This window comes from Enterococcus mediterraneensis (assembly GCF_900604485.1).
Lineage (GTDB): Bacteria > Bacillota > Bacilli > Lactobacillales > Enterococcaceae > Enterococcus_C > Enterococcus_C mediterraneensis.
In genome coordinates this window covers 2237844-2353186 of the sequence record NZ_UWOP01000001.1, presented here as the reverse complement: position 1 = coordinate 2353186, position 115343 = coordinate 2237844, and the positions used below count along the sequence as shown (strand labels likewise).

Here is a 115343-nt window from a genome sequence, read left to right as displayed (position 1 = left end):
ACACCAAATACGAAAAATCGCCAAAAACCAGCATCATACTCTTTATGCAAGTCTTTTTCATCTGCTCGTACAAAATCAAACGCATACCGCAATCCCATCCGATCCGTGCCATGGCTGGGAATCTTTTTTGCCGGCGTAGTTGGAGCAGTCCATTCTCCTCTTAAAGGAAATTCTATTTTAACAGGACGTTGGCGTTCATTAAAGCTTTCCATACTCACACCTCATTTGAAGTTAAAATATTTTCGCGACTTGTCAAAAATTGTCCGTCAAATTTGATTTATGCATGTGTTCGATTTTTTTCACGCGACTTTCTTACCCAATAGATCACTTTTATTTTAGCATCATTTCTTTATTAAGAGGTTATGAAGGAATCAAATCTTTATAAAGCGAATCTACCACAAAAAAAACGACGTCCAAAATGGATGTCGTTTCCTATGGGATTTTAATTCTCAAATTTAAATTATATGATTACCTCTATTCCTTTAGTTAAATACAACATTTTAAGATATTATGACTTATTTAACATATCTGGAAAATATCATTTAAGAACTCATCATCTCAAAACTCTATTTTTTGATGTTATTATTCATTTGGTTTCTGGGATGCTAACTCCACCTTTTCTCTGCTCTGTTTTAAAGAACGATTCTGCATGCATGAGCAACTCATTTTTTATTTTCTCAAATTTCTGGTTCATATCCAATGTCACTACTGATATCCTATTTCCATTGATCTCATAATGATGATTTGGTTGCTCTTTTGCAGTTGTCTTAGCATAAAGCAACATTCCACCAACCTCCTCATCTTCCCTTTTATGCCAGTTATTAACATAAGTGAACAATTGATATAAATTGGCTGATTTCTGTTTTGCGTTGCTTCCTGCAAATTTTGTTGCCATATTTTCAGAATAAAATTTTGTATCGATTATTAAGGTTTTATTCTGATCAGATAAGACAATATCCGTTTGCATAATTGGAAGTGCTTCTGTGAACCCGTTATCCACTTTCCAAGGTATTTGCGGATGAGTAACAATAAAACCAGTTTCACGCTTATAAAAAGCAAATACAAATTTTTCATAAAGTGACGAGAATCGTTGCTCATCTTGAATTTGTTTAGAATCATGTTTTCCAAGCGATGTACCAAGTAACAATTCTTCATATAAATATCGGCAAATATCAATAATAAATTGGTAGCGTATATTTTGACGATTATAGTGAACTCTTTTCCATAAAGTTGCATCTAATTCAATATCAGAGACATTATTGAAAAATGGAAGTAATCCGAAAAAAAATTTTTTATTGTCTCTAGAGGTGGATAATGATCTGCAAATCAAAATTAACGTAGCTTTGATTATCTGATTGAGTAGAATATCCTCAGAAAAATCATCATGCAGAACCATCAGTTTTTTATCTACCAATGCATTCTGTTTTATTGAGGCATTGATATCGATTTTCCCCCGAATAACCGTCGTTTTTTCAGATATTCTGACGTAGTCCTTTAACAGTCCTCCTCGAATCAATACAGGAACCCCAATTTTTAGAATTTCAGTATATAAATCTTTTGTGTTATGAAATTTTTCTACATCTACTTTTTGATATTCAGACAAGCTTAAAGCTTGATAAGCATAAGAAAGCATATAATAGATATTACGAACAGGAATATTTTCATTAGTCTTCAGCATAAGCTTGCCTCAACTGCTCTGACCAGCTATCTGCTTTTTGTTCATCATCAAACCAATATTCATAGAGTTGGGGAATAATTTCATATTCCACTACTTCTTCAATTCGTAAATCCGGATCAACTTCAAAAGCAGCACCTACGAAATAACTATGTCCAATCCTAAACCCTTTGCCGAGTTCTTCTGCGATTTGAAGGTTCATACTTTTTATAATTGTAATCACACGCTCCATTCTCTTCGGATTACCAATTTTAATCAAATAATCTAAAAAGGTCTGATTTTCAAACGCGGGATTTATTTCATAAAACGAAAACCTACGACGTAATGCATAATCCAACAGTGCTAAACTTCTATCAGCAGTATTCATCATTCCTATAATATAAAGATTGGCCGGTACCGAAAACTTCTCGTTAGAATAAAGAAGATTAACTGATTTCCCTCGTTTATCTGTTTCAATAAGCATCATCAGCTCGCCAAAAACCTTACTCATATTTCCCCGATTTATTTCATCAATTATAAAGAAATAATCACGTTCTGGATCTCGAGCAGCCTTTCTAGCAAACTTTACAAACGGCCCTTGCTTCAGCTCAAACCCTTCGCCATCCGCTTTAGGACGATAGCCTTCAATAAAATCTTCATAACTGTAACTTTGATGGAACTGAATCATCTGGATTCTTGAATCATCCTTTTCTTCCATCATCAAATAAGCTAATCTATCAGCAATAAAGGTTTTACCAACACCGGGTGCTCCCTTTAAAATCAGATTCTTCTTGTTTTGTAGTATAGACTGAAGTTTTCCAACCTCTTCTTCATCAATGAAAACTTCTGAAAGAAAATCATTTAACATATAAGGTGTATTCTCTTCAACTAATGGTCTAGATTCTACATAACGGATATAATAATCGATTGAACTACCTGATACACCTTTATATCGGTCATACGTTCCGTCAGCTAGTACCGTTTCTTTTATGTCTTTCAAGGCTTCGGTATCTGTCTCGCCAAAGATTAAAACGTTGAATTTTTTCTCAATATCTTTCAGGGAAGAAATTTTTTGTGCTATTGTCTTATCATTTAGAAATTCACCATTTTGTTGCACTTGTTGAGATAGCCACACTCTAAATTTATTGATAAGAAGTGATGTTTCATCGATTTGTTCATCATTTATCACCTGATCCATATAAATAATCCAATCAGGATATTCATTGAAGTTCGTTAGTATCTTTTGTGCAACTGGGTCTTGTAAGTCCCAAGAACCTTTATTTGTCCAGTTTACTAAATGGCGATGTTTATACTCCGAAACTTTATCGTCAAAATAATAATCTCCTATTACTACGCCCTTTCCAATGATACGTTTTGTCCCAGCTCTAGCATAAATGATATCTCCCGGTTTTACTTCATGATAAAAATCCCAAACTATTTTTGAATCATTTGCCGGTTTTACATTTCCACTTTTTCGTTCAGCAATTCTCTTCTCAATATCAGTTCGACTTTGATATTTTTCTAAATCACCTAAATAGTCCCAGTCAATTCCCATCACTCCATCAGAATAAAAATCATTCCACATCTTGGCGTCGTCACCAGGCATATAAATCCAGTAATTCACGTTATCATCAACTTGTCCATCTAGATTAGAAGTTTTCTTCTCCTTCTTTGGATATGTAAGGCTGGAATTTTCGGCATAGTATAGAAATTTTAAATATGAGCGAAGAAGTGTTCCTAATTGAGGTATTCCTCCGTAATTATCAGGCTTGCTACGTTTACCTTCGTCAAATGTCATCTGTGCATACTGCTTTTTCCACTGATCATTTTTTTCCACAAAATTCTTCGTATAACGTTTTTGCTTTCCTTCTAATATTGGTTTTATGTCATCATCATTTTCCGAAGTAATCCTTTGATACACCTTTTTATAATCTGGGTAGGACAGATAAGAAAAGAAGTTATCATTAAACCCAACACCTAAGTTGAATCTATCTAAAAGTGCACCTAATTTCTCTAAGTATGGTGCATACCAAATACCCGTCTTTTCACCTAGATTTTCTGTTACCCAACTAACATATTGTTGCTTTTGTTCTTCCATAAGATTACTCACCTCTGCCATCCCATACTTAAAAACAGTCTTATTATCGGTCAAAATTATAGCAAAAAACTGTAATTTATCTCTAATTATATCACGGAAACAATGCCTAATGTACGCACATAAAATAGGATATTTCACTCTAAACATCATAAGAGTTATTTGAAATACCTATCAAATTTAATTCATATTTTTTCCAATAACTTCTTACTTTTCTAAAATTAGAATAAACCCAAATAATTACTTTGCTCCATGGAAGTCTAATTTTTGAAGCTATAAACAGCACAAAATCCACGAATAAAAAAGCACTCTTCGCCATAAGAATGCTTTCTTTTACGATATTCAATCAATAGTTCAACTGCATACGATCATTAAAGTAGTCTTTATAAGCATAGTATCCGGCGATCACAGAACCGAGGCTTGTGGCGGATAATAACATGAACATCACCATGATTTGATATTTGATGGCGTGGACGGGATCTACTCCCGCAAGGATCAAGCCGGACATCATGCCTGGCAGGCTTACGAGCCCAACAGTTTTAGCCGAATCAATGGTTGGCTGCATCGCGGTTTTTATTGAGGCGCGTAAAATCGGCAATGCGGCTAGTTTGATGGGCGCTCCCAGAGCCAGTTTTTCAAGGACTTGCTGCCGCTGATCGTTAAATTGACTAGACATTTGCCGATAGCAAAGTCCGATGGCCACCATCGAGTTACTTGCGATCATTCCAGTGATCGGCACGATCTGTGAAGGCAAAAATTTGATCGCTCCGGTCAAAACCAATAAACCAAGAGTGATCGCGGTGGAAATGAAAATCGCGATAAAAGAGTGGCTCCATTGTTTATGAGAGTTGGGATTCCGCTTATTGGCTTGGATACTGGCGTTAAAAATGATTATGAGTGCCATCGCGACAGTCAATAGCGGTTCATTTGCTTGGAAAATATATTTTAAAACAAAGCCGATCACAATCAGCTGGATGACCGTCCTTACTACTGAAACGGCAATATCTTTAGAGATCCCCAGTTTTTCTTTCGTACTTATCCCAAAGGAAATCATTACCAACACCAAGGAAAACAATAAAGACCAATTATTGATATCTACACTATCCATTGATTATCTCTCCATCTTCAATCATGATCAGTCGACCTTCAGGATCTATCTCACTCTTATCATGGGTTATCTCCAGAATCGACATACCAGATTTTTCTTTGTCATTGATCAATTTTCGGACTATCCTTTTACTCTCGCTATCTAGTCCTGTAGTTACTTCATCCAGCAGTAAAACTTTAGGCTCAAAGATAAGATTTCTGATCATGGCGACTCGTTGCCGCTCTCCGCCAGACAGCTCGGTTATCTTTTTATCAAGAAATCCGCTAGCCAAGCCGACCTCTTTCAACAAAGAGATAGCTTTCTCCTCATCAAAAGGTTCCTTCCGGATTTCGTATGGAAATGCTAGATTATCTCTCACCGTGTTCCCAAACAGGGTTGGCTGCTGATAACAATAGGAGACTTCCTGTCGATAAGCGATCGGATCGATCTGTAGAATATTCTTATCATTATAAAAAATATCTCCGCTTGTGAAGGGCACCAAACCAGCTAACACTTTTAACAAAGTACTTTTCCCAGATCCGGACGGTCCGCTGATATAGACATGCTGTTTCTCAGGTACTGTAAAAGAAATATCATTTACGATCCTTTTATTATTCAATTCAACAACTAGATTTTCAACATTAATCAATAGAATCCACCTTGCCTAGAGTCATAATTATTTTTGACTGTTCCTGTTTTTTTAAATATTAAAACGCATATTGAAATTTTCATTTTAAAACCCAAACTTAATATCGTTATTTTACCATAACCGCCAGTTGATGCTAGAAGAAAGTACCTGATCATGCAATGTGTTTTTCAGATATTGACAAGTAACTTCATTGACCACTGTCACTATTGCGGTCATCAGATTACTCTGCTCTTAAGTTATTTGGGACATCAAAAAAGACCCTCTGGACCAAACCAGAGAGTCGCGAAAATATATAAATAAAACTTGTTGGCCTTATTTGTCCCGTATCAACAATGTTGCTGTCTTGATGGTAGTATCCTTTTCTCCAAAGGAACGTTTAACTATTCAATTCTTCCAAATACCAAGCTGGAACAGGATGTTGCATATTATCATACCAAGCAAGTACATCTTGTGATTGCCTCATCATTGTATCAATTTGAACTTGTCCAAATGGAATCGCCCAGTAAATAGACGAAAGTGTATTGCTGGATATGTAAAAAGCAAGTAATTTAAAAAACTCAATAGGTGGTTTGCCGCCAAAATAGCCATTTAGCTGTCCTGTAGCAAAATGTGGACTAGACTGAGCGCACCATACGATTCGATTAAACTCTTCCCATGGATCACCAAAATCAGGTCTGTCAAAATCTATGATAACGATTTTTCCATCTTCTATCATCATATTTCCGATATGATAATCACCGTGCTGGAAACATTGGGGGCGATTTTTAAGCAGGTCTCTATTTTTCTCAATATACTCTATTATCTTGTCATCGCCAACAAATCTCAAACCACATTCATTGTATTTTTGAATTTTATTATTCGTCTTGCGATTAAATCGGATATCCCATTCTTCTTCCATTGATGGTGCCGGAATTGAATGAATTTTTCGTAGTATTTCACCGGACTCATAGCCCAATTTATATTGATCGGCTTCTGATAAAAAAGGAATTATCTCTTCGGCGTCTTTGCCATGAATCCAAGTATGCAGCGAATAAACACCTTCAGAACAAATTCCAAATTCAACAGGCTTGGACATAGGGATACCTAAATCGACAATCTTTTGTAAAAGTTCAAATAAAGATTTCCTCGCTTCAAAGAGAGGGGAGGGGCTGATTCTCAATAAAAATTCCGAGCCGTCTTTTTTGGTTACATGATATTTTTTATCCTCAGACCAACCCTTATCAATAGGTATCTTAGAAATGAAATCGAATGTTTCCATATAACAATTCCCTATCATATATTTTTAGGATTAAACCAAAATCCCAGAAATGCATTATAATTTTCCAAATTTGCAAGCATCAACAACTGATTTATTGCCACTATATCTTATCTCGTATACTATCCATTTCACAATACTGTTCAATAGAATCTACCTTATTTAGATCCATAGTTGTCTTTATCTATAACTATTTTTCTTGAAAATTTATAACACTCAATGAATTACATTTTTAAATTAAAAATCATTATCGCTATTTTACCATAACCGCCACTTGATGCTAGAAGAAAGTACTCGATCAGGCAGACTGTTTTTTCACGTATAGATAATGGCCTACTGTCACTTTTTTAGCAACCCGATTATCCTTCTCTTCAGTTATTTGGGACATTAAAAAAGACCCTCTGAACCAAACCAGAGAGTCGTGTAATTTTATAAATCAAACATTTTTGCCTTATTTGTCCTGTTGTAGCAATGCTACTGTCCCAATATGCGGTGAGTTTTATGATATTAAAGTCTTGTCATCTAATATTTTAAAGTTGAGTTGCCAGAATTACTTTCACGAAATCTGCCCTTTAGATCGAGTTGACAAAATAGATGTCAAAGCTACTTGATTTGACGGATTAGATATCATAATTTAAATCTATCATATCCCCACCAATTTGGGACGAGTTCTCTCAGGGTGATTGTCTCTCTTGAGTCCAAATCAAGTAAAAATTCAATATCTCCGCTTTCATTATCTAATTGCATCATGAATTCCCGACAGGCTCCACAAGGTAGACCAACCTTTTCATTAGACATGATGGCAACCACTTTATCAATTTTACTTTCTCCGTTTGTAATCATATTTGCTATCGCATTTCTCTCAGCACACATTCCAAGTGAAGATGCGGTATCGATACAAACCCCAACATATATGTTGCCACTTTTAGTCAGTATTGCTGAAGAAACAGCGCCAGCATCTATAAAGGGAGTTATTGTTCTGTTATTTTGCACTTCTTTAGCTTTATCAAATAATAATTTCCAAATATCCATTCAAATTACTCCTATTTTAGGTTGATAATCAATCCATTCTTGTAATCAACGCCACGCACTCAATATGATGCGTCTGCGGGAATAGGTCTACTGGCTGGATTTTTTTCGTTTGGTAGCCTTTTTCAGCAAAAAAGGCCAAATCACGAGCCAATGTTGCTGGATTGCAGGAGATATAAACGATTCGTTCCGGTTCGACTTCACAAGCTGCTTCAATAAATTTCGCATCTAATCCTTTTCTTGGCGGATCGACAAAAATCACCGTAGGATTCACTTCTTCCCGCGCCCATTGCGGCATTACTTTTTCCGCTTTACCTACAAGATACGTCGCGTTAGTGATCCCATTTTTTTCAGCGTTGTATTTTGCATCTTCTACTGCACTTTCAATAGTTTCCATTCCGTAGACGTATTTGACCCGATCAGCTACAGATAAACCGATCGTACCGATTCCAGAGTAAGCATCGATTACCACATCATCTTTTTTCAAATCAGCAAAATCGATCGCTGTTTGATACAAAATCTCTGTTTGTTGGGTATTGACTTGGTAAAATGATTTAGCCGAGATCCGGTAAGTATTTCCCAAAAGCTGATCCTCGATAAAAGAAGAACCAAAAAGGACTTTTTCTTTTTGACCCAGGATCACATTGGTTTTCTCTTCATTGATATTTTGGATGACAGAAACGACTTCCGGCAATTCTTCGTGGATAACGTTTGCGATCTCTTCACCTTTGAAGAATTTTTCTTTTCTAGTCACTAAAACTACCATCATTTGATGAGAATAGTGTCCGCGGCGGATCACGATATGACGTAGGAACCCTTCATGAGCTTCTTCATTGTAGGCTTTGACATTGAAGCGTTGCAAGATATCTCTAACGACCAAGATAGCTTTATCGATCTCTGGATCTTGAATAGCAAAATCTTCGATTGGAACCAGATCATGACTGTTTTTACGATAAAAACCGGTCTGTAATTTGCCTTCAACCTTTTTTACGGGAATCTGAGCTTTGTTGCGATAATGATATGGTGCCGCCATCCCGATTGTGTTTAATACAGGAACATCTGGCAATTTGGCTACCCGCTGCATCAAGTTTTTCACTTGATTTTGTTTGAACAAAAGCTGTTTTTCATAGCTTAAATGGCTCAACGGCGCAATACCGGTCCGTAATAGATCTTCATTATCAACAGTTTGACGATCAGGGCTTTTTTCCAACCACTCCATAACTTTCGCAAATCCAAATTTATTGCCGACCTTTAAGATTTTGATTCGGACTTTCTCACCTGGCAAAGCATTCTCGATAAATACTGGATAGTGATCAAATTTTGCGATCCCCATCCCTTCATGTGTCAAATCAAGGATCTCAACAGTATGTTCTTCATTTTTTTTGATTGGGTATTCTTTCATTTTGTGCTCCTTGTCATTTTCTGCATTATAAGAGAAAAACACTTTACTACGCTTTTGCTGCAAAGTAAAGTGTTTTCCCTTTGATTACTTCTTGTCAGCGATTTTTCCGTCGCCGTCAATATCTTCGTCTGTCAGTTTTTCTACTTCTTTGATGAAGTCTTTGCTGACTTCTTCGTATGCTTCTTCTTCCGTATCAGATAAAGCATCTTCTGGGATCATATCCGTATTCGCAAAGATCTCGATATGATTATGGAGATTTTCAAATGTCATTGGTGCATCGCCGCCGTATTCACCGTCCAGATTGATCATCAGGCGACCTTCTGATTCGGGAGTTTTTACAGTCAGCTTGGATGTTTTCGTATAGATCAGTCGTTTATCGTTGATATGTTTACCGCCGTTCATCATCAAAGCTACCAAATGAACGATTTCAAAAATATTTGCCGTTTTTACGATGATCAAAGAAAATTTTCCGTCATCCAATTTCGCGTCCGGCGCGATTTGTTCAAAACCGCCGACAGAATTCGTCAATCCTAGGAAAAACATCGACGCATTGCCGTCATAGATGCCATCATCATATTCCAGATGCATTTTGATCGGTTTGACCCGCGGCAATAGTTCCGCCCCTTTAACAAGATACGCAAGATAGCCAAAAATACTCTTCAGTTCAGAAGGCACATCATAGGTCAACTCTGTCAAATGCCCGCCGGCTGCAATATTGATAAAGTAAAGTCCATTGGTTTTACCGATATCCATTTTAACTGTTTGATCTTTCAAGATGACTTCTGCGGCATCTTTGATATTGTTTCTAGGGATCTTCAAAGCGCGAGCATAATCGTTCGTAGTACCTGCTGGAATGATGGCTAACTTCGGTCTTTTTTTCAAAGGCGCGATGCCGTTGACAACCTCATTGATAGTACCGTCTCCGCCAGCTGCCACGACTAAATCAAACCCGGCTTTTCCAACGCGTTTTGCTTCCAGCATCGCTGAATCAGGGGCAGGTGTAGTGGCATACGCACTGGCTTCATAGCCAGCGCGTTCCAATACATCCAAAATATCTGCAAGATTTCTTTTCAGGGTTTCCTTACCTGAAGTTGGATTGTAAATGACTCTCGCTTTTTTCATACCTGCTCCTTTAACGTTTCGCCAATTCTTCTTGCAATAATTTATTGACGATTGCTGGATTTGCTTTCCCTTTCGTAGCTTTCATGATTTGACCGACTAAGAAGCCGACTGCGCGATCTTTACCGTTTTTGAAGTCTTCAATAGATTGTTGATTGTTGTCAAGGATCTCATTGATGATCGGTAATAATTGAGCAGGGTCAGACAATTGTACCAAGCCTTTCGCTTCAACGACTTCTTTCGCATCGCCGCCGTTTTCGATCAATTCACGGAAGACTTTTTTCGCGATTTTTGAGCTGATCGTACCATCTGCGATCAATTGGATCATACCGGCTAAGTTATCCGGAGTCAATTTGGTTTCTGTCAGTTCCAGTTTTTCACTGTTCAGATAAGCAGAAACTTCACCCATCAACCAGTTGGAAGCTTGTTTGGCATCAGCGCCGGCTGCTAATGTTTCTTCAAAGAAATCAGACATTTCTTTTGTTAACGTCAAGACTTTTGCATCATATTCCGGCAAGCCCAGTTCTTGGACATAGCGCGTTCTACGTGCCGCAGGAAGTTCTGGCAATGTCGTTTTGATCCGTGCGATCCATTCATCATCGATCACAAAGCGCGGAATATCCGGCTCTGGGAAGTAACGATAGTCGCTAGAACCTTCTTTGACCCGCATCAGGATCGTTTTATTCGTTGTTTCATCAAAACGGCGTGTTTCTTGTTGGATCTCGCCACCTGACAACAAGACTTTTGCTTGGCGTTTTTCTTCGAAGGCCAAACCTTTTTTCACAAAACTCATAGAATTCAAGTTTTTCAATTCAGTTTTTGTACCAAATTCTTCTTGTCCATAAGGGCGTAAAGAAATATTCGCGTCACAACGCATAGATCCTTCTTCCATCTTCACATCAGAGACTTCTGTAAATTGGATGATAGAACGCAATGCTTCCAAATACGCGTATGCTTCTTCTGGTGAACGCATATCCGCTTCGGAAACGATCTCGATCAAAGGTGTTCCTTGACGGTTCAAATCGACGTATGAATAGCCGCCTTTGCCGTGCATGTTTTTTCCGGCATCTTCTTCCAGATGGACCCGTTCGATACGGATTTTTTTCTTTTTGCCTTCTACTTCGATCTCGATCCAGCCGTCGTGTCCGATTGGCTGATCGAATTGAGAAATTTGATAAGCTTTCGGATTATCTGGATAGAAGTAGTTTTTACGATCGAAATGAGTATCTTTAGAGATCTCACAGTTCAACGCCAACGCGGCTTTCATTCCAAATTCCAACGCTGTTTTGTTCATAACTGGTAAAACACCTGGATAGCCCCAGTCGATAACATTGGTATTGCTGTTAGGCTCCGCCCCGAAATGTGCTGGCGCCGGCGAAAAGATTTTAGAGTTGGTTTTTAATTCTACGTGGACTTCTAGTCCAATGACAGTTTCAAAGTTCATTCGGCATCTCCCCCTAAAATCACTGGCATTTTCTTATGAAAATCCGTTGCTTGTTCAAATGCGTATGCTGCTTTATACATGGTCGCTTCATCAAAATGTTTACCGATGATTTGTAATCCCACTGGCAATCCTTCAGAAAAACCAGCTGGTACGGACATCCCTGGAAGTCCAGCCAAGTTTACTGGAATCGTCAAGATATCACTCATATACATAGTAATCGGATCATTGATGTTTTCTCCTAGCCCAAAGGCAACTGTTGGTGAAGCAGGACCAATAATCAAATCGTATTCGTTAAACACTTTATCAAAGTCTTGTCTAATCATTGTCCGAACTTGTCCGGCTTTTTTGAAGTACGCATCGTAATAGCCGGCACTCAATGAGAATGTTCCCAGCATGATCCGACGTTTGACTTCTGTTCCGAACCCTTCACTGCGGGAGTTCACATAAACATCTTCCAGATTTTTCACGTTTTCGGAACGATAGCCGTAACGGATACCGTCAAAACGCTGTAAGTTTGAGCTGGCTTCAGAAGAAGCGATGATATAATAAACCGCTACACCGTATTTTGAATGAGGCAGGCTGACTTCTTCAACTGTTGCGCCTAACGCTTTGAACGTTTCAGCAGCTTTCAAAACAGCTTCTTTGACGCCTGGTTGTACGCCTTCACCTAAATATTCTTTTGGTAAAGCGATCTTCATTCCTTTAACATCACCAGTCATTCCTTCGGTGAAGTCCGGTACGGAAATACCAGAAGAAGTTCCGTCTTTTTCATCGAATCCGCTGATTGCTTCTAATGCCAGCGCGTTGTCTTTAACTGTGCGGGTCATTGGACCGATTTGATCCAAAGAAGAAGCAAATGCGATCAATCCAAAACGGGAAACTCGTCCGTATGTTGGCTTCATCCCAACGATTCCATTAAATGACGCTGGTTGGCGGATTGATCCGCCTGTGTCGCTTCCAAGGGAAACAGGAATTTGTCCTGCGGCTACCGCTGCAGCTGAACCACCGGAAGATCCGCCGGGAACTTTCGTGTGATCCCACGCATTTTTAGTTTTCTTGAAATAAGAGGTTTCAGTACTTCCACCCATCGCAAACTCATCCATGTTCAGTTTGCCCACAGGGATCATATCTGCTTGATACAATTTATCCATTACTGTTGCATCATAGATCGGTTCAAAATTGGAAAGGATCTTAGAAGCTGCAGTAGTCAAGATACCTTTCGTTACGATATTGTCTTTGATCCCGATCGGAATCCCAGCCAAGACATTGTCTTCGGCAATTCCTTTTTCGTCGATTGCTTTGGCTTGAGCCAGTGCTTTTTCTTCCACCAGCGTGATAAATGAATCGACTGCGGGTTCTGTTTCTTTGATGCGGTCCAATGTCGCTTGTGTCAAATCAGCCGCTGTGATTTCTTTTGAAACCAGCAGACTGTGTAATTCTTCTAAAGTTTTGTCATAAAGTTTTTCCATTATGCGCCAGCCTCCCCGTTATCGATGATAGCTGGTACTTTGATAAAGCCATCTTCTGTTTCCGGAACATTTTTCAACAGTTCATCACGATCCCAACCGGCTTGTGCTCGGTCAGGGCGCATCACATTCACTGTTTCAACCACATTGGATGTGAATGGAACTCCTGTCGTATCTACTTCATCGAGTAATTCTACCATATCGATGATTTTTCCTAATTGCGTTGTGAATTCATGCCGCTCCTCATCAGAAAATGATAATTTTGCCAGTTTGGCCACATGTTTGACTTGCTCTTCACTAATCGCCATTGTACCCCTTCTTTCTAAAAAACGTACCTTCGTACAAGTCTTTTTTGATTTTCCTTATTTATAATGAAATACTTCGCGGAATTTTGCAAGTAACTAATTAAAAACATAAGAGATAACTTCTTTTTCGCCGGCTTTTCTGGCAACGAAGGCTTGCGGTCCTTCAATGGAATTGATTTGGACTTCCACGGTTCCCGGTATCCCTTCGAACACGGATTCTACTTGTTTGCCGACAAACTGCGTAAAGCTGGTGATCTCTGTTTTGCTGTAGTATTTGGAATCGATATAGACGGTTAATGTTTGGACTTGGTCATCTACATAATACACTTTACCGGTAACTCCGGAAAGCTCAGGGAAAAATCCTTGGATCGCGTCACGAAAACTGGTGAACTTAGTATTCATCCCGTCTTGTGTCGCGGTATTTTTTGCAGAAGAAAGGACTGGCAGCGTCAGATACTCTTCATTGACTTTATCAAAACGGTCGATCGTTGTACCGCCGTCTTTGCTTACTGCCGTATAGATATACGTACCGCCATTGATATTTTCTTTAGCTGCTTGTTCAAAAATCCCCACTACGATAGGAACTTTTTCCAAGCCGGAGATTTTTCTGACGCGAGTCAATACTGCATTGATCGTTTTGCGGGCTTGCGCCATGATTTCATCCCGTGTAATCTCTTGAGGTTTTTCCGAGGAGTAATCTACGGTGTTGAACGCAAAACCCAGACTGATGCCGCCAAGCGTTTTGCCGTCTTCTTTGATAAAATCCTGTTCCAGCAATCCTTGAAAAATAATCGGCTGCTTTTTGTCTTGTGGATTCAAGCCGTCTTTGTTTTCATCGCTATAGCGTTCCAACCAAGAACGGATCGTTTCTTCATCCAATTTTTGCCCTTCTTGGAAAAAATAATCATCGGCAGAAAAGGTATTATGGGAAAGCCGCAACAAGCCATTTTCGAAGTTTTCTTGATTATACCCGCTGTTGATTTGATCAGCAGTCAATCTGCGGGCAGCGCTGGTCTGGTAGCGGCCGTCTTTCATTAAGGCTTGATACGCTGAACTGTCTACCCGTCCAGTAGTGATACTGCCGGCACTGGTTTTTTCGCCGGTGTTGACGTTGGAAATGCCGCTTTCCAGATTTCCGCAGGCACTCAACAAAAGAGCAGCGGCCGTTAAAAGGAATAGTTTCTTAGTCTTCATTTTCACTTCCTCCTTCTAAAGCGGCGACCATTTGCGCTTCTGTCCAAACATCAATGCCTAATTGCTTTGCTTTGTCCAGTTTACTGCCGGCCTCTTCACCAGCTACTACGATATCTGTTTTTTTAGATACACTGCCGGTAACCTTACCGCCTAGATTTTCAATTTTTTCTTTTGCTTCTTCTCGTGTGAAATGACTCAATTTCCCAGTCAAAACAACTGTTTTCTCTTTGAATACTGAATCGACTTCTTCCAGTTCTTCGCTGGTTTTTCCTTTGTATTCAAAATTGACGCCGGCTTCTTCTAATTCCGTCAGCAATTCATGAACCTCTTCATTTTCAAAATAAGTAACGACACTGTCCGCAATGATCTCACCGATCGCGTTCAGACTTAAAATCGTCTCTTTGTCGGCTTTTGTGATCGACCACAAGTCACCAAAGTGTTCCGCCAAGATCTTAGCGGCTTTGCTGCCTACGTGGCGGATACCAAGACCAAACAGCAAGCGTTCTACTGAATTGTCTTTGCTTTGATCGATGGCTGTTAGTAAGTTATTCGCGGATTTTTCTTTGATCTTATCTAAAGTCAGAAGCTGTTCTTCCTTCAAAGAATACAAATCAGCCACATCTTTTACTAGACCGCGATCATACATTTGAGCTAAAACGCGAGGTCCGAGACCATCGATATTCATGGCATTTCTTGAAACGAAATGGCTCAATCCTTCTTTGATCTGAGCCGGACATTTCGGATTGATACAGCGCAGCGCGACTTCTTCATCCAAATGGACCAGTTCACTGTGACAAATCGGACAATGTGTAGGGATTTCATAAGGCTGACTGTCTTCTTCTCGAAGATCCAAAAGCACTTGAGCAACTTCCGGAATAATATCACCGGCTTTGTAGATCACCACTTTATCTTTTAGCCGGATATCTTTTGCCTTGATGTAATCCACATTATGCAAGCTGGCGCGGCTGACCGTCGTACCTGCTACCCGTACTGGCGTCATAACTGCAGTCGGCGTCACAACACCTGTTCTTCCAACTGTCCATTCGATATTTTCGATGACCGTTTGTGCTTCTTCCGGCGGGAATTTATAAGCGGTCGCCCAACGAGGAGCTTTAACCGTGAAGCCTAATTGATCTTGCTGATCGAAATCATTGACCTTGATCACGACACCATCGATCTCATAAGGCAGCTCGATCCGTTTTTCATGATATTCTTCGATATAGTCCCAGATCTCTTCGACGGAATGACACAATCGTTTTTCCGGATTGGTCCGAAAACCGATCCGTGCCAACTCGCTCAATGCGTCAAACTGATTGTTAGCTTCCAAAGGTCCGAAATCCGCTACGGTATACAAAAAGGTATTCAGATTCCGATGTGCTGTGATCTTGGTATCTAACTGACGCAAACTCCCAGCGGCAGCGTTTCGCGGATTAGCAAAAATATCTAATCCCGCTTCTTCCCGCTGTTGATTCAATTTGACAAAGGATTCTTTCGGCATATAGCACTCGCCGCGGACCTCCACTGAAATAGGCTCTTTTAGACGCAGTGGGATCGATTTGACGGTTTTTAAATTAGCGGTGATGTTTTCACCTACCGTTCCGTCTCCGCGAGTCGCACCTCGAACAAAAACACCATCTTCGTATCGCAACGAAATCGACAACCCATCGATTTTTAATTCGCAAACATAAGACACTTGATCGCCCAACGCTTTTTTCACGCGAGCATCAAAAGCAATGATCTCTTCTTTGCTGAAGACATCCGATAAACTGTAAAGCGGACGGTCATGGACAGCTTTTTCAAATCCTTGCAGTACTTGTCCGCCTACTCGTTGGGTAGGCGAGTCCGGTGTAATCAGCTGTGGATATTTGTCTTCGATTTCCACTAATTCATGGTACAAACGATCATAAACATAATCTTCCACAGTCGGCTGATCTTTCACATAATACTCATATGCGTACTGATTTAATTGTGTTCTGATCTTCTCTGCTTTTTCGGAGAGTTTACTGATTTCTGTTTGGCTCATATCAGCTATCCTTTCTTCATCTTAGATTTTTTCGATAGGTGCAAAGGCCGCCAGCAGTTTTTTTACGCCTTGTTCAGGAAAAGCGACATCCAATTCGACATCTTTGGCTGATCCGCTTGTTCTTACGACCGTGCCGATCCCCCATTTTCGATGTTTGACTTTGTCTCCGGCTTTCCAGCCAGCTGATTCTCCGCCGGTTTCTTGACGGCTGGAAACACTGGCCTGCTTTGGCTGTGTATAAGCCGGTTTGAAAACTTTCGGATCAAAACTGCGGCTTGGCGCTTTTTCAGCCCGAGCACTTTTATGAAGCAGTAAATCTTCTTCGATCTCATCAATAAATCGTGAAGGACGATTGTATTGTGTTCGTCCGTATAATGTCCGGGAAAAAGCATTGGTGATATAAAGTTCTTCTTCTGCCCGAGTGATCCCTACATAAGCCAGTCGCCGTTCTTCTTCCAGTTCCGCCTCTTCTGTAAGGGCGCGAGAAAGCGGAAAGACACCTTCTTCCATTCCGACTAAGAAAACTACCGGAAATTCAAGACCTTTTGCGGCGTGAAGGGTCATCAATGTAACTTGGCTGGTCTCTTCTTCATAGCTGTCGACATCAGACAATAAAGCCAAGTCATTCAAGAAAATCGTTAATTTTTGTTCCGGATCATTCTCTTCCCGTTCAAAAGTTTTGTCATATTCTTGTGTAACAGATAGAAATTCTTCCAAGTTTTCTAATCGAGATTGAGCTTCCAATGTATTTTGGCGTTTCAATTCGTCTTCATAACCGGATTTTTCCAACACTTCTTTAGTCAATTCTGTCACAGACAGATAAGGGATCATTTTACTGAACCCGTCGATCATTTCACCGAAACTGCCTAATTCGCGGGCGGCTTTGCCGGAGATATTCGCCAACTGGATATTTTCTGTGGCTTCCAATAATGAGAACTCGTGCATATTCGCAAATTCCCGCAATTTATCGATGGAGCCAGGTCCCACACCCCGCTTAGGAACGTTCACAATCCGTTCGAAGCTGATGGAGTCTTTCGGGTTGGCGATAACTTGCAGATAAGCCAAGATATCTTTGATTTCTTTTCGGTCGTAGAATTTGTGACCGCCGACCATTTTATAAGGGATATTGGCTTTCAAAAACGTTTCTTCCACCACACGAGACTGCGCATTGGTTCGATATAGTACCGCAAAATCACCGTAACGCCGATTTTGTGCCCGTAATTGCTGTTGGATCTGCGAAACAATGAAATGTCCTTCGTCCCGTTCGTTGTCCCCGCGATAATAAGTGATCTTTTCGCCTTCGATATTTTCCGTCCAAAGATTTTTCTCTTTACGGTTGCGGTTGTTTTGAATGACTTGGTTAGCGGCTTTCAGGATCGTTTGAGTGGAACGATAATTTTGTTCCAATAAAATAACTGAAGCATCTGGGTAATCTTTTTCAAAGTCCAAGATGTTTTGCATATCTGCTCCCCGCCAGCCATAGATACTTTGATCCGCGTCACCCACGACACAAAGATTGCGGAAACGTGCTGCCAATAGATTGACCAATGTATATTGGGCATGGTTGGTATCTTGATATTCATCCACATGGATATAATGGAATTTAGATTGATAATACTCCAATGATTCTGGATGTTCATTGAAAAGACGGATCGTGTTCATGATCAGATCGTCAAAATCCATACATTGATTGTTGCGTAACTCTTTTTGATATAAATGATAACAACGAGCAACCACCTGCTCGAAAAAGCTGCCTTGCATACTTTCCAGATCATCCGGCGTCTGCAGGGCGTTTTTCGCATTCGAGATCGCCCCTAGGATCGAACGAGGATCATATTTTTTAGGATCGATATTCAATTCTTTTAGAACCCGTTTCATCAGTGTCAACTGTTCAGAAGAATCTAAGATCGTAAAATTCCGAGAGTAGCCGATATAATCTACTTCTCGACGAAGGATACGTACGCACATGGAGTGAAATGTTGAGACCCAAACATCTGCGCCTTCTGCTCCCAGCAGATTACCTACCCGTTCCTTCATTTCCTTTGCTGCTTTATTTGTAAAAGTGATCGCCAAAATATTCCAAGGATTGACTTCCTTTTCTTCAATCAGATAAGCGATACGATGCGTCAAGACCCGTGTTTTACCACTCCCGGCACCTGCCATCAAAAGCAATGGGCCTTCGGTATGCTTGACCGCTTCTTTTTGTTTAGGGTTCATCCCTAGTAATAAATCCTTTTTGGATGACATAACGAAACATCCTTTCCATTTCAATCTTACCAATTATAGCATTTTCCCAACAGTCATAAAACGGATATTCTGAAAACTTTTCTTAAAATCTTTTAAAAAACTGTTTGCCTGCTATTTTTCAAAACATCTGCAAGTTTCCTCATGAATTGCAGAAATTCGCAGATCTTTCTTTCTGCCTCTTGTCAACAAGAAGCAAACACGCTACATTAAATAAGGAAATGAGTGAAAAAATATGAAAACAATCAATTACTTTGACGAAACAAGGATCAAATTTATCGGAAAAGGGATTCTTGTCGGAGCGATCGGCGGCATCATCGTCAGCCTGTTCCGCCTATTTATCGCCCATTTAAATACTTGGGTGGGAAAAGCCTATCAGTTTTTCCATATCCACCCTCTCTGGCTGATTCCTTGGACAATTCTTTCTATTCTAATAGCTGTTGGTGTGGGTTTGTTAGTCAAAAGCGACCCTAATATCAAAGGCAGCGGTATTCCGCAAGTAGAAGGTCAGTTGCGAGATGAACTCCGAATCAATTGGTTTTCGGTACTTTGGAAAAAATTCATTGGCGGCGTTCTTTCTGTGGGAATGGGGTTGTTTTTAGGCAGAGAAGGCCCTTCGATCCAACTAGGCGCTAGTGTCGGACAAGGCCTGGCAAAGAAATGGCACGTAGAAAATTTCGAAGAAAAAATCCTGATCTCCAGCGGTGCCAGCGCCGGTCTTGCGGCAGCCTTCAATGCACCGATCGCAGGTTTATTATTTGTTGTTGAAGAAATCCATCATAACTTTTCACCGCTGGTTTGGTTGACTTCTTTTGCTTCAGCCATCACAGCAAATTTCGTCTCTTTGACCATTTTTGGGCTGCGGCCGACACTTCATTTAGGAACGATTCCTTCGTTGCCGCTGCATTATTATTGGTTGTTGATTTTGCTGGGGATCTTTTTAGGGGTCGTTGGACGGTTTTATCAAATCGTTTTATTGTCTTTGGCGAAATGGTATAAAAAACTGCCGCTGCCGGAATATCTGCACGGATTGGTTCCTTTTTTATTGGTCATTCCGATAGGTTTGTTCTTTCCTGACAGTTTAGGCGGCGGTAACCAGATCGTCATCCAACTTGGGCAAACAACACCGATTCTATTGGCAATGGCCGGACTATTCGTCTTGCGCTTTGTTTTTTCGATGGTGTCTTACGGCTCCTCTCTTCCTGGCGGGATCTTCTTACCGATTCTGACATTAGGTGCTGTTTTAGGAAGCTTGTTTGGGACTGTGGCGGTTATGTTTTTCGGTATGGACCCCATCTTTATGAAAAATTTCATCATAATCTCCATGGCCGGCTATTTTGCAGCGATCGGTAAAGCTCCTTTGACCGCGATCATCTTAGTGACTGAGATGGTGGGATCGTTAGTCCATTTGATGCCGTTGGGTCTTGTCGCTTTGGTAGCCTATATCGTCGTTGACCTATTAGGTGGCGATCCGATCTATGAGTCCTTGTTGGAGCGTTTAGTGAAGAAAAGCCCTTCTGATATCCAAGGAAAGAAAATCATCATGGAACTGCCGATCACTGCTGAAAGCTCATTAGACGGTCTGCTGATCCGAGATTTCAATTGGCCCAAAGATATGCTGCTGATCTCGATCCAGCGAGGAGATCACGAATTGCTGACTCACGGAGATACAGTAATGAAACTGGGAGATACATTAAAAATCTTGACCGATGAAGCACACCTGCCTGCGGTGAGAGAAACGATTTTACAGTATTCAATAAAAAAATGACAGAAACGATCACTGGAAGTTAGTTTTCAACATAACTTTTAGTGGTCGTTTTATTTTGATTTTTAGTAGAGACGTGCCGTGCTTTGTTGCAGAGGAAACAAAAGTGAAATATAATGATCCCAAAGGACGGTGCTGAAATGGATAAACGACAATTATTAATAGAAGAATATTTAAATTTAGCGAATGAGATCATCTTGCGGAACAAACCGGAAATGGAAAAAGAACTGCAAGGTTTTACACTAAATGAACTAGAAGTCATCGAACATATCGCAAAGATCCCGGATCCTAATGTAACAAAGCTGGCGGAAGCCGGATATATGACGAGAGGCGCGATCAGCAAACTGACAAAAAAACTGATCGCAAGAGATATCATATCTACCTACCAAAGAGAAGACAACAAAAAAGAAAGATATTTTCAACTCACAGAAAACGGAAAAAAAATCAACGACAAACATGAACGATTGCATGAAAAATGGCTGCAACGAGATGCCTCAGTCTTCGAAACCATGACAAAAGATGAATTTGATACAGTCTTTCGCTTTATTGGACGTTACAGAGAACTGATACGGAATGAGAAAAAAGAGAAACACGTTTAATTTTTCTTTTTATAATAGACATAAGCAGTTGAAACCAGTAAAAATCCAACGAGCATCGGCAAGACGACAACTGCCCCATAAAGCTGGCCTGCAATCAGCGGGCCGACGATACGTGAAAAAGCTTGAATGCTTTGAGACGCACCCATGACAAGGCCTTGCTTCTTTTCTGTAGCTGATTTGGATAATTGACCGCTAAGGACAGGTGAAAAAATCGAATCCCCAAACCCGTAAAAAATAATTCCAATGAAAAAAAGAACGGGTGCTGCAATAATCCCTGACAGCGTCATAGTTAAATAAGCAAGGACCTCGCTGATCATACCAAGTTTAGTGATCTGCTGTTCGGAAAATTTTTTTAACAGTTGCGGCATAACAAATAGTTGCGAAGCAATATCCAAAATCCCAATCAGCGAAAAACTTAACCCCACAAGCCCCGCTCTCCATTGAAATGTATCGATCGAAAACTGTGAAAAGATGGATTGCAAAGCCCCTGCCGCCAACCAAACAGGTAAACCCGTCAATAATAACGGAACGATGGTTTTGATCTTGCTGATCTCCTTTAGCTGATGGATAGGCATCGCATGACGGCGCCATGTCGACGAGCGTTTGTCAGCCGATAAACTTTCCTGCATAAAGATAGCTCCATAAACAGCATTCAAGAGGGTGATCACGACTCCGGCAAACATAGGAACGGAATTTCCAAAATCAGCTAAAAACCCACCGATCAATGGCCCAATAGCTGTTCCGATACCGGCTAAAGCCCCCATCAAACCAAATACTTTCGTTCGCTCACCCGGTTCAGTCAAATCCGCGAAGTAGGCATATAAAGTGGAGATCTCCCCTGCAGTTAACCCTTCAATAAGTCGTCCGAAGAGCAGCAGTTCTATCGAATGTGCTGAACCAATGATCCAATAGCCAATGCTTGATCCTAACAAACTGATGATAAGTATGGGACGACGACCGAAATAATCACTTAGACTCCCAAGAACCGGCGCTGAAAGAAAAGCTGCCAAAGCATAGATAGACATGAGCAACGTGACAAAAAAGGCTTGCTGATGGGCCGTATGAGTGTAAGGTGTGATCAAAAACGGAAGTACTGGACTAACGATAGTAAATCCTAATCCTGTCAATAAAACAGAGAAATAGCCAAAAATTTTAGAATGTTTAGTATTTGCAGTGTACATAAAAAACTCCTTTGTTTCGATTTTGTTTCCCGGTAAACAAAAAGAGAATAAATCATTTTTGTTTCTTTGTCAACAATTTCTAATGACTGGACTATACTTCCCATTACAGAAACCACTTAAAACTTGCATCAAAACGGCTTATCCTCCTTCGAAAAGCGGATCCGATAGTCGTCCATCTCTAGTTTTTTTACAAAAAAAGAGCGGATTTCTCCGCTCCAGAATTTTTTTGTATAGCTGCGCTAATCAGTTCAATGGAAGATACGCTTTTTATTCTGCGCCTTTATAACCTAGTTTGGGAGCAATCTCTTCATTTACGTAGACTGAGATCGACCCGTCACTGACTGGAAAGACTCCTTTACCATTTTCATCAAGGACAACTTTCGCAGGATTATTGTTCAGCGCATCAACGAATGTTTTACCAGCATGGACGCCGCTGATGGTCATTTCTTTTTCACCGCCGGTACCATTGGTCATGATCACCGCATAACCTGATTGTTCATGTTCGAAATCACCAGTGATCACCCAACCGATTTGATCTGGATGGTCGAAATAATCGATCTGATTGCCAAACGCCAATTTTTGACGGATCGCCAATAATGTATGCAGATCATCTCCTACAGGCTCGATACCTTGTGTTGGGATTCCATATAAATCACCCCAGAAAACTGTCGGCACACCGGCTTTATGCAGTAAAATCAACGCATAAGCATGGACCTTGAACCATCCGTCGACCCAAGATTCTAAGCTTTGACCTTTTTGCGTATCATGATTGTCAACAAAGGTCACCGCATAATCTGGTCTGGATTCGACCAATGTATTTTTGAAAATGTCCCGCATATCAAAACTCCCCATAGACGTGCTGGCACGATAGAAATTGAAATGCAGCGGCACATCGAACAATGAAATCAAATTGCCGGAAGAGTCAATATAATTTTCTAGTTTATCCAATTCATCCGCCCAATATTCCCCCACTACGAACAAATCAGCCTGCTTTTCTTCTCGGCGATGAAGGAGCCAATCTACAAAGAAATCAAATTGTATATGCTTGACTGCATCTAAGCGAAACCCATCGACATTGGTGGTTTCCAAATACCATTTGCCCCACTTGTCCAACTGTTCAACCGTTTCCGGATTCTCCATGTCCAGATCACAGCCCATCAAATAATCAAAGTTGCCTTTTTCCGAATCTACTTCTTCTTCCCAACCCTTATCAGCAAAATTGAAGACGGCATGGTCTTTATGCCGAGCATCATAATCTGTTCCGGAAAAGTTTTCCCAAGTCCAGACATAATCGTTATATTTTCCATTACGGCCAGGGAATGTAAATTTGGTCCAGGCTTCGATCTCTTCTTCTTCTCCGACTGTTTCGTTGCGGTTTTCCCAATCGTATTTGATTGCAGACACACGTTCCGTTTCATCAGCACCCATAAAGTGGTTTAATACGATGTCGGCATAAGCCTTGATCCCGTGTTCTTGCAATGCACGGATGGCTGCTAAATACTCTTCTTTAGTTCCATACTTCGTAGCAACGGAACCTTTTTGATCAAATTCACCTAGATCGTAAAGATCATACGTGCCGTAACCCACATCTTCGGCACCCGAAGAACCTTTGTATGCTGGCGGCAGCCAAACTGCTGTGATCCCCAATTTTTCTAATTCTTCAGCGCGTTCTGCTATTTTACGCCAATGTTTGCCATCTGCGGGTAATTCCCACTCAAAACCTTGTAGTATCGTATGATTTTTCATTTTTCATCCCCCTCTTATTATTCTATTAAGCCAAGAACCGCAAAAATTGTCAAAGATAACACTTTTTTATCGTAATTTTGATAAAAAATCAGTTTTTGGCTTTTTATGACTGTTTTTTTACTATTTAACTTCTCTTGTTGATCGTTTTTGACTGGTATTGATTGAATTTGAATGAATCATATGCTATTATATTATTCGAAGAGGTGTTGTAAATGCTTACAGAAGAACGACAACGAAAAATCTTACAAATTTTGGAAGAAAAAAGTATCGTCAAACTGCAAGAATTGACAAAAGAACTGGATGCTTCCGAGTCTACGATCCGCCGCGATCTGCAAGAATTGGAAGATCAAAAGTTGCTGGTTCGCATCCATGGCGGAGCGAAAAAAAATCAACAGCTTAGTCTTGAACCGACTATGTTAGAAAAAACTATGAAAAACCGTTCAGCTAAAAAAGCGATCGCCCGACAAGCAGCTGATTTGATCAGCAAGGATGATGTCATTTATTTGGATGCTGGATCTACCACCTTCGAGATGATTCCTTTGCTTCCTGCCGATCTTGGGATCAAAGTTGTGACGAATTCTGTCAAGCATGCAGCTTTATTGATCGATCGACAAATCGATACAACGATCATTGGCGGAAATATCAAACTTTCTACGAATGCCGCAATGGGTACTACTAGTCTTTTACAGCTGCAACGCTACCGTTTCAATAAAAGTTTTCTTGGAACGAACGGTATCGATCGTCATTCAGGTCTGACAACGCCTGATCCTGAAGAAGCTATATTGAAGCAAACCGCGTTGAACAATAGCGAACAGTGCTATGTCCTTGCAGATCATTCAAAATTTCAACAGGTCACTTTCGCCAAAATCGCTCCTTTAGATGATGTCGTATTGATCACTGATTTTTTACCAAACGAGCACCAAGAACTTTATAAAGAAATTACTATTACGGAGGTCTCTCAATGATTTACACAGTTACACTCAATCCTTCTATCGACTACATCGTTCATGTCGATGATTTTCAAGTCGATCAATTGAATCGGATGACAAAAGATCTAAAACTCCCTGGAGGAAAAGGACTGAACGTCTCTCGGATTTTAAAAAGACTCGAGGTCCCTTCCACTGCTGTCGGTTTCTTAGGTGGTTTCACCGGCGACTTCATCAATGGCTGGTTAAAAGCCGAACAGATCAAAGCAGAATTTACTCCAATCCAAGAAGATACACGGATCAACATCAAACTGAAATCCACTACCGAAACTGAGATCAACGGCTTAGGTCCTACCATCCAACCAGATGAGATCGAAGGATTAAAAAAAGTGTTGAGCGCTGTCAGTCATAAGGATATCGTAGTCTTTTCCGGAAGCAAGCCAGCGAATTTACCAGAAGGCTTTTATAATGAGCTGATCGCTTTAGTCACCCAAAAAGGCGCAGAATTTATTATTGATACCACAGGAAAAGATCTTTTAAAAGCCTTGGAACAAAAACCATTATTGGTCAAACCAAACAATCATGAATTGGCGGAATTGTATCAAACTACTTTCGATTCGATCGAAGATATCCTGCCTTATGGAAAAAAACTTTTAGAAGACGGCGCACAACATGTGATCATTTCCATGGCTGGCGATGGCGCATTGCTGTTTACGAAAAATGGCGTTTATCAATCAAATGTATTGAAACGACCTGTCAAAAATTCTGTAGGCGCTGGAGATTCCATGATTGCCGGCTTTATCGGCAACTACGCGCAAACCAAAGATTCTGTCACGGCCTTTCAATGGGGCGTTGCTTGCGGCAGTGCCACTGCCTTTTCTGATGACTTGGCTGCACGGGAATTGATCGATACATTGTTACCAGAAGTTGTCATTACCAAAATCGTTTAAATCTAGGAGGAACCATTATGAATATCAAAGATTTGCTGATCAAAGACGCAATGATCATGGATCTGCAAGCCACTGATAAACAAAGCGCGATCGATGAGATGGTGGAAAAAATGTTTGCAGTCGGACGGATCACTGATATCGACACATACAAAAAAGGAATCTTGGCTCGTGAAGCTCAAACATCTACCGGTCTAGGTGATGGGATCGCAATGCCCCATGCAAAAAATGCAGCTGTCAAAGAAGCGACGGTTCTTTTCGCAAAAAGCAAAAACGGTGTCGATTACGAAGCACTTGACGGACAGCCGACCTATCTCTTCTTTATGATCGCTGCTCCAGAAGGCGCCAACGATACCCACTTACAAGCATTGGCGCAACTTTCACGTTTATTGATTGATCCAACATTTGTCGATAAATTAAAAGCGGCAAACACACCAGATGAAGTCCAAGAGCTTTTCCAAAAAGCGGAAGAAGCCAAAGCCGCAGAAGAAGCTGCAGAACAACAAGAGCAGGTCATAGCGGACAACCGCCGCTATATCGTTGCTGTCACAGCCTGCCCTACTGGAATCGCTCATACCTATATGGCAGAAGACGCACTAAAGAAAAAAGCGAAAGAAATGGGCGTTGACATCAAAGTTGAAACAAACGGATCGGAAGGAATCAAAAATCGGTTGTCTGCTGAAGATATCGCTCGTGCAGACGGCGTGATCATCGCTGCGGATAAAAAAGTCGAGATGAACCGTTTCGATGGTAAATCTTTAGTCAATCGTCCAGTCAGCGATGGGATCCGCAAACCGGAAGAATTGATCAATGAAGCACTGAGCGGCAAGGCACCGATCTTCCATGGCGACGGACAACAAAGTACCGACGACCATAGCGCAGAAGGAACTGTGGGACAACGAATCTATAAAGACTTGATGAATGGTGTTTCTCACATGCTGCCATTTGTCATCGGCGGCGGGATTGCGATCGCCCTTTCTTTCTTGATCGACCAATTCATGGGTGTTCCTCAAGACCAATTGGCAAAATTAGGGAATTACAATGAAGTGGCCAGCTGGTTCAACCAAATCGGCAGTGCCGCATTTGGTTTCATGTTGCCAGTACTAGCCGGATTTATCGCTTCCAGTATCGCGGATCGTCCAGGTCTTGTTGTCGGTTTTGCGGCCGGCGCATTAGCTAACGCGGGCGGAGCCGGATTCCTAGGCGCGCTTTTAGGCGGGTTCCTTGCTGGATATGTAGTCATTTTCCTACGCAAGATCTTCAAAGGACTTCCTAAATCACTGGAAGGAATCAAAACGATCCTCTTCTATCCAGTTTTCGGTTTGATCATTACGGGATTGCTGATGCTGGTCATCAACGTTCCTATGAAAGTCATCAACGATGCGTTAAATAGTTTCTTGACTGGTTTGAGCGGAACCAACGCAGCACTTTTAGGAGCTTTACTTGCTGGTATGATGGCAACTGACCTTGGCGGACCGATCAACAAAGCGGCTTACGTCTTTGGGACTGCGACATTAGCAAGTACGGTAGCAGACGGCGGAAGTGTCGTTATGGCAGCAGTCATGGCCGGTGGGATGGTTCCACCGTTAGCGATCTTTGTTGCGACTCGTCTTTTCAAAAACAAATTCACTAAAGACCAACAAGATGCTGGTTTGACCAACATCGTCATGGGACTTTCATTCGTAACAGAAGGTTCGATTCCATTTGCCGCAGCCGATCCATTGCGGGCGATCCCAAGTTTCATCGTGGGTTCAGCTGTTACCGGCGGATTAGTAGGTGCATTCGGAATCAAATTATTGGCTCCTCACGGTGGGATCTTCGTTGTCTTTCTTCTGAGCCAACCGCTGTTGTATCTTTTATTTATCCTTGTCGGTTCTGTTCTTTCAGGTATTATTTTCGGTATCTTGAAAAAAGAAGTACGCAGCAAATAGAATGAAACTTAAAGGGCAGACTCATTGATTTTTGAGTCCGCCCTTTTTTGTCTCTCATGGCTCTTTGTCTTAAAATCCCTCATTGATTATAGCTATCCAGCTCTTTTTTCTTCCCATCAGCGGTTTTTTCCCTTAAGAAATAGCTGATCACACTGCCCGCCATGAACAGCAGCAGTCCTAATGGGATTTTTAAAGCAAAATCCGGCAGAAAAAACAAACAAAGAGCTATCAGCGCAACAGGCAGCATGACTTTTTTAAAGATTCGTTCTTCCATTTATCCTCCCTCTAACTCTTCCATTTGTAATTTTTCAAAAATCGAATAATTGATGAACATCACTCTTAAATGATTTTTCCCTTTTTTGACATCGAAGAAGACTTTCCCTTTGCGACGTTTCAGACGTCCAAACTTGATATCGCTCATTGCTTCTTTCAGTTTTTTAAAAGGCACCTGCTTAACATATTCATCCGGCAGATAGATATTCAAGATCGCGGTATAATCGGGATATTTCTCGTCACAAATATTGATCTCCAAATAGTTGCGGATATAAAACAAGTATGCTGAAAAACCTTCGTCTAATGAGTATTCGGGATTCAGCACCAAGTAATTCATCATCTTCATTCCTTGTTCATCTACCCAAGGAAAATACGCCCGCGCATTCAGTTCGCCCTTCACTCTTTTTTCCTGATATTCCTGTTGGACAATATCATAGGTTCTGGTAACGAAGTGAGATGCGCATTTTTTGGTAGTCGGTTGTAAACGGTCATTTTGATACTGAACAGTTTGGATGATATCTCCTAGATACGCATATTCCACAAACGGCTCCCGCAAAACCCCTACGCCATTGTCCCACGCTAGCTGATCGATCCCCATCTGGTCTCTAAAAAGCCGCTGATAATCGGCGTTGACCGGATCATCCCAACGCAGAGGGTCTTTAAATAATTCAATGACTACAACATCATCGATGCGCTGAACTTTTTCAACTTGTTGGATATCTTCGATCAACGGAATCGGAATGATGCGATGGTAGCTGGTATGCAAATACAACCGCCAACAAGCAGTCAAACAGAACCCGCGATAATTGACATCATATCCGGAAAATTGGTTGCAATCGACGATGACCTCTCCGATAAAATTTTTGCGTTTAGGCAGTTTTTCGATTTCTTCAGCGCTCTCAAATGTCAGCCGCTGTTCGATCTGCTCTGTATTGTGATAGATATATTCATCGTAAGAACGGATCGACCCAAACAGTCCTTTTTGTTTGATCTGGGTCTCGACATAGTTCAAAATAAGATTCCGTTGGTCGATAAAAATATTTTTTTCAATGACATGGGTCTCCAATAATTCGCCGGCAGCTAAATGAAAAGACGATTCATTGCTGCCGTTGCCGATCACGATCGAAATATCAGATTTAGAATCGATTTTATCGATCAGTTTTCGGCAGCGGACAAGGGAAAAACCAGTATAGGATTCATCAGCGATCTTCATGTAAATCGGTGAATATAACAAACGAACCAATACAAACCAATCTTGAGTGTGCCGTTGAATCATCGGAGTGGTTAAAGACGGATATTGGATCGTTGTCATAATCCGTTCTGTTTTTTGCATCATCTCACCTCCCATTAATCTTTTATTAATCTAATTATAACGAAAGCTGAACATAAAAAAAAGAAATAGACCTTCTCGAAAGCAATGAAAATTTAAACAATTCATGATAAACTAAGAAAAAACGGAGGTGACCAAGATGGGATTGAAATTCCAACGGGAAGATTCCTTGGATAAGATGTTTGAAGAATTTGCCATTTTACCAGAAAACAAAGAAAAAATCGCAGAAGAAAAAAACAAAGCGATCGAGCGGTTTTTAACTCCTGAAAAAAAAGATGAAAATAAAGACAATAAAAAAGATCAAAACGCCTAAACGTTTTGATCTTTTTCTATTGCCGCTTCAATGGCTTGCCAAGCAGCTTCTTTTCCTTCTTTGGTAACCGCTGAAAAAATAATAAATGTATCAGCCGGATCAAAATCCAGGGCCTTTTTGATCATTGACTCGTGCTTGTTCCACTTTCCTCGAGGTATCTTATCGGCTTTTGTCGCCACTACGATCACAGGGATCTGATAATAATTCAAAAATTGATACATCTGGATATCTTCTTGACTAGGAGCATGACGCAAATCAACTAGCGAAACGACAGCTCTTAGCTGTTGACGCTGTGTCAGATAGGTCTCGATCATCTTGCCCCATTTTGCTCGTTCAGTCTTAGAGACTTTCGCATAGCCGTATCCCGGCACATCTACGAAGTATAAGCTGTTTTCGATCAAGTAAAAATTCAGCGTTTGCGTTTTTCCCGGTTTGGAAGAAGTTCGCGCTAGATTCTTACGATCGATCAGCGTATTGATAAATGATGATTTTCCGACATTAGAGCGTCCGGCTAAAGCAATTTCCGGCAATTCGCTTTCAGGATATTGTTTTGGCGCAACGGCGCTAATGACGATTTCAGCTGAATGGACTTTCATCAGTTGACTCCTTTCATACATTAGACAAACAGAGAGCCGGGACGAAAAATTCGTCTACCGGCTTCATGTTAACCTGCTTTTTTTTCTTCACTGTAGATGATTTCTGGGGCACCTTCCCCTTTTGCCGCTTGTTCTGTGATGATCACTTTTTCAATGGAACTTTGAGAAGGAATATCGAACATGATGTCCATCATGATGTCTTCGATGATCGAGCGCAACCCACGTGCTCCGGTATTGCGTTCAATAGCCTTATCAGCGATCGTTTTTAAAGCTCCTGGTTCGAATTCTAAGACAGTGTCATCAAGAGACAATAATTTTTTATATTGTTTGACTAACGCGTTCTTAGGTTCAGTCAGGATTCTTACTAAATCACTATTCGTCAATTTATCTAAAGCGGCCATTACCGGCAAACGTCCGATAAATTCAGGGATCAAGCCGAATTTCAGCAGATCTTCAGGAATGATGTGCTGCATTACACTCTCGTTTTCTGAGATTTTCTGCGTTGTCGCACCAAAACCGATCGTTTTTTCTCCCATTCGGTTTTTGACGATGGTTTCGATTCCGTCGAATGCTCCGCCCACGATAAACAAAATATTTGTCGTATCGATTTGGATCATTTCTTGATGCGGATGTTTCCGTCCCCCTTGAGGAGGCACACTTGCTTCGGTCCCTTCAAGGATCTTCAACAGCGCTTGTTGGACACCCTCACCGGAAACGTCCCGGGTGATTGAGACATTCTCGCTCTTACGGGCGATCTTGTCGATCTCATCTATATAAATGATCCCTTTTTCAGCACGTTCTACATTGTAATCTGCTGCTTGCAGCAGTTTCAGTAAAATGTTTTCAACGTCTTCACCGACATAACCTGCTTCTGTCAAGCTGGTAGCGTCAGCGATGGCAAATGGTACATTCAGCGTTTTTGCTAATGTTTGCGCTAAAAATGTTTTCCCTGATCCAGTTGGTCCGATCAGACAGATATTGCTTTTTTGCAACTCGACGTCGTCTTCTGTCGTCACTTCCGCGTTTACACGTTTATAATGGTTATAGACTGCGACTGATAAAGCTTTTTTCGCACGATCTTGACCGATAACATATTCATTTAATACTTCTAGGATCTCTTGAGGTTTAGGAACATCAGTGAACTCGCGTACTGCTTCTTCATAAAGCTCTTCATCAATGATTTCCTTACATAAATCAATACACTCGTTACAAATATAAACACCAGGGCCAGCCACGATTTTTTTGACTTCCTCTTGGGTTTTGCCACAAAAAGAGCATCGTACCTTTTCACTACCGTTAGAATTGTCGTACATGGTTTTCACCTCTTGAATTTTCCAAACTCGTCAACGAGTGGAATAAGATAAAGACTTTTACAGTCTTTTTTTATCATACCATAGTTTTAAAAAAAGAAAAAGTTCTTTCAGCTACATTCTGCGTCACGGCTGAGTCTTTGAAGATTCTTAGTTTCTTTTAACTTTTTCTGAAGTTCAAGCACCCGAAACACAATAAAATACCCCATATCTTTAGTTGCTGGTGATCATTTTTTATCTTGCCAATGCTGGCGAATAAAACCGGCGCGACCAGAACCTTCTCGGTAAAGGTTGTAATGGACTTTATTTTTCTTATAGTAATCTTGATGATAGTCTTCTGCAGGATAAAATTCGCTTTTCGGTTCGATTTTTGTCACGATCGGTTTGTCAAAACGGCCGCTGTTTTGCAGATTCTGTTTTGACTCCTCTGCAATGCTGCGTTCTTCTTCATCACTATAATAGATCACAGGACGATAAGAATCCCCTCGGTCAGCAAATTGGCCCAAAGCATCAGTTGGATCGGTCTGCTGCCAATAGATCTCTACTAGTTGCTCATAAGAAACGACGGCTGGATCATACTCGATCTCTACTGCTTCAGTGTGTCCTGTCGTACCAGTCGTCACTTGCTGATACGTCGGATTAGGTACATGCCCGCCTGTATATCCGGACACTACCGAGATGATCCCTGGCTGCTCTTCAAAGGGTTTGACCATACACCAGAAACATCCGCCTGCAAAAACTGCTTTTTTCGTCATATAAAATCCTCCCTTTTCCATTATCATACATTGAATTGGCAAAGGAGGTTAATGTTTTGCTTGTGCCAAGTATCTGACCGCTTTTAAATAACAAAAGAGCACGGATCGAAGGATCAGCGCTCTTTTGCGTCTTGTTTTCAAGAAAAAACAGGAAAGTTTTATTTTTCTACAGCTGTACTTGTGATAAGTTCAACCGCTTGTTTCATTGTGATATCATGTTTCAGCATATCTTCTGTCAACACACGTTTGATTTGTTCTTCAGGCATGTTGTATGATTCTGAAAGCTCTTTGATTTCTTTTGCGATATCTTCTTCAGAAGCTTCTAAACCTTCTGCTTTAGCGATCGCTTCGATAACCAAGTTGGTTTTTACGCGCATTTCTGCTTCGCCTTCAAATTGTTGGTGCAAGTCTGCTTCTGTTGAACCTGTCAATTGGTAGTACATTTCTGGTGAGATACCTTGACGTTGCATGTTGTTCAAGAATTCATCCATTGAACGGTGTACTTCGTCATGAACCATTACATGCGGTAAGTCAACGATTTCAGCGTTTTCTACTGCTTGACGGATCGCAGCTTCTTCTTTTGCGTCTTCTGCTGCTTTTTCTTTTGATTCAGTTAATTCTTTGCGGTATTTTTCTTTTAATTCAGCTAAAGATTCAACTTCTTCGTCGATATCTTTTGCGAAATCATCATCTAATTCAGGAAGTTCTTTCGTTTTCACTTCATGAACAGTTACTTTGAAGACTGCTTCTTTGCCAGCTAGATCTTCTGCTTGATAGTCTTCTGGGAAAGTAACGTTTACTTCTACTTCGTCGCCGGCTTTATGTCCAACTAATTGTTCTTCAAATCCTGGAATGAATGAACCTGAACCTAATTCTAGAGAGTAGTTTTCGCCTTTGCCGCCTTCAAATGCTTCACCGTCTACGAAACCTTCAAAGTCGATCACAGTTGTGTCGCCATTTTCTGCTGGTTCGTCTTCTTTGATCACTAAGTCAGCTTGTTGTTCTTGTTCACGTTTGATACGTGCGTCAACATCTTCGTCAGTTACTTCACGGTCTTGTTTTTCAACAGTCAAGTTTTTGTATTCGCCTAATTTCACTTCAGGTTTCACTGTAACTTCAGCTTTGATCGTCCAGTCTTCCCCTTTGTTCATGCTTTCAACATCGATTTTAGGTTGTGAAACTGGATCGATCTCAGCTTCTGCAACTGCTGCTTCATACGCTTCTGGTAATACAGCGTTCAATGCATCTTCATATAATGCTTCTTCACCGTAGATACGGTTGAATACTTGGCGAGATACTTTCCCTTTACGGAAGCCTGGCACGTTCAAGCCGCCTTTTACTTTATTGAAAGCTTCTGTCAGCCCTTTTTGAATTTCTTCTTGTGCAATTGAAAATGTCAATACACCATCATTGGTGCCTGTTTTTTCCCATTTTGCAGTCATGTGTTTCCCTCCGAATGTTTTTATTCTTTTACATATGAAATAACTTCATGCATACTTTTCAATAGTACACTAACCCTTTTAAAATGTAAATATTTAGGGTAGAAACTTTCATGATTTCCAGCGATTTTCCTAGATTAATTGTTGGAAAATCTGCCGATACCGCTGCTTTTGCTTTTGGATCTCTTGGTAGTTTTCCAATTCTTGCTGTGCTTGCTGATTACCAAACATTTCTTCGTATTCCAGAACATAGCTTTCCGCCCATTTTTCCGGCTGATCATCTTGCGGTAAAAATGGAAAAGCGATCGCTGCGTGGGCTCTGATCTCAGCAATGATCGCTTCTGAAAGCGCCGGATCATCTTGCCCAAGAGTTTCTTCGACATGACGGACCATCTTTCTCAGCGTTTCCGAGTTTTCCGGTAACGTCAGCAAGTTAGGCTGGCATTCCCGCTCATGTCCCTCAAAATCTTGAATGATGAAAATCTTGCCGCAATCCAATTTCACTAATTCTTCGACTAAACGAGGTCGAACGAAGGGATTTCTTACATTCGGCAAAAACTCTCCCAGCAAAGAAACAAAGGAACGATAGGTGATATTCTGTGTCAGAACATCCCAATCATTTTGCGTGATCGCTCCTATAGCCCCATCTAATTGCTTTAATAACCGCCGCTTATGCAAGACGGATTCAGGATCGATCAGTTGTTGGACATTTTCCAACTGGGAAAGCTGCTGAAATAATTCTTCCAATACTGCTTCATTGCTGTATCCGGCGTTCTTTTTTGCCAATAGATATTTCCGCGCCTTTAAAAAGCGCCGGCTGAGCATCAATATCTGAGCATACACCACAAACCCTTCTGGATGTTCAAAATATTCATGATACCACTCATCAGTGATTGTCAATGCCTGATCAAACGCTTCTTGCTTGATCAAGGAACGGACCCATGCATAATTCACAGCAAAACTTGGGGCTAAACGGTAAGCTCTTTCGAAATAGCTGGCGGCACTTAGATACTCACCTTGATCCATCAGTTGATTGGCTTTCAATAAATACCGCTGATATTCATCTGGAAATTGGATGGTTTCTCCCAATACAACTAACTCCTTTAAAATAAACTTGGAACATCTTCAAAAAAGTGATGCGCCAAGTTTATTCAATTTTTTTATCTCTATTAAGCTTTGACTTCTTTATTGAAGGCTTTGATCAAATTCAGCGTAACGACTGCTGTATTTGAAAAATAATCTCCCACATGCTGTTTTCTGTTTGAAAAAGCAGCCGGTAGATAGCCTAAGATAAAAGGAAAACCTTTCAAAATAAACCGGCAGGCACCCTCGCGAACGAGCACTGTCGTCCAACTGAGTTCCGCTTGGTCCAAACTGACTACCCGAATGCCGAAGACCATTTTTCCGATCGTCTGCCCTTTGTTGAGTTTTGTCAGTAAAATAAAATAAAGCAGGTAAATCAATAAACTGGCTAACCCGTAGATACTCAAAAATTACTTTCAGGAGTCAGCCCCCGTAAGCGATATACCAGCCCGATCGTTCCTGAAGTGATGGCTTGGATACACAACAAATCCAAACAAAACGCGAAAAAACGAATCCAAAAGCCGGCATAAAAATAATGAGGAAATTGATTGCGCTGATAGTCGTCTTCTTGTTCTTCAAACCGTTGCCAGTCTTTTTGCCGCTCTGTGATCTGCTCTTGCGTAAATGGGGTCTGTTGATCAAGCATAGATTGTTTTTCCCGCGGAGTATCTGGTCCGACTTGCGGTCCTGATCGATCCGGTTCGGTTGAAAAAGAATCGTAGGACATTTCCTGAGAATCATATAAAGAATCCGGTGTTTCTTGTTGAAATTTTTCTTCTGACATCTTTATTCACCTCCGTAATAATACAAAGGTTTTGGCGCTTCAGCAGTCCCGATGCTCTCTAATAAAGAAAATACCCGATTCGTGTCTGACATTTTCAGCCCTTGGAACTCCGCTATTTTAGAACCGAGCCAGCTGGAAGCAAAGCCGGTTTTAGCAGATTCATAAGAAAAAACTTCGGCATTTTGCAATTTTTGATCTTTTTTCAGTTGTGCCAAGGCATCTTCAGGAAAACCGATCTCATCTACCAAACCATTTTCCTTTGCTTGGGCACCGTCATAGATTCTGCCGTCCGCTAATTTACGAACTTGTTCTTCTGACATGTGACGTCCTTTAGCGACAATATTTACAAAACGTCCATACGCGCTATCGACGAAACTTTGCATCACTTTGTTGTCTTCTTCAGTAGGTTTGCGCTGTGCCGAGCCCATATCTTTTAAAGCACCGCTTTTATAAGTTTGGTCTTCGATCCCTAATTTCTCAAATAATCCCGTGTAGTTGATCCCTGACATGATGACTCCGATGGAACCAGTAAGAGTTTCATCTGTCGCAAAGATCTTGTCGGCGCCTGCTGAGATATAATAGCCGCCGCTTGCCGCCATATTTTTCATAGAAACATAATAAGGGATCTTCAGATCTTTGATTTTCTGCAATTCTTTGGCGATCTCTGCACTTTCATAAACACCGCCGCCGGGTGTATTGACTTCTAATAAAACACCTTTGATCGAGGAATCTTCTTGGATCGCTTGTAACTGACTGAGAAAATCTTGATGATTATAGGTCTCTGTGCTGAACATACCGCTCTGTCCAGAGTCTGCGATGGTTCCATTCAGTGATAATTTTACGATGCGTTCATCGGTATTCCCGCTTTCTTCCACCACTTCCGTCAGCTCATTACTGCCATATAGCAAAGCATTGATCCCTTGCAGCGTCTGCTCCTGTTCTGCTTTAGACGGCCCCATCATAGAAAATGCCGCTGAAACTACAAACAGCCCTACAGCGATCGCCACAGCAACCCATCTGCGCTTATTCATTTTTTCCACTCCTCTTTAATATAGATTTTCGATGACGATCACCGTTTCTTTCGCACCACTTGCATGCATCTTTTCCGCTTTTTCCACTAAAGAATATCCTTGGAATGTTTCTTTCGTCAACGGATCTTCCACTTGGAAAGTCTGTGCCTCTCTGGTTGAGACAGCACCAGGAAGAATTTCTTGCAGACTATCCCAGCCAGTATCTAAAAAAATCTTGGTCTCATCTGTTACTTCAGGATTTTCTTCCAATACATGCAGCATGTCCTTTAATTCTTTGAACGTCATACACTGTACTTGATTTTCCATCTTCTCACTCCTTTTATACCTCCTAATTGTATCGAATTGTAATCAAATATGATAGTAAATTTTTTCCTCATGCTATTCAAAGACCTGCTTTTTCTTTTTCGGCTGCTCCAAAGACCAGTTTTCCGCAATAACTACTATACCAATATAATTAAAATAAAAAAATAATTGACATCAAATGTAATTAATTTTATTCTATTAGTATGTTTCTATAAAAAAGATAGAAAGGAGTAATCTATACCAATAGGAAACAGCGCCAGATCTGTTCTTTACAGATGACGAGGAAAGAGTTTATCGAAAATTCGGCGGGTGACTCTAGGGACTGCACTCTACAGACAAATACAAAACAAAGTCGTGAGGCTTAAACAAACCATTTGTCGCGCAGATAGAAACATATAATGAATATAGCGAAAGTAGGAAAGTCATTATGTGCGGAATTGTAGGAATTATTGGAAAAGAACATGCAGAAGAAGTAATTTTAAAAGGATTGGAACGCTTAGAATATCGAGGATACGATTCAGCCGGTTTGTTCGTGGCAAACGCTGAAACAGCTCATTTAGTTAAAGCGCAAGGTCGGATCAGAAACTTGGAAGAAAAGATCACCCCTTCTACTACAGGAACGATGGGAATCGGTCATACTCGCTGGGCAACTCACGGAAAACCTAGTGAAGCAAACGCCCACCCCCATACTTCTGCCAGCCAACGATTGGTCTTGGTCCACAACGGAGTGATCGAGAATTTCGAAGCATTGCATCAAGAATATCTTTCAGAAGATCATTTCATCGGTCAAACAGATACAGAGATCGTTGTTCATTTAGTAGAAAAAATGATGGCTTCCGGTACTACAGTCAAAGAAGCCTTCAAAAAAACACTTGGATTGATCCGCGGCTCTTATGCCTTTGCATTAGTAGACAGAAAAGACCCTGAAACTATCTATGTTGCAAAAAATAAAAGCCCGTTATTGATCGGGTTAGGTGATGGTTTCAATGTGCTTTGCAGTGATGCTCTAGCAATGCTGGATCAAACGGATCGTTTCGTTGAATTAGAAGACGGCGAGATGGTGACCGTTCGCGCTGATCATATCACTATTGAAGATATCGCGGGGAATGAAATCACACGTGCGCCTTATCAAGCAACCTTCGATGCTTCTGATATCGAAAAAGGTACCTACCCTTATTATATGCTGAAAGAGATCGATGAACAGCCGGCTGTTATGCGTCGAATCGTTGAACATTACACTACAGACGGTCAGATCGTTATGGACTCTCAATTGATCAAAGAGCTAGCGGGAAGCGACCGCATCTATATCGTCGCTTGCGGAACCAGCAGTCACGCCGGTTGGGCAGCGAAAAAGTTCATTGAAACATTAGCTGAAATCCCAGTCGAAGTCCATCTTTCCAGTGAATTCGGCTATGATATGCCGTTGTTATCTAAAAAACCATTTTTCATTTATTTGACTCAAAGCGGAGAAACCGCCGACAGTCGTCAAGTATTGGTAAAAACCAATCAGCTCGGCTTCCCTTCATTGACGATCACAAATGTTGCCGGATCGACTTTGTCTCGAGAAGCAGACTATACACTATTGCTGCATGCAGGACCAGAGATCGCGGTAGCATCTACAAAAGCCTATACCGCTCAGATCGCTGTCTTGGCGCTTTTAGCTAAAAAAGTTGGGGAATATCAAGCAAATCCTATCGCCCTTGAACTGGATATCGCTCACGAATTGGGATTGATCGCTTCAGGAATGGAAACAGTCATCAACGAAAAAGCGTTGATCCAAGAACTGGCCGCCGATTATTTGACAGACACCAGAAACGCTTTTTATATTGGCCGCAGCAATGACTATTATGTCTCTTTGGAAGCCGCCCTGAAACTGAAAGAGATCTCATACATCCAAGCTGAAGGTTTTGCCGCCGGCGAGTTGAAACACGGAACGATCGCATTGATCGAAGAAGATACACCGGTTATCGGAATCATCACGGAAGAGATCACTGGTTCTCATACTCGCGGCAACCTCAAGGAAGTCGAAAGTCGCGGTGCCAAAACATTGACTATAGTCAGCGAAGAATTGGCAAAAGAGACTGACCAGATCATCTTACCGACAGTCCATCCATTATTGACCAGCTTGATTTCTGTGATCCCTACCCAGCTGATCGCTTATTATGCGACATTGCAACGAGGATTTGATGTAGACAAGCCCCGCAATCTGGCAAAATCAGTTACTGTGGAATAGAAAAAACGACCTTAAAGTCTCAGACTTTAAGGTCGTTTTATTTTGCTTTAATCGATCCCGATTTCTTTGCGAACGACATCGGCGATTTTTTCGACATAGTATTCAACTTTTTCGTCAGTTGGCGCTTCTGCCATTACTCGCAATAATGGTTCAGTACCGGAAGGGCGAACTAAGATGCGGCCTTCACCGTTCATTTCTTTTTCAGCTTCTTCGATGACTGCTTTGATAGCTGGAACTTCCATCGCACCGTTTTTGTTGGATACCCGGATGTTAACTAGTTTTTGCGGATAGATGGTTACTTCTGCTGCCAATTCAGACAATTTCTTGCCGGTTTGTTTCATGATATTCAACAGTTGGATACCAGACAGCATGCCATCACCAGTCGTATTGAAATCTAAAAAGATCATATGTCCGGATTGTTCCCCGCCAAAATTATAATCGTTTTTGCGCATTTCTTCTACAACGTAACGGTCACCTACTTGAGTGATCACATCTTTCAAACCGATCGCTTCTACAGCTTTATGGAAACCAAGATTACTCATGACAGTTGTCACGATCGTATCTTGTTTCAAGCGTTTCTTTTCAGATAAGTATTTTGCACAAATATACATGATCTTATCGCCGTCAACGATATTACCCAATTCGTCTACCGCAATGACCCGGTCGCCGTCGCCGTCAAAAGCCAGACCGGCATCCGCACCTTTTTCAACAACAAATTCTGCTAATTTTTCCGGATGAGTCGAGCCAACTCCATCATTGATGTTCAAACCGTTTGGAGAAGTACCGATCGTGTGGAAATCTGTTTCCAAATCAGCAAACAGACGATTGACTGTTGTCGCTGTCGCTCCGTTCGCTGCATCGATGCAGACAGTCAAACCAGATAGATCATCATTGATCGTTTGTTTCAAAAATTGAGAGTATTTCAGCAAACCTTCCGGAAATTCTTCCACCGTCCCCAAACCTTCAGCAGAAGGTCGTGGCAATGTATCTTCAGGAGCATCCAATAGCGCTTCGATCTCTAATTCTTGATCATCTACCAGTTTGAATCCATCGCTGCCGAAGAATTTGATTCCGTTGTCTTGTGCTGGATTATGGGAAGCAGAGATCATGACCCCGGCACTCGCTTTTTGTACTCTTGTCAAATAAGCAACCCCCGGTGTAGAGATCACGCCAAGTTGGAAAACTTCGATCCCAACTGAAAGCAATCCGGCGATCAGCGCATTTTCCAATAATTGTCCCGAAATCCGAGTATCACGACCTACCAAAACCCGCGGTCTTCTTTCACCGTTTTCATGTTGGCTTAAAACGTAGCCGCCATAGCGTCCTAATTTGAATGCTAACTCTGGAGTAAGTTCAAGGTTTGCTTCTCCTCTTACACCATCGGTTCCAAAATATTTTCCCATTGTCATTTTACCCTCTCTATCTTATGTCTAGTTGTTGTCATTAGTTGTTTCTTGCGTTTCCTGCGATTCTTGCGTCGTCGTTTGCGAAGATTCTTCTGATCTGTCTGCGACTGAAGTCGATTCCTGCGAAGAAGCAGGCTGGCTGGTCGAAGCCGGTGTATTTTCTGTTCTTTCTGTGGTTTCATCAGATTCTATCATGATTGGCACGATATGAACAGAGACCGTCTTCGGATCGATTTGATGACCATCATCGACCGGAATCTCTACCGTTTTGGTGGTCGCTTCTCTGATTCCCGTTATATCTACCGGGATCCCAATATTATTCGTATTGTTGATATCAGACAACGGACCTCTGAGTTTTGCTGTCAGTTGTGACAGACTAAAGGTATAACCTGAGACGCCTGACGGTAATTTCCCTACTTGCGCAGCATACAGACCTACCGTTTTTTCAGGAGCTGTTAATCCCACTTGGACATCGACTTTGGCAGGTTCTGCTTGAATGCTCAAACTGTTGCCTTTCTCATCCAAAGCTTGGACGTCGACAGTTTCTTCAACATCTTTGGAAGCTACTTTTTCCGGATCGACGGTAGCAACGACTCGATCGATCAATTCAAGAGTTTTGTCCCCTGTCGTTATATCGACTTCTTTTGGATCAACCGACACTTTTTCGATTTGATAGCCTTCTTCCAGATTGGCACTTGAAACGACTGGTTCAACTTCAAACGTTTTCGTCACTTTCTTTTCTATCGTGACTGTAACGGTTCCCGGATCGACTGAGGCAGTGACTGCACTGCTCAATCCGTTGACGCGAAGTTTTACTTCATGGGTGCCTTCTGATAAATTGGAAAGATCGGCGATCACTCGGAAACTTCGGGTATCTTCGTTCGCTTCAGAATTCAGCTGGATACGATTTGCACTTTTCAATTTAACTTTGACAGTTGGTTCATAGCCATGGATGTAATATTTTGAAGACTCATAGATCAAGTGTACCGGAACATTTGTCGCATCTTCTTCATAAGCTTCCGGCGTACTTGTCAGACTTGCTGTCAAATTATTATTCCCATTGACATTGAAAAACAAAACAAGACTGAACAGCAAAGCCAGCACTGCATATAACACACTGCCTTTTGATTCTTTAGAACTCATTTGCGTCCTCCTTTACTAGTGACACCGTCGATAAAGGATTGCAAAATATTTTTGCGGTTTTTCTCTTTTGTTTTTTCTTCTGGGACCAGTTCCCTCCGTAGAATAGCCAAATATTCTTCCTGTGTCAATCCTGCAAGCAATTCATTATTCAATGTGATGCTGACGTCCCCGGTCTCTTCAGATACCACTAAAGTTACCGCATCACTTACTTCACTGATTCCGACAGCGGCCCGATGGCGTGTTCCGAATTCTTTAGGTATCAGCATACTTTCAGAAAGCGGCAGATACGCAGAAGAAACCGCGATTTTTTCATTTTGAATAATCACCGCACCATCATGCAGCGGTGTATTAGGAATGAAGATATTGATCAGCAATTCTCCAGTAATATCCGCATCCAACGGTATCCCGGTCTCCACATATTCTTCCAAACCTGTATTCCGCTCGATAGCGATCAGTGCGCCGATTTTCCGTTTAGACATATATTGGACTGCCTTGTCCAATGCCAAGACCATTTTTTCGTCTTTTTTGCGTTCTTGCTTTGACGCTCGGAAAAACGAACTTCGCCCTAAATGTTCCAGCCCGCGACGAATTTCCGGCTGAAAGATCACGATCGCCGCGATCACCCCATAAGTAATGACTTGATTCATCAGCCATGATAGCGTATGGAGCCCCAGCATCTCCGCTAAAATCCGGATCACAATAAAAACAGCGACTCCCTTAAAGAGCTGGATCGCTTTTGTGCCTTGAACCAACTTGATCAATTTATAAATGATATACCATACTACTAAAACATCTAAAATGTTTATAAAAAATTTCAGCGAAAAAAAGTCCACCGAAAATAATTGTCTCCAATAATCAACATTAAATAATTCCCCGAAATCAAACATAGACAGCCTTCCTTTACTTAAGACTTTACAAAAATAAGTATACCACAGGTTGTCTTTCAAATTAGTGAAAAAAACCCTTTTCTTGCTATTTTCATAAAACTTTCAACTATCAAAGCGCACTTTCTGACAAGTTTCATGTTTCACCCTCCACAAACGACTTATTTTCAGTTATTTTGATATTCGAAAAAAATACGTCTGCCACTTTTTTCTTTGACGTTTTTTCGTTACACTAGTTATGGGGGGATCTATTATGGATATCACAGAAATCAATCGACTGGAAACAAATACCGATGTAGGCGTCATCATCGGAGATACAAACGCGCCAAAAGCGATCATCGAATTCGTCAATCTGCGCTGCCCTTATTGCCGCGAATGGTTCAAAAAATCAAAAGAGATCATCGATCAAGCTGTGAAAGATAAAAAAGCTTACCGTGTCATCAAACTTTTTGATAAAGAAAAAGAATCACTGCAACGAGGCAATGTCATGCATCGCTACGTCACAAAAGGAGATACAAAAAAAGCTTTTGCTGACATCACCCGTATCTATGAAACCCAAGATCAATGGGGCAATCTTGAATTAGAAGAAGTAGCCAAATTCGCTGAACAACAATTAAGTTTGGAAAACTATGAAGACAGCCTGACCACAGAAGCGATCATCGACGAAGCGGAACGGGCTAATATCCGCTTTGTGCCCACGATCATTATCGAGGATAAGATTTTTGATGAATCGGTGGATCTTGAAGACTTGAAACGCTATATCGAGAGCGAAAGCTGAAAACAAAAAACTGCAAGCGCTGAAACTGTCAAACATCTTTGTTTCACAGTTTCTTGCTTGCAGTTTTTTTAAGCTTTTTCCCGTAATCGTTCTGCAAATTCATTGATTTTGCGGATTCGATGGTTGATCCCTGATTTGGAGATCGCACCAGAGGGGATCATTTCCCCTAATTCTTTCAAACTGACCTCAGGATGTTCCAATCGCAATTCAGCGATTTCCTGTAATTTTTCCGGTAATGCCTGTAAACCGACATGTTGTTCGATAAATTGGATATTGTCGATTTGTTTAGAAGCGGCATCGATGGTTTTGTTCAGATTGGCTGTTTCACAATTCACCAAGCGATTCACAGAATTGCGCATATCCCGGACGATCCGAACATCTTCGAATTTCAGCATTGAGTTCGTAGCACCGATCAACGTCAAAAAATCAGCGATCTTTTCGGCTCCTTTGAGATAGGAAATATAGCCGTTGCGCCGCTCCAACATGCGGGCATTCAAATCATAGTAATTCAGCATATCGCAAATATCTTGGTTGTGCTCTTCATAAATAGAATAGATTTCTAAATGATAACGGCTGGTCTCTGGATTGTTCACCGAACCAGAAGCCATGAAAGCTCCCCGAAGATACGAACGCATTTTTTGCGCATTGCCCATGATTTCATCAGATACATGCGTATGGAACATCATGCCGTCCATGATGTCTAATTCATTCAGTACCCGCTGCGTATCTTGCTTCAAACGAACGATATAAACATTATTCTTCTTCAATTTCATTTTGCGCCGTACCAGCAATTCGCTGCGGACATTAAAGTGATCTTTTAACAGAGAATAGATTCGTCTGGCAATCGCAGCATTTTCAGTTTGAATGTTCAAGACGAATTGATGATTAGTCAAACTCAGTGAGCCATTCATTCGGATCAGTGCCGCTAATTCTGCTTTTGCGTGTTCCCGATGAACAGTCAAGCCTGTCAATTCCTTCTTGACATCTGCTGCAAATGACATTTTCTCTCCTCCTTTATTTTGCGCCGTATACGATACGCAATAATTCTTCGGCAACTTTTTCCCCGTCATGGAAAACGCCGCCGTCTTCTAGTTTCAAAAAGTCGGCAGAAACCACGCGACATTCTTCTTTTCGCAGTCCTTTAAAATCATGTTTGACCTGCACCAAGTATTCATCATAGATCAAGGGGTCCATATAGCCTTCAGGAACTTTCTCCGTGTTTACTAAAACAGTATCGATAAAGCGCCCTTCTAAATGCTTATGCAACACTCGTACATGATCAGCATCCGTAAAATGCTCGGTTTCCCCTTTTTGCGTCATGATATTGCAGATATAAACAGTTTCGGCTGAAGTCTCCATCAACGCTTTACCGATTTGACTGATCATCAGATTCGGCAAGATACTGGTAAATAAGCTGCCCGGTCCTAAAACGATCATATCGGCTTCCATAATGGTAGAAACAACTTTACGAGCCGCTTTCGGTTCATCATCGCCATGCTGATTACGGACAAAGACATGATCGATGGTCTTGCGATCCAATGCGATCTTTGATTCGCCGACAGCTTCGGTCCCATCTGTGAAAACTGCGTGCAGTACCAGCGGATCCTCGCTGGAAGGATAGATATGTCCATTCACGTGCATCATTTTAGACAATAATTGGATCGCTTCATACGTACTGCCCCGCATTTCAGAGATCGCCGCAATGATCAGATTTCCCAACGCATGATTGGCTAAAAACTTGTCTTCTTTTTTAAAACGATATTGAAAAATATCTGAATATAATTTTGGCATATCCGATAACGCCGCCAAAACATTTCGCAGATCTCCCGGCGGTGACATGGCGATGGACTCGCGGATCTCCCCGCTGCTGCCGCCATCATCAGCTACCGTCACAACTGCTGTGATGTCCACCCCTTGATTGCGCAGACTTCTTAAAATGACCGGCAAACCGGTCCCGCCGCCGACAACGACGATCTTCGGTTTGCGGATACGGTATGTTTTCATCTTCATGAACGATTCACCGTCTCTTTGCGCTTATCTTTGTCACGATGGGTGATATTTACTTTATAATTTTTTGAAAGTTCTTCACCGATCCGTTCGCTTAATGCGACTGAACGATGCTGTCCGCCTGTACAGCCGATAGCGATCGTCAAACTGCTTTTTCCTTCATGGACATACCCTGGCATGATCGCTTCCAATAAACCGATAAAGTGTTGATAAAACTCTTCCGTTTCACTAAAGGACATGACATAGTCGTAAACTTGTTTATCAAGACCGGTCAATGGGCGCAAGTCTGCGATGTAGTGAGGATTAGGTAAAAAGCGGACATCCATCACGATATCAGCATCGATTGGCAGACCATACTTGAATCCAAATGAAATGATCTCGATTCGGAAACCATGCTCATTTGAAGTTTTGAACTCGCTGTTGATTTTTTCTCTTAATTGTCGAGGTGTCAGTTTGGTAGTATCAATAATGATCGTCGCTTTTGGCTTGATATCTTCTAAGATCGCCCGTTCTTTGCGAATACCTTCTGTGATCAACCCATTCATCGCCAATGGATGCGCACGTCTCGTCTCTTTATAGCGAGAAACCAATTCCTCATCAGAAGCGTCTAAAAAGAGCATCTGTGTGTCAATAAAATTCGTATTTTCAATATCGATCAGCATATTTTCGATTTCTTCAAAGAAAGAACGTGATCGCAAGTCAACGACTAAAGCGATTTTGGTGATTTTTCCCGATTCTTTGATTAATTCCCAAAATTTCGGAACTAATGATGGCGGCATATTATCGATACAGAAAAAGCCCATATCCTCAAAGCTTTGGATCGCGACTGTTTTTCCAGCGCCGCTCATCCCTGTTATGATTACTAATTGCAGATTGTCTTGCATCATTGAAAACCCCTTTCAATGGTTAATAATGATCATTCGCTCTATTATAACATTCCGGGCGTGTCTTTGCACGGTTTTTTCAATCTAAGCATAAAAAGAACTGGAAAATCATCATGATTTCCCAGCTCTTTTTACGCTTTATTTATTTTTAGCGATTCATCACTCAACTTTGCGCGATCTTCTAACGCTCGTTCGATCGTCCGGTCCACCAAAATCGATTGCGCATCCACTACCGGATAAGGATTGTTTTCGGTAAATTCTTCCATTAATGAAAGTTCTGTACAACCTAGAACGATCCGTTCGCATTGATATTTTTCAACCGCTTCTTGTAAGATCTCAAAATACAATTCCTGATTCAAAAAATCATTTTCCTTGATATCTTGATAGATCAGATGATTGACCTTTTCTTGCAGTGCTCTGTCTGGGATCACCACATCAAATTCAGCATCTCTCAACTCTTTTTCATACACACCGGCCTTGACACTGCCTTCTGTTCCTAAAAAAGCAACTTTTCCTTTGATTTGCTGTCTCGTCAATTCACGAGCCGCTTCCCGAGGCATATGCAAGATCTCGATATCAGTGGCAGCTTGCAGTTCGTCAAAGAAATAATGAGCTGTATTACAAGTCAAGACAATAAAATTCGGCTGTAAGAGATTTTGTTTGGCAATATCATCCAGTAAAAAAGGCATTGGATTTTCGAGGGTTCTATCCAAGATATACGCTGTCCGGTCAGGAACCGTCGCATGATTAAACAATACATAATTCAGATAGTCTTGGTCTTTGTGAGCCACAGTACGCTGGTTCAGCAGACGAACGAAACTTTCAGTCGCCATCGTGCCCATCCCGCCTAAAATACTAAAAAAATTCTCCACAAGCTATCCTTCTTTCACGTTAAAATATTTTTTGAATCGCTTGATATAGTTATGGAACATGTACTGCATCAAAGCCCAGCGTTTGATCGATTGGTCTTTATTATAAAAGACTGTCGTTCCAAAGCGGCCTTCTTTTATCAGTTTCTCCGCAAATGCTTTGTCGGCATTGTCGCGGGCATATTTTCTGAAAATCTTCTTCGGAACTCCCAACCAAACTTTAGCGTTTGGCGATTTATTGGTCCCATATTCTGTTTCCCGGAAGACAGACGAGTAGACAAGATCTTCTGTGATATATTTGGCTAGATTGAATCCGTTCAGCGTAACGAAAAAGCTGCTTCTTCCTTGACGCAGATTGATCTCGAACAGTTTGTATTCACCGTCGCGTACATCATATTTCATATCAAAGTTCGCGAATCCTACATAATTGATCTTTGTCAAAAATTCTTTGATGGTTTGATAGATCTTTTCGTTATAATCAGGAACGATCACCACATAATTTCCTACAGAAGCAGGCGTTGGATCTTCCAATAAGGGGTGACCCAAGAACATCATGCGGACATTTCTGTCATGGTCGACATATGCGTTCAAAACTCGCATATTGCTGTCATCACCAGGGATAAAATCTTGCACGATCATTTCGCTAGTATAACCAGCTTGATACAAACGATCTAAAATCATATCAAATTCTGCCTGATTATCAATGATAAACGCTTTTTTACGTCCTTCAAAATGAACAGAAAGCCATTCTACGCTATTGGCAGGTTTTAACGCTACCGGAAAATCAAAAGGCAATGGTTGATTCAACTTGCCGTCAATCACCATTTCTTTTTTCACGATCAGCGTTTTTGGATATGGAAGCTGATATTCTTCACAGACTTCATAAAAACTTACTTTGTTGATCAATCGCTTGAACAATGAATAATCATTTGCCGCAAAAACATAATACGGAGCCAATTCCTCTTTATGTTGAGACAGCAATTCTGCATAGCCGTCCCCACAAGCGATCAATAAATATCTCTTAGATGGATCATTATAGGTGTTTTTCGCTAAATTCAATAATTCTTGAATAAATACCGGATCTTTGTCAAATCCTTCGATCACTTTCACATCGACGATTCTGCTGTAACGCGTTGGGGCAAGCTGATCTGAGGCATAGGCAATAGATGAGATTCCATACTCTTCGTGGAATGCTCGCGCCATACCATAAACATTCATATCACTGCCTAAAAGAATCGGAATAAAGCTGATTTGATCATTCATTTTACACACTCACTTCTACTAACGGATTCACTAAATAGTTCTCTTAAAATATACAACAGAACCATCATACCATAAAGAAAAAAGCAATCAAAGATAGAACTTCGATTGCTTTTTTCAATTTTGAACGGATAGAACTTATAGGACAGCAATTCAGCGACGGAACGCCGAATTACTCTCTTAGATGCATTCTATCGAAAGGATTTTCTTCTTACAAGCATTTGAAAGAACATTAAGAAAACTTTAAATTTTATTTCAAAACTTTTTTCAAATATTGTCCTGTATAGCTTTCCGGCACAGCCGCAATGGCTTCCGGTGTTCCTTCAGCGATGATTGTACCGCCCCCATCTCCGCCTTCTGGTCCTAAATCGATCACATGATCTGCTGATTTGATGACATCAAGATTATGTTCGATAACCAGAACTGTGTTACCAGCATCCGCCAACCGTTCCAATACTTTCAACAAGCGAGCGATATCGTCGGTGTGCAGACCCGTAGTCGGTTCGTCCAAGATATAAAAACTCTTACCGTTCGAGCTCTTATGAAGTTCACTGGCTAGTTTCATCCGTTGTGCTTCACCGCCGGATAAAGTTGTCGCCGGTTGTCCTAATGTCACATAGCCCAGCCCTACATCAACGATCGTTTGCAGTTTGCGATGGATCTTAGGGATATGTTGGAAAAATTCCACCGCATCTTCTACAGTCATTTCTAAAATCTCAGCGATATTCTTTCCTTTGTAATGTACCTCTAACGTTTCTGAGTTATAACGTTTGCCATGACAAACTTCACAAGGCACATACACATCTGGCAGAAAATGCATCTCGATTTTGATGATCCCATCGCCTTTGCAGGCTTCACAGCGTCCGCCTTTCACATTGAAACTGAAACGGCCTTTTTTGTAACCGCGCATCTTCGCTTCATTGGTTTTCGCGAAAAGATCACGAATATCATCAAAAACGCTGGTATATGTCGCTGGATTGCTTCGCGGTGTCCGGCCGATCGGACTTTGATCGATATCAACGATTTTTTCGATTTTTTCATAACCAGTCAAGGTTTTGAATTTTCCTGGTTTATTGGAATTTCGATTGATTTTTTGCGCCAATGCTTTTTTCAAGATCTCATTGACTAATGTCGATTTACCTGAACCTGAAACGCCTGTTACAGCGATGAACTTTCCAAGCGGAAATTCTACACTCACATTTTTCAAGTTGTTTTCACTGGCACCGGTGATTTTGACTTTTTCTCCCGTTCCTTGTCGACGTTCTGTCGGTACAGGGATCACTTTTTTTCCTGACAGATATTGTCCAGTCAAAGATTTTTTATTTTTCGCCACTTGTGCTGGTGTTCCTGCCGCTACGATCTCGCCGCCTTCTTGTCCAGCCCCTGGACCCACATCGATCAGGTAATCCGCCGCACGCATCGTATCTTCGTCATGTTCTACCACGATCAGCGTATTTCCAAGATCCCGCATTTTCCGCAAAGAGTCTAACAAACGATCATTATCTCTTTGATGGAGCCCGATAGAAGGTTCATCCAAGATATACAACACACCGGAAAGATTTGAACCGATCTGCGTAGCCAAACGGATCCGCTGCGCTTCGCCCCCGGACAATGTTCCCGCTGCTCGGCTCAATGTCAGATAATCCAGACCCACGTTTCGCAAAAAGCTCAAGCGGTCATTGATTTCTTTTAAAATCGGTGTTGCGATGACTTGTTCGGTCTCTGACAGATTCACTGTTTCAAAGAAATCCAAACTATTATTGATAGCCAATTCGCTGATTTGTCCGATATTTGTTCCATTGATTTGAACAGACAATGCTTGTGGGTTCAAACGGTATCCATGACACGCTTGACAGGTCAGTTCAGTCATATACAAACGCATTTGGTCCCGCGTAAAATCACTATTCGTTTCATGGTAGCGGCGTTTGATATTGGTCAGCACTCCTTCGAATGCGACTTCTACATCTCGTACACCGCCAAAATCATTTTCATAATGAAAATGGAAACTTTCACCATTAGAACCGTTCAATATAATCGCTTGATGTTCTTCTGGTAATTCTTCAAACGGTGTATCCATATCGATACCAAAGCTGTCACAAGCTTGTTCCAGCATTTGAGGATAATACTGCGAACTGATGGGATTCCAAGGAACGATCGCTCCTTGGCGCAGTGTTTTCGTTGGATCAGGAATGACTAGATCCACATCGACTTCCAATTTGACCCCTAAACCGTCACATTCCGGACAAGCGCCAAAGGGAGCATTGAATGAGAACAGACGGGGTTCAAGTTCGCCTACTGTAAATCCGCAATAAGGACATGAATAGTGTTCACTAAACAGCATTTCATCTTGTCCGATCACATCGACCACCGCATAGCCTTCCGCAAGTCGCAACGAAGCTTCGAATGAGTCGAACAGACGAGAACGGATTCCTTCTTTGACGACGATCCGGTCGATCACGATACTGATTTCATGCTTTTTATTTTTTTCCAACTCAGGCACTTCTGAAATATCATAGATTTCGCCATCGACACGTACTCGGACATAGCCTTCTCGTTGGATTCGTTCAAAGACTTTTTTGTGTTGTCCCTTTTTTTGATAGACGATCGGTGCCAAGATCTGGATCTTCGTCCGTTCAGGCAGCTGCAACACTTCATCTACCATTTGTTCTACTGATTGACTAGTGATCTCGATATGATCGTTAGGACAGATAGGATGGCCGACACGAGCATAAAGCAGACGGAGATAGTCATTGATCTCCGTCACGGTACCGACTGTGGAACGAGGGTTTTTGCTGGTAGTCTTTTGGTCGATAGAGATCGCCGGACTTAATCCGTCGATACTGTCGACATCCGGTTTATCCATTTGACCTAAAAATTGCCGCGCATAGGCTGACAGACTTTCAACATATCGCCGTTGTCCTTCAGCATATAATGTATCAAATGCCAACGAGCTTTTCCCTGAACCGGATAATCCCGTCACTACAACTAATTTATCACGAGGGATCGTTACATCGATATTTTTCAGATTATGGGCACGCGCACCATGAATCACGATCTTGTCATTTGCCATGTTTGTCCTCCTATTCAGACGCCTTTAATTCTAAAATCGTATCCCGTAAAGTCGCGGCTGTTTCAAAGTCTAACGCTTTTGCCGCTTCTTTCATTTCTTTTTCTAATTTAATAAGTAAAATATCTTTTTCTTCTTTCGTCAAGTCATCATAAGTCGCAGTTTCATAAGTTTCGCCTTCTTCTGCTACCTTGGTGATGGAAATCAAATCGCGGATCTCTTTGATGATGGTCTTCGGTACGATTCCATGTTCTTCATTATATTTTTCTTGGATCGAACGACGACGCGCTGTTTCATCTATCGCCCGCTGCATCGAATCCGTCACTTTATCGGCGTACATGATTACTTTCCCGTCTGAATTACGAGCGGCACGACCGATCGTTTGTACTAAGGAACGTTCACTCCGTAAAAAGCCTTCTTTATCTGCATCAAGGATCGCCACTAGAGAAACTTCCGGAACATCCAGACCTTCCCGAAGCAAGTTGATCCCAACAAGCACATCAAATTCCCCTAAACGAAGATCGCGAATGATCTCTGTTCGTTCCAATGTTTTGATATCACTGTGCAGATATTTTACTTTGATTCCTAATTCTTTGAAGTAATCGGTCAAATCTTCGGACATTTTTTTCGTCAAGGTAGTCACAAAGACCCGCTGATCTTTTTCTACTCGATCATTGATTTCCCCTACCAGATCATCGATTTGTCCCATGATCGGCCGAACTTCAATAACAGGATCCAGCAATCCGGTCGGTCGAATGATTTGTTGAACAACAGTATCCGTCTGTTCTGCTTCATAAGGACCTGGTGTTGCTGATACATAGACGATCTGATTGACATGTTCTTCAAATTCTTCTAACCGTAATGGGCGGTTATCCAACGCTGACGGCAAACGAAAACCGTAATCTACCAGCATTTGTTTGCGGGCACGGTCGCCATTATACATCCCACGGATCTGAGGCATGGTCACGTGAGATTCATCTACTACTAATAAGAAGTCATCTGGAAAGAAGTCCAGCAATGTATACGGCGGCTCGCCTTCTTTACGTCCATCCATATGACGAGAATAGTTTTCGATCCCTGACGTATACCCCATCTCTCGCAACATCTCTAAATCATAATTCGTACGTTGTTCTAAACGTTGAGCTTCTAATAATTTATTTTCACTGCGCAAAACTTCCAGACGGTCTTCAAGTTCCGCTTTAATAGAAGCAATCGCATGTTCTAAGTAATCTTCATTCGTAACAAAGTGTGTTGCCGGGAAGATCGAAACATGTTCTGTTTCTGCTAAGATCTCTCCAGTCAACGCATCGACTTCACGGATTCGTTCGATCTCATCGCCGAAAAATTCCACACGCAAAGCCCGTTCATCACGAGATGCCGGAAAAATCTCCACAACATCACCACGGACACGAAAACGCCCCCGCTGAAAATCAATATCATTGCGTTCAAATTGGATATCGATCAAACTGCGCAACAGCTGATCACGAGAAATCTCCATCCCTACCCGTAATGAAACGACTTGTTTTTGGTATTCGATAGGTGAACCCAAACCAAAAATACACGACACAGAAGCCACCACGATTACATCGTTTCGCTCAAGTAAAGCGCTAGTAGCCGAGTGGCGTAATTTATCGATTTCATCATTGATACTGGAGTCTTTCTCGATATAAGTATCACTGGAAGGCACATACGCTTCCGGTTGATAATAATCATAGTAACTGACAAAATATTCTACGGCATTATTCGGAAAAAACTCCTTAAACTCACCGTATAACTGCCCAGCAAGGGTCTTATTATGAGCAATGATCAATGTAGGTTTATTGACTTCTTTGATCAAATTAGAGATCGTATAAGTCTTCCCGGTACCAGTCGCACCCAGCAATATCTGTGCTTTCTTGCCGCCCACTACCCCTTTTACCAATTGATTGATCGCTTCAGGCTGATCTCCTGCCGGTTGATATTTGGAAACTAATTCAAATTTATGGGAGGTCTCTCTCTCAATCATCTAATATCCTCCTTTATACATAACCTGTATTCAGTATAACAAAAAGAAAGGAAAACAGTCCGCATTCCTTACTGAGCTATTATACCATAGCGAACATACTTTCGCTAGTTTTCTGTTTCTCGGACTTTTGCGCATGTTACTAAACATAACATAAGATGTTATAAGAATACGTTTTTTTCTATTTTTTTCGCTAATCTTCTTGTTTCCATTCCTCTTTCACTTTATAATATCCTTATGTCTAAAAAAACAGGAGGTTATAAAATGAAAAAACGAACACTTCTGCTTACATTAGCAGCCGTAATGGTAGGTCTTTTTACACTGGGAGTACCGCGTTCAGCAGAAGCTGCTGACACAATGAAAAAAATCGAGCCTCAAAAAGAGCAGTACATTATCGCTAGCGATTCGGCTTTTGCTCCTTTTGAATACAAAAACGAGGACAATGAATACGTAGGTATCGATGTCGACTTGATGAATCGCGCAGCAGAGATGCAAGGCTTCAATATCAAATTTAATTTCATCGGATTTTCCGGTGCCCTGCAAGCTATCGAAGGAAACCAAGCAGATGGGATGATCGCCGGTATGACCATTACTGACGAACGTAAAAAATCATTCGACTTTTCAGATCCTTATTTCCAAAGCGGAATCCAAATCGCTGTGAAAGAAGGAAATGATACCATTAAATCTTATGAAGACTTAGATGGTAAGAGAGTCGGCGCGAAAATCGGAACTGAAAGTGCAGATTTTCTAGAAGCCAATAAAGAAAAATACGGCTATACCATCAAGCTTTATGACGCAGCTGATCAATTATACGAAGCAGTCAGAGGCGGTCAGATCGACGCCATGATGGATGACTATCCGGTCATCGGTTACGCTATTAACAACGGTCAAAAGTTAGCGACCCCTATCGAGCGGGAATCTGGCGGAGAATATGGTTTCGCAGTAAAAAAAGGACAAAATCCTGAATTATTGGAAATGTTCAATGAAGCGATCAAAGAAATGAAACGTACAGGTGAGTACGATAAGATCGTTGACAAATATATCTCCCAAACACCAACCGAAAGCAAGAAAGATGAGTCAACGATCGGCGGCTTATTGGAAAACAACTGGAAAGTCTTATTAGACGGACTCGTTAAAACCATCGCACTTGCATTGCTTTCATTCGCTCTGGCATTGGTGATCGGTATTATCTTTGGATTATTCAGCGTTGCACCGATTCGCGCATTGCGGACTTTCTCTTCTATATATGTAGATATTATCCGCGGAATCCCGATGATGGTGTTGGCGTTCTTCATCTTCTTCGGATTATCTGACGCGATCGGTATCACGATCCCTGACTTTGCCGCCGGTGTCATCACATTGACCCTTAACGCCAGTGCATATATCGCAGAAATCGTCCGCGGCGGGATCAATGCCGTACCAGTCGGACAAATGGAAGCTTCCCGCAGTTTAGGGCTGCCATATACAAGAACCATGCAAAAAATCATTCTACCGCAAGCAATCAAGATCATGATTCCTTCTTTTGTCAACCAATTCGTTATCTCATTAAAAGATACAACGATCATTTCGGTCATCGGTGTGGTAGAATTGCTGCAAACAGGGAAGATCATCGTTGCCCGGACTTCTCAAAGTACCAATGTCTACTTGATCATCGCTATCATCTATCTGATCGTGATCACAGCATTGACAAAATTAGCCAAAGTTTTAGAAAAGAAGGTGAAATAAGATGGCTGAAAAAATCTTAGTTGAAAATCTCGTAAAAAAATACGGTGACAACACTGTTTTAAACGACATCAGCATCTCTATCCAAGAAGGCGACGTGGTTTGTGTCATCGGCCCTTCAGGTTCTGGTAAAAGTACGTTTCTGCGCTGTCTGAACCGTTTAGAGGAACCAACAAGCGGCGATATCATCATCGATGGCGCTCACTTGATGGATAAAAGCACCAACATCAATTTGGTTCGTCAGCACATCGGGATGGTTTTCCAACATTTTAACTTGTTCCCGCATTTGACTGTCTTGGAAAATATCATCTTGGCTCCTACAGACTTGAAAAAAGCGTCTCGTAAAGAAGCTGAAGAAAAAGCAATGAAACTATTGGAAACAGTCGGTTTGGCTGATAAAAAAGATATGTACCCTGATAACCTATCCGGCGGACAAAAACAACGGGTGGCGATCGCCCGCGCATTAGCAATGAATCCGGACATCATGCTTTTTGATGAACCGACTTCCGCTTTGGATCCGGAAATGGTCGGCGACGTACTGAATGTTATGAAAAAATTGGCAAAACAAGGAATGACCATGGTCATCGTTACTCATGAAATGGGCTTTGCCAAAGAAGTTGCCAATCGCGTGCTTTTCTGCGACGAAGGAAAATTCTTAGAAGATGGCAAACCTGAAGAGATCTTCAATAATCCTAAAAATGAACGTACGAAAGATTTCTTGAACAAAGTATTGAATATCTGATCATGAAAAATAGCCATCAAAAAACCAGCGAAGTTGATTCTTCGCTGGTTTTTTGATTAAACGAACTGTTACGATCTGTCGATGTCAGTCCTATTTTTTCTTACCGGTAAATGCATCTTTCATTTTATCGAAAAAACCTTCCGGCTGCTGTTCATTGATTTTATTGCCGCTGACTTCCGCGAATTTGCGCAACGCGTATTTTTGTTCATCCGATAGATTCCGCGGTGTAATGATTTTGACACGAACTTGTTGGTCGCCGTTACCGCCGCCTCGCAAACGAGGTGCGCCTTTTCCGCGCAAACGGAAGTTGGTTCCTGTTTGTGTACCGGCAGGAACTTTCAATTTTACATCACCATGAACAGTCGGTACATTGACTTCATCCCCTAATGCCGCTTGGACAAAATTCAATGGCAATTCGTAATAGATCTCCGCGCCATCGCGATCAAAAATGTCGCTTTCTTCAACACGGAAAATCACGTACAGATCACCGTAAGGTCCGCCGTTCATCCCAGCTTCTCCTTGATCTGCCAAACGCATTTGTTGACCGTCTTCGACACCAGCAGGAACTTTAACTTTCACTTCATGGGCTTTCTTTTCGTGACCGGAACCTTGACAAGTAGGACATGGTTCTTTGATTTCTTTCCCTGTTCCGTGACATACATCACATGTTTGGCGACTCATCACTCGTCCAAGTGGTGTTTGGCGTTCAACATTGATGGTACCAGAACCGTGGCATTTATGACAGGTCACAGGCTGTGTTCCAGGTTTTGCGCCGTTACCGCCGCAAGTATGACAAGTTTCTTCGCGATTATACTTGATATTTTTTTCAACACCGAAAATCGCTTCTTCAAATTTCAATTGGATGGTATATTGCAGATCCGCGCCCTGACGAGGTGCGTTCGGATCAACAGAACGACCTCCGCCGCCGCCAAAAAAGGATTCAAAGATATCCTCAAAGCCGCCAAAGCCACCGCCAGAAAAGCCACCATAACCGCCGCCACCGAATCCGCCGGCACCGCCGTAATTAGGATCTGTTCCAGCATGTCCATATTGATCGTAAGCCGCTCTTTTTTGCGGGTCGCTTAAGATTTCATATGCTTCAGAAATCTCTTTGAATTTCGTTTCAGCATCTGGTTCTTTATTGATATCCGGGTGATATTTTTTGGAAAGCTTGCGGTATGCCTTTTTAATTTCATCATCCGAAGCTCCTTTTTGTAATCCTAGGACTTCGTAATAATCACGTTTTGTTGCCATAGGCTTCCCTCCACATTTCTTGTTTTAGCTACACTCGTGTATTTTATCATATTTCTTAAACAAGCTACATCTTTCTTAAATAAATCATAAGAAAAAGCCAAAGGATGACTTTGGCTTTTTCCTAGCGAGTTACTTATTTGTCATCGCCGTCTACTTCTTCGAAATCAGCATCAACGACATCATCCGCGCCGCCTTGTGCTGCGTTTGGATCTTGTTGAGCTTGTTGTTGTGCTGCTTGTTCGTACAATTTCACTGTCAAGTTTTGGACGATTTCGTTCAATGCGTCACGTTTCGTCTTCATTTCTTCAATGTTGTTCGCTTCAACAGCTGCTTTCAATTCGTCGCGTGCATCTTCCGCTTTCTTCACTTCGTCTGCATCAACTTTTCCTTCTAATTCTTTCAATGTTTTATCGACGGTGAATAACAATGCATCTACATCATTGCGAAGATCGACTTCTTCTTTGCGAGCTTTATCGGCTTCAGCATTTGCTTCAGCGTCTTTCACCATGCGTTCGATTTCTTCGTCTGATAAACCTGAAGAAGATTTGATTGTGATTTTTTGTTCTTTTTGTGTTCCCAAATCTTTTGCGGAAACATTTACGATACCATTTTTATCGATATCGAATGTTACTTCGATTTGTGGAATACCACGAGGTGCTGGTGGGATATCCGTTAATTGGAATCTTCCTAGTGTTTTGTTGTCAGCAGCCATTGGACGTTCCCCTTGCAGTACGTGGATATCCACTGCTGGTTGGTTGTCTGCTGCAGTTGAGAAGACTTGTGATTTACTTGTTGGGATCGTTGTGTTGCGATCGATCAATTTAGTAAATACGCCGCCCATTGTTTCGATACCTAGTGATAACGGTGTTACGTCAAGCAAGACCACGTCTTTCACGTCACCAGTGATAACGCCACCTTGGATCGCCGCACCCATTGCAACAACTTCATCAGGGTTTACAGATTTGTTTGGTTCTTTGCCTGTTTCTTTACGTACTGCTTCAACAACAGCAGGAATACGTGTTGAACCGCCGACTAAGATCACTTCATCGATTTCTGATTGTGACAATCCAGCATCTTTCAATGCTTGACGTACAGGAACTTTCGTACGTTCTACCAGGTCACTAGTCAATTCGTCAAATTTCGCACGAGTCAATGTCATTTCCAAGTGCAATGGACCAGCATCGCCGGCAGTGATAAATGGCAAGCTGATTTGTGTGCTTGTTACACCGGATAAATCTTTTTTCGCTTTTTCAGCGGCATCTTTCAAACGTTGCAATGCCATTTTGTCTGAGCTCAAATCGATTCCGTTTTCTTTTTTGAATTCTGCTACCATGTGATCGATGATTTTGTTATCGAAATCATCCCCACCTAGATGGTTATCACCGGCAGTTGACAATACATCGAATACGCCATCGCCTAATTCAAGGATCGATACGTCGAAAGTACCGCCGCCTAAGTCGAATACTAAGATTTTTTCGTCTTTATCGGTTTTATCCAAACCATAAGCCAATGCAGCGGCTGTTGGTTCGTTAACGATCCGTTCTACTTCTAAACCAGCGATTTTACCAGCGTCTTTTGTTGCTTGACGTTGCGCATCGTTGAAGTATGCAGGTACAGTGATGACTGCTTTGTCTACTTTTTCACCTAAATAGTCTTCTGCAAAACCTTTGATGTATTGCAAGACCATAGCTGAGATTTCTTGCGGTGTATAAGATTTGCCTTCCGCTTCAACTTTGTAACCAGCTTCTCCCATGTGACGTTTGATAGAAGAAATTGTATTTGGGTTGGTTACTGCTTGACGTTTTGCAACTTCACCGACTTGGATCTCACCGTTTTTGAAAGAAACAACAGATGGTGTTGTACGGTTTCCTTCTGGGTTTGCAATAATTTTTGCTTCGCCGCCTTCAAGGACAGCAACAGCAGAGTTTGTTGTACCTAAGTCAATACCAATGATTTTACTCATGTAAAAACACTCCTTAATATTTGTCTTTTATTATTATTGTGCCACGATGACCATACTTGGTCGAAGCACACGATCATGCAATTTATAGCCTTTTTGCAACACTTCCACAACTGTATCAGCCGGAAATTCTTCTGTTGCAGGAACTGTTTGAACTGCTTGATGCAGATTAGGATCGAAGGTTTCGCCGGAAGCCGGGATCTCTTCGACATTTTCTTCCTTCAAAGCAAAGCGCAGGCCGTCCAAGACCATTTCAACGCCTTTTTTCAAGCTGGCGCCTTGTTCATCAGAAACTTCTGTCGCCAATGCTCGTTCTAGATTATCGATAGCCGGCAACAATTTTTTCGCTAAATCTTGAGAACGGTATTTTTGTAATTGTTCCCGTTCATTACGATTACGAGTAGTGATATTTGCGATTTCTGCGCGAGCCCGCAAATATTGGTCTTCCAACTCATCGATTTTCGCTTGCATTTTTTCTGTTTCTGTTAATTCAGCAGGTGTTTCTTCTGATTGCTCTGCGTTTTCCGCAGATTCAACATCTGTTTCTGCTGATTTTGTTTCTTTCAATTCTTCATCTTTCTGCATTTCTTCAGACACTTGACCAACTTCCTTTCTCTATAAATATTTCAGATATCCGCTTTTATCTTCCGCTAGTTATAAGAATCCAACGAACGATAATACTCAGCTAATTTCGAAGCAAGTTCACGACGAAAAACGTCGATCAGCGCAAACATCTTTGAGTATGGCATATTAGTAGGACCTAAAAGAGCGATCGTTCCTTGCCCATGTCCTGTGATCTCATAATTGGCTTGAACCAGACTCATGTTTTGCAACAATTCGATCCCTAATTCATTACCAATCCGAATTCGGATATCCTCATCAGAAGGTACCAACAATTGCGTCAATTCTTCTGGATCTTTCATAAATGAATAGATCGTTTTGAATTGATCCACATCCGTCGTCGGCCCAAAATCCAGGACATTCATGCGACCGCCTACGAATATCTTTTCTTCAAACGCATTTCCTAATAACGAATCGAACAAATCTAAGATTCCTTCTGTCGTTTGGAAATACTTATGCAAAATCATAGGGATCTCGGTTCTCAAACGATGATAGACGGTGATCAATGACTCGCCGATCAACTTATCGTTGATGATCCGAACCATTTTCTCTAAATCTTCACCGCTAACTGTACGGGGAATCGTAAACACTTGGCTTTCAACATTTCCTTTATCGGTAACGATAAGGGCGATGATTTGCCGTTCATTCAACGGCACGATCCGAAAACCAGTCAAACGTCTTTCCTTCATATCAGGACCTAAAGACAATGCTGTATAGCTGGTCAGACTCGACAAAATATCTGCAGACTGCTGAATGATCTCATTGATCTCATGAAATTCTCTGCCAAAAGACTGACGAATCATCTGCATATCTGTCTGCTCCACTTGTGCCGGCGTCAACAGAAAATCAACATAATAACGATAGCCGTTCATTGATGGAACCCGTCCAGATGACGAATGCGTTTTTTGCAGAAAGCCGTATTCTTCTAGTGCTTTCATTTCATTACGGATCGTCGCCGAACTGGCGTTGATTCCTTCTTCCATCAATTTTTTGGAACCCACCGGTTGGCCTGTTTGTGTGTAATTTTGAATGATGAGACGCAGAATGTCTTGCTGCCTTTGTGTCAACATAATCTATCACCTCTCATTAGCACTCTTTCCTTTTAAGTGCTAACACGATTATAAATATATCATATTCTGCATATTTGTCAAGAATTTTCCACCCATTTTTAGCACTCTTGCATCGAGAGTGCTAATTATTTTGAAAATACGTTCCTATCTAATAAATAGTAAAAAAAGACCCCATTTAAGAGTCTTTTAATAGAAATTTTTCAAATACTTCATTCCCGATGAACAGCCCCGTATCTGTCAAACGGATAGCGTCTTCTTCTTCCAACAACCAGCCTTTTTGTTTCAGCTCAGGCAGGACAGCGCCATAGACTGTTTGAAAATCTACACCGAATTTTTCTTTGAATACTCGTTTTGAGATACCCGCGATTTTCCGGAGACCCAAAAACATTTCTTCTTCCATTTGATTTTGTTTTGTCAGAAATTCTTCTTCATAAGCAGGCAGTTTGTTTTCCCGCAACGGTTTAAGATAATGCTGGATCGGTCCATAGTTTTTATAGCGGCGATCGCCAAGATACCCGCTCGCGCCGGCACCAAAGCCAAAATAATTTTCATTGTTCCAATAAATCAGATTATGTTGTGATTCTTTGCCTGACAACGCAAAATTACTGATCTCATATTGATGACGTCCGTGCTTTTCCATCTGTTCGATGGCTTCTTCAAACATCTGACTCTCTACTTCCTGATCCGGCAATTCGATTCTTCCTTGCCGTACCCAGTTCATGAACATCGTTTTATTTTCCAGAATCAACGAATACATGGAATAATGAGGCAAATCCAAATCCAGCGCCCGTTTCAGTGTATCTCGAAAACTTTCCAGAGATTGACCCGGCAAAGCATAGATCAAATCGATAGACACATTGTCAAATTGCTCTTTTCGCAACAATTCGATGGTTTGGTAAACATCTTCCGCGGAATGCTTGCGACCGATTTTTTTCAATAACCGATTATCGAAAGTCTGAACCCCCATCGACAAACGGTCAATATCATAATTTTTCATCACTTGCAGTTTTTCTTTCGTCAAATCACCAGGGTTTGCTTCAATAGTAAATTCTTTGACTGTCTCCATCGGAAAGTACTCTGTCACACCCGCCAATAAACAATCCAGTTGTTTGGCAGACAATGAAGTTGGCGTACCACCGCCGATATAAATGGTTTTTGCTTCTGTAATTGGTTGCTGCGCCAATCCCAGTTGGATCTCCCGCAACAGCATCTCGATATATTCGTCCACCGGTTGCCCTTCTAAAAACACTTTATTGAAATCACAGTAATAACAAATGTGTTCACAAAACGGGATGTGGAGATAGGCAGAGATACTCTTGCCTATTGATTGTGTTGATTCATTCATTGCTTCATGTGCTCCTCACGTTAGCTAGAATATTCTTATATAAGCATACTATACGTATCTGCTGAACAAATCTACTAAAAAATCCAAGAATTACCTTCTTGGATCTTTTTTTAAGTATTCTATTATCTCCCTACTATGAAAATAGCCTAACTTTTTACTCAGGACTTTTCAGTCAATCGATTATATTTACCTAATGTAAGAAAAACAAAAAGCAGTAATAATCCAATCAGCCACGCACTGGCAACACGCAAATCATTTAGAGAAACATCGTTCATCAGCAAGCCGCGGATTGTTTCTGTAATAGGTGTGAAGGGAGATACTTCCGCAAAATTGCGCAATACTTTTGGAAGTGTCTCTAACGGAACAAACCCGCTGCTCAGGTAAGGCGCAAAAAGCAAAAACATTGGAAAAGCCGCCGCGGCCTCGGTCCCCACAGATAGCCCAATAAAAAAACTGATCCAGACGAGAGCCGCAGATGCCAGCAATACAAACAAACTCAATACTAATTCTTCAAGAATATTCATTACTTCTTTCATTGTTTTTTTGTCTATATGCTCAAAAGCTTCATCTAAATAAAATAATCTTGGCACTAGAGATTACAGCAGCAATAAATGCAAGTTTCTACTTGTTTCCCTGAGACAAATTTTTAATCAGAGACGTTAAATATGGATTCATATCCAACAAGTTTAAAAAGGCTTCCATTTGTTGCTCACTGTGCTCTGACTTATAGAAATATGCAATATAGTGTAAATATTCCATCGGTTTTAGGTACAGATACCCAAAAATTGATCGTCAATAAACACTATATCTCTTATTTTTGCTATATTAAAATCACATTCCATAAATTGTATTGAAGAAGAAACATAATTTATTTAAGCATTTAAAGCCTTAAATAAGGTAGTTTTCTCAATGCCATTATTACCTTCTATTTCTATCTTTAACATATTTTTCTCCTACTCTATAAAAAAAATTATATGGATAAATAATTTGCTATAAGAGCAATAATTGCCACTATAGCTATAACTATGAAAAAATACATAAAATATAGATATTTTTTTATCCTTTCTTTTTTATACATTGAATAAAATTTTAGAGATTGATGAATATCGAATAAAAGAATAATTCCTAAATATAGATAATTAAAATTTCTAATCATATTAAAACCCTCCACATATATATTTGTTTAATTATTATAAATGCTATGAAAGTTAGCTGAAAAAGAAAGAGTACCATGTATATATTAAACCTTATATTTATTGTATATGCGCCAAAAATCACTAATAGTAATACAAAACATGAAAAAAATAAATCGTTTCAAATTTAACGTCTAGTAGCAAATTATTCCTGTTAGCTGCAATAACATACGGAATATTCAAAAGTTTAAATTCTGATATAGTTACATTTCATTCAATTACTATTTGATAGATTAGTCTACACAGAAATATCTATTCTAGAATGGTACTTCAAAAATTCACCTCTAAATCAATTAGTCTGGAATATATGTGAATACCTTAACAATAAGTTAAACTCAGTAGTTATTATCATTTTGACGGAAGCACTTTGAAACGGGATAAAAACATGTACAAATTCCTTGTTTGTAGAGATTTTTATTACTTACCTAATTTCCATAGCTTCTATTAAATAATTATCTACTTTTTTATCAAAAAAACCTCAATATTTATAAATATTATAACTAACGTAATATAGAAATGCTAATTAATATTTGTTAATCTGCCTCGTTTTCTTCCATAATGAACAAGTCCAATTACAATATTTATTACACCTAAATACATATTTATATTTTTAGTTAATCTTTTTATCATACAAATACCTCTTCACCGAACTTGTGATAAGCATTGAACCAAACCTGTACCTGCTTTTTTGATTTCACTCCATATTTTTTCGATAAATACGATGTTCCTGCTTTTCCTTCAAGATATTCTTGAAGGATTTTCAGTCTGAATTCAAAACTATATTTTGCCATAAAAATACCGACCCCCAAAAGTTAGACCAAAAATCTAACTTCTGGAGGTCGGTAAATTAACTTCTTGGATATTTTTTAAGTATTCTATTATCTCCCTACTATGATAATAGCTCAACTTTTTATTCAGGACTTTTCAGTCAATCGATTATATTTACCTAATGTAAGAAAAACAAAAAGCAGTAATAATCCAATCAGCCATGCACTTGCAACACGCAAATCATTTAGAGAAACATCGTTCATCAGCAAGCCGCGGATCGTTTCTGTGATAGGTGTGAAGGGAGATACTTCCGCAAAGTTGCGCAATACTTTCGGAAGAGTCTCTAACGGAACAAACCCACTGCTCAGGTAAGGCGCAAAAAGTAAAAACATTGGAAAAGCCGCCGCGGCCTCGGTCCCCACAGATAGCCCAATAAAAAAACTGATCCAGACGAGAGCGGCAGATGCCAACAATACAAACAAACCCAATACTAATCCATTAGATAAAGTCAGTTCTGGACTGAAACCTAGTAAGATCCCTACTGCGATCACTAAAAATACCGAGAACAGACTTTTTAACAAATAGATCGTTTGCTCTCCCCACAAAACTGAAGATTGTGTGATCGCCATCGTTTTAAAGCGATTCAAGATCCCCCGTTGCTTCATCGTGGATATTGTAACAGCAGCTCCAGCCGAGACTTGCCCAAGCCCTAAAACGATGATCCCCGGTACGATATAATCGATATAGTTTCCAGAAGCATCAATCGCACCGCCAAAAATATAAACAAAAGATAGTAAGATCATAACTGGTAGAACGGCCGTTGTAATCAATCCATCAAGATTACGGGAGTTCATTTTCCAGCTTCTTTTACTCATTATCGTCAAATCATGAAACCACTGCATGATTTCCCCTCCTTGTTAATTCCAAATATACATCTTCCAATGTCGGCTCCACCAACTGGATATCTTCGATCGCGATTCCAGCGGATGTCAGATTCGTGAAAATCGAAGATACTTTTTTAACTTTTTCAATAACAGGAATTTCTAATCTGTTTTCTGACAGCTCTTCCAAATGTTCTACTGCAAGGATTTTTTTGGCAGATTCCAATATATTTTTATCAGCAAATTTAAGCTGTATCTTGCTTTCCGGCAAACTTTTTTTCAACGTATCAACAGAACCTTCTGCAATAACTTTTCCTTGATTCATGATCGTTACGAAATCAGCCAAAACTTCAGCTTCCTCAAGATATTGAGTGGTTAAAAAAATCGTCATCCCTGAATCTTTTGCTAATTGATCGATCATTTCCCAAATGCGGCGGCGATTAGCAGGATCGATCCCGGTCGTCGGTTCATCTAAAAACAAAATCTTCGGATCCCCCAACAAACTGACTGCGATATCCAATCGGCGTTTCATTCCTCCTGAATAATTCGTAACTTTTTTATCGGCTGCTGCCTCTAATTCAAATTGTTTAAGAAGCTCAAGTGCCTTTGCTTTTGCTGCTTTTCTCGATAACGAATGAAGCTGTCCCAAAATCTCCAAATTTTCTCTGCCGGTCAGCTCCTCATCTAGCGCCGCGAACTGTCCGGTTACACTGATTTGCTTGCGGATACTTCTTTTTGCAGCCGCTGTTCCGTTATACAGTATTTCTCCTGATGTGGGTGTTAACAGTGTCGTCAACAAATGGATCGTCGTTGTTTTTCCAGCACCGTTTTCGCCTAATAATGCAAAAATCTTCCCGGATTCTACCTTGAAAGAGACTTGATTGACGGCTGGATATTGCCCGAATGTTTTTGTTAAATTCTTAACTTCAATTGCGTAAGTCATCGTTTTCCCTCTTTTCTTTATAATGAATGAACATATATTCATTATAAATCCAAAAAAATAATTGTCAATGGAAACTTCTTGCCATTGACAATTATTTACCTTACTTAATCAAAAAACGCAGAAATAGTTTTGTATCCGGTGATCGGTATTCCTCACCAAAAATCGTTGACATCAATCCGACACCTTGCGCACAACTAATATAGTGCATGGCTAAAGTCTGGGGATCCCCTTCAACGAACTGTCCTTTCTCTTGTCCGCGTATGATCAACTGCTTTAATGCCTCAATCAATTCTTTATCCGTATCCACCACTTCTTGCGGACCATTGTTTTCCTCAGCATTTGTAAAAATTGTTTGCGTGATCAACAAAAACAATTCGCTGGTCGTAGGATCTTCAGATATTTCTTTCAGCATCTCTGCTGTGGCCTCTTCTAAAATCTCCCGCGGGTCACCTTCTGTTAAAAAAATCAGTTTCATCGTTCGCAAACCTTCGATTGCTTCAAGGATGATCGCATCAAATAAGGCTTGCTTAGAAGGAAAATAACGATACGCTAATCCCGTACTCACTCCAGCTTCTTTAGCGATCGCCTGCATCGTTGTGTTGGCAAAAGAGTGCTTCGCAAATAAAGTGACCGCAGCATAGCGGATCTTATCTCTAGTTTGTGCCCGCATCGCTTCAAATCGCTCGGTTTGTTTGCTCAAAACCATTCCTCACTTCCATCTTTCTACTCTATATTCATTATAGGAGAATTTCATATATAATTCAATTTAAGGAATGAGTGAAAGGTTTTTTGTTTTCTCTTCCATTCCTGTGAATGAGATCTTACCGGATAAATTTACATTTTTCAACAAAAAAAGAGCTGTGAAAGCTCTCAAGCCGCTCATTAATCAAACCAATGAATATTACGCACATCACCATATTTTGTGATGACAGCTCCATATGATCCAATTATTTTGTTTGGCCTTTGTTTATCTCACAGACACTTTTTTTCCTGTTTATTTTTAATTATTGCTTATTCAAATTCATAAAGAACAGTGGATAGATAACGTTCTCCATTATCTGGTACGACCGCCAAGACTTTCTTGCCTTTTCCTAGACGTTTTGCAACTTCGATGGCGCCTTTGATAGCCGCACCAGAAGAGATCCCTACCAAGATGCCTTCTTGACTGCCGACTTTTCTGGCGGTTTCAAGAGCATCTTCGCTAGTAACTTGCAATACTTCTTGATAGCTGGCTTCGTCTAAAACTTCTGGAATAAATCCGGCAGAGATTCCTTGGATTTTGTGAGGTCCTGGTTTGCCGCCTGATAATACTGGAGATTCCGCGGATTCTACTGCGAAAATCTGTACATCAGGATTGGTTTCTTGCAACCGTTTTGCCACACCTGTGATCGTCCCGCCTGTACCAACTCCTGCTACAAAAGCGTCCAATCCGATTTCTTCCGCCGCTTCAGCGATCTCTTTTCCTGTTGTTTCATAATGGATCGTTGGGTTTGCCGGATTATCGAATTGTAATGGTAAGAACCAACCGTTTTCTTCTGCCAATTCCTTCGCTTTGGCGATCGCGCCTTTCATACCTTCTGCTCCGGGTGTCAAAACAAGTTTTGCGCCATAAGCTTGGATCAGTTTGCGGCGTTCGATAGAGAAAGTATCTGGTAAAACGATCACTACGTTATAACCTTTTGCTGCTCCCACAAAAGACAATCCGACACCAGTATTACCTGAAGTTGGTTCAACGATGGTTCCGCCAGCTTTTAATTTTCCATCTTTTTCAGCTTGTTCGATCATCGCCAATGCGATTCGATCTTTTACTGAACCTGCAGGATTATAAAATTCCAATTTCACGTAAACATCTGCCGCGTCTTCTGGAACGACATGATTTAGTTTTACGATAGGTGTTTCTCCAGTCAATTCTAAAATATTTTCAACGATTTTTGCCATACTCCTGCATCTCCCACTCAATTTTCCTATTTTAACTACTAATTTGATAACTACTTCACTGATTGGATTCATCATAACGTAACCTATCTTCTGGTTCAATATTTCACATGATAAGAAATAACACCTCATGATAACTATTATCTATCACGATCTTTTTTGCAAAGAAAATAATCATTAAAAAGACATCCCGGCTATCTGTCAAATCTGCAATATCTTGCAGACTTACTTGGATAGTTGAGATGTCTTTTCAGTAAGGATTTGAATCCTTATTTCTTTTCTTGTACTTGTTTTTTCTCATTAAAATAATTACGGGTAGCTTCTTCATCCGCATGGAGCTGGTCGATCAAAGCTTCTGCCCCATTAAACGCAACTTGATCACGCAGTAAATGCAGCCAGCGCACACGTACTTGTTCGCCGTAAATATCTTGATGGAAATCTAAGATATAAACTTCCACCGTCAATTCCCGGCCTTTACCGAATGTATCATTATGCCCAATGGAACCCATTGCCGGATACCAGCGATCTCCTACTTTTAATTCAGAAACGTAGACCCCTTCTTTAGGCAGGCGGCAAGTCGTTGTGTATTGGATGTTGGCAGTCGGAAAGCCTAATGTGCGGCCTCGCGCATCCCCATGGACGACAGTTCCTTCGATTTCATAAGAATAGCCTAACAGTCTGTTCGCTTCCTCCATGTCTCCTTCATCCAATAAATGGCGAATGCGTGTCGAACTAATTTTTTCCCCTTCGTCTGTTTCCTTAGCGACGGTTACTACCGTAAAACGGTTTTTGGCGTATTCCGGAAGATGGGCAACATCGGCGATATCTTTCGGTCCATACGTATAATCAAATCCTGTAACAGCAAATTTTGCATGCAGATCCACGATATATTGGTCCACAAATTCTTGTGGCTTCAAGCTGGAAAAAGCCGATGTAAACTCGATTTCATATAAATAATCCACACCTAAAGATTCCATTATCCCTTCTTTTTGTGAAAGATTCGTAAGATATTTCATCGTATCGGGATCGATTTTTTGGAAAACAATGGAAGGATGTTGATTAAATGTCATAACTGCTAACTTTAATCCTTGTTCTTCTGCGATCTGTTTGCCTTTTTGGATTACTTTTTGATGTCCTTTATGAACGCCGTCAAAAAATCCCAAAACTAAAACAATATCTTCATCAGGAATTTGTGCTGGATCATAAGGATGTCTGATCGTGATTATTTTCATAGTGATTCTCCTAACTCTGTGCGGAACATTTTCATTGGTTTCAATATATTATCGCGCTGTTCGTGAGGCTGATAAATCCCTACAACGTATTGGTGAAAAAAAACAGCGATAGGTTGTTTCGGCATTTCTGCCAAATTAAATTCGTGATAGGTAAGTGGTCGGCCATTTTTGACCTTCTGCCATAACTCATCAGAAATATCGACTCTTTGAAATTCCTTCACGCCATATTCTAAAGGCAATAGATATTCTTGCAGTTGATCCGCTTCAAACTTTTCCTGTACCTCTTTCAAGGTGATTGCTTGTTCTTTGGTAAAACCGCCGCTTGCCGTGCGCGTTAATTCTGACATATGAGCCGCTGCCTGCAATAATTTACCGGTATCTACCGCCAATGTGCGGACATAGGTACCTTTTCCGCACACCACTTGAAAACGCCATGACTGGGTCTGTTTTTCTTGATCCCAAACCGGTTCAGAGATCCGTTCAAAAGAATCGATCTGAGCTTTTCTTTGGGGACGTTCCACTGTTTCACCGGCACGGGCGTATTCGTATAATCGGCGTCCATTTACTTTGACAGCTGAAAACATCGGCGGAATCTGTGTGATCTCACCAGTCAATTGAGCCATTGCCTGATCGATCTTCTCTGTTGTAAATGGCTGTTTGATAGGCGTTCTTTCGATGACCTCTCCAGAAGCATCTTCCGTAGCAGTCGCAAAACCGACCGTGATCTCACCGGTGTACGTTTTTCCTGAAGACATTAAAAACTCCACCATCTTGGTTCCTTTACCGATACAGATCGGCAAAACGCCCGCTACATCAGGATCAAGGGTACCGCTGTGTCCGATTTTTTTTGTATGTAAAATTTTTCGTAATTTGAAAACACAATCATGACTTGTCATGCCGCGTTCTTTCCAAAGAGGTAAAATCCCGTCCATACTGCACCTCGTTCTTATTTATTCAACTGGATTATTATAGCACATTCTAAAAAAAGATAATAATCAAGCGCAAAAATCAATAACTGCATCGACAAAAAAAGATCCGAATAATAGCTGTCCCTCTGTCATACTTATGACAAAGCGCTGATCACAAAAGCGATCTTGCTATCATTCGGATCTTTCTCTTCAAAAAGGAGATCTGATTCCATCATACCAAGAATGACGAATAATATACCGTCGAACGGTTGGATATTTCAGATAGATCTCCCTTTAGATTAATCTTTGTGCAGATTGCGAAGCATTTCGTCGATTTTATTACCGTACTCTACCGATTCATCCAACTCGAAAGTCAGTTCCGGTGTTTTATACAGCGTTAGGACTTGACCTAATTCACGACGGATCAATCCTGTCGCTTTTTCTAAGCCTTGTTGCGCCTTTTGTTTTTCTGATGCCAGATCAGAAAGGATACTGTAATAAATCGTTGCTTGCTGCAAATCTCCCGTCACACGTACATCAGTGATCGTTACCTCTTGAACACGAGGGTCACGAACTCTTTTACGCAAGATTTGGTTGACTTCTTTTTGGATCTCTTGCGCTACTCTACGATCACGATAATTGGCCATATTAACGACCTCCTTTGTGATTATTTAGGTTTGATTTCTTCCATCACGTAGCCTTCAATGATATCGTCTATTTTGATGTCATTGAATTTTTCAATCATGGCGCCACATTCAAAGCCCATTTTGACTTCTTTGACGTCATCTTTGAAACGTTTCAAGCTAGCTAGCACGCCTTCGTAAATTACGATACCGTCACGAATGACCCGGACACCGCTGTCGCGGCGGATCGATCCTTCTGTTACGTAACAACCGGCGATCGTGCCGACTTTAGAAACTTTATATGTTTCGCGAACGATCATTTGACCAGTGATTTTTTCTTCGAATTCAGGATCAAGCATCCCTTTCATCGCTGTTTCGATCTCTTCGATCGCTTTGTAAATGATACGATGCAAACGAATGTCGACTTCTTCTGATTCGGCTTGTTGTTTTGCTTGCGGCGTTGGTCGCACGTTGAACCCGATAATGATCGCATTACTTGCGGCTGCCAAGGTCACATCACTTTCATTGATAGCACCGACTGCTGAATGGACGATGTTTACTCGCACACCCTCTACATCGATTTTCTTCAATGAAGCGGCTAAAGCTTCAGCTGAACCTTGAACGTCAGCTTTGATGATGACGTTGACATCCTTCAATTCGCCTTCTTTCAAGCTTTCGAACAATGTGTCCAATGTCACGCGGCTATTTGATGCCCGTTGTTCCATCAACGCACGTTTTGCCCGTTCTTCACCGGCCGCGCGGGCTGTTTTTTCATCTTCAAAGACAACGAAATGATCGCCGGCTTGAGGAACATCATTCAATCCAGTGATTTCAACTGGTGTTGCTGGACCAGCTGCTTTGTCACGACGACCTAGATCGTTGGTCATTACCCGGACACGTCCGTAAGTATTCCCAACAACGATCGGATCACCGACACGCAGCGTACCTTGTTGAACAAGAAGTGTGGAAACTGGTCCTTTCCCTTTATCCAAACGTGCTTCGATCACTGTACCGATCGCCCGTTGTGTTGGATCAGCTTTCAAGTCTTCCACTTCAGCGACTAATAGGATCATTTCCAATAATTCGTCGATGTTTTGACCAAATTTCGCTGAGATTTCTACAAAGATCGTGTCGCCGCCCCATGCTTCAGGAATCAATTCGTATTCGCTCAATTCTTGCATTACATGTTGTGGGTTTGCGCCTGGTTTGTCGATTTTGTTCACGGCAACGATAATTGGAACTTTCGCTGCTTTTGCGTGGTTGATAGCTTCCACCGTTTGCGGCATTACGCCATCATCTGCGGCAACTACTAAGATCGTGATATCAGTGATACTTGCTCCCCGTGCACGCATGCTGGTAAACGCCGCGTGTCCTGGTGTATCCAAGAAAGTGATTGGTTTGCCATCGATATCGATTTGGTACGCTCCGATATGCTGTGTGATCCCGCCGGCTTCTCCGCTGGTTACACGTGAATGACGCAATGTGTCCAACAATGTTGTTTTCCCGTGATCGACGTGACCCATGATCGTTACAACTGGTGGACGTGAAACAAGATTTTCTTCGTTCAATTCTTCTGGTTCGAAGAATTTGTCGATATCAGCAATATCCACTTGTACTTTTTCTTGTGCTTCGATACCATAATCAGCTGCTAAAAGCTCGATCGTATCTTTGTCTAATGGTTGGTTTTGATTGACCATAACCCCCATCAAGAACAGCTTTTTAATGATCTCAGCTGGTTCGCGATAGATTTTTTTCGAAATTTCGGCTACGTTCATTCCTTCTGTGTATTCTAATACATCAGGCAATTCACGGAATTTACGTGGTGGAACAGCAGGTTTTTGTGCTGTTTGCTGTTTGCCTTTTTTGCCTTTTTTATTGAATCTGTTGCGGTTTTGGTTACCGAAGTTACCGCCGCGGTTATTATTGAAGTTGCTTTTTCCGCGGTTATTCGTATTGCGTTTATTTTGATCTTGTCCGCTTGTTCCACCTTGTCCGCTGCGGGTTTGACCTTGAGCTTGTGTTTGCGCTCCTTGAGGTCGTTGTGCTGCAGGCTGATTGCGGCGATCTTGTGTTTGATTTTGTTTTTGTGTTGGTTTTTGATTCTGTGTTGGTTTTTGATTCATAGATCTCCCTAACTGTGTTTGTGATTGTGTTGCTTGCGGACGACCTTGATTTTGCGGTCTTTGTCCTTGATTTTGCGGTCTAGAACCAGTTTGTCCTTGACCTTGGTTATTTTGTGTATTGTTTTGGTTTGTCCGACGATTACCTTGTTGGTTTCCTCGGTTTTGATTTTGTTCTTTTGGCTGTTCGTTTCGTTGTGATTGCTTTCCTTGTACTGGACGACTAGGTTTATTACGATTTTGAAAGTTCGGGTTGTTTCGTTGTGTTTGATATTTCTTTTGTCCTGGTTTTGCTTCTTGATTAGAAGGCTGGTTCTCTGGTTTTTGGGTTGCAGGTTTGCGTCTATTCTCTTGCTGTCTGTTTTCAGGAGTTGCTTGTTTAGCGGTTCCTCCGCTCAATGTTTGGCGTAATTTTTTTTCTTCACCGTCTGAGATGGATCCCATATGGTTTTTGACATCGAAACCTAAAGACTGCGCCTTTTCAACAAGCTCTTTACTTGATTTATTCATTTCTTTTGCAAGTTCATAAATTCGTTTTTTTCCCATGCAATCACCTTCCTAACCTTGTATTAATTCCTCGATTCTCTTTCCGAAGCCCTGATCCATCACAGCGATCACCATTCGAGGTTTGCCAATGGCTTGGCTGAGTTCATCAGCAGTCAATCCGTCAAAGCAGGGAATTTTGTAATAAGTACTTTTATCTTTGATTTTTTTTTGTGTATTTTTACCAGCGTCATGAGCAATCAAAACGATCGCAGCTTTTTGTCCGCGGATCTCTTTGATGACCAATTCTTCGCCGGTAACCAGTTTACCAGCTCGCATTGCCAGCCCCAACATGTTTAATACTTTCGTCTTATTCATTTTTGAACAGCTCGCGTCGTGCTTTTTGGTGAGTTACATAATCCAGAAGTTCTTGATAAAATTCATCAGATAAAGTTGTTTCCAACACGCGGTCAAGAATCTTTTTGTCCCACGCCATTTGGACTTCTTCCGGTTCGATCGCTACATATGCGCCTCGTCCCGGCATTTTTCCAGTAGGATCGATGGCAACTTCTCCTTCTTTGGAGCGAGTGATCCGGATCAATTCTTTTTTAGGTTTCATCTCGCCGGAAACAACCGATTTACGTAAAGGAATTTTGCGTTTTTTCATCATTTTCCCCTCGCTAACTTCTTACTTATCGTCAAAATTGATATTTTCGTAGTCATCCGCCGTCATATCAGGAGTGATGGTTTGGTCGTCTGTGATTTCAGAAGCATCTGTAGATTCAACTGTTTCACCCGCATCTACGTAATCACCGTCTTCGATTTTCGCATAAAAATCTTCCATATCAGATTCTGATTTGATGTCGATTTTGAAACCAGTCAATTTTGCAGCTAAACGGGCATTTTGTCCACGTTTACCGATCGCTAAAGATAATTGGTAGTCAGGCACCACAACTGTGCAGACTTTCGGATTTTCTAAATCGAAGATCACATCAACGACTTGTGCTGGATTCAATGCATTGGCGATATAAACCGCTGGATCTTCGTTCCATTCCACGATATCCATATTTTCGCCTTTCAATTCGTTGACGATAGCTTGTACCCGTTGTCCTTTAGGTCCGACACATGTTCCCACTGGGTCGATGTTCGGGTCATTTGAACGTACGGAAACTTTTGAACGATCGCCAGCTTCGCGAGCGATGCTTACGATTTCGACAGTTCCATCATACACTTCCGGTACTTCTTGTTCAAATAAGCGGCGCAACAGATCTGGATGGCTGCGGCTTACAAAAACTTGAGGACCTTTTGATGTATTTTCCACACGAGAAACATACACTTTGATGCGGTCATGAGGTTGGTAAAACTCGTTTGGCATTTGATCTTGTTTTGACAAAACAGCTTCGATCTTGCCTAGGTTGACATAGATGTAACGGTGATCTTGACGTTCCACGATCCCTTGCATGATGTCTTTTTCGTAGGCGCTGAATTCATTATAGATAATGTTGCGTTCTGCTTCTCTCACCCGTTGCAAAATCACTTGTTTTGCGGTTTGAGCCGCGATACGTCCGAAATCTTTCGGTGTTACTTCAAAACGGATCTTGTCGCCGATTTCATAAGCTGGATTGATCAATAAAGCGTCTTTCAAAGAAACTTCCAATTGTGAATCCATTACTTCCTCAGTTACTTCTTTTACCGCATAGACATGGATGTTGCCTTTCTTTTGATCGAATTCCACTTCAACGTTTTGTGCTTGTCCATAGTGGCGTTTGTAAGCTGAAACTAAAGCCGCTTCAAGTGCTTCGATAACGATTTCTTTCGAGACCCCTTTTTCCGCTTCCAATGCATCCAGTGCATTCAACATTTCTTTACTCATTTTTTGATTCCTCCGTGATTAAAATTGAATAGCTAAACGAGCTTTAGCAATATTTTTCCGCTCAAAAGTAATCTCTTTTTCTCTCGTTTTGATGCGAACTTTCATAGTCATTTTGTCATCGTCAAAAGATTGCAAAAAGCCTTCATATTGTTTTTCGCCATCTACTGGCTGATAAAACGATACATGGATGTATTCGCCAAGTGCTTTTTCATAATCGCTTTCTTTTTTTAAGGGGCGCTCAGCACCAGGAGAAGAAACTTCCAAAAAATAAGCTTGCGGAATCGGATCAGGATCGCAGGCGTCTAATTTTTCGCTTAACTTTTCACTGACATAGGCACATTCTTCAATATCGATTCCGCCTTCTTTGTCGATGAAAACCCGCAAGAACCAACTCTTTCCTTCTTTCACAAATTCAACTTCTACCAACTCAAAATTTTGTTCCTCCAAGATGGGTGTTACCAAATCAGTAACTGTTTCCACCACTGTACTCAAAATTTTTTCGCCTCCTTTAAATTAACGACTTTCACTCATGAAAAAGAGTGAGCGAAAATTCCGCTCACTCACTTCAAGTATCATTACCATAACAAACTATACCATAAAAAATGAGAAAACTCAAGGTACAATCACTTATTCTGTAAGCACTCCGAGTTTTCTTTAAAATTTCAAAATAATTTTCTTGTTGGATTTTCTTTTATTCGTCTGCAACTCTATGAAAAAAAGGAACGCAACACAAGATTTTTGCTTCCTTTATTTCGAATACCCACTTGTCTATGCAGTATGTGCTGCAAACAGGTATTCAAATCGTTCAGCAGTGACTTGTGTTGCGATTCCTTCTGATGATTACTTTTATTGACGGCTGTAGTTTTGCACTTCAGCTGCGATCGCGTCTACGAAAATATTCAGCTCTTCAACAGCTGTTTCTTTACTGCCGTAGCGGCGGACATTGACAGTCGCGTCTTCAACTTCTTTATCTCCCACTACTAATTGGTAAGGGATCTTGTGAGTTTGAGAAGCGCGGATCTTGTACCCCATTTTTTCATTGCGATCATCAACTTCGACGCGGATTCCGCGGCTTTGCAGACGTTCTTTGATTTCATAGGCATAATCACTGTGGGCATCGACTGACACAGGAATGATCGTTGCTTGGACTGGCGCCAACCAAGTTGGGAATGCGCCTTTGTAGACTTCTGTCAGATAAGCAACAAAGCGTTCCATTGTCGAAACGATCCCCCGGTGGATAACCACTGGACGATGAGTATTTTCCCCGTCTTCACCAACATAAGTCAAATCAAAACGTTCTGGCAGCAAGAAGTCTAATTGGATCGTTGAAAGTGTTTCTTCCATACCCAAAGCTGTTTTAACTTGGACGTCCATTTTAGGACCGTAGAATGCAGCTTCGCCTTCTGCCTCGAAATAATCCAAACCTAATTCGTCCATTGCTTCTTTCAACATTGTTTGTGCGTTTTCCCACATCGCATCGTCATCGAAATATTTGTCTGTGTTGTTAGGATCACGATAGCTTAAACGGAAACGATAGTCTGTGATATTGAAATCTTTGTAAACTGAGACCATCAAATCAAGTGTCCGTTTGAATTCTTCTTTGATTTGATCTGGACGAACAAAAGTATGACCATCATTCAACGTCATTTCCCGAACCCGTTGCAGACCGGATAGCGCGCCGGATTTTTCATAACGGTGCATCATACCAAGTTCAGCGATCCGGATCGGTAATTCACGGTAAGAATGGATTTGGTTTTTGTAGACCATCATGTGATGAGGGCAGTTCATTGGACGCAAGACCAGCATTTCACCGTCTCCCATATCCATTGGCGGGAACATATCTTCATGATAATGATCCCAGTGTCCTGAAGTTTTATACAGATTTACGTCAGCCATGATCGGTGTATAGACATGTTGATAGCCTAAGCTGACTTCTTTATCTACAATATAACGTTCGATAGTACGGCGGATCGTTGCGCCTTTTGGCAGCCAGAATGGCAGACCGGAACCGACTTCTTGGGAGATCATAAACAAGTCTAATTCTTTCCCTAATTTGCGGTGGTCGCGTTCTTTCGCTTCTTCTCTTTGTTTGATGAATTCTTTCAAATCTTTTTTATCGAAGAAGGCTGTTCCGTACACCCGTTGCATCATGTGATTGTCCGAGTTGCCCCGCCAGTAAGCGCCGGCTACGGATAAAAGTTTGAAGACTTGGATACGTCCTGTTGAAGGCACGTGAGGTCCACGGCACAAATCAACAAATTCGCCTTGGCGATAAGCAGTGATAACTTCATCATCAGGCAATTCGTTGATCAGTTCTTCCTTGTAAGGATCACCGGCAAATAATTCCAATGCTTCATTTTTAGAAAGAACGTGGCGTTCGATAGGCAGATTTTCTTTAACGATCTTCATCATTTCTGCTTCGATCGCTGGCAGATCTTCGGCTGTGATAGGATGTTCGCCGTTATCTGTATCGTAATAAAAACCGGAATCAATAGCTGGACCTACACCAAAATGGATATTAGGGAACAGGCGACGCATCGCTTGAGCCATTAAATGAGCCGCAGAATGACGGACTAAAGGCAGTGCTTCTTCTTGATCAGGTGTGATGATTTCGATTGCGGCATCTTCTTCGATTGGACGATTCAAATCAACTAATTGACCGTTGACTTTGCCGGCTAGAGCTTTTTTAGCCAGACTTTTAGAAATGCTTTCTGCAACATCTTTGGTTGAGACACCAGATTCAAACTCCTTAACAGCGCCATCTGGAAATGTGATTTTGATTGACATAAAAATTTCCTCCTTGAATGATTTGATCAATGAACACTTTTGATCCTGTTTCGACCCTTGCGGCTAACAAATTTTCAAATAAAAAAAGTCCCAGCATCGCATTGCGACACTAGGACGAAAATTCGTGGTTCCACCTAATTTTAAACACAGACTGTGTTCCTTAAGCGTGATAACGGAACGACCGCCCTTGTTTCCACAAGGGTCTCAAAAGTGGTCCGCCTTTGGTTTTCTTCCGGAAAATTTTCAGCCGTGATTTTCCTCTCTTATGGAAGACTCTCAAATTTGGTTGTCTTTTTCATCAATCATTTATAGGTTCATTTAAGCACTAATCATCAAAAATTGCAAGAAAGAATCGTTTATTCTTTCCAATTTCCGCCTACACCATAAGTGCCTTTTTTCATTTCATTGACGATGACATGGATATGCTCTTTGGGTGCTCCGGTATTTTTGTGGACCGCCTCAGTGATATCTTTCATCATTCCTTCTAGTTGTTCATTGCTTCTTCCTTCAACCAATTCAACGTGAACAAATGGCATAATTACTCCCCTTTTCGCTATTTACTGTAATTTTTCAGTGATCTTTTCACCATCACATTCCTTATTATATACATCATTTTTACGAAAAGGCAATCTGCTCCTAAGATTTTGCGGAAAAAGTCTTTTTGCCGCAATCATCCTTACTGAAAGAAAATTTTAGAGATAGCGGATAATGATATCAGAAAGCAGGTCGTATCCTTCTTTGCCGAAATGCAGGCCATCTTTCACCGTGCCATTGATGATTTTTTTGAAATCCGGCTGATTGATGATTTCCGTATAAAAATCAATGACGACACAACTTTCACTGTTAGCTGTTTCTGTCAGGACATTGATATAGTCTTTGATCAACTCATTATTGCGGAATTTCTGCTTTTTCTCATCTACTGCGGGCGGTGTAATAAAGTAGATTTGATCTGATTTGTATTTTTCTTTGAGTTCACTGATGATCCATTGCAGATTCTCTCGATAAATGGTTTTAGGGATCTGTTTGTTTAGGGCCAGATCGTTCGTACCGATCAAAATAAAGATTTTATCGATTCCTTGATAGCTCATTACATCTTTTTCAAACCGTTGGATCAAATCATTGGTATTGTTGCCGCTGATGGCGGTATTGATGATTTTGATCCCCGGAACTTTCTTTTTCAAATAATGATTCAGCATCGGTTCTTTCAATGATTCTTTGCGGGCGATCAGACTATCACCTGTTACTAGGATTTTCATGCACTCACGTCCTTTTAGAAAAATTCAGCTTCTTCTTCTAGCATACTGATTTTTACCAAGAAAATAAAAGAAAATGAACTTACAGATAGCTCACCGTTCAATCCTCTTTTGTTTGTAAATACCATTTTCTGGCATAAGCCATCACATTTTCCGCTGTCTGCGCGTCATAGAAAAATCCTTCCCGAGCGGCAAATGCCAGCGCTTCTTGATGAAAAAAAGCCTCCGTTTCAAACAACGCTTGCCAGATCTTTTCTTCAGATGACAGATCTCGGATTTTCAGCAGCAATTCCTGTTCATTTTCAGTAAGATAATTCGGCAGATATTTATAGTTTTTCCCGACACTGATCGCATAATTTTTGCTGTCTGCGGCATGCCAGCTCAATAAACGCAAAAGTTCTTGCTGACAATTTTCATAAAGATGATCAGATGCATACAGCAATTCTTTACGTGCCAAACCTTTTACCACATAGGTCGTGACCCACCAAAACTCATTGCAGCAATCTGCAAATTCCTCTCTGGTAGGTTTTTTCACCCAGTAAGCTTGATCACTGGGCCGTTCCACATCAGGAAAAATATGACAGGGATCGTAAAGAACAGAAAGCATGGCTTCTTCTTTTAAGACGCTTTCTACCTCTGAAAAAGGACAAAGCATCAGATCGATACGATCACCTTCTTCAAACAACATTAAAAAAGTAAATCGCTGTCCCAGTGTCGGCGGGAATAAACTCATTTCTTCCGGACACTGCATGATCAGCCGTTTACCGAATCTATCCAGCCATCTTCGATCCTTTAAAAGACTGTCTTTGTCATTTACCACATAGACAATGTCATAATCTTGAAATTCATCTTTTGGCGCGTTGGGATTGACCCGCGAGCCTGACATCGCCACAGCGACTACTTGCGGCAAGTCCTTGGCTACTTGCAAAATCAATTCCAAACGTTCATCTTCATTTCTCATCTGCTTCACCGCCCTTTTCTTTATTTTACCATAGAAATTTTTTCTCTCGGCAAGCATCATTCTTTTGTGCTATAATTTTATGTCTTGATTTTTTTAAGGAGGCATATCGATTTTATGAATGAAAAAGCGAAAGAACAGCTGCATGTGGATGAAACCATTGCGTTGATCCAAGCAGAACAGCAGCTATTAGAAAAACAACAGCAAGCACTGACAAGCACTGTACAAGAGGAATTAAAGGGGATCGCTGATAAAACGATCCGCGGCGGTTCTGACGAAGCCTTCTATGAATCTGCGGTTGAATATCGGCAGCATGAACAGGAATTATTGCTGAAATATCATACCGCCGAATCACAGCAAAAAAGGATCAAAACATTAAAAACAATGAGCAACAACCCGTACTTTGCCCGTATCGATTTTCGAGAAGAAAGCGACACGGAAACATTGTATCTAGGGATCGCCTCTTTGCGGGACCCGCAAGAAGAAACCATCGTCATCGACTGGCGGGCACCCATCGCCAATCTCTATTATGAAGGTGAATTGGGACCGACTTTTTATGAGACGGATCATGATCGGTTTGACGTGGAACTTCTTTTGAAACGCCAATTCAAGATCCAAGAAGGTCAGATCCTTTCAATGGTAGACACTTCTGAAGTGATCAATGATGAATTTCTTTTGGAGATCCTTGATGAAGCCTCGTCTTCTCAAATGAAAAATATCGTTTCTACGATCCAAAAAGCGCAAAACCAAATCATTCGCGATACCCACAGCAAGGTCATGTTGATCGAAGGGATCGCCGGCAGCGGAAAAACTTCGGCACTATTGCAGCGGATCGCTTTTCTTTTGTATCGACATCGCAAATGGCTGGATGACAAACAAGTCTTGCTTTTCTCACCAAACCATTTGTTTTCTGATTACATTTCAATGGTCTTGCCCTCGCTAGGTGAAAGCGAAGTACCGACACGTACCTTCCGGATGTTTATGGCGCAATTGTTGCCGAACTTCGAAATCGAAAAAGAACTGCAATTAGAAGAGATTTTCTTATCCGGCAAAGAACAAAAAGCCGAACGTCTAAAAAGCGGATTAGCGTTAGTCAAAGAAATAAAACGTTACGGAAAAAGCATCACCAATTATGGTCCTCTTTTCCGCTCCTTGAAGATCAAAGGCGAGGTCAAGATCTCCGCGAAACAGATCCGCCAGTGGTATCAGGAAACCAATCCTGCATTGCCTTTATATCAGCGGACACAACTATTGCAAACGAAATTATTGAAAAAAATCGGCGGTCTGCAAAAAGACGAAGCCAAAAAACAATGGGTCAAAGAGCTGACAGAAGAAAAATTGCAGGATTATTTTACGGACCATCCTAATCAGGAATACACGGAAGAAACAGAACGAAGATTGCGAAACCAGATTCGTAAACAAATCGTGCAGCGTTATTTCCGCGGGATGAGCCGTATGATCAACCAGTTCCAATTTATCAATTATTCCAAGCAATACCTGCATTTTCTGCAATCTGTACCGAAAGCGAGTTTGTCCTCAGCAGGATTGTCTGAAGAAGAATGGACAGCCTCCATTCTTGAAACAAGAGACAAATTAAAGAATAAGGCTCTTTCCCAAGAAGATGCTGTTTTATTCTTTTTATTGGCAAAAGAACTTTATCCAATCAACGTTTCGCAAAAAGCCCGCTTTATTTTTATCGATGAGATGCAGGACTTTCCGCCAGCCCAAGTCGCCCTTTTGCGTCAGCTTTATCCTAATGCCAGCCTGACACTTTGCGGCGACCTCAATCAAAAGGTCTTCGGTAATGAAACGATCGTCGGTTCATTGAACGAGCTGTTTCCAACTGAACAAGTGACTCGTTACCAACTGACCACCAGCTACCGTTCCACCAAAGAGATCACTGATTTTGCCAATCAATTTTTATCGCAAGAAGACCGCGTGGAATTGACTGCCAGAAAAGGTGATCTGCCATCCGTTTTCGAAGCGAAAACGAATCAACAGGCACTTGGATTATTGGAGGAAATGATCCAAGACAAAGCCAAAGAACGCTTCTGGCGTACCGCGATCATCTGTAAAACTGCCGAAGAATGTGCAGAGCTCTATGACAGCCTTGCTCCTGAAGTTCAAGAAAAAGTGCAGCTGATCATTTCAGAAGATACCTTTATGAAAAAAAATCTTATGATCATCCCGGCCTTTTTAGCAAAAGGTTTGGAATTCGATCGCGTCTTTGCCTGGAATATCGGCACCAATTTTGAAACAGAGCAGGATCAATTGATTCTTTATACTATCGCTACGCGGGCGATGCATCAATTGGTATTGATCGCCCCTGAAGAAACAAGCAGATTTTTAACTTCTGCTGATCCTCTGACTTATCAAAAAACATTTATCTAACCGCCCAATCGGGTCAAATCAAACCATAAAAAATAACCGAACACTGGAAGTTGCCGCTCATTCCAGTGTCCGGTTATTTTATTGTAATGTATAATTGCTGTTTTCAAATAAATTGGATCGTTTGGGGATATTTTAGACGTACGATCTCTAAGATCATTGCCAATTCTGAAAGATTTTCTTCCAACCCCGGATCAAAACATTTGCTGTGTCTGCCCATGTAGCCATTATCGATCAACCGATAGATTCGATTCCATTCGATGAATTGATCCAGATCTTGAAAATTGCTGAGAGGAAATCCACCGCCATCTAAAATCTCGGAAATCCGAAAAACCAGATACGCGCTGTCGATCACTTGTTTATCCATCCCAGACGGTTGGTCAAAAGCATCCGATTCAGGCTTGGTATAATTCAAGATCACTTTTTCCGGTTTGTACTGCAAGCTCCATTCCAAAAGAATGAAAAATGCCTCCATACGGCACTCTTCAAGAAAAAGCAGATCTGTTGCGGCGGCTTGGCGAAAAACCAGCGGGATCAGATAATTCTTTTTATAAATCAGCATCGGCGCACAATCTACACTGAAATTCAAATAACGATTTAAGTAGCCTGAGCCGCGAAAATTTCCCAACCGGTAACCGGACACGCCATACTTTTGGTATTTTTTACAAAGTTTAGAACAGTCCCCGATGGAAACTGCTGTTTCGGCCAATTTTTCGTAACCGCTCAAGATACGATCAAATGGCTCTAGGGTTATTCTTTCCGACATATGCTCACCTGCTTTTGCTTCTATCATTTTAGCGCTTTCTGTATCAATTTTAGCATATATTTTCTGCCTAAAACAAATTTAAACGAGGCGGTCGGCAAATTTTTTTAATTGGAGGGTTTTGCCGAGAAAAATTTCTGCAAAACTGCTTTCGAATGGTCTTTTTCTATACTCTACGCTATACTTTTGTAAAGGAGTGGATATTTATGTTTCTGATTGCGATCTTGACAGGGATCTTAACGATTGGTGGATACTTTTTCGTAATGAATAGTACAATCACCTTGACAATGGCTACTGTCATTCAACTTGGTCTGCTTTTATTGACGATCATGGCGGTCATGCTTTATCGCGGACCTAAAAAAAGGAGTTCTTACGATGGCGGCTGGTACAAGATCTGGACGATCCGCTACGCCATATTGATGATCTCATTGCTAGGAAATTTAGCGGTCTTTGTTGTGTATATTCTTAATTTATTCGGCTTTATGAGTGAGCTGTGATTTAGTTTCAGAAATGCAGCAATTTTACGTTATAAAAAAGCTGAGAATCGTCGGAACGATTCTCAGCTTTTATTTTATCGATCAATCTATTAGTCTAATTCTACGTTGTGGAACACACGTTGAACATCTTCCAGATCTTCTAATGCATCCAGCATTTTTTCGAATTTTTCTAAATCCTCGCCAGACAACTGAACTTCATTTTGAGGGATCATTTGGATCTCTGCTACTGAAAATTCAGAAACTCCTTTTTCTTTCAATGCTTCTTGGATCGCGTTGAAATCAGTTGGCTCCCCATAAACGATGATTTGTCCGTCTTCTTCTATGACATCACGCACATCGATATCTTTTTCCATCAAATATTCTAACACGTCATCTGCATCTTCGCCGGCAAAACCAAAAATCGCTGTATTGTCGAACATATAAGAAACAGCGCCAGACACGCCCATATTCCCGCCATTTTTACCAAAAGCTGCACGAACGTCAGCTGCTGTCCGGTTTACGTTGTTCGTCAATGTATCTACAATGACCATTGAACCATTTGGACCAAAACCTTCGTAACGCAACTCAGCGTATTGTTCATCACCTGAACCTTTTGCTTTTTCGATAGCGCGGTCGATGATATGTTTTGGTACGTTATAAGTTTTCGCGCGTTCAATTACAAACCGTAATTTTTGGTTCGCATGTGGGTCAGGATCACCTGATTTCGCTGCCGCATAAATTTCGATTCCGAATTTTGCATAGATCCGGCTGTTATTTGCATCTTTTGCAGTCTTTTTTGCTACGATATTTGCCCATTTACGACCCATATTCTCACTTCGCTTTCTTGTTTTTGTACATCATGACGAAAAACGTCCTTGTCCATTATACTCGTCCGCACGCTGTATGTGAAGTAGTTTCACCCAACTATTTCAAAATTCTAAGGGGCTGTCTGCCAAAATTCTGCTCGTTGATAGAAGCTTTTCCCAGTTGATATACTTGATCGCCTCGCAATGTCACTGCGGCGTATGTTCCTTCTTTTTTGCCGATTTTAGTAAACAGCGGCCATTCCAGATCCTTGCGGGCAGCTAAAAATTTTTGCCCGGCTTCCGTGAAACCCAGCACATGAAGATATGGTTTTTGCCATTGTTCTTCCATCATATCTTGGCGGATATTCAAAAGTACATAGCAAAGCAGCCGTTGCAGGCGCGTCCTTGTATAACGTTTTGTTTTCAGTTTTATAAGAAAATCGTCAAAATCTTCCGTATCATGGATCAAACTTTTGATCCGATATTCCAACCCATCCACCATTTGATAGATGTTTTTTAATTCCTGATGGGAGCTTGAAAGGATCCGATAACGCAACAACGGCCAATAATCATTCCAAGTGATGATATCTTTTGTAAGATCCGCGGCTGTCTGACTTGGTACAAAATTTGCGATCTCAGATCCTTGCTGCACCGCTTTTCTAATAGCCGTGGCACTGGCGATAGTCTGAGACAACTCCATCGAATGATAACCGGCACCTTTTCTAGCTACGGGAAAAAGTTTCATCGGCTGAGGATATTTCGCGTTCATTTGAGCATAACTTAATGCCAAGACATGATTCGGTTGATTTTCAGAGATTTCCAATCCAGGATAAAGTTTTTGCAGTGTTTCAGTCATTTTTTGCGGATAGGTCTTATTAGGATCCATATTTTTTTTGAATTCCTCATCGATCAATGATTGATTTTCAGCGACAAATTCGCCAAAAGCTTGGTAATCAAAAGTATCTGCCGCATCCGTTCCAAAACATAGAAAATCACAACGAAGCGCTTGTAGGATCGCGATCGCGCCTTGTGCAAAAAAATCCGCCGGCTGCAAGGACCATTCAAGCGGCAACTCTACCACCAGATCGATACCATTTTGCAGCGCCTGATTTGCCCGCTGCCATTTATCTAAGATCGCAGGCTCCCCCCGTTGCAAAAAGTTCCCGCTCATCACCGCGATTACCATATCAGCGCCTGTTTTTTCCCGAGCTTGCTGGACGTGATAAAGATGTCCGTTATGAAACGGATTGTATTCTACGATCACACCGCATACTTTCATACCGCTTGCCTCACTTTATATTCTATCGATCAAAAAAATCATTCTACATCATTTTAACAGATTTTTTATGAGATAAAAATTTTTGCGAAAAAGTGTGATTAAAATAAAATATCCGAAAGCTAGCAGAGTATGAGAGTCGCAAGGACTCTCAACTCTCCAACTTTCGGATATTTTTATCCGTTTCGATCTAATACATCAGCTGTCTTTGATCAATCTAAATCAGTACCATTAGAAGCGATCACTCGTTGATACCAGTAATAGCTGTCTTTTTTGTAGCGATTCAAGGAACCTTCTTGAGTTTCGTCTTGATCTACGTAAACAAAACCGTACCGTTTTTGATAGCCATTCAACCAGCTCAATAAGTCAGTATATGACCATGTGCAATAGCCCAATACTTGACAGCCGTCTGCGATCGCGTCAGAGATCGCTTCTACGTGACTGCGCAGATAATTGATCCGGTATTCGTCATGGATTTTGTGATCTTCGGTGATCTTATCAAATTCTCCTAAACCGTTTTCTGTGATCAGCACTGGCAAACGATAACGGCTGGTGATCCGTCGCAATGCGATACGGATACCCATTGGATCGATTTCCCAATCCCAATTCGTACGATCTACGAAAGGATTGGCAACTTTTTTATACAATCCTGGTACACCGGATTCTTGTGAAGAACCTTTTTTACCGGAAGTATTCATTTTCCCTTGACCTACACCGTCTAACGGATTGAATTTGTTGGTAGCACTTTGGTAATAGTTCATACCCATGAAGTCTGGTTTGCCGGCTTTCAGCAATTCTGCATCTTCCGGTAAAACTTCTGGTGCGATTCCTTCTTTTTCTAAGTAATCCATCACTACGACTGGATATTCTCCTCTGGCATAAACATCCATCCAGTAATTTGCCATAAATTCTTCCGCGTTTTCAGCAGCCAATACATTTTTTGGATCGCTGTCGAAAGAATAGTTTGGTGTATAAGCAAAACTTGGTCCGATTTGTCCCGGCATGTTCATTTCATGGAATTTTTTGATCACTGCCGCGTTCGCCAAATTCGCATGGTGGTTTGCTTGGTACATCCGTTTCATATCGCTGACACCAGGCGGATGTGCAGCTAACATGTAGCCTAATTGAATAAAGACATTTTGTTCATTCAAGCTGACCCAATAATGAACCTTATCTTTGAATGTTTCGAACAATACTGTCGCATAATTAACAAAATCCTCGATAATTTCGCGGGATTCCCAACCACCGTATGCTTCTTGCAATGCAAGAGGCAGATCCCAGTGATAGATCGTCAATAATGGTTCGATACCGTTTTCAATCAATTCATCCACTAATCTCACATAAAAATCAAGACCTTCTTGATTGACTTTGCCTCTTCCTTCAGGAAAGATCCGTGTCCAAGCAACAGAGAATCGATAGGATTTCAACCCTTGTTCTTTCATTAATTGAACATCTTCTTTGTAACGATGATAGTGGTCGACTGCCAAATCACCATTTGTTCCTTTAAATGTTTTTCCCGGGATCCGAACAAATTCGTCCCATACAGATTTGCCTTTGCCGTCTTCATCCCATGCGCCTTCTACTTGGTAGGCAGCAGAAGCTGAACCCCAAAGAAAATCTTTAGGAAATTGCGTTTTGCGTGCATCTTCCAAAAACTTCTCCTCCTTTACTGAAAAAAGAAAAATATATACTTTTCCTCTAATTCATTCTATCACTTTTCAAACACAATTGAAAACGCTTTTTGATTTTTTTTGAATTTTTTCACGAATCGGAAAAACAAGCAAAAAAAAGACACAAGCCGAATCGACTCATGTCTCCTATTACTTCTGACAAACGAAAAACCAGCGGCGGCTGTCGGCGACAGGCGCTTCGTCTTCAAAATCCGCATAAGGTTTGATATTTTGAAAGCCGGCGTTTTCCAGCATCCGCAGATAAACTTCCAGCGGATAAGTGCGTTCTTGATGCAGTTCATCTTGTCGGGTGAATTGCTCATTTTCCTCGTCTTCTGATACAAAAAAGGTCAGAAAATGCTCGATGCTGTTCTCTTCTTTTCCGGCATAGCTGTCCCATAAAAACGCGAAATCATCCGTTTGATAATGGTAGCTGTATTCTGGAAAAAGATCCTTGATCTGATGCAGAGAATGGACATCGAAAATAAAGATCCCATCTTCTTCCAAGACTTGATAAACTTCATCAAAGACTTGTTGGACTTCCTGCTCATCTTTCATGTAGCAAAGAGAATCAGAAAAACAAGTCACTGCTTGATATTGACCAATTTCAGAAAGATCCAGCATGTCTCCTGCGACAAATTGGATGTCAGTTTCTGACTCCAACGCACGATTGCTGGCGATCATCAGCATTTCTTCCGATAAGTCCAGCGCTGTCACATCATAGCCTTCTTTGGCAAATGCAACCGCCAGCGCACCCGTACCGCACGCAAGTTCCAAAATCTCTTTTTTTCCTTGCAAATGACGTTTTGAAAATGCCAACCATTTTTCGTAAAGGCTGGTATCCATCACTTCATCGTAAACGAAAGCAAATGTTTCGTAGGCCATTTTATTCCACGACCCAATCTGTGATGCTGACTAACGGTGCATCAGCCCAAAGTTTTTCCAAATTGTAAAAAGCACGTTCTGTATTGCTGAAAACATGGACGATCACATCTCCAAGGTCTACTAAGACCCATTTAGCGCCGTCTTTTCCTTCAACACGTTTGATGTCGATTTGTTGTTCTTCAGCTTTTTCCACGACTTCATCAACGATCGCGTTGATTTGTCTTTCGCTGTTTGCTGAGCAGATAACAAAATAATCAGCTAGTAAAGAAATCTCTCTGACATCGAGTGCCATGATATCTTCTGCATGTTTTGAATCTGCCGCGCGAACCGCGATCTCTAAAATTTTTTGACTATCTATGGTAATTCCCTCCTAATTTTTTTCTGCGACCCAACGATTGTAGGTCTCTAATGTTTTTGGATAAATCGGTTTTTCTTGTTGGATCAAATGACTGAGTGTATGTTTCGTTTCATAAGCTACTGCCGCATCCAGATCGACCATCGCCAACTCGCGAGCAGTTTCGACACCAGGAAAATCTCGTCCTGGTTCGATGTAATCTGCAACATAAATGATTTTATCCAATAAACTCATTTGCGCCGCTCCGGTGGTATGGAGCCGGATCGCCTGCAAGATCTCAGGATCATCGATTTCAAGTTCTCGTTGGACAAAATCAGCGCCGACGATTCCATGCCAGATCGCATTGTCCCAGTTCAACAAATCAAGATCAAATCCATTTCGACGGATCACCATTTGAAACTCATCGTCAGGACGTTCTTTTGCGTAATCATGTGCCAAACCGGCAATACTGGCTTTTTCTGGAGAAGTGCCATATTTTTCAGCCAACGCGATAGCTGTTTTTTCCACACCTAACACATGTTTGAAACGTCGTTCGCTCATACTCATTTGAATTTTTTGCATCAAAAGTTCACGTTCTAAAGACGTATAATCTCCACTATATTTCATCAAGATACAACCCCTCTTCTTGAATATAGTTTAGCACATTATCCGGTAAGAGGTACTTCGCAGAGCATCCTTGAGCGATTTTTTTCCGAATCAACGAGGAACTGATATCCATCAACGGCACATCCACCCAAATGATCGGATAAGCGGTCTCTGTTGAAAAGTTCGGACGCCGCACACCTACAAAATTGACTAAATTCGTCAATTCATCGATCCGATACCATTTTGGCAAATAAGCCACCATATCGCCGCCGATGATAAAGTAATAATCAGTATCAGGATTTTTTTCCGTTAGTTCTTTCATCGTATCATACGTATAACTTTTTCCTTTACGTGCTAATTCGATGGTTTCAACAGCTAACAATGGATTATCCTCGATAGCCAGCTCCAGCATTTTTAAGCGGTGTTCCGCTGGGATCGTTTCTTTTTCATCTACATGAGGCGGCAAATATTCCGGCATCAAAAAAACTTTTTCCAATCCTAAGGTGCGTCCTACCTGATCGGCGATGATCAAATGTGTCGTATGCACAGGATTGAAATTTCCGCCAAGAATACCTACTTGTTTACGTTTGGGTATGTTTTCTGATTGTGGTTGAACAAACGTTTTGACTCCAACAAGTGATTTTGGCTGCATATCTATCCCTCCATAAAATTATCGCGATTAAATTGAACGAACTTCTTTTGAAAGCTTTTGATATTTTTCTTTGCTGGACGGTTTGAACAACACAATAACACGTCCAATGATCTGAACGATCTCGCAATTGATCGCATCCTGTAAAACTTCTGCGACTTCTTCTGTGATCTCATCTGTATTTTGCAATAATGAGATCTTGATCAATTCGCGTTTTTCCAACGCTTCGTCGATCTGTTTGATCATCGCGTCATTCACGCCGCCTTTGCCGATTTGGAAAATCGGCTGCAGATGATGCGCTTGACTACGCAAAAAGCGTTTTTGTTTTCCTCTTAATTCCATCATTTTCCTTCTTTCTTAAATTAAAGCCTTTCTTCGCAGTACATCGACACCCTTTGGCGCCCAGCCTGCAACAACACTGGGAGCGGTCACCGTGACCCAACCGAGACCGGCAAAAACGATATCGGTTTTTTCTTTGATGGAAAATTCAAAGCGTACCAATTCCGGAAAATCAGCGACTTCATCCGGACGCGGCGGCTGTAATAGTCCGCCGACATGTTTTTGATAAAACGCATCCGCTTTTTCCAATTTTGTCCGTTGGATCTTGATGTCATTTGCCACATAGGCGATAAAGGAACTCTTTTCTCCCTGAATAAAATCAAAACGTGCCAATCCGCCTAAAAAGAGGGTTTGTTCCGCTTGCAGCTGATAGACTTTCGGTTTGATTTCTTTATGAGGCGCAATGATCTTCAAATCTTTTTTCCCAAGATAATGAGCCATTTGATGACGGTGGATGATCCCTGGTGTGTCGATCAGAAAATGACCGTCTTCCAGTGGGATCTCGATCTTATCCAATGTCGTTCCCGGAAATCTAGACGTAGTGATCAGCTCTTTGACTCCTGCTGTCTGCTGGATGATCTGATTGATCAATGTCGACTTGCCGACATTCGTCACGCCTACTACATAGACATCCCGACCATCACGATATTCTTCGATCTTAGCCAGCAGATCCTGCATATAATGCGCTTTTTTTGCACTTGTCAGCAAGACATCAACAGGACGCAATCCGGCTTCGTGAGCCCGTTCTTTCATCCATTGGGTCAATTTGCCGGTCTTCAATGATTTCGGCAAGATATCTACTTTGTTCCCTACCAGCAGGACTGGATTGTCTCCTACGAAACGATGCAATCCTGGGATCAATGAACCGTTGAAATCAAAAATATCAACAACATTTACGATCAGCGCGTCTTTTTGTCCTAGTTCATTCAACAAGCGTAAAAAATCGTCGTCTGTCAAAGAAACGTCCTGGATCTCATTGTAATGACGCAGTCGAAAACATCGCTGACAATAAACTTCACCAGAAGCCAGCCCTTTTTCAAGAGCAGTTTTTGGTGTATATCCTAATTTTTGCGGATCTTCCGTTTGGATCACCGCACCGCATCCAATACAATGGATTGCTTCACTCACTTAAATCACCTCGCCATTTCATATCTGGATTGTCTTTTAAAAGCCGCTTCATGACTTTGCGTTCCATAAAACGATTGATACGGGTATTCCACGCATCCGTTTCTACCAATGGTTTTACTAAAATACTGCGGACACCTGCACGATGAGCGCCGCGGATATCTGTCATCAGCTGATCGCCTACCATCACGACCTCGTCTTTTGTCATGTTCAAACGTTGATGACCAAGACGGATCCCTCGAGCAAAAGGTTTCAATGCTCGTGAAACGTAGCCGAGTTCCAATGCCTTGAGGGCCCGTTCTACACGATCTGCGCTGTTGTTGGAAACTACGATCACCGGAATACCGGCTTTCTCCATATTTACCAACCATTGACGCAATTCGTCAGTGCCATCTGGATTGTTCCAAGCGATCAATGTATTGTCCAGATCCGTCAAAACCGCCCGGATCCCGTGTTTTTTTAATTGTTCTGGAGTCAGATCATAAATGGCGTTTACCATCCATGTTGGTTTGTAATTTGCAAACATAGTGTCTCCTTTGTTCAAAAAATGAAGGAGTACACCCGGTACTCCTCAAGCGGAAATTATACTATAAAATGCTGAAAAATACTAGTTTTACAGTAATTTCTCTTCAAAGATACAGATTCATGTTTAAGGACAATGGAGTAGAGTCCGGATCCTTATGCTCTGTTTTCCATAAGTCGATCAGCATATTCATTTGTTGGAATCGTTCTTTTTGTTTGAAGATTCGACAAATAGAAAGTACTTGATCAAAATAGCGATTGCCGTCTGCTATTTGGTCCTCCATATAACACATGATCCCTTTATTATATAAATATTCGATTTGCGCAAACAGCAGATCGACCTTTTTTTCCAAAGCTTGTCCCGTCAGTTGCAAGATCTCCCGTGCGTAAGCCAATTTTTTTCGATAAATAAAAACTTGAAATAGGTTGTACATGATATCAAAATACAACCGCTGTGTTTGCGGCAATTCCAGATAACTGCCAGCTTTTTTGATCATCCCTTTTGAAAATATGTAAAGTTCTTCCGGTTCAAATAAAAAACAAAAAAGCGAAAAAAGCCGCAACTCCATCTCGCCCCACTCCTCCACCTGATGCAGATAGCGAACGACCCGCGTGTCAGAACCGATAAAATCTTTATCTTCCTTCAAGACCAAAATATAGTAGATAAAATCTCCTAAAAAAAGCGGCCAGCTATATGCGGACGTACTACGTTGATACAATTCTTTCATCAACGCTCGGCTTTCTTCTTTTTGATTCTTATTTATCACTACCTCTAAGCGCTTGACATCCTCTTGATACCGATCTCTGGAAGTCTCTTTTTGAACGAAACGAAATTCTTCGATGGATACATTGATATTTTCCAAACAGCGGAAAAATTGATCGACAGTCAACATAGACTTGCCGTTTTCAAAACGAGAAAGCTGTGCTGCGCTGATACTGCCTTCTGCCGCTTCTTTCAAGGGGATGTTTTTATTTTTTCGCATCAAACGATAGGTTTCTCCGAAGTCCATAGCTTACTCCTTTTACATATATGTAATTTTTTCTGATAGAGATAGTTTAACTCGTTATGCTGTAAACAACAAGGGAGATGAAAAAAATGAAAAGAATTTTACGTATATATTGGAAGGAAAACCTGCTCGTTGGACTTTTTCTGTTAGGAGAAGCGATCGCGCAGACTGTCGCTTCTTTGCAGATTGCTCATGTTTTCAACGCTATCATTGCATTAGATACACGAGCATTTGCAATAACTACTAGCTATGTTTTAGCCGCTTTCTCCGTCTTTTTGATTTTGATTTTTTTCAGGATTCGCTGGACTGCCAGAGTCGTCCAAAAAATGGTCAATCATCTGCGAAAAGATATCGTCCATCGCTTGACAACTGTGAATTACCAAACCTTCCATAAAGAAACTGTGGGTACCTATGCTTCTTGGCTGACAAATGACAGCAACACCATTGAAAAAAGCTTCAGCAGTTTCTACCAGATCGCTAGCGGATTGATCGCCACTGTGGTCTCGTTCCTCGCCCTGTTTTCTTTCCACTGGTCATTGGTTTTGCTGACGCTTTTAGAAAGTATCGGGATGCTTTTACTGCCTAAACTTTTTGAAAAAGAAATAAAACAACGTTTCATCACCGTTTCAAAACGCAGCGAGACTTTTTTGAGCCAGGTGACGAATTACTTGAGCGGTTTTGATACATTGTACGTCTTTCATCGTCTGCCTTTTATCCAACAAAAAGTCGAAAACGCCATTGAGCCATTGGCAGCGAGTAAAATAAAACAAGGCGATACTAACGCAAAAGTCGCAACTACCGGCGGCATCGGGAATGTACTCGGTCAAGTATCGATTCTCGCACTGACCGGCTGGCTGGTTTTACGAAAAGCACTTGCTCCTGGTGCTGTCGCCGCCACTGGCAATCTCGCTTCAACGATTTTTAATACATTAGGAAATCTAAACAGCTATATCTCAGAGATCCAAGGAGCCACACCGCTGTTTCAACATTATCTGGCGCTTGATCCTGTCAATGAGACACCTGTTGCCGACTATCAACCAACTGGCGGCATCAAAATGGAAAACATCGACTATCGTTACCTTTCTGACAAGCCATTGTTTCAGGGTTTATCTTTTGATTTTGAACCTAATAAAAAATACGCCATCGTCGGCGCTAGCGGTTCAGGCAAAAGTACTCTGCTGAATATTTTAAACGGTAAGATCCGTGACTATGAAGGCTCCATCACGTTGGGAAATACTGAATTATCTCAACTTGCTGCCGGACAGATCTATCAAGATGTCCTGTATATCGACCAATCTCCTTATATATTTACCGGCACGATTCGAGAAAACCTGATGTTAGATGAAACTTTCTCAGATGAAGAGCTCTATCACGCACTAGAGGAGGCAGATCTCTTAGACATGGTCCGTTCACAAAAAGATGGTTTGGATCAATTTGTCGGCGAGAACGGCCGCCTGCTTTCTGGCGGACAAAAACAGCGTTTAGCGTTAGCTCGCGGTTTTCTACGGAAAAAGAAGATTTTTTTAGTAGATGAAGGAACCGCCAATTTAGACCAAACCAGCGCTGAAAAAATCGAGCAGCTGCTTTTAGATAAAGCTGAGCTGACTGTCCTGATGATCACTCACCACCTTTCGCCAAAAATCGCCGCACAATTAGATGGTGTGTTGCATCTGCAAGACGCAGCGAAAATTCCGGCGTGATGATATGATACCGATACCCTTCTTTCGATAAAAAGGGTGTCGGTTGTTTTTTCAATATCTGGATTGTTACTTTTTTCAATTTTTGGAATAATATAAAAAAATATGTGTTATAATTGCTCAAACTTTGGAGGTGATTTTATGTCATTGATCGTCCTGATCGGCGGGCAAGCAGTCGGCAAAATGACGGTAGGCAGAGAACTGGAAAAAATGATCGATGCCAAGCTCTTGTACAACCATCAAACTATCGATCTATTTGCCAATTTTCTTGGCTATAACACCTACAGCTTTGCTCTTTCTGATAAAACTCGAAAGGAACTCTTCAAGGCTTTCATCGCAAATAAAGGAAACAATTTGACTGACTCGATCATTTTTACCGTCCTGATTGGTTTTGACGAGCCAGATAATGTAACATTTTTGCGAGATATCTCAAATATTTTTTTATCAGCAGATGAAAAGGTCTACTTTATTGAATTGGTAGCTGACCTTGAGGAACGTTTGAGTCGAAATGTTCATGAGGATCGTCTCGCCGCAAAGCCTTCAAAACGAGATATAGAATTTTCCACAAAAGAACTGTTGGATACGATGGAAAACCATCGTCTGGAAAGTCATGATGGCGAATTGAAAGAACTGTTTCCAGACGTACAATCCATGAAAATCGACAACACTTCTCTTTCGCCTTGTGAAGTTTCCGAATTGATCGTTAAAGAATTTCATCTTGTTTAAAAACGACAATTTCCGGTTGTGTTTTAAGTTTTTGACATACAAAAATTTATCTGGAGTGTAAACAATGGGTCTGATTGATTACCAAAAAGAAATTTATCAAAACAAGATTGACCATCATTTCAACGTTACTAATGTTGAAAAAGAATTTTTATTGCTTTATGGCGAGGTCGCTGAAGCATTCGATGCGTATAAGAAAAACGATAATATCGGTGATGAACTGGCTGATGTCGCTATCTATCTGCTGGGTCTTTCAGAAATACTCGGCATTGATCTTGAAGCAGAGATCCAGAGAAAAATGACCATCAACAAAAAAAGAAAGTATTCAAGTAATGGCAATGGATACGCAACAAAAATCGAATAGCCGCTATATCAGCTTTTTGAATTTTTCATGATAAAAAGATCTCACAGTAAAATATTTTACTACGAGGTCTTTTACTAGTTATATCATTCGTTGAAACTATGGAACACAAGATGCATCTTTCTCTTTAAAGAAGCCAATAAATTGAAGACAATACTTTGATCTGCTTGGTTTTCAAGTTGGACAGACTAACAAAAAAATTATTTATAGAGTCTTGTGTCCCGATAAAAAAAGTCGTATACTTTATCTTGTTCCGCGGGTGTAGTTTAGTGGTAAAACAGAAGCTTCCCAAGCTTCCGTCGCGAGTTCGATTCTCGTCACCCGCTTTTTATGGAAACGTTGATAAGTCAACGTTTCTTTTTTTACTAGTTTATTAGGTCAAGAGATTTAGTAAACACTTATGAATGACCACCGTTCTTTGTCTTTTTATTTATTTAAAAAAAGTCTTTATAACTCTAGTATTTTGTAAAACGCCGAAAACATGTTATACTACCTATCATACGAAAGATATTTTTATGAGCAAAAGATTCATCTGTTTTAATGACATTTATTCACACTGGCGTAGCTACAGGGCTACAAGGATGTATTAGAGGTAGGGAATACATCGGTTAAACGAGAAATAGCGAAATACTTTGCAACAAGTCAAACCCAACTTTAAAAATAGTAAATATTTATTAGTTAGATAGCCGTCACTGGTACTCAGTGGCGGCTATCGTTCATTTTGTATTCACTATCGCAATCAGTTCTATCAATACTTTGGAAAGTAAAGATTTTTTCCTGACTCCTTCATCGCTTTTTCCATCTTGTTCGCTTTCCCTTGGGATTTTAGCTTTAGGAAAACAAACTACGCTTACTCCAAAAAATTTCTGCATCCTTTTTTCGAAACATTTTAAATTGTACTTTTTATACATGAATTATCATAGTATTATATTTATTAGAAGTATATGTTTTACGTTATTTAAATACACAAAACCAACAGAAAAAATAATTTTTAAATATTGCAAAATAAAGTATTTTTTAAAGTGCTTCTGTGTAAGTTTGTAAATAGGAAAAATTATTAAGAAGATAATTTTTAGGAGTTGAGAAAATGGTAACTTTATTTAGTTTGATATTCATCGCTAGTGGTATAGCAACCTGGTACTTCATAAAAAAGAAACCTGATAAAAATAATAGAAATATCGCTCTCGGATTAGCTATGATTTCAATTGCTTTGATCGACATCAGCAGTACCCTTGCTAATGAAAAACAAACAGCTGAAACTACAATCTCCACATTCGAATCAGAGAAAACAAATAATACATTTGAGAATAAAAAAAATGAAGTTGATGAAACTGAAACCAGTGTTTCTAGAGAGTTTTCTAACGCAATGAAAGCTGCTGTCAACTACATCGATCTTTCTCCTTATTCCAAGGAAGGTTTATACAGTCAATTATTATACGAGAAGTATCCAGAAGATGCTGCTAGATATGCCGTAGAAAATATTGATGTTGATTGGAAATCTCAAGCCCATACTCACGCCAAACAATATCTTAGTCATTCACATTTTTCCAAGGAAGGCTTATTTAATCAATTATTGTATGATAAATATGAAGAACACGATGCTAGATATGCTGTAGAAAATATTGATGCTGACTGGAAATCTCAAGCCCAAGCACACGCCAAACAATATCTTAGTCATTCGCATTTTTCAAAAGAAGGACTATATAATCAACTATTATCTGAAAAATATGAAGAAAATGACGCTAGATATGCGATTGAGAATATCGATGCTGACTGGAAAGCACACGCATTGGCAACGGCTAAGCAATATCTTGCCGATTCTCCATTTTCAGATGCTGCTTTATATGATCAATTAATTTACGAAAAATTTACTCCTGAAGAGTCGCAATATGCAATCGACAATTTAAACTAAAAATAGAGGGTTAACCTTGTGTCAATAAATTCTTTGTAACAAGCAAAGAAGGTTCAGCAACGGTTACCGACTCTAAGTTAGAAATGGAAATCTCTTAATAAGATTTCCATTTTTTTAGATCATATATATCAAAAATCTCCTTTAACAACAGCTTGTTCGCTTTGCAAACAGAACAAATGTTCGTATAATTCTAATAAAGGAGTGATCTTATGAAGACTATAAAAGGACTTGTCACAAAAATCAAAATTTTAAACACTGCTGGTAAAACACCTCTGCTATTTTTTAAATTAGATGATACTAATTGCCTGATTGCTAATCACTCCCTTGCTTTTCTAGCTGACGTTTCTGAAAACATGATGATCTGTGTCAAAGGTTTTTACAATGAAAGAAAACAATTCATCGTACGGGAATATCACGTACTGGGTCAAACATGGATCGCAAAAGAAATGAAAAACAATAGAATGCCTCATAAAATATATTAGCCTGCTGAACAGCGGGCTTTTTATAATAGTATTAGCGCTCATCCTAATTTGCCTTTTGAACGATAATAAATCGTTATTCTCAACATCATGGATTCTTCCTATTATCACCTAGACCATCCCAGCAATTTATGTTATCCTTTGCTCGATACTTGCGGATAATTGCTGAGTTATGGTGGTAAGCATCGTTTTCTGACACACCTTCAGCCCCCGCAGTTTACAGCAATAATTAGTTTGATAAGGAGCGAGAAATATGCGTTTTCATGAAGACATCAACGAATTGATCGTAGAATTATTGGCTGATATCCAAGACATCGGCAACGAACAAATCTGGGCATTTTATGAAGAAGAAAATGATACAAAGATTTTCACAGATTATCGGTTCAAGCAAGATCCTGATGAAAAGATGCCAAAAGGGACTTCAAAAGAAAAAGTGACTGAGATACTGGCATCAGATCTTCTATCTCAACTACGTGCGCAACACTTCAATAATTCTTCTTTATAAGGTATCTAAAAAATGGAGCAGTTCTCAAAGGACTGCTCCATTTCTTTTATAATATTTTCGATAAGAAATCAATAGTACGAGGATTTTGTGCATGTTGGAAGATTTCTTCCGGAGTGCCTTCTTCCATGATGATTCCTTCATCCATAAAGAGCACACGATCCCCTACTTCTTTCGCAAAGCCCATTTCGTGAGTAACAATCACCATCGTCATTCCGTCTTTGGCTAATTGTTTCATGACCGCCAATACTTCTCCTACCATTTCTGGATCTAGTGCCGAAGTCGGTTCGTCAAACAGCATGACATCCGGCTGCATCGCTAGCGCTCGTGCAATGGCGATCCGCTGTTTTTGTCCTCCGGAAAGTGATTGGGGATAGGCATCCTTCTTGTCGCTTAAACCGACTTTTTCCAAAAGCTGCTCACTGATAGCTACAGCTTCGGCTTTGTCTTGTTTCTTTACTTTCAACGGTGAAAGTGTCAAGTTGTCCAAGACTGTCATGTTTGGGAAAAGGTTGAAGTTTTGGAACACCATCCCCATTTTTTCCCGCATTTTATAGATATCGTTGTTCTTGTCAGTGATATCGACACCTTCGAAATAAATATTGCCTTTTGTCGGTACTTCCAACAGATTCAAGCAGCGTAAAAAGGTGCTTTTCCCTGACCCTGACGGACCGATGATCACTACGACCTCGCCTTTTTTTATTTCTGAATCGATTCCTTTCAATACCTGATTTTTCTTAAATGATTTATGCAAACCATCCACTTTGATCAGTGTGTCTGTCATTGATCCATCCTCCTATCTTTGATACCCTTTACCCATTTTTTCTTCCCATAAAGCTAAAAGGCGACCAGTGAAGAAAGTCAAGATAAAGTAGATCGCGGCAGCTATATATAATGGTTCTAATGGGATATAAGAGTTGGTGATCACGATCTGCGCACTGCTTAGCAATTCATAGATCCCAATCGTTGAAAGCAAGGACGAATCTTTGATCAAGGTAATAAATTCATTACCCATCGATGGCAAGATATTGCGCAAAGCTTGCGGCAAGATAACGTAGCGCATCGCTTGTAACGGACGCAGACCTAATGATTCCGCCGCTTCTTTTTGGCCTACTTCAACGGAAATGATCCCGCCTCTGACGATCTCTGCCACATAAGCGCCGGAATTCAATGAGATCACAATGATCCCGGGAATCAAGCGTCCAAAGTCAACATCTAAAACGCCTAGTGAAACAGTCGGCGCATGGATCACACCTTGCAGCAAACCAAAACCAATCAAAATCTGGATCAGCATGGGTGTACCTCGCAGGATCTCAATATAGATATTCGCAAACCAGCGCAAGGGAGAAACCTGTGACAGTTTCATCAGCGCAATAATGACGCCGATGATCGTACCGAAAATGATCGTCACAACGGAAATGATGATCGTTACCATTGTTCCTGACAGAAAATAAGGAAAAAAATCTGGTAAAAAGGAAAAATTCATAATTCTGACCTCTATCTATTTATCAGCGTTTTTATTCGCTAATTCAATATTTTTTTGAACGAACTCTTCGATCTTGCCTGAATCGTTCAATTTTTTGATGATTTTGTCGATCTCTGTTTTAAGAGTACCGCTGTCTTTTGGCAATGCAATCGAGTACGCTTCATCTTTGCTGGATTTCAAATCGATATCAGCAAATTGCAGATCAGGATTTTGTGAAATGTAAGAAGCGCCGACTGTTTCTTCTACGACTAACGCATCGATCGAACCTTGATTCAATTCAATGATCAAGTTAGGTACTTTAGCAACAGAAACCATCTGTGCATCAGGAAGCTGTTGTTTGACTACATCTTCTTGAACGGAACCTTTTTGCGCGCCGACTTTTTTGCCTTTCAAGCTGTCGACAGAGGTGAATTTATCCGCGTTTTTCTTATTCACGATCACCTTTTGAGGTGGATTGTAGTAGTTATCCGAGAAGTCGAAAGATTTTTTACGTTCTGGTGTGGCTGAGATCCCTGAGATTGCGATATCGACTTTTCCTTGTTCCAATGAACTGAGGACAGCATTGAACTCCATATCCATAAATTCGATATCAACACCTAAATCATCAGCGATAGCATTCGCCAGATCCACATCGGCTCCAACGATTTTATCTTTGCCATCGACCATCGAGTGGAACTCAAAAGGTGCAAAGTCCGCAGACATCCCAACTTTCAGAACTCCTGCATCTTTGACAGCATCCAATGCTTTACTTTGTGAATCTCCTTCTGATTTCTGACTGCCGCCGCATGCTCCCAGCATAAACAACAACGCGACCGCTGCAACTCCACTTAGAATTTTTTTCATAATACCCGCTCCCTTGTTAAATATTTATACATATATTAGTGCTTTATCGATAATGTATACATAATATCACAGCTCATTTGATTTTTCATCCACTTTTTGAAACTTTTTTGAAATTTAATTCGATATTCTTTCAACAAATGAATGTTTAAACAAAAAAACGGATAGCAGACGAGTAAGTCTGCCATCCGGCTGGTTCAGTTTCAATTGATTGTTGTTTCAATAAAGTTTATAAAATCCTAGTTAGATCCTCAAAATTTGCGGAAGCGTTCATATCTTGCCGCTAGACGTTCTGATTGTGTCATTGCTGAAAGTATATGCAGTTTCTCAATCAACCCTTTGCGGATCATCTGATTGATTTTTTCTTGAGGGATCGGCTGTCCGTTTAGCGTTTCAGGGATCACTCGGTCAACGATCTCCAGTTCCGCCAGTTCCGCAGCAGTGATTTTCATCAATTCCGCGGCTTCTTTCGATCGGCTGCCATCTTTCCAGAGGATCGATGCAAAGCCCTCCGGAGATAAAATCGCGTAAATAGAATGTTCCAGCATCCAGACTTCATCCCCTAACGCAAGTGCCAATGCCCCACCACTGCCGCCTTCACCAATGATAATAGCGACGATCGGTACTTTTAAATCTGACATTTCCAAAAGATTGCGGGCAATAGCTTCCCCTTCACCGCGTTCTTCGGCCCCCACACCGCAGAATGCGCCGGCTGTATTGATAAAAGTAATCACAGGTCGCCCGAATTTTTCGGCTTGCTTCATCAAACGCAGTGCTTTACGGTAGCCTTCAGGATGAGGCGCGCCAAAATTTCGGCGAAGATTTTCTTGCAAGTCTTTGCCTTTTTGGATACCGATCACAGTGACAGGCTTTTGATCCAACAGCGCGATCCCGCCAACGACTGCTTCATCGTCAGCAAACAAACGATCTCCGTGAAATTCTTGGAATTCATCAAAAAGCGCCTCAAAATAATCAAGAGCAGTCAGTCGATCTTTTGCTCGCGCTAATTGAACGATGTCATGAGCAGTCATTTTCATGTGATCGACCATCCTTTCATCGTATGGAATTTCAGCAGTTGATAGATTCGTTGTTTCAATTCTTTCCGAGGAACGATTTGATCGACGAAACCATGTTTTTGTAAAAATTCGGCTTTCTGAAAGTCATCTGGCAATTCTTGCTTGATAGTCTGCTCGATTACTCGACGGCCGGCAAAGCCAATCAAGCTTTGTGGTTCAGCTAAGATAATGTCGCCTTCCATCGCAAAACTTGCTGTCACTCCGCCTGTTGTCGGATCGGTCAAAACAGTTAAATAAAATAATCCGGCTTCACTGTGGCGTTTGACAGCGGCGGAAATTTTCGCCATTTGCATTAAAGAAAAGATTCCTTCTTGCATTCTCGCGCCTCCTGAAGCTGTAAAAATAACGACTGGCAGACGCTTTTTTGTTGCCCGTTCAAATAAACGAGTGATCTTTTCGCCAACTACTGTTCCCATACTTCCCATAATAAAATGCGAATCCATGATGCCTAATGCAAAAGGCAGACCTTGGATCGTTGCTTCACCAGTTAAAACAGCTTCCTTCAATCCGGTCTTTTCTTGCATCGTTTCGATTTTTTCTTGATATCCCGGAAATTGCAGCGGATCTTTTGTCACGCATTCTGTATCCCATTCCTCGAAGCTTTTTTCATCGATCGTAATAGCGATCCGTTCCCAAGCGCTGATCCGAAAATTATAGCCGCAATGCGGGCATACTTTTTCAATACCGATTTCTTTTGTATAAAGTGTATGTTTACAATTCGGACACTTGGCCCACATATTGTCAGGGACATGAGGAGCGTTGGCAGGCGCTGCATTATGATTAGGATTAATACGAATGTAATTTTTCTTTTTCTTAAATAGAGCCATTCTTCACACTCCTACTGTTCAGGCGTCCAATTTGGTAAAAATGTTTCTTGTAAAAACGCGGTGGTATAGTCCCCAGCGATCACTTGAGGATGACTGATCAGATCCATTTGGAATTCTGCATTGGTCATGACTCCTTCTGTTACCAATTCTCCCAACGCACGCTGCATCTTCATCAATGCTTCAAAACGATTGTCACCATGTACGATGACTTTTGCGATCATAGAATCATAATAAGGAGGGATCGTATAGCCGGAATACATCCCGCTATCCACCCGGATCCCTAATCCGCCGCTAGGCAAAAAGAGATTATTGATCGTTCCAGGAGATGGCGCAAAATTAAAGGCTGGATTTTCCGCGTTGATCCGGCACTCGATGGCATGTCCTGATAAGCGGATATCTTCTTGTTCCAATTCAAGAGGCTCATTAGCCGCGATCTCGATCTGTTTTTTTACAAGATCGATCCCAGTAACCATCTCAGTGATAGGATGTTCTACTTGGATTCGCGTATTCATTTCCATGAAGTAAAAATCGCCGCTTTCATCCATCAAAAATTCAATCGTCCCGGCATTCCGATAATTGACCGCTTTTGCTGCCCGAACAGCTGCTGCACCCAACTCCTGTCTTTTCTTCTCTGAGATCACGACAGATGGCGATTCTTCCAAGACTTTCTGATTGTTTCTTTGTAAGGAGCAATCTCGTTCCCCTAAATGAAGGACCTTGCCAAATGCGTCCCCTAAGATTTGGACTTCGATATGACGTGCTGGATAAATGATTTTCTCCAGATACATGGCGTCATTACCAAACGCCGCTTTTGCTTCCTGCTGAGCAGAGGCAAAATGCTGAGGCAATTCTTCTTTGGAAAGGACTTTGCGGATCCCTTTGCCTCCGCCACCGGCTGCTGCTTTCAACATGACTGGATAGCCGATCTTTTCGGCAATCGCCAAAGCTTCCTCTACGTCAGAAACTTCGCCGTCGCTTCCAGGGATCACCGGTACATCAGCTTCATTCATCAATTGCCGGGCATTGATTTTATTTCCCATGGCATCGATCGTTTCGCTGGTGGGTCCAATGAATGTGACATTGATTTCTTCACACATCGCGGCAAATCGGCTGTTTTCAGATAAAAAGCCAAATCCCGGATGGATCGCTTCGGCCTTTGTGATGACTGCGGCACTTAGTATCTGTTGGACATTTAGATAAGAATCTGCGGCTTTTGCCGGTCCGATACAGATCGCTTCATCCGCTAATTCCGTATGCAGTGCTTCCCGATCTGCTTCGGAATAAACAGCCACCGTCGAAATTCCCAATTCGCGACAAGCACGAATGATCCGTACGGCGATTTCTCCGCGATTAGCAATCAATACTTTCGAAAACATACATCGTCACCTACCCAATCATAAACGTCAGCTCTGCTTCGGCAACTTTTTTACCGTCCACATATGCTACGCCCTTGCCGATGCCGGCTGAGGACTTGACTTTCAACAGCTCCACTTCCAGCATCAATGTATCCCCCGGTGTTACTTTGCGGCGGAATTTTGCTTTATCGATCCCGCCAAAATAAGCAGTCTTTCCTTGGAAATTTTCTAACGATAACAAAGCGACTGCACCGGCTTGAGCCATAGCTTCAAGGATCAATACTCCCGGCATTACCGGTTCATGAGGAAAATGTCCTTGGAAAAACGGTTCATTGACAGAGACATTCTTTTTGGCAACGATTTTTTTGCCGATTTCCATTTCTTCCACACGATCGATCAGTAAAAATGGATATCGATGAGGAATGATTTTTTTGATTTCTTCAACAGTCATTAAAGACATTTCTTTATCCTTCTTTCACTGCAAACAATGGTTGGTTGTATTCCACTGCCTGCTCATTTTCCACAAGTACTTCGACGATTTCTCCTGAAACATCACTTGTGATCTCGTTCATGACTTTCATCGCTTCAACGATACATAATACATCGCCTTTTTTCACGTGATCGCCAACTTTTTTAAAGACAGGTTTGTCGGCACTAGGAGCCAGATAGACCAAACCGACTAACGGTGAAACGACCTTTGTTGTATCTTCAGCTGTTTCACTTGCAGGTGTCGGCGCTGTTTCCACTGCGCTGCTGACTGGGCTGATTGGAGCCATTTGAACAGCGCCGCTTGCGGCAGGCTCTAATGACACGACTCTATCAGCATCAGAGTCATGACTCATCGTATTTTTATTGAAATAAAGTTCAAAACTGTTTTCTCGTAATTTGAATTCGGTCAATGATGATTCATCAAAACGATTCAGCAGATTTTTGATTTCTTGGATCTCCATCCTTAATCCCCCCAACGTTTTAGGCAGATCACTGCATTATGTCCGCCAAAGCCAAGCGAATTGCTCAGCGCGTAATTTAATTCTGCCGGTTGGCTTTGATTTTTTACTACGTTCAGATCAATTTCCGGATCTTGTTCGCGAACGTTGATGGTTGGCGGTACGAATTGATGTTGCAGCGCCAATAGACTGGCAATGGCTTCGATCCCGCCGGCTGCACCCAGCAAATGACCGGTCATTGACTTCGTGCTGCTTACATAAGTATTTTTATAAGTATCTCCCAACCCATATTGGATAGCTTTCGCTTCGGCTTTGTCATTAGCTGGTGTGCTTGTACCGTGGGCATTCACATAACCAACTTCTTCCCCGGTGATCCCGGCTTCTTGCATAGCCAACCGCATCGCTTTGCCGGCACCTGAACCATCAGGATTAGGTGCAGTCATATGGTAGGCATCGCAATTAGCGCCGTAGCCTACGACTTCTGCTAAAATAGTTGCACCGCGTTTTTTCGCATGTTCATAAGATTCAAGTACCATAACGCCGGCACCTTCACCCATGACAAATCCGCTGCGGTCTTTATCAAAAGGAACAGAGGCTTTATTTGGATCTGTTTCACGGGTCAATGCAGTCAGTGATGCAAAACCGGCGATACCGATTTGATTGATAGAAGCTTCCGCTCCGCCTGCCAACATGATATCCGCATAGCCGTGTTTGATATTACGGAATGCTTCTCCAATCGAATGCGTTCCTGATGCGCAGGCTGTAACTGTACTTGTGCAGATTCCTTTCGCGCCGACTCGCAATGCGATATTTCCTGCGACCATGTTCACAATAGACATCGGTACGAACATCGGTGATACGCGCGCTGATCCTTTTTCATGCATCCGGATCACTTGGTCTTGGATGGTCTGTAAACCGCCGATCCCTGATCCTACCATCACACCAAAACGATCCACATCGACATCATCTTTCGTGAATTTAGCCATTTCCATTGCTTCTAAAGCCGCATAGACGCCATAGATAGAAAACATATCCATCCGTTTCGCATCTTTTTTGATGAAATATTTATCGAAAGGGAACTCTTTTACTTCGGCTGCTAATTTGATGCCTGTATCTTCCGCATCAAAATGGGTGATTTCACAGATGCCGTTCGTTCCTTCTTTTAAACTGTTTAAAAATGTTTCTGCATCATTTCCGATGGGTGAAGCTACACCATATCCTGTGATAACTACTCGATTCACTGCATTTTCCTCCTATTAACCGTGCATGACCAATCCGCCATCCACGTTAATGACTTGACCTGTGATATAAGGGCTCTTTGCTAAAAATACGGCAGTATTAGCAACATCATTGGTTGTGCCGAATTGTTGCAAAGGAATATTTTGTGTGACTTGTTCTTTTACTTTATCAGAAAGTGTTTCTGTCATATCAGTAGCAATAAAACCTGGAGCGATCGCGTTGCAGGTGATCCCTCTTGCCGCAAGCTCTCGTGCGACAGATTTTGTGAATCCAATGACACCGGCTTTACTTGCTGAATAATTTGATTGACCGATATTACCGATCAACCCGGAAACAGAAGTCAGATTGATGATGCGGCCTTCACGAGCTTTCAACATTTTTTTCGTGATATGCTGTGTCATATTGAAGGTTCCTGTCAGATTGATTTTCAAGACTTTATCAAAATCTTCTGCAGACATCCTCATCAATAATTTATCGTTGGTGATACCAGCATTGTTGACCAAGATATTGATTGGGCCCAAATCTTTTTCTGCACTGGCGATCATCTCACCAGCAATCTCAAAATCAGAAATATCGCCGGAAACACCGATACATTTCACATGATGTTGTTGGATCTTTTGGATCAATTCTTGAGAGATCTCGCCGCGGCCGTTTAAAATGATATTCGCGCCTTCTTTAGCGAATGCTTCAGCGATCGCTAAACCGATTCCTCGTGTGCTGCCTGTTACAAAAACATTTTTTCCTTGAAGTTCCATCGCTTCCTCCTATGACCACTGAGCGATCGTCGATGCCAATGTTTCCGCATCTTCTACCCGCAGCGTGTCAATTGTTCGATCTATTTTTTTGATAAAACCGGTAAGGACTTTTCCAGGTCCGATTTCTACGGTTCGAGTGATTCCTAATTCTTTGAACGTCGCGATACTTTCATAAAAACGTACAGGCGACATTACTTGTTTTTCTAATATATGTTTGATCTCATCTTCAGAAATGACCTTTGCTGTCATGGTACTGACAACAGGGACCGCCATTTTTGAAAAATCAACTTCTTTCAATGTCTCTCTCAGTTTTTCTGCAGCAGGCTGTAAGAGCGGTGTATGGAACGGTCCGCTGACATTTAGCGGGATCATCCGCTTAGCTCCTGCTTCTTTTAAATATTCTAAAGCAGCATCCACCGCAGCGACTTCTCCGCCGATGACGATTTGTTGCGGCGTATTGTAATTGGCTGGAGCCACGATTCCCAATGTTAAAGCTTTGCGGCAACACTCTTCGATGGTTTCAATAGGGGTATTCATGACAGCGACCATTTTGCCGGTTCCTTGCGGTGCCGCTTGAGTCATATAGGCTCCGCGCTTTGCAACCAGTGCGACTGCTGTTTGAAAATCGATCGCTCCACTGGCAACCAATGCCGAATATTCTCCCAAGCTCAACCCCGCCAGAGCATCTGCTTGAAATCCTTTTTCTGCCAGTACTCGCCAAAATGCAATACTAACAGTCAATATCGCTGGTTGTGTATATTCAGTTTGATTCAGCTGATCATTTTCTGTAAAACATAAATCAGCCATGTCATAGCCTAAAACTTCACTTGCTTGAGCAAACGTTTGACGAACGATAGGTTCTTGTTCATACAGCTCTTTTCCCATGCCGGGATATTGAGCACCTTGTCCGCTAAATATAAAAGCTGTTTTCATGCATTTCTCCTTTAACTTGGCGTGCTATTTAAGGAATCAACAATTGCTTTGATTTCCTTATAATAGAAAGAAAACATTCTTTCCATTATAAGAAAAGGGAATGTGACACCACCCAACACTAGCAAAAATACCCAAACTATATAAATTCCGGACACAAATTGCTTTGTGATGGATAAGCTGCTGCATAGCAAGAGCTTTATATAATTCAGGTAACTGTCGCTTGATAGACGTTCGTCACAGTCCCTCGACCTGTTAATTAGGCTTGTTGTTTTTCAACGTATTTAACTAGATCTTCAACTGTTTTGATTCCTTCTTCAACTTCGATCTTCACATCGAACTCATCTTCGATCTCATTGATGATTTGGAATAAATCCAAGCTGTCTGCTTCTAGATCTTCTTGGATGTTTGTATTTAATTGAATTTCTGAAGTTTCTTTACCTAACTCTTCTGCTACGATTTCTTGAATTTTTTCGAATACCATGTTTATAGTCCTCCAATAATTTTATGATTGATTTTATTTGTGAACAGGGATTAAATATTCAGCAGGATCGAACCGTAAGTAAGTCCTCCGCCAAAACCTGAAAACACCAACTTTTGTTTGCTTCCCAAAACGATCCTGCCATCTGTGACAGCTTCGTCCAAGAGAATTGGGATACTTGCTGCAGAAGTATTGCCATACTTCGCCATATTTTGCAGAAATTTTTCTCGCGGTTGTTTTAATTTTTTCGCTACTTTATCAAGTATCCGCGCATTTGCCTGATGCAGTATGAAGTAATCTACTTGATCATCGGCAATCACTTCTGAGATTTGCGAAACCACCGTGCGGGTCGCAAAATCAAAGATATCTCGTCCCAGCATCGCTAAGTAAGGAGATTGTTTTGTCCCTTGCGCATATGGACTTTCATTTGTCACAAATCCCGATGTCAAAGACTGAGCTTTTTTTCCGTCGGCTTGCAGTAGTTCTCTTATGATCATCGGTTCATCATCAGCCTCGATCAACACCCCGGCTGCTCCGTCGCCAAACAAAACGGCTGTCGAGCGGTCTTGCCAATCTAAAACTTTCGATAATACTTCTCCACCGATCACCAAGCCTTTTTTCGAACCTGTGCGGATCAGTTTTTCAGCCATCGACAATGCGTAGACAAATCCTGAACAAGCGGCGCTTAAATCAAAGGCAAAGGCATTGTTTGCCTGGATGTTTCCCTGCACTTGGCAGGCAACTGAAGGTGTTACATAATCCGGTGACATAGTCGCTACTAAAATGAAATCCAATTCTTCAGGCTGTAATGAACGTTTTTGTAATAGCTGACGAGCTACCTCAGTACATAGATCCGAGGTGTTTTCAGTAGTTACGACATGTCGTTCCATGATACCTGTACGGGAATAGATCCACTCAGAGGAAGTATCTATGATCTCTGAAAGTTGCTGATTCGTGATAATTTTTTGCGGTACATAGCTCGCTGTTGTAGTAATTCTTCCAAAATATTCCATCATCTTCACTTATATTCCTGTAAAAAGTCATGTAAATTTTTTAAAGCTTTTAAAAGTACAGCTTCTTCATCATCACCCATGTCTTGCAACACGCGTTTGATCATTTGACGATGAAAATATTGATGGACCCGGAAAAGCAATTTTCCTTTTTTGGTCAGTCCTAATTTCACCACACGCCGATCATCCTCGCTGCGTATCCGTTGCACGTAACCCTTCTTTACCAAACGATTGATCGCTGTTGTCAGCGTACCGACAGTAATGGAAAGTTCCTTGGCTACTTCCGAGGTGGTCTTCTTTTTGTACATTCCGATTGCTTCGATGGTATGCATCTCCGTGATCGACAAATCATTGAATTGTGATTTTTTTAATTCTGATTCTTCAATCGTCAAGATATCATTGAAGACACTTACCAGGTAATCATTAACTGTTTCTAAATCTCGTTCCACGGTTTCACCATCCAAAATACTTTGATTATCAAATCATTTGACTATCAAAATATATTATATGTTTTTCAAAATTGCAAGTCCTTTTTCTTATTTTTTTCCTTTTCCACATAATTTATCGTACGAATAACACTTTTTTTAATCTTCTTTTCTTAAAATAATCACTTTATTAAAATAAATTTATTTTGATAATCAAATTAATTATCAAGAAACCATCGTTCGTTCTTTTTCCAACCTTGTTCTTCTTATGATTTTCTGGTATCTTCACACTATGGAATATTTAAAACAAAAAGCCGCTCAGCTCCCACTAACACCGGGAATTTATCTGATGAAAGATCAGCATGGTCAAATCATTTATGTAGGCAAAGCCAAAAATCTGAAAAATCGCGTGCAATCTTATTTTCGTCATAATCCTAATCATTCCAATAAAGTATTGCGAATGATCTTCAATATCGTTGATTTCGAGACCATCGATGTCCAAACTGAATTGGACGCATTATTGTTGGAATGCCAGTATATCCAGCGCTATCATCCCCTTTACAATCGACAAATGAATTACTATCAAAACTACTTGTATGTCGGTATCGTTGCAGATGAGATCGTTCTTTCGCCGGAGTATCGCACAGGATTCTGGGGACCATTTCGCCAGTATAAGTCATTGCCGGATTTAGTGATCTGTTTAAACGATACATTTTTACTGCCTAAGACGAATCATCTGACACGTCTGGCCATTCAACGGCAACTGCCTCAGTTAGAAGATATGGCTATTGATCAGCGTCTAAAATCGATCAAAGGTCTTTTTACCGGTCGATCAACCGATTATTTTCAATTGTTAGAAGCTCGGATCAGACACGCCAGCGAACACCTTAATTTTGAGCTGGCCGGTAAACTGCAAGCAGACTTCCAACACGCCCAACAGCTCTACGATTATATCCTTCGCAGGAAGACCTTTTTGAAACAAAAAGAGCTGATTTTCTCACTGCCGATCACCACAGATGAAAATGATCCGCGAAAAAAATATTATCAAGTCTCCTATGGCCGGATCATTCAGACGAAAGTCGCTGACGAGCAGCCTGATTTCCAGCCACCGAAACAAAAAAACAGCCACTTGGAAAAAGCGGAAGTCGATCCTACTGATATTTTGATCAGTTATTACCGTCGCTTCATCCAACCAGCCAAAAGCAGAAAAGTTTAAAAAAATAACAAAATAAAAACGGGAACTTCCAGGATTCTGCAGGTATACTGCAAAATCTGAAAGTTCCCGTTTCTTTGCGAAGTTGTACATAACCAGCGCCCTTTGGTTATTGAATCAAGTCATAAATCTCCATAGCAACAATATCAATATTATCAAATTGATAGCTTTGATGCGTATCTGCTTCGGTCAATTCAAAGGTTTCTGTCGCCTTATCATAAGTCACCGTACATTTTTCGACGCCTTCTTTTTCAAAACGGCGTACTTGTACTTCATTGTCGGTTGCTTCTGTCATCGCTTCAAGGCGTTTGATGATGGCAACTAATTGTGAACTTTTCATCCGAAAGCCTCCCTTTCTACATTTCTGTTACATTGTATCAAAAGCGTTCTAGGCTTGCATTGTTTTTTGCAAAAAAAACATGTTTTTTTTATATTTTCTAATCGTTCCACCATAGTTTGATCAATGCTTGTGTACCATCATTTTCAAACCCATTTTCCGCCAACTGTTGATAAAGCTCAACTGCCTTCTGGGTACTTGGCAGATTCAGATCCATCTTTTCCGCTTCATCCAAAGCGATTTTCAGATCTTTGATAAAATGTTTGACGAAAAATCCTGGTGTATAATCTTGCTTCAAGATTCGCGGACCATAATTTAACATCGACCAGTTGGCTGCACTGCCGCCAGCTAATGTATCGATTACTTTAGGAAGATCTAGTCCAGCTTTTTTCGCGTAAACCAGCATTTCCGTCATACCTGTCATGGTGCCGGCAATCATGATTTGGTTTGCCATTTTCGTATGTTGCCCTTTACCGGCGCCTCCATGAAGCGTATAGGTTTTACCGATCACTTGAAAGACAGGCAGAACTTTTTCAAAGGTTTCGCTTTTCCCGCCAGCCATGATCGTCAACGTCGCATTCTTAGCGCCAAGATCTCCGCCGGAAACCGGTGCATCCAGACTTTCCGCACCTTTTTCTTCAGCTGTTTTTGCGATTTCTTCTGCCAATGTTGGTGTACTTGTCGTCAAGTCGACTAAAATTTTGCTTTTCACATCTGCTTGAAAAATCCCATGATCTCCGTAATAGATCTCTTTCACATCTTGCGGATATCCTACCATGGAAAAGATCAATTCGCTGTCTGATGCGATTTCTTTTGGTGTGTCTTTCCAGATAGCGCCACGGGCTACCAAATCGTCTGTCTTGCTTTTTGTACGATTATACACAAATAGTTCATGACCGGCAGCCATTAGATGTTCTACGATAGCATGTCCCATTACACCGGTTCCGATAAATCCAATTTTCAAAATAATTCCTCCAAACTAAAAAAATTCACACTCTTAGTATACGCTAAAAGTGTGAACTTGTATCGCAAGTTGTTCATTACATCGAGGTTTTTTTGAAAGAACGCAGCTTCACTTTGATCTTTTTCATGGATGGTTCGGTGTCCTTTTCCAGCTCAAGAGAACTGTAATAAGCCAGCATATCGTTATAGAAATCCAGCATCGATTCACCAAAATGTGTCGCAGAGATCTCATAGAGTTTCGTTTCCAAAACATGTTCATTTTTAGGGATTTGCTGTTGGATATATGCCACCAAAGCCTCCGCGAATTGTTCTTCAAATTCAAAGGTTGTCCCTAATGAAGGATCATCGATCAAATTGTCTAAATAATCGCTGCTTTCCACTACTAAAGGTGTACCTGCTGCCATCGCTTCTGTGTACGTCAATCCTTGTGTCTCTGAGGTCGATGCGCTGACGAAATAATCTGCCGCATGATAATAGAAAGCAACTTCGTCATTTGGGACCTCTCCGGTAAACTGTACATAATCGGTCAGTTCTAATTCATCTACTAGTTCTTTTAATGTGTCCAGATACGGTCCTTTGCCCACCACAACTAAACGAGCCTGAGGCAATCGCGTGATAACATCAGAAAAGCCATGAATGATTGCCTGAATATTTTTTTCGTATGAAATACGGCTTAGCGATAAAATCATTAATTGATCTTCAGAAATGTTCAAATTTGCGCGAACAGCTTGACGTGTCTCTTCGGTGATATCCGGACGCTCGAATTTTTCGATCTCGATCCCGGTAGGAATGATCCGCATTGGCGATGTGACACCATAAGAACGCAATGTATCGATCACTCGTTCACTAGGACAAACGACTCCCGTTGTGTGATTGGCAAACAATCGGGAAAAATATTTTACATGAGACGGCCGCAAGACCTTCCCTTTTGCTACATAATGTAAATAATCTTCATACATGGTGTGATAAGTATGGATGACTGGAACTTTCAATTTCTTCCCTACAAGTTTGCCCAGCAATCCCGCACCAAATTCTGTGTGGGTGTGGATCAAATCCAGTTCTAATTCTTTGGCAATACGATACGCATACCACATTCCCCGAACCACTAGACGACGATCTTTGAACGACATGAAGGGAACACTCGGCATACGAATGATATCTTTTTCCATCGCTTTCGCATTGGGGTCTGTTGTAGTAAAAATATAGACTTCATGACCTTTATTCTCCAACTCATGTTTGAGCGTTTTAATGGATGTTGCTACTCCGCTTACCTGGGGAAAATAGGTATCTGTAAAAAATCCGATTTTCACGTTTCTTCCTCCAAACTACATTACTTTTTCCTCATTCAGGACATGTTCATAAACCACTTTTAATTCTTCACCAATTCTGCGAATGCTTTTACTTTTAGCAGTCTCATAGCCAGCGAGCGAAAAATCCGGTAGTTTTTCTTCCATGATATCGGAAATCTTTTGCGCGAATCCTTGATTATCATTCGCCATATAACTATTTTGCTGATTTTCCAGCCAACCATTATAAACAGGAATATCTCGTACTAAAACTTTCTGTTTGCTGGCCAGAGCTTCTAAAACGACGATCCCTTCAGTTTCTTCATAAGAAGGAAAGAAGAACAGATCTGCTCCGGAAAAGGCACCTTGGATGATCTCGCCTTGGATATAGCCAGGAAAAATAACATTCTCAGGATGTTCTTCTTTTACCAGATCACGGATATTTTTAGGGATGGTATACATTGGTGTATGACCAAACCAGATAAATGTATATTGCGGAAACTGCTTCGCTATTTCTACAAAATCAATGATTCCTTTCCGCTCAAAAAACAATCCCACAGAAATGATCACCTTTTGTTCAGGAGCTAAATTGAAATACTCCCGAAATTTTTGTTCTTTTGCAGGATCAGGAGCAAATTTTTCTAAGTCGATCCCGTTAGAAATAGCAGTAATCGGTACTGTCAGACCATAGCTTTCCAATAATTCTTTCGAATAAGGAGTCGGTGTGATCAATTGATCAGCTTTTGAATATAAACTGACCAAATACTTTTTATATATCGGCGATAGCTGATTTGAACCAATAAAGGAATTGCGGAAATCTTCTTCTGTCGAATGTGCATGATAAATCACTTTTTTCCCTGCACGTCGCGCTTTGTTTACCATGTTATGACTATTTATCCCATAGGTGTTGATATGCAAGATATCGTAATCCTCATCATGAGGGTCACAAGTATAGTCGACGCCGACTTCGCTCAATGCTCTTTTTTGGTGGGATAATGCTCGGCCAATCCCAGATTTTTCAAGCATTTTTTCTCCTTCGAAATAAAGTAAGACCTTCAAAGAGAATACCCTCCTTTTTGTATGTTACAAACATTATAGCACAGCTCTTCTAAAATTCTCTCCACCTACAGACCTAGATTTAAAAACTATTAAACAAGAAAACGGCTGTAAT

The 115343-nt window shown here is 41.1% G+C and carries 108 protein-coding genes, 1 tRNA gene and 1 pseudogene (1 of these 110 only partly in view); 20 read left to right on the top strand and 90 right to left on the bottom strand.

From position 1 onward, the window contains the following. From EFB00_RS11615 to pcrA, 15 genes are all read right to left on the bottom strand, one after another. Positions 1-212: the 5' end (the start) of a M23 family metallopeptidase gene (locus EFB00_RS11615; protein ID WP_122646949.1), read on the bottom strand. 490 nt of this gene lie to the left of the window's left edge; 212 of the gene's 702 nt are visible here — the first part of the coding sequence; the start codon lies at positions 210-212; its stop codon lies off the left edge, out of view. A gap of 374 nt (positions 213-586) precedes the next feature. Continuing rightward, positions 587-1678: a 5-methylcytosine restriction system specificity protein McrC gene (locus EFB00_RS11610; RefSeq protein ID WP_241153436.1), complete on the bottom strand. Its 1092-nt coding sequence runs from the start codon at positions 1676-1678 to the stop codon at positions 587-589. Beyond that, the gene (locus EFB00_RS13680) at positions 1665-3752 is read right to left on the bottom strand and encodes an AAA family ATPase (protein WP_241153435.1); all 2088 of its coding nucleotides are present in this window, start codon (positions 3750-3752) and stop codon (positions 1665-1667) included. The genes EFB00_RS11610 and EFB00_RS13680 overlap by 14 nt, the downstream gene beginning before the upstream one ends. Positions 3753-4095: 343 nt before the next feature. Next, entirely contained in the window at positions 4096-4857 is a 762-nt protein-coding gene (locus tag EFB00_RS11600) for an ABC transporter permease (RefSeq protein WP_122646948.1), read from the bottom strand. Next, complete coding sequence (locus EFB00_RS11595) at positions 4850-5491, bottom strand: ABC transporter ATP-binding protein (RefSeq protein ID WP_122646947.1); 642 nt, start codon at positions 5489-5491, stop codon at positions 4850-4852. The genes EFB00_RS11600 and EFB00_RS11595 overlap by 8 nt, the downstream gene beginning before the upstream one ends. A 370-nt stretch (positions 5492-5861) precedes the next feature. After that, on the bottom strand, positions 5862-6743 hold the full coding sequence (locus tag EFB00_RS11590; protein WP_122646946.1) for an aminoglycoside phosphotransferase family protein: 882 nt from the start codon (positions 6741-6743) through the stop codon (positions 5862-5864). Between the two features lie 624 nt (positions 6744-7367). Continuing rightward, on the bottom strand, positions 7368-7772 hold the full coding sequence (locus tag EFB00_RS11585; RefSeq protein ID WP_122646945.1) for a cytidine deaminase family protein: 405 nt from the start codon (positions 7770-7772) through the stop codon (positions 7368-7370). A gap of 28 nt (positions 7773-7800) precedes the next feature. Continuing rightward, the gene (rlmD, locus tag EFB00_RS11580; RefSeq protein WP_122646944.1) at positions 7801-9171 is read right to left on the bottom strand and encodes a 23S rRNA (uracil(1939)-C(5))-methyltransferase RlmD; all 1371 of its coding nucleotides are present in this window, start codon (positions 9169-9171) and stop codon (positions 7801-7803) included. Between the two features lie 84 nt (positions 9172-9255). After that, positions 9256-10293: a diacylglycerol kinase gene (locus tag EFB00_RS11575; protein WP_122646943.1), complete on the bottom strand. Its 1038-nt coding sequence runs from the start codon at positions 10291-10293 to the stop codon at positions 9256-9258. 10 nt (positions 10294-10303) lie between these two features. Next, positions 10304-11734, bottom strand: a complete 1431-nt coding sequence (gene gatB / locus EFB00_RS11570; protein WP_122646942.1) for an Asp-tRNA(Asn)/Glu-tRNA(Gln) amidotransferase subunit GatB — start codon at positions 11732-11734, stop codon at positions 10304-10306. Continuing rightward, entirely contained in the window at positions 11731-13203 is a 1473-nt protein-coding gene (gatA, locus tag EFB00_RS11565) for an Asp-tRNA(Asn)/Glu-tRNA(Gln) amidotransferase subunit GatA (protein WP_122646941.1), read from the bottom strand. Before gatA ends, gatB begins: the two co-directional genes overlap by 4 nt. Continuing rightward, positions 13203-13508 (bottom strand): Asp-tRNA(Asn)/Glu-tRNA(Gln) amidotransferase subunit GatC, encoded by a 306-nt coding sequence (gene gatC / locus EFB00_RS11560; protein WP_122646940.1) that lies wholly within the window; start codon positions 13506-13508, stop codon positions 13203-13205. The genes gatA and gatC overlap by 1 nt, the downstream gene beginning before the upstream one ends. Positions 13509-13601: 93 nt before the next feature. After that, positions 13602-14699 carry a CamS family sex pheromone protein gene (locus EFB00_RS11555; protein ID WP_122646939.1) on the bottom strand — a complete coding sequence of 366 codons (1098 nt, stop codon included), beginning with the start codon at positions 14697-14699 and terminating at the stop codon, positions 13602-13604. Beyond that, entirely contained in the window at positions 14689-16722 is a 2034-nt protein-coding gene (gene ligA / locus EFB00_RS11550; protein WP_122646938.1) for an NAD-dependent DNA ligase LigA, read from the bottom strand. The genes EFB00_RS11555 and ligA overlap by 11 nt, the downstream gene beginning before the upstream one ends. Positions 16723-16743: 21 nt before the next feature. Beyond that, complete coding sequence (gene pcrA / locus EFB00_RS11545) at positions 16744-18969, bottom strand: DNA helicase PcrA (RefSeq protein WP_122646937.1); 2226 nt, start codon at positions 18967-18969, stop codon at positions 16744-16746. 232 nt (positions 18970-19201) lie between these two features. Between pcrA and EFB00_RS11540 the strand changes: the two genes are divergently transcribed. Together EFB00_RS11540 and EFB00_RS11535 are read left to right on the top strand one after the other, a co-directional pair. Continuing rightward, positions 19202-20734: a ClC family H(+)/Cl(-) exchange transporter gene (locus EFB00_RS11540; RefSeq protein ID WP_122646936.1), complete on the top strand. Its 1533-nt coding sequence runs from the start codon at positions 19202-19204 to the stop codon at positions 20732-20734. Positions 20735-20871: 137 nt separating this feature from the next. Beyond that, complete coding sequence (locus EFB00_RS11535; protein WP_122647099.1) at positions 20872-21330, top strand: MarR family transcriptional regulator; 459 nt, start codon at positions 20872-20874, stop codon at positions 21328-21330. On the opposite strand, the gene EFB00_RS11530 is transcribed toward EFB00_RS11535, so the two are convergent. Continuing rightward, positions 21327-22511 carry an MFS transporter gene (locus EFB00_RS11530; protein WP_122646935.1) on the bottom strand — a complete coding sequence of 395 codons (1185 nt, stop codon included), beginning with the start codon at positions 22509-22511 and terminating at the stop codon, positions 21327-21329. The two genes, EFB00_RS11535 and EFB00_RS11530, sit on opposite strands and share 4 nt — an antisense overlap. A gap of 267 nt (positions 22512-22778) precedes the next feature. Further along, positions 22779-24257: an alpha-amylase gene (locus EFB00_RS11525; protein ID WP_122646934.1), complete on the bottom strand. Its 1479-nt coding sequence runs from the start codon at positions 24255-24257 to the stop codon at positions 22779-22781. Between the two features lie 212 nt (positions 24258-24469). On the opposite strand from EFB00_RS11525, the gene EFB00_RS11520 reads away from it, so the two are divergent. The 3 genes from EFB00_RS11520 to EFB00_RS11510 are packed head-to-tail and all read left to right on the top strand — an operon-like array spanning position 24470 to position 28061. Continuing rightward, positions 24470-25222 (top strand): DeoR/GlpR family DNA-binding transcription regulator, encoded by a 753-nt coding sequence (locus EFB00_RS11520; RefSeq protein WP_122646933.1) that lies wholly within the window; start codon positions 24470-24472, stop codon positions 25220-25222. Continuing rightward, positions 25219-26133: a 1-phosphofructokinase gene (gene pfkB / locus EFB00_RS11515; protein ID WP_122646932.1), complete on the top strand. Its 915-nt coding sequence runs from the start codon at positions 25219-25221 to the stop codon at positions 26131-26133. The genes EFB00_RS11520 and pfkB overlap by 4 nt, the downstream gene beginning before the upstream one ends. A 17-nt stretch (positions 26134-26150) precedes the next feature. Continuing rightward, complete coding sequence (locus tag EFB00_RS11510) at positions 26151-28061, top strand: PTS fructose transporter subunit IIABC (RefSeq protein WP_122646931.1); 1911 nt, start codon at positions 26151-26153, stop codon at positions 28059-28061. Positions 28062-28140: 79 nt separating this feature from the next. Here EFB00_RS11510 and EFB00_RS11505 read toward each other — a convergent pair whose 3' ends face one another. Then, positions 28141-28335 (bottom strand): hypothetical protein, encoded by a 195-nt coding sequence (locus tag EFB00_RS11505; protein WP_122646930.1) that lies wholly within the window; start codon positions 28333-28335, stop codon positions 28141-28143. Continuing rightward, positions 28336-29667, bottom strand: a complete 1332-nt coding sequence (locus tag EFB00_RS11500; RefSeq protein WP_122646929.1) for a hypothetical protein — start codon at positions 29665-29667, stop codon at positions 28336-28338. Between the two features lie 136 nt (positions 29668-29803). On the opposite strand from EFB00_RS11500, the gene EFB00_RS13495 reads away from it, so the two are divergent. Further along, a complete protein-coding gene (locus EFB00_RS13495; protein WP_164709474.1) occupies positions 29804-29977 on the top strand; it encodes an SPJ_0845 family protein in 174 nt (57 codons plus the stop codon). On the opposite strand, the gene yihA is transcribed toward EFB00_RS13495, so the two are convergent. The 8 genes and pseudogenes from yihA to EFB00_RS11460 form a co-directional block, all read right to left on the bottom strand. Then, on the bottom strand, positions 29974-30573 hold the full coding sequence (gene yihA / locus EFB00_RS11495) for a ribosome biogenesis GTP-binding protein YihA/YsxC (RefSeq protein ID WP_122646928.1): 600 nt from the start codon (positions 30571-30573) through the stop codon (positions 29974-29976). The two genes, EFB00_RS13495 and yihA, sit on opposite strands and share 4 nt — an antisense overlap. Positions 30574-30641: 68 nt before the next feature. Further along, positions 30642-31886 carry an ATP-dependent Clp protease ATP-binding subunit ClpX gene (clpX, locus tag EFB00_RS11490; protein WP_122646927.1) on the bottom strand — a complete coding sequence of 415 codons (1245 nt, stop codon included), beginning with the start codon at positions 31884-31886 and terminating at the stop codon, positions 30642-30644. Between the two features lie 224 nt (positions 31887-32110). Continuing rightward, positions 32111-32638, bottom strand: coding sequence for a peptide-methionine (S)-S-oxide reductase MsrA (msrA, locus tag EFB00_RS11485; protein WP_122646926.1), 528 nt, complete (start codon positions 32636-32638; stop codon positions 32111-32113). Between the two features lie 158 nt (positions 32639-32796). After that, positions 32797-34080 (bottom strand): trigger factor, encoded by a 1284-nt coding sequence (tig, locus tag EFB00_RS11480; RefSeq protein WP_122646925.1) that lies wholly within the window; start codon positions 34078-34080, stop codon positions 32797-32799. Positions 34081-34209: 129 nt separating this feature from the next. Next, positions 34210-35166: a tetratricopeptide repeat protein gene (locus EFB00_RS11475; RefSeq protein WP_122646924.1), complete on the bottom strand. Its 957-nt coding sequence runs from the start codon at positions 35164-35166 to the stop codon at positions 34210-34212. A gap of 80 nt (positions 35167-35246) precedes the next feature. Further along, positions 35247-35887 (bottom strand): annotated as a pseudogene (locus EFB00_RS13785) (RDD family protein). A 59-nt stretch (positions 35888-35946) separates the two neighbouring features. After that, entirely contained in the window at positions 35947-36975 is a 1029-nt protein-coding gene (gene sppA / locus EFB00_RS11465; RefSeq protein WP_122646923.1) for a signal peptide peptidase SppA, read from the bottom strand. 15 nt (positions 36976-36990) lie between these two features. After that, positions 36991-37281: a hypothetical protein gene (locus EFB00_RS11460; RefSeq protein WP_122646922.1), complete on the bottom strand. Its 291-nt coding sequence runs from the start codon at positions 37279-37281 to the stop codon at positions 36991-36993. A 424-nt stretch (positions 37282-37705) separates the two neighbouring features. Between EFB00_RS11460 and glmS the strand changes: the two genes are divergently transcribed. Continuing rightward, positions 37706-39511: a glutamine--fructose-6-phosphate transaminase (isomerizing) gene (glmS, locus tag EFB00_RS11455; RefSeq protein ID WP_122646921.1), complete on the top strand. Its 1806-nt coding sequence runs from the start codon at positions 37706-37708 to the stop codon at positions 39509-39511. Positions 39512-39558: 47 nt separating this feature from the next. Here glmS and glmM read toward each other — a convergent pair whose 3' ends face one another. The 3 genes from glmM to cdaA are packed head-to-tail and all read right to left on the bottom strand — an operon-like array spanning position 39559 to position 42947. Beyond that, the gene (glmM, locus tag EFB00_RS11450) at positions 39559-40914 is read right to left on the bottom strand and encodes a phosphoglucosamine mutase (RefSeq protein ID WP_122647098.1); all 1356 of its coding nucleotides are present in this window, start codon (positions 40912-40914) and stop codon (positions 39559-39561) included. 27 nt (positions 40915-40941) lie between these two features. Next, positions 40942-42060, bottom strand: a complete 1119-nt coding sequence (locus EFB00_RS11445) for a CdaR family protein (protein WP_122646920.1) — start codon at positions 42058-42060, stop codon at positions 40942-40944. Continuing rightward, on the bottom strand, positions 42057-42947 hold the full coding sequence (gene cdaA / locus EFB00_RS11440; RefSeq protein ID WP_122646919.1) for a diadenylate cyclase CdaA: 891 nt from the start codon (positions 42945-42947) through the stop codon (positions 42057-42059). Before cdaA ends, EFB00_RS11445 begins: the two co-directional genes overlap by 4 nt. Positions 42948-43197: 250 nt before the next feature. Here cdaA and EFB00_RS11435 point away from each other — a divergent pair, with 250 nt between their 5' ends. After that, a complete protein-coding gene (locus EFB00_RS11435) occupies positions 43198-43722 on the top strand; it encodes a DsbA family protein (protein WP_122646918.1) in 525 nt (174 codons plus the stop codon). A 68-nt stretch (positions 43723-43790) separates the two neighbouring features. On the opposite strand, the gene whiA is transcribed toward EFB00_RS11435, so the two are convergent. The 7 genes from whiA to uvrB form a co-directional block, all read right to left on the bottom strand. After that, positions 43791-44723, bottom strand: coding sequence for a DNA-binding protein WhiA (whiA, locus tag EFB00_RS11430; protein ID WP_122646917.1), 933 nt, complete (start codon positions 44721-44723; stop codon positions 43791-43793). A gap of 13 nt (positions 44724-44736) precedes the next feature. Next, a complete protein-coding gene (locus EFB00_RS11425; RefSeq protein WP_122646916.1) occupies positions 44737-45732 on the bottom strand; it encodes a gluconeogenesis factor YvcK family protein in 996 nt (331 codons plus the stop codon). Further along, positions 45729-46613 carry an RNase adapter RapZ gene (rapZ, locus tag EFB00_RS11420; RefSeq protein WP_122647097.1) on the bottom strand — a complete coding sequence of 295 codons (885 nt, stop codon included), beginning with the start codon at positions 46611-46613 and terminating at the stop codon, positions 45729-45731. The genes EFB00_RS11425 and rapZ overlap by 4 nt, the downstream gene beginning before the upstream one ends. A 131-nt stretch (positions 46614-46744) precedes the next feature. Then, positions 46745-47485 carry an amino acid racemase gene (locus EFB00_RS11415; RefSeq protein WP_122646915.1) on the bottom strand — a complete coding sequence of 247 codons (741 nt, stop codon included), beginning with the start codon at positions 47483-47485 and terminating at the stop codon, positions 46745-46747. A 3-nt stretch (positions 47486-47488) separates the two neighbouring features. Beyond that, positions 47489-48745 carry a carboxylate--amine ligase gene (locus EFB00_RS11410; RefSeq protein ID WP_122646914.1) on the bottom strand — a complete coding sequence of 419 codons (1257 nt, stop codon included), beginning with the start codon at positions 48743-48745 and terminating at the stop codon, positions 47489-47491. A gap of 247 nt (positions 48746-48992) precedes the next feature. Beyond that, entirely contained in the window at positions 48993-51812 is a 2820-nt protein-coding gene (uvrA, locus tag EFB00_RS11405; RefSeq protein WP_122646913.1) for an excinuclease ABC subunit UvrA, read from the bottom strand. A gap of 10 nt (positions 51813-51822) precedes the next feature. Then, positions 51823-53814, bottom strand: coding sequence for an excinuclease ABC subunit UvrB (gene uvrB / locus EFB00_RS11400; RefSeq protein ID WP_122646912.1), 1992 nt, complete (start codon positions 53812-53814; stop codon positions 51823-51825). 261 nt (positions 53815-54075) lie between these two features. On the opposite strand from uvrB, the gene EFB00_RS11395 reads away from it, so the two are divergent. After that, on the top strand, positions 54076-55536 hold the full coding sequence (locus tag EFB00_RS11395) for an amino acid ABC transporter substrate-binding protein/permease (protein WP_122646911.1): 1461 nt from the start codon (positions 54076-54078) through the stop codon (positions 55534-55536). 1 nt (position 55537) lies between these two features. Next, entirely contained in the window at positions 55538-56275 is a 738-nt protein-coding gene (locus EFB00_RS11390) for an amino acid ABC transporter ATP-binding protein (protein ID WP_122646910.1), read from the top strand. A gap of 90 nt (positions 56276-56365) precedes the next feature. Here the strand turns inward: EFB00_RS11390 and dnaJ are convergent, their stop codons facing one another. From dnaJ to EFB00_RS11265, 23 genes are all read right to left on the bottom strand, one after another. Continuing rightward, a complete protein-coding gene (dnaJ, locus tag EFB00_RS11385; protein WP_122646909.1) occupies positions 56366-57529 on the bottom strand; it encodes a molecular chaperone DnaJ in 1164 nt (387 codons plus the stop codon). Positions 57530-57662: 133 nt separating this feature from the next. Next, positions 57663-59492 carry a molecular chaperone DnaK gene (gene dnaK, locus EFB00_RS11380; protein WP_122646908.1) on the bottom strand — a complete coding sequence of 610 codons (1830 nt, stop codon included), beginning with the start codon at positions 59490-59492 and terminating at the stop codon, positions 57663-57665. A gap of 33 nt (positions 59493-59525) precedes the next feature. Further along, positions 59526-60074, bottom strand: a complete 549-nt coding sequence (gene grpE / locus EFB00_RS11375; protein WP_122647096.1) for a nucleotide exchange factor GrpE — start codon at positions 60072-60074, stop codon at positions 59526-59528. A gap of 65 nt (positions 60075-60139) precedes the next feature. Continuing rightward, entirely contained in the window at positions 60140-61180 is a 1041-nt protein-coding gene (gene hrcA / locus EFB00_RS11370) for a heat-inducible transcriptional repressor HrcA (protein ID WP_122646907.1), read from the bottom strand. Positions 61181-61355: 175 nt separating this feature from the next. Continuing rightward, positions 61356-62525: a radical SAM family heme chaperone HemW gene (gene hemW, locus EFB00_RS11365; protein WP_122646906.1), complete on the bottom strand. Its 1170-nt coding sequence runs from the start codon at positions 62523-62525 to the stop codon at positions 61356-61358. Between the two features lie 158 nt (positions 62526-62683). After that, positions 62684-63061, bottom strand: a complete 378-nt coding sequence (locus tag EFB00_RS11360; RefSeq protein ID WP_164709473.1) for an ABC transporter permease — start codon at positions 63059-63061, stop codon at positions 62684-62686. A gap of 1283 nt (positions 63062-64344) precedes the next feature. After that, positions 64345-64509: a helix-turn-helix domain-containing protein gene (locus EFB00_RS11350; protein ID WP_122646903.1), complete on the bottom strand. Its 165-nt coding sequence runs from the start codon at positions 64507-64509 to the stop codon at positions 64345-64347. A 123-nt stretch (positions 64510-64632) separates the two neighbouring features. After that, positions 64633-65388 (bottom strand): ABC transporter permease, encoded by a 756-nt coding sequence (locus EFB00_RS11345; RefSeq protein WP_122646902.1) that lies wholly within the window; start codon positions 65386-65388, stop codon positions 64633-64635. Then, the gene (locus EFB00_RS11340) at positions 65372-66310 is read right to left on the bottom strand and encodes an ATP-binding cassette domain-containing protein (RefSeq protein ID WP_241153432.1); all 939 of its coding nucleotides are present in this window, start codon (positions 66308-66310) and stop codon (positions 65372-65374) included. Before EFB00_RS11340 ends, EFB00_RS11345 begins: the two co-directional genes overlap by 17 nt. A 100-nt stretch (positions 66311-66410) precedes the next feature. Next, complete coding sequence (locus EFB00_RS11335) at positions 66411-67010, bottom strand: TetR/AcrR family transcriptional regulator (protein WP_164709472.1); 600 nt, start codon at positions 67008-67010, stop codon at positions 66411-66413. Positions 67011-67321: 311 nt separating this feature from the next. Continuing rightward, positions 67322-68248, bottom strand: coding sequence for a cysteine synthase A (gene cysK / locus EFB00_RS11330; protein WP_122646899.1), 927 nt, complete (start codon positions 68246-68248; stop codon positions 67322-67324). Positions 68249-68514: 266 nt separating this feature from the next. After that, a complete protein-coding gene (gene ribF / locus EFB00_RS11325) occupies positions 68515-69477 on the bottom strand; it encodes a riboflavin biosynthesis protein RibF (RefSeq protein ID WP_122646898.1) in 963 nt (320 codons plus the stop codon). After that, complete coding sequence (gene truB, locus EFB00_RS11320; RefSeq protein WP_122646897.1) at positions 69474-70409, bottom strand: tRNA pseudouridine(55) synthase TruB; 936 nt, start codon at positions 70407-70409, stop codon at positions 69474-69476. Before truB ends, ribF begins: the two co-directional genes overlap by 4 nt. A 275-nt stretch (positions 70410-70684) precedes the next feature. Further along, positions 70685-71032, bottom strand: coding sequence for a 30S ribosome-binding factor RbfA (rbfA, locus tag EFB00_RS11315; RefSeq protein ID WP_122646896.1), 348 nt, complete (start codon positions 71030-71032; stop codon positions 70685-70687). Positions 71033-71052: 20 nt separating this feature from the next. After that, on the bottom strand, positions 71053-73674 hold the full coding sequence (infB, locus tag EFB00_RS11310; protein ID WP_122646895.1) for a translation initiation factor IF-2: 2622 nt from the start codon (positions 73672-73674) through the stop codon (positions 71053-71055). 12 nt (positions 73675-73686) lie between these two features. Then, positions 73687-73989: a YlxQ-related RNA-binding protein gene (locus EFB00_RS11305; protein WP_122646894.1), complete on the bottom strand. Its 303-nt coding sequence runs from the start codon at positions 73987-73989 to the stop codon at positions 73687-73689. Then, positions 73982-74278, bottom strand: a complete 297-nt coding sequence (rnpM, locus tag EFB00_RS11300; protein WP_122646893.1) for an RNase P modulator RnpM — start codon at positions 74276-74278, stop codon at positions 73982-73984. Before rnpM ends, EFB00_RS11305 begins: the two co-directional genes overlap by 8 nt. Before the next feature lie 21 nt (positions 74279-74299). Beyond that, positions 74300-75484: a transcription termination factor NusA gene (gene nusA, locus EFB00_RS11295; RefSeq protein WP_122646892.1), complete on the bottom strand. Its 1185-nt coding sequence runs from the start codon at positions 75482-75484 to the stop codon at positions 74300-74302. 18 nt (positions 75485-75502) lie between these two features. Next, positions 75503-75976, bottom strand: a complete 474-nt coding sequence (gene rimP, locus EFB00_RS11290) for a ribosome maturation factor RimP (protein ID WP_122646891.1) — start codon at positions 75974-75976, stop codon at positions 75503-75505. Positions 75977-76330: 354 nt separating this feature from the next. Then, on the bottom strand, positions 76331-78271 hold the full coding sequence (thrS, locus tag EFB00_RS11285; protein WP_122646890.1) for a threonine--tRNA ligase: 1941 nt from the start codon (positions 78269-78271) through the stop codon (positions 76331-76333). A 356-nt stretch (positions 78272-78627) separates the two neighbouring features. Next, entirely contained in the window at positions 78628-78807 is a 180-nt protein-coding gene (locus EFB00_RS11275; protein WP_122646889.1) for a 2-hydroxymuconate tautomerase, read from the bottom strand. A gap of 156 nt (positions 78808-78963) precedes the next feature. After that, positions 78964-79527: a GDSL-type esterase/lipase family protein gene (locus tag EFB00_RS11270; RefSeq protein WP_122646888.1), complete on the bottom strand. Its 564-nt coding sequence runs from the start codon at positions 79525-79527 to the stop codon at positions 78964-78966. Positions 79528-79624: 97 nt separating this feature from the next. Continuing rightward, positions 79625-80485: an aminoglycoside 6-adenylyltransferase gene (locus EFB00_RS11265; protein WP_122646887.1), complete on the bottom strand. Its 861-nt coding sequence runs from the start codon at positions 80483-80485 to the stop codon at positions 79625-79627. Between the two features lie 114 nt (positions 80486-80599). Here EFB00_RS11265 and helD point away from each other — a divergent pair, with 114 nt between their 5' ends. After that, entirely contained in the window at positions 80600-82873 is a 2274-nt protein-coding gene (gene helD, locus EFB00_RS11260) for an RNA polymerase recycling motor HelD (protein WP_122646886.1), read from the top strand. Positions 82874-82976: 103 nt separating this feature from the next. Here helD and EFB00_RS11255 read toward each other — a convergent pair whose 3' ends face one another. After that, positions 82977-83636, bottom strand: coding sequence for a hypothetical protein (locus EFB00_RS11255; protein ID WP_122647095.1), 660 nt, complete (start codon positions 83634-83636; stop codon positions 82977-82979). A 203-nt stretch (positions 83637-83839) separates the two neighbouring features. Here EFB00_RS11255 and EFB00_RS11250 point away from each other — a divergent pair, with 203 nt between their 5' ends. Beyond that, a complete protein-coding gene (locus tag EFB00_RS11250; protein ID WP_122646885.1) occupies positions 83840-84130 on the top strand; it encodes a hypothetical protein in 291 nt (96 codons plus the stop codon). Between the two features lie 89 nt (positions 84131-84219). Here EFB00_RS11250 and EFB00_RS11245 read toward each other — a convergent pair whose 3' ends face one another. The 11 genes from EFB00_RS11245 to EFB00_RS11195 form a co-directional block, all read right to left on the bottom strand. Next, positions 84220-84936, bottom strand: coding sequence for a YebC/PmpR family DNA-binding transcriptional regulator (locus EFB00_RS11245; protein ID WP_122646884.1), 717 nt, complete (start codon positions 84934-84936; stop codon positions 84220-84222). Positions 84937-85033: 97 nt separating this feature from the next. Beyond that, a complete protein-coding gene (locus tag EFB00_RS11240) occupies positions 85034-86194 on the bottom strand; it encodes a nucleotidyltransferase (RefSeq protein ID WP_122646883.1) in 1161 nt (386 codons plus the stop codon). 209 nt (positions 86195-86403) lie between these two features. Continuing rightward, complete coding sequence (locus EFB00_RS11235) at positions 86404-87843, bottom strand: glycoside hydrolase family 1 protein (protein WP_122646882.1); 1440 nt, start codon at positions 87841-87843, stop codon at positions 86404-86406. Positions 87844-88011: 168 nt separating this feature from the next. Beyond that, positions 88012-88746 (bottom strand): class I SAM-dependent DNA methyltransferase, encoded by a 735-nt coding sequence (locus EFB00_RS11230; protein WP_122646881.1) that lies wholly within the window; start codon positions 88744-88746, stop codon positions 88012-88014. 1 nt (position 88747) lies between these two features. Further along, on the bottom strand, positions 88748-89089 hold the full coding sequence (gene rsfS / locus EFB00_RS11225) for a ribosome silencing factor (protein WP_122646880.1): 342 nt from the start codon (positions 89087-89089) through the stop codon (positions 88748-88750). Positions 89090-89116: 27 nt separating this feature from the next. After that, positions 89117-89707, bottom strand: a complete 591-nt coding sequence (gene yqeK, locus EFB00_RS11220) for a bis(5'-nucleosyl)-tetraphosphatase (symmetrical) YqeK (protein WP_122646879.1) — start codon at positions 89705-89707, stop codon at positions 89117-89119. Then, complete coding sequence (locus EFB00_RS11215) at positions 89697-90338, bottom strand: nicotinate-nucleotide adenylyltransferase (RefSeq protein WP_122646878.1); 642 nt, start codon at positions 90336-90338, stop codon at positions 89697-89699. Before EFB00_RS11215 ends, yqeK begins: the two co-directional genes overlap by 11 nt. A gap of 27 nt (positions 90339-90365) precedes the next feature. After that, positions 90366-90677, bottom strand: a complete 312-nt coding sequence (gene yhbY / locus EFB00_RS11210; protein ID WP_122646877.1) for a ribosome assembly RNA-binding protein YhbY — start codon at positions 90675-90677, stop codon at positions 90366-90368. 15 nt (positions 90678-90692) lie between these two features. Next, positions 90693-91802, bottom strand: coding sequence for a ribosome biogenesis GTPase YqeH (gene yqeH, locus EFB00_RS11205; RefSeq protein WP_122646876.1), 1110 nt, complete (start codon positions 91800-91802; stop codon positions 90693-90695). After that, positions 91795-92325 (bottom strand): YqeG family HAD IIIA-type phosphatase, encoded by a 531-nt coding sequence (locus EFB00_RS11200; RefSeq protein WP_122646875.1) that lies wholly within the window; start codon positions 92323-92325, stop codon positions 91795-91797. The genes yqeH and EFB00_RS11200 overlap by 8 nt, the downstream gene beginning before the upstream one ends. 103 nt (positions 92326-92428) lie before the next feature. Continuing rightward, positions 92429-93331: an Rgg/GadR/MutR family transcriptional regulator gene (locus EFB00_RS11195; RefSeq protein ID WP_122646874.1), complete on the bottom strand. Its 903-nt coding sequence runs from the start codon at positions 93329-93331 to the stop codon at positions 92429-92431. Between the two features lie 86 nt (positions 93332-93417). Between EFB00_RS11195 and EFB00_RS11190 the strand changes: the two genes are divergently transcribed. The 7 genes from EFB00_RS11190 to EFB00_RS11160 all read left to right on the top strand — a co-directional run bounded on the left by EFB00_RS11190 (position 93418) and on the right by EFB00_RS11160 (position 99005). Beyond that, on the top strand, positions 93418-95028 hold the full coding sequence (locus EFB00_RS11190) for an ABC transporter ATP-binding protein (RefSeq protein ID WP_164709471.1): 1611 nt from the start codon (positions 93418-93420) through the stop codon (positions 95026-95028). Between the two features lie 138 nt (positions 95029-95166). After that, positions 95167-95751, top strand: coding sequence for a DEAD/DEAH box helicase family protein (locus tag EFB00_RS11185; RefSeq protein ID WP_122646872.1), 585 nt, complete (start codon positions 95167-95169; stop codon positions 95749-95751). 64 nt (positions 95752-95815) lie between these two features. Further along, entirely contained in the window at positions 95816-96112 is a 297-nt protein-coding gene (locus EFB00_RS11180) for a MazG-like family protein (protein ID WP_122646871.1), read from the top strand. 252 nt (positions 96113-96364) lie between these two features. Continuing rightward, a tRNA-Gly gene (locus EFB00_RS11175) sits at positions 96365-96435 on the top strand. 761 nt (positions 96436-97196) lie between these two features. Further along, the gene (locus EFB00_RS11170; protein ID WP_122646870.1) at positions 97197-98021 is read left to right on the top strand and encodes an Ltp family lipoprotein; all 825 of its coding nucleotides are present in this window, start codon (positions 97197-97199) and stop codon (positions 98019-98021) included. 209 nt (positions 98022-98230) lie between these two features. Further along, entirely contained in the window at positions 98231-98503 is a 273-nt protein-coding gene (locus EFB00_RS11165) for a hypothetical protein (protein WP_122646869.1), read from the top strand. A gap of 250 nt (positions 98504-98753) precedes the next feature. Continuing rightward, the gene (locus EFB00_RS11160; protein ID WP_122646868.1) at positions 98754-99005 is read left to right on the top strand and encodes a hypothetical protein; all 252 of its coding nucleotides are present in this window, start codon (positions 98754-98756) and stop codon (positions 99003-99005) included. Positions 99006-99051: 46 nt separating this feature from the next. Here the strand turns inward: EFB00_RS11160 and EFB00_RS11155 are convergent, their stop codons facing one another. The 14 genes from EFB00_RS11155 to fabT all read right to left on the bottom strand — a co-directional run bounded on the left by EFB00_RS11155 (position 99052) and on the right by fabT (position 110397). Beyond that, positions 99052-99786, bottom strand: a complete 735-nt coding sequence (locus EFB00_RS11155) for an amino acid ABC transporter ATP-binding protein (RefSeq protein WP_122646867.1) — start codon at positions 99784-99786, stop codon at positions 99052-99054. Positions 99787-99798: 12 nt separating this feature from the next. Further along, positions 99799-100488 carry an amino acid ABC transporter permease gene (locus EFB00_RS11150; RefSeq protein ID WP_122646866.1) on the bottom strand — a complete coding sequence of 230 codons (690 nt, stop codon included), beginning with the start codon at positions 100486-100488 and terminating at the stop codon, positions 99799-99801. Positions 100489-100503: 15 nt separating this feature from the next. Next, complete coding sequence (locus tag EFB00_RS11145; RefSeq protein WP_122646865.1) at positions 100504-101331, bottom strand: transporter substrate-binding domain-containing protein; 828 nt, start codon at positions 101329-101331, stop codon at positions 100504-100506. A 248-nt stretch (positions 101332-101579) separates the two neighbouring features. After that, a complete protein-coding gene (locus EFB00_RS11140) occupies positions 101580-102365 on the bottom strand; it encodes an acetyl-CoA carboxylase carboxyl transferase subunit alpha (RefSeq protein WP_122646864.1) in 786 nt (261 codons plus the stop codon). After that, positions 102362-103231: an acetyl-CoA carboxylase, carboxyltransferase subunit beta gene (gene accD, locus EFB00_RS11135; RefSeq protein WP_122646863.1), complete on the bottom strand. Its 870-nt coding sequence runs from the start codon at positions 103229-103231 to the stop codon at positions 102362-102364. Before accD ends, EFB00_RS11140 begins: the two co-directional genes overlap by 4 nt. An 11-nt stretch (positions 103232-103242) precedes the next feature. Then, positions 103243-104607, bottom strand: coding sequence for an acetyl-CoA carboxylase biotin carboxylase subunit (locus EFB00_RS11130; protein WP_122646862.1), 1365 nt, complete (start codon positions 104605-104607; stop codon positions 103243-103245). 10 nt (positions 104608-104617) lie between these two features. Then, a complete protein-coding gene (gene fabZ, locus EFB00_RS11125; protein ID WP_122646861.1) occupies positions 104618-105046 on the bottom strand; it encodes a 3-hydroxyacyl-ACP dehydratase FabZ in 429 nt (142 codons plus the stop codon). Between the two features lie 4 nt (positions 105047-105050). Continuing rightward, a complete protein-coding gene (gene accB, locus EFB00_RS11120) occupies positions 105051-105536 on the bottom strand; it encodes an acetyl-CoA carboxylase biotin carboxyl carrier protein (protein WP_122646860.1) in 486 nt (161 codons plus the stop codon). 2 nt (positions 105537-105538) lie between these two features. Further along, complete coding sequence (gene fabF, locus EFB00_RS11115) at positions 105539-106774, bottom strand: beta-ketoacyl-ACP synthase II (protein WP_122646859.1); 1236 nt, start codon at positions 106772-106774, stop codon at positions 105539-105541. 15 nt (positions 106775-106789) lie between these two features. After that, positions 106790-107527 carry a 3-oxoacyl-[acyl-carrier-protein] reductase gene (gene fabG / locus EFB00_RS11110; RefSeq protein ID WP_122646858.1) on the bottom strand — a complete coding sequence of 246 codons (738 nt, stop codon included), beginning with the start codon at positions 107525-107527 and terminating at the stop codon, positions 106790-106792. Between the two features lie 9 nt (positions 107528-107536). Continuing rightward, positions 107537-108460, bottom strand: coding sequence for an ACP S-malonyltransferase (gene fabD, locus EFB00_RS11105; RefSeq protein ID WP_122646857.1), 924 nt, complete (start codon positions 108458-108460; stop codon positions 107537-107539). A 256-nt stretch (positions 108461-108716) separates the two neighbouring features. Next, entirely contained in the window at positions 108717-108941 is a 225-nt protein-coding gene (locus tag EFB00_RS11100) for an acyl carrier protein (protein ID WP_122646856.1), read from the bottom strand. Between the two features lie 50 nt (positions 108942-108991). After that, entirely contained in the window at positions 108992-109951 is a 960-nt protein-coding gene (locus EFB00_RS11095) for a beta-ketoacyl-ACP synthase III (protein WP_122647094.1), read from the bottom strand. A 5-nt stretch (positions 109952-109956) separates the two neighbouring features. After that, a complete protein-coding gene (gene fabT / locus EFB00_RS11090; RefSeq protein WP_122646855.1) occupies positions 109957-110397 on the bottom strand; it encodes a fatty acid biosynthesis transcriptional regulator FabT in 441 nt (146 codons plus the stop codon). A 268-nt stretch (positions 110398-110665) separates the two neighbouring features. Between fabT and EFB00_RS11085 the strand changes: the two genes are divergently transcribed. Continuing rightward, positions 110666-111589, top strand: coding sequence for a GIY-YIG nuclease family protein (locus EFB00_RS11085; protein WP_164709470.1), 924 nt, complete (start codon positions 110666-110668; stop codon positions 111587-111589). A 106-nt stretch (positions 111590-111695) separates the two neighbouring features. Here the strand turns inward: EFB00_RS11085 and EFB00_RS11080 are convergent, their stop codons facing one another. The 4 genes from EFB00_RS11080 to EFB00_RS11065 form a co-directional block, all read right to left on the bottom strand. Beyond that, positions 111696-111926 carry a YkuJ family protein gene (locus EFB00_RS11080; RefSeq protein WP_048603052.1) on the bottom strand — a complete coding sequence of 77 codons (231 nt, stop codon included), beginning with the start codon at positions 111924-111926 and terminating at the stop codon, positions 111696-111698. Between the two features lie 97 nt (positions 111927-112023). Next, positions 112024-112887, bottom strand: a complete 864-nt coding sequence (locus tag EFB00_RS11075; RefSeq protein WP_122646853.1) for an NAD(P)-dependent oxidoreductase — start codon at positions 112885-112887, stop codon at positions 112024-112026. A gap of 76 nt (positions 112888-112963) precedes the next feature. Then, positions 112964-114196, bottom strand: coding sequence for a glycosyltransferase family 4 protein (locus tag EFB00_RS11070; RefSeq protein WP_122646852.1), 1233 nt, complete (start codon positions 114194-114196; stop codon positions 112964-112966). 15 nt (positions 114197-114211) lie between these two features. After that, entirely contained in the window at positions 114212-115231 is a 1020-nt protein-coding gene (locus tag EFB00_RS11065) for an LTA glycolipid anchor biosynthesis glycosyltransferase, IagA/BgsA family (protein ID WP_122646851.1), read from the bottom strand. Positions 115232-115343 lie beyond the last annotated feature (112 nt).

Bases quoted from the DNA above. Each gene is read 5' to 3' on its own strand.
- accB (WP_122646860.1), bottom strand. From the start codon at position 105,536: ATGGAGATCCAAGAAATCAAAAATCTGCTGAATCGTTTTGATGAATCA.
- EFB00_RS11575 (WP_122646943.1), bottom strand. From the start codon at position 10,293: ATGAAAAAAGCGAGAGTCATTTACAATCCAACTTCAGGTAAGGAAACC.
- uvrA (WP_122646913.1), bottom strand. From the start codon at position 51,812: ATGGCAAATGACAAGATCGTGATTCATGGTGCGCGTGCCCATAATCTG.
- EFB00_RS11140 (WP_122646864.1), bottom strand. From the start codon at position 102,365: ATGAAAATGACTGCTCATGACATCGTTCAATTAGCGCGAGCAAAAGAT.
- yqeK (WP_122646879.1), bottom strand. From the start codon at position 89,707: ATGAAATATAGTGGAGATTATACGTCTTTAGAACGTGAACTTTTGATG.
- rnpM (WP_122646893.1), bottom strand. From the start codon at position 74,278: ATGAAAAAACGCAAAATTCCTTTACGTAAATCGGTTGTTTCCGGCGAG.
- EFB00_RS11185 (WP_122646872.1), top strand. From the start codon at position 95,167: ATGTCATTGATCGTCCTGATCGGCGGGCAAGCAGTCGGCAAAATGACG.
- EFB00_RS11460 (WP_122646922.1), bottom strand. From the start codon at position 37,281: ATGGAAAATCAAGTACAGTGTATGACGTTCAAAGAATTAAAGGACATG.
- EFB00_RS11390 (WP_122646910.1), top strand. From the start codon at position 55,538: ATGGCTGAAAAAATCTTAGTTGAAAATCTCGTAAAAAAATACGGTGAC.
- glmM (WP_122647098.1), bottom strand. From the start codon at position 40,914: ATGGGAAAATATTTTGGAACCGATGGTGTAAGAGGAGAAGCAAACCTT.
- whiA (WP_122646917.1), bottom strand. From the start codon at position 44,723: ATGTCATTTGCAGCAGATGTCAAGAAGGAATTGACAGGCTTGACTGTT.
- EFB00_RS11505 (WP_122646930.1), bottom strand. From the start codon at position 28,335: ATGGAAGAACGAATCTTTAAAAAAGTCATGCTGCCTGTTGCGCTGATA.
- EFB00_RS11230 (WP_122646881.1), bottom strand. From the start codon at position 88,746: ATGGCCTACGAAACATTTGCTTTCGTTTACGATGAAGTGATGGATACC.
- EFB00_RS11520 (WP_122646933.1), top strand. From the start codon at position 24,470: ATGCTTACAGAAGAACGACAACGAAAAATCTTACAAATTTTGGAAGAA.
- EFB00_RS11100 (WP_122646856.1), bottom strand. From the start codon at position 108,941: ATGGTATTCGAAAAAATTCAAGAAATCGTAGCAGAAGAGTTAGGTAAA.
- EFB00_RS11540 (WP_122646936.1), top strand. From the start codon at position 19,202: ATGAAAACAATCAATTACTTTGACGAAACAAGGATCAAATTTATCGGA.
- EFB00_RS11270 (WP_122646888.1), bottom strand. From the start codon at position 79,527: ATGAAAATCCTAGTAACAGGTGATAGTCTGATCGCCCGCAAAGAATCA.
- ligA (WP_122646938.1), bottom strand. From the start codon at position 16,722: ATGAGCCAAACAGAAATCAGTAAACTCTCCGAAAAAGCAGAGAAGATC.
- accD (WP_122646863.1), bottom strand. From the start codon at position 103,231: ATGGCTCTATTTAAGAAAAAGAAAAATTACATTCGTATTAATCCTAAT.
- dnaJ (WP_122646909.1), bottom strand. From the start codon at position 57,529: ATGGCAACAAAACGTGATTATTACGAAGTCCTAGGATTACAAAAAGGA.
- EFB00_RS11255 (WP_122647095.1), bottom strand. From the start codon at position 83,636: ATGTCGGAAAGAATAACCCTAGAGCCATTTGATCGTATCTTGAGCGGT.
- EFB00_RS11130 (WP_122646862.1), bottom strand. From the start codon at position 104,607: ATGTTTTCGAAAGTATTGATTGCTAATCGCGGAGAAATCGCCGTACGG.
- EFB00_RS13680 (WP_241153435.1), bottom strand. From the start codon at position 3,752: ATGGAAGAACAAAAGCAACAATATGTTAGTTGGGTAACAGAAAATCTA.
- hrcA (WP_122646907.1), bottom strand. From the start codon at position 61,180: ATGTTGACACAAAGGCAGCAAGACATTCTGCGTCTCATCATTCAAAAT.
- EFB00_RS11145 (WP_122646865.1), bottom strand. From the start codon at position 101,331: ATGAAAAAAATTCTAAGTGGAGTTGCAGCGGTCGCGTTGTTGTTTATG.
- EFB00_RS11500 (WP_122646929.1), bottom strand. From the start codon at position 29,667: ATGCAAAAAACAGAACGGATTATGACAACGATCCAATATCCGTCTTTA.
- uvrB (WP_122646912.1), bottom strand. From the start codon at position 53,814: ATGATTGAGAGAGAGACCTCCCATAAATTTGAATTAGTTTCCAAATAT.
- cdaA (WP_122646919.1), bottom strand. From the start codon at position 42,947: ATGTTTGATTTCGGGGAATTATTTAATGTTGATTATTGGAGACAATTA.
- tig (WP_122646925.1), bottom strand. From the start codon at position 34,080: ATGACTGCAAAATGGGAAAAAACAGGCACCAATGATGGTGTATTGACA.
- EFB00_RS11095 (WP_122647094.1), bottom strand. From the start codon at position 109,951: ATGGAATATTTTGGAAGAATTACTACAACAGCGAGCTATGTACCGCAA.
- EFB00_RS11155 (WP_122646867.1), bottom strand. From the start codon at position 99,786: ATGACAGACACACTGATCAAAGTGGATGGTTTGCATAAATCATTTAAG.
- gatA (WP_122646941.1), bottom strand. From the start codon at position 13,203: ATGGAAAAACTTTATGACAAAACTTTAGAAGAATTACACAGTCTGCTG.
- EFB00_RS11590 (WP_122646946.1), bottom strand. From the start codon at position 6,743: ATGGAAACATTCGATTTCATTTCTAAGATACCTATTGATAAGGGTTGG.
- EFB00_RS11610 (WP_241153436.1), bottom strand. From the start codon at position 1,678: ATGCTGAAGACTAATGAAAATATTCCTGTTCGTAATATCTATTATATG.
- EFB00_RS11410 (WP_122646914.1), bottom strand. From the start codon at position 48,745: ATGAATGATCAAATCAGCTTTATTCCGATTCTTTTAGGCAGTGATATG.
- EFB00_RS11215 (WP_122646878.1), bottom strand. From the start codon at position 90,338: ATGCAGCCAAAATCACTTGTTGGAGTCAAAACGTTTGTTCAACCACAA.
- EFB00_RS11345 (WP_122646902.1), bottom strand. From the start codon at position 65,388: ATGCAGTGGTTTCATGATTTGACGATAATGAGTAAAAGAAGCTGGAAA.
- EFB00_RS11340 (WP_241153432.1), bottom strand. From the start codon at position 66,310: ATGACTTACGCAATTGAAGTTAAGAATTTAACAAAAACATTCGGGCAA.
- EFB00_RS11250 (WP_122646885.1), top strand. From the start codon at position 83,840: ATGTTTCTGATTGCGATCTTGACAGGGATCTTAACGATTGGTGGATAC.
- yihA (WP_122646928.1), bottom strand. From the start codon at position 30,573: ATGAAAGTCCATTCAGCTGAAATCGTCATTAGCGCCGTTGCGCCAAAA.
- EFB00_RS11425 (WP_122646916.1), bottom strand. From the start codon at position 45,732: ATGAAGATGAAAACATACCGTATCCGCAAACCGAAGATCGTCGTTGTC.
- dnaK (WP_122646908.1), bottom strand. From the start codon at position 59,492: ATGAGTAAAATCATTGGTATTGACTTAGGTACAACAAACTCTGCTGTT.
- hemW (WP_122646906.1), bottom strand. From the start codon at position 62,525: ATGAATGAATCAACACAATCAATAGGCAAGAGTATCTCTGCCTATCTC.
- EFB00_RS11525 (WP_122646934.1), bottom strand. From the start codon at position 24,257: ATGAAAAATCATACGATACTACAAGGTTTTGAGTGGGAATTACCCGCA.
- msrA (WP_122646926.1), bottom strand. From the start codon at position 32,638: ATGACGAAAAAAGCAGTTTTTGCAGGCGGATGTTTCTGGTGTATGGTC.
- clpX (WP_122646927.1), bottom strand. From the start codon at position 31,886: ATGTACGACAATTCTAACGGTAGTGAAAAGGTACGATGCTCTTTTTGT.
- EFB00_RS11200 (WP_122646875.1), bottom strand. From the start codon at position 92,325: ATGTTTGCAAATTACAAACCAACATGGATGGTAAACGCCATTTATGAT.
- rbfA (WP_122646896.1), bottom strand. From the start codon at position 71,032: ATGGCCAATTATCGTGATCGTAGAGTAGCGCAAGAGATCCAAAAAGAA.
- EFB00_RS11150 (WP_122646866.1), bottom strand. From the start codon at position 100,488: ATGAATTTTTCCTTTTTACCAGATTTTTTTCCTTATTTTCTGTCAGGA.
- nusA (WP_122646892.1), bottom strand. From the start codon at position 75,484: ATGAGTAAAGAAATGTTGAATGCACTGGATGCATTGGAAGCGGAAAAA.
- glmS (WP_122646921.1), top strand. From the start codon at position 37,706: ATGTGCGGAATTGTAGGAATTATTGGAAAAGAACATGCAGAAGAAGTA.
- EFB00_RS11395 (WP_122646911.1), top strand. From the start codon at position 54,076: ATGAAAAAACGAACACTTCTGCTTACATTAGCAGCCGTAATGGTAGGT.
- EFB00_RS11085 (WP_164709470.1), top strand. From the start codon at position 110,666: ATGGAATATTTAAAACAAAAAGCCGCTCAGCTCCCACTAACACCGGGA.
- infB (WP_122646895.1), bottom strand. From the start codon at position 73,674: ATGGGAAAAAAACGAATTTATGAACTTGCAAAAGAAATGAATAAATCA.
- sppA (WP_122646923.1), bottom strand. From the start codon at position 36,975: ATGAATAAGCGCAGATGGGTTGCTGTGGCGATCGCTGTAGGGCTGTTT.
- truB (WP_122646897.1), bottom strand. From the start codon at position 70,409: ATGGACGGGATTTTACCTCTTTGGAAAGAACGCGGCATGACAAGTCAT.
- gatB (WP_122646942.1), bottom strand. From the start codon at position 11,734: ATGAACTTTGAAACTGTCATTGGACTAGAAGTCCACGTAGAATTAAAA.
- EFB00_RS11600 (WP_122646948.1), bottom strand. From the start codon at position 4,857: ATGGATAGTGTAGATATCAATAATTGGTCTTTATTGTTTTCCTTGGTG.
- EFB00_RS11190 (WP_164709471.1), top strand. From the start codon at position 93,418: ATGAAAAGAATTTTACGTATATATTGGAAGGAAAACCTGCTCGTTGGA.
- thrS (WP_122646890.1), bottom strand. From the start codon at position 78,271: ATGTCAATCAAAATCACATTTCCAGATGGCGCTGTTAAGGAGTTTGAA.
- EFB00_RS11170 (WP_122646870.1), top strand. From the start codon at position 97,197: ATGGTAACTTTATTTAGTTTGATATTCATCGCTAGTGGTATAGCAACC.
- grpE (WP_122647096.1), bottom strand. From the start codon at position 60,074: ATGCAGAAAGATGAAGAATTGAAAGAAACAAAATCAGCAGAAACAGAT.
- EFB00_RS11510 (WP_122646931.1), top strand. From the start codon at position 26,151: ATGAATATCAAAGATTTGCTGATCAAAGACGCAATGATCATGGATCTG.
- EFB00_RS11080 (WP_048603052.1), bottom strand. From the start codon at position 111,926: ATGAAAAGTTCACAATTAGTTGCCATCATCAAACGCCTTGAAGCGATG.
- ribF (WP_122646898.1), bottom strand. From the start codon at position 69,477: ATGAAAATAATCACGATCAGACATCCTTATGATCCAGCACAAATTCCT.
- EFB00_RS11195 (WP_122646874.1), bottom strand. From the start codon at position 93,331: ATGGACTTCGGAGAAACCTATCGTTTGATGCGAAAAAATAAAAACATC.
- fabD (WP_122646857.1), bottom strand. From the start codon at position 108,460: ATGAAAACAGCTTTTATATTTAGCGGACAAGGTGCTCAATATCCCGGC.
- EFB00_RS11535 (WP_122647099.1), top strand. From the start codon at position 20,872: ATGGATAAACGACAATTATTAATAGAAGAATATTTAAATTTAGCGAAT.
- EFB00_RS11435 (WP_122646918.1), top strand. From the start codon at position 43,198: ATGGATATCACAGAAATCAATCGACTGGAAACAAATACCGATGTAGGC.
- EFB00_RS13495 (WP_164709474.1), top strand. From the start codon at position 29,804: ATGGGATTGAAATTCCAACGGGAAGATTCCTTGGATAAGATGTTTGAA.
- EFB00_RS11555 (WP_122646939.1), bottom strand. From the start codon at position 14,699: ATGAAGACTAAGAAACTATTCCTTTTAACGGCCGCTGCTCTTTTGTTG.
- helD (WP_122646886.1), top strand. From the start codon at position 80,600: ATGAATGAAAAAGCGAAAGAACAGCTGCATGTGGATGAAACCATTGCG.
- rlmD (WP_122646944.1), bottom strand. From the start codon at position 9,171: ATGAAAGAATACCCAATCAAAAAAAATGAAGAACATACTGTTGAGATC.
- EFB00_RS11160 (WP_122646868.1), top strand. From the start codon at position 98,754: ATGCGTTTTCATGAAGACATCAACGAATTGATCGTAGAATTATTGGCT.
- cysK (WP_122646899.1), bottom strand. From the start codon at position 68,248: ATGGCAAAAATCGTTGAAAATATTTTAGAATTGACTGGAGAAACACCT.
- EFB00_RS11275 (WP_122646889.1), bottom strand. From the start codon at position 78,807: ATGCCATTTGTTCACGTTGAATTGGTTGAAGGAAGAAGCAATGAACAA.
- EFB00_RS11305 (WP_122646894.1), bottom strand. From the start codon at position 73,989: ATGAATAAGACGAAAGTATTAAACATGTTGGGGCTGGCAATGCGAGCT.
- EFB00_RS11265 (WP_122646887.1), bottom strand. From the start codon at position 80,485: ATGAGAAATGAAGATGAACGTTTGGAATTGATTTTGCAAGTAGCCAAG.
- yhbY (WP_122646877.1), bottom strand. From the start codon at position 90,677: ATGGAATTAAGAGGAAAACAAAAACGCTTTTTGCGTAGTCAAGCGCAT.
- EFB00_RS11445 (WP_122646920.1), bottom strand. From the start codon at position 42,060: ATGAGTTCTAAAGAATCAAAAGGCAGTGTGTTATATGCAGTGCTGGCT.
- EFB00_RS11180 (WP_122646871.1), top strand. From the start codon at position 95,816: ATGGGTCTGATTGATTACCAAAAAGAAATTTATCAAAACAAGATTGAC.
- gatC (WP_122646940.1), bottom strand. From the start codon at position 13,508: ATGGCGATTAGTGAAGAGCAAGTCAAACATGTGGCCAAACTGGCAAAA.
- pcrA (WP_122646937.1), bottom strand. From the start codon at position 18,969: ATGTCATCCAAAAAGGATTTATTACTAGGGATGAACCCTAAACAAAAA.
- EFB00_RS11530 (WP_122646935.1), bottom strand. From the start codon at position 22,511: ATGTACACTGCAAATACTAAACATTCTAAAATTTTTGGCTATTTCTCT.
- EFB00_RS11350 (WP_122646903.1), bottom strand. From the start codon at position 64,509: ATGGCAAAATATAGTTTTGAATTCAGACTGAAAATCCTTCAAGAATAT.
- fabG (WP_122646858.1), bottom strand. From the start codon at position 107,527: ATGGAACTTCAAGGAAAAAATGTTTTTGTAACAGGCAGCACACGAGGA.
- rapZ (WP_122647097.1), bottom strand. From the start codon at position 46,613: ATGCAAGACAATCTGCAATTAGTAATCATAACAGGGATGAGCGGCGCT.
- EFB00_RS11240 (WP_122646883.1), bottom strand. From the start codon at position 86,194: ATGAAAGTATGCGGTGTGATCGTAGAATACAATCCGTTTCATAACGGA.
- pfkB (WP_122646932.1), top strand. From the start codon at position 25,219: ATGATTTACACAGTTACACTCAATCCTTCTATCGACTACATCGTTCAT.
- EFB00_RS11360 (WP_164709473.1), bottom strand. From the start codon at position 63,061: ATGAAAGAAGTAATGAATATTCTTGAAGAATTAGTATTGAGTTTGTTT.
- EFB00_RS11245 (WP_122646884.1), bottom strand. From the start codon at position 84,936: ATGGGTCGTAAATGGGCAAATATCGTAGCAAAAAAGACTGCAAAAGAT.
- EFB00_RS11165 (WP_122646869.1), top strand. From the start codon at position 98,231: ATGAAGACTATAAAAGGACTTGTCACAAAAATCAAAATTTTAAACACT.
- EFB00_RS11585 (WP_122646945.1), bottom strand. From the start codon at position 7,772: ATGGATATTTGGAAATTATTATTTGATAAAGCTAAAGAAGTGCAAAAT.
- fabZ (WP_122646861.1), bottom strand. From the start codon at position 105,046: ATGTCTTTAATGACTGTTGAAGAAATCAAAAAAATCATTCCTCATCGA.